114 protein-coding genes, 2 tRNA genes and 5 pseudogenes (2 of these 121 running past the window's edge) are annotated in these 111,975 nt (G+C 57.1%); 59 read left to right on the top strand and 62 right to left on the bottom strand.

Annotated features, from left to right (window positions below; all coding sequences use genetic code 11):
- The 7 genes from phnM to phnE (D8B20_RS10735) all read left to right on the top strand — a co-directional run.
- Positions 1–720, top strand: partial view of an alpha-D-ribose 1-methylphosphonate 5-triphosphate diphosphatase gene (gene phnM / locus D8B20_RS10765; RefSeq protein ID WP_145888866.1) — the 3' portion only. Its footprint begins 417 nt before the window's first position; the window shows 720 of its 1,137 coding nt (coding positions 418–1,137); its start codon lies beyond the left edge, outside the window; the stop codon is at positions 718–720.
- A complete protein-coding gene (gene phnN, locus D8B20_RS10760) occupies positions 720–1,262 on the top strand; it encodes a ribose 1,5-bisphosphokinase (RefSeq protein WP_145888865.1) in 543 nt (180 codons plus the stop codon). The genes phnM and phnN overlap by 1 nt, the downstream gene beginning before the upstream one ends.
- Entirely contained in the window at positions 1,253–2,023 is a 771-nt protein-coding gene (gene phnP / locus D8B20_RS10755) for a phosphonate metabolism protein PhnP (protein WP_145888864.1), read from the top strand. The genes phnN and phnP overlap by 10 nt, the downstream gene beginning before the upstream one ends.
- A gap of 80 nt (positions 2,024–2,103) precedes the next feature.
- A complete protein-coding gene (gene phnC, locus D8B20_RS10750; RefSeq protein ID WP_145888863.1) occupies positions 2,104–2,934 on the top strand; it encodes a phosphonate ABC transporter ATP-binding protein in 831 nt (276 codons plus the stop codon).
- A 26-nt stretch (positions 2,935–2,960) separates the two neighbouring features.
- Positions 2,961–3,890, top strand: coding sequence for a phosphonate ABC transporter substrate-binding protein (gene phnD, locus D8B20_RS10745; protein WP_145888862.1), 930 nt, complete (start codon positions 2,961–2,963; stop codon positions 3,888–3,890).
- A gap of 176 nt (positions 3,891–4,066) precedes the next feature.
- Positions 4,067–4,930 carry a phosphonate ABC transporter, permease protein PhnE gene (gene phnE / locus D8B20_RS10740; RefSeq protein ID WP_145888861.1) on the top strand — a complete coding sequence of 288 codons (864 nt, stop codon included), beginning with the start codon at positions 4,067–4,069 and terminating at the stop codon, positions 4,928–4,930.
- On the top strand, positions 4,927–5,811 hold the full coding sequence (gene phnE, locus D8B20_RS10735; protein WP_145888860.1) for a phosphonate ABC transporter, permease protein PhnE: 885 nt from the start codon (positions 4,927–4,929) through the stop codon (positions 5,809–5,811). The genes phnE (D8B20_RS10740) and phnE (D8B20_RS10735) overlap by 4 nt, the downstream gene beginning before the upstream one ends.
- Here the strand turns inward: phnE (D8B20_RS10735) and D8B20_RS10730 are convergent.
- On the bottom strand, positions 5,765–8,350 hold the full coding sequence (locus D8B20_RS10730) for an ATP-binding protein (RefSeq protein WP_145888859.1): 2,586 nt from the start codon (positions 8,348–8,350) through the stop codon (positions 5,765–5,767). The two genes, phnE (D8B20_RS10735) and D8B20_RS10730, sit on opposite strands and share 47 nt — an antisense overlap.
- Before the next feature lie 145 nt (positions 8,351–8,495).
- Here D8B20_RS10730 and D8B20_RS10725 point away from each other — a divergent pair, with 145 nt between their 5' ends.
- From D8B20_RS10725 to D8B20_RS10700, 6 genes are all read left to right on the top strand, one after another.
- Positions 8,496–10,001, top strand: a complete 1,506-nt coding sequence (locus tag D8B20_RS10725; protein WP_145888858.1) for a sugar ABC transporter ATP-binding protein — start codon at positions 8,496–8,498, stop codon at positions 9,999–10,001.
- Positions 10,002–10,011: 10 nt separating this feature from the next.
- Positions 10,012–10,995, top strand: a complete 984-nt coding sequence (locus tag D8B20_RS10720) for an ABC transporter permease subunit (protein ID WP_145888857.1) — start codon at positions 10,012–10,014, stop codon at positions 10,993–10,995.
- An 86-nt stretch (positions 10,996–11,081) separates the two neighbouring features.
- Positions 11,082–12,020 (top strand): ABC transporter substrate-binding protein, encoded by a 939-nt coding sequence (locus tag D8B20_RS10715; RefSeq protein WP_145888856.1) that lies wholly within the window; start codon positions 11,082–11,084, stop codon positions 12,018–12,020.
- Between the two features lie 80 nt (positions 12,021–12,100).
- Positions 12,101–12,784, top strand: coding sequence for a D-lyxose/D-mannose isomerase (locus D8B20_RS10710; RefSeq protein WP_145888855.1), 684 nt, complete (start codon positions 12,101–12,103; stop codon positions 12,782–12,784).
- A 13-nt stretch (positions 12,785–12,797) separates the two neighbouring features.
- Positions 12,798–13,658, top strand: coding sequence for a ketose 1,6-bisphosphate aldolase (locus tag D8B20_RS10705; protein ID WP_145888854.1), 861 nt, complete (start codon positions 12,798–12,800; stop codon positions 13,656–13,658).
- Position 13,659: 1 nt separating this feature from the next.
- A complete protein-coding gene (locus tag D8B20_RS10700) occupies positions 13,660–14,712 on the top strand; it encodes a carbohydrate kinase family protein (RefSeq protein WP_145888853.1) in 1,053 nt (350 codons plus the stop codon).
- Here D8B20_RS10700 and D8B20_RS10695 read toward each other — a convergent pair.
- Entirely contained in the window at positions 14,649–15,395 is a 747-nt protein-coding gene (locus D8B20_RS10695; RefSeq protein WP_145888852.1) for a response regulator, read from the bottom strand. The genes D8B20_RS10700 and D8B20_RS10695 overlap by 64 nt on opposite strands.
- Before the next feature lie 414 nt (positions 15,396–15,809).
- Here D8B20_RS10695 and D8B20_RS10690 point away from each other — a divergent pair, with 414 nt between their 5' ends.
- Positions 15,810–17,108 (top strand): NCS2 family permease, encoded by a 1,299-nt coding sequence (locus tag D8B20_RS10690; protein ID WP_222433871.1) that lies wholly within the window; start codon positions 15,810–15,812, stop codon positions 17,106–17,108.
- 86 nt (positions 17,109–17,194) lie between these two features.
- On the opposite strand, the gene D8B20_RS10685 is transcribed toward D8B20_RS10690, so the two are convergent.
- Positions 17,195–18,649: an AMP nucleosidase gene (locus D8B20_RS10685; RefSeq protein ID WP_145888851.1), complete on the bottom strand. Its 1,455-nt coding sequence runs from the start codon at positions 18,647–18,649 to the stop codon at positions 17,195–17,197.
- A 303-nt stretch (positions 18,650–18,952) separates the two neighbouring features.
- Here D8B20_RS10685 and D8B20_RS10680 point away from each other — a divergent pair, with 303 nt between their 5' ends.
- Positions 18,953–20,374, top strand: a complete 1,422-nt coding sequence (locus D8B20_RS10680; RefSeq protein WP_145888850.1) for an EmmdR/YeeO family multidrug/toxin efflux MATE transporter — start codon at positions 18,953–18,955, stop codon at positions 20,372–20,374.
- A 108-nt stretch (positions 20,375–20,482) separates the two neighbouring features.
- Entirely contained in the window at positions 20,483–20,653 is a 171-nt protein-coding gene (locus D8B20_RS21620) for a hypothetical protein (RefSeq protein WP_186454363.1), read from the top strand.
- Between the two features lie 138 nt (positions 20,654–20,791).
- Here the strand turns inward: D8B20_RS21620 and D8B20_RS10675 are convergent.
- A tRNA-Asn gene (locus D8B20_RS10675) sits at positions 20,792–20,867 on the bottom strand.
- Between the two features lie 342 nt (positions 20,868–21,209).
- On the opposite strand from D8B20_RS10675, the gene D8B20_RS10670 reads away from it, so the two are divergent.
- The 3 genes from D8B20_RS10670 to D8B20_RS10660 are packed head-to-tail and all read left to right on the top strand — an operon-like array spanning position 21,210 to position 23,912.
- Entirely contained in the window at positions 21,210–22,067 is an 858-nt protein-coding gene (locus D8B20_RS10670) for a glucose 1-dehydrogenase (protein WP_145888849.1), read from the top strand.
- 19 nt (positions 22,068–22,086) lie between these two features.
- A complete protein-coding gene (locus tag D8B20_RS10665) occupies positions 22,087–23,151 on the top strand; it encodes a class I mannose-6-phosphate isomerase (protein WP_145888848.1) in 1,065 nt (354 codons plus the stop codon).
- A gap of 8 nt (positions 23,152–23,159) precedes the next feature.
- Positions 23,160–23,912: an alpha/beta fold hydrolase gene (locus tag D8B20_RS10660; RefSeq protein WP_145888847.1), complete on the top strand. Its 753-nt coding sequence runs from the start codon at positions 23,160–23,162 to the stop codon at positions 23,910–23,912.
- Positions 23,913–24,404: 492 nt separating this feature from the next.
- Here D8B20_RS10660 and D8B20_RS21820 read toward each other — a convergent pair whose 3' ends face one another.
- The 15 genes and pseudogenes from D8B20_RS21820 to D8B20_RS10585 form a co-directional block, all read right to left on the bottom strand.
- Positions 24,405–24,482, bottom strand: a complete 78-nt coding sequence (locus tag D8B20_RS21820) for a hypothetical protein (RefSeq protein WP_261388093.1) — start codon at positions 24,480–24,482, stop codon at positions 24,405–24,407.
- Positions 24,483–24,619: 137 nt separating this feature from the next.
- Positions 24,620–25,078, bottom strand: a complete 459-nt coding sequence (locus tag D8B20_RS10650) for a hypothetical protein (RefSeq protein ID WP_145888846.1) — start codon at positions 25,076–25,078, stop codon at positions 24,620–24,622.
- Positions 25,075–25,185, bottom strand: a pseudogene (locus D8B20_RS10645) (hypothetical protein); the annotation flags it as partial. The gene D8B20_RS10650 and the pseudogene D8B20_RS10645, both read right to left, overlap by 4 nt.
- Before the next feature lie 197 nt (positions 25,186–25,382).
- Positions 25,383–25,568: pseudogene (locus tag D8B20_RS22060) on the bottom strand (RHS repeat-associated core domain-containing protein); the annotation flags it as partial.
- Positions 25,569–25,737: 169 nt separating this feature from the next.
- The gene (locus tag D8B20_RS10635; RefSeq protein WP_105077420.1) at positions 25,738–25,959 is read right to left on the bottom strand and encodes a hypothetical protein; all 222 of its coding nucleotides are present in this window, start codon (positions 25,957–25,959) and stop codon (positions 25,738–25,740) included.
- A gap of 11 nt (positions 25,960–25,970) precedes the next feature.
- Entirely contained in the window at positions 25,971–26,240 is a 270-nt protein-coding gene (locus tag D8B20_RS22055; protein WP_186454362.1) for a TNT domain-containing protein, read from the bottom strand.
- A 107-nt stretch (positions 26,241–26,347) separates the two neighbouring features.
- Positions 26,348–26,434 (bottom strand): annotated as a pseudogene (locus D8B20_RS22050) (RHS repeat-associated core domain-containing protein); the annotation flags it as partial.
- 148 nt (positions 26,435–26,582) lie between these two features.
- Positions 26,583–26,822, bottom strand: a pseudogene (locus D8B20_RS22045) (SMI1/KNR4 family protein); the annotation flags it as partial.
- 85 nt (positions 26,823–26,907) lie between these two features.
- Positions 26,908–27,195 (bottom strand): HNH endonuclease signature motif containing protein, encoded by a 288-nt coding sequence (locus tag D8B20_RS10615; RefSeq protein ID WP_145888845.1) that lies wholly within the window; start codon positions 27,193–27,195, stop codon positions 26,908–26,910.
- 152 nt (positions 27,196–27,347) lie between these two features.
- The gene (locus tag D8B20_RS10610; RefSeq protein ID WP_145888844.1) at positions 27,348–27,737 is read right to left on the bottom strand and encodes a hypothetical protein; all 390 of its coding nucleotides are present in this window, start codon (positions 27,735–27,737) and stop codon (positions 27,348–27,350) included.
- 11 nt (positions 27,738–27,748) lie between these two features.
- Complete coding sequence (locus tag D8B20_RS10605) at positions 27,749–31,960, bottom strand: RHS repeat-associated core domain-containing protein (RefSeq protein WP_145888843.1); 4,212 nt, start codon at positions 31,958–31,960, stop codon at positions 27,749–27,751.
- Between the two features lie 18 nt (positions 31,961–31,978).
- On the bottom strand, positions 31,979–32,416 hold the full coding sequence (locus D8B20_RS10600) for a DcrB-related protein (protein ID WP_145888842.1): 438 nt from the start codon (positions 32,414–32,416) through the stop codon (positions 31,979–31,981).
- Positions 32,417–32,796: 380 nt separating this feature from the next.
- A tRNA-Asn gene (locus tag D8B20_RS10595) sits at positions 32,797–32,872 on the bottom strand.
- A 103-nt stretch (positions 32,873–32,975) separates the two neighbouring features.
- A complete protein-coding gene (gene mtfA, locus D8B20_RS10590; protein ID WP_145888841.1) occupies positions 32,976–33,752 on the bottom strand; it encodes a DgsA anti-repressor MtfA in 777 nt (258 codons plus the stop codon).
- Between the two features lie 200 nt (positions 33,753–33,952).
- Complete coding sequence (locus D8B20_RS10585; RefSeq protein WP_145888840.1) at positions 33,953–34,633, bottom strand: ASCH domain-containing protein; 681 nt, start codon at positions 34,631–34,633, stop codon at positions 33,953–33,955.
- 585 nt (positions 34,634–35,218) lie between these two features.
- On the opposite strand from D8B20_RS10585, the gene D8B20_RS10580 reads away from it, so the two are divergent.
- Both D8B20_RS10580 and D8B20_RS10575 read left to right on the top strand, forming a co-directional pair.
- Positions 35,219–35,917: a phosphohydrolase gene (locus tag D8B20_RS10580; protein WP_145888839.1), complete on the top strand. Its 699-nt coding sequence runs from the start codon at positions 35,219–35,221 to the stop codon at positions 35,915–35,917.
- A 76-nt stretch (positions 35,918–35,993) separates the two neighbouring features.
- Positions 35,994–36,239 carry a hypothetical protein gene (locus D8B20_RS10575; RefSeq protein ID WP_145888838.1) on the top strand — a complete coding sequence of 82 codons (246 nt, stop codon included), beginning with the start codon at positions 35,994–35,996 and terminating at the stop codon, positions 36,237–36,239.
- A gap of 43 nt (positions 36,240–36,282) precedes the next feature.
- Here the strand turns inward: D8B20_RS10575 and D8B20_RS10570 are convergent, their stop codons facing one another.
- Together D8B20_RS10570 and dcm are read right to left on the bottom strand one after the other, a co-directional pair.
- Complete coding sequence (locus D8B20_RS10570) at positions 36,283–37,878, bottom strand: methyl-accepting chemotaxis protein (protein ID WP_145888837.1); 1,596 nt, start codon at positions 37,876–37,878, stop codon at positions 36,283–36,285.
- A 123-nt stretch (positions 37,879–38,001) separates the two neighbouring features.
- Positions 38,002–39,405, bottom strand: coding sequence for a DNA (cytosine-5-)-methyltransferase (gene dcm / locus D8B20_RS10565; protein WP_145888836.1), 1,404 nt, complete (start codon positions 39,403–39,405; stop codon positions 38,002–38,004).
- A gap of 166 nt (positions 39,406–39,571) precedes the next feature.
- On the opposite strand from dcm, the gene D8B20_RS10560 reads away from it, so the two are divergent.
- The 6 genes from D8B20_RS10560 (at position 39,572) to dgcQ (ending at position 43,626) form a co-directional block, all read left to right on the top strand.
- Positions 39,572–40,051 (top strand): very short patch repair endonuclease, encoded by a 480-nt coding sequence (locus D8B20_RS10560; protein ID WP_145888835.1) that lies wholly within the window; start codon positions 39,572–39,574, stop codon positions 40,049–40,051.
- Positions 40,052–40,118: 67 nt separating this feature from the next.
- Complete coding sequence (locus tag D8B20_RS10555) at positions 40,119–40,394, top strand: hypothetical protein (RefSeq protein WP_145888834.1); 276 nt, start codon at positions 40,119–40,121, stop codon at positions 40,392–40,394.
- A gap of 11 nt (positions 40,395–40,405) precedes the next feature.
- Positions 40,406–41,317 (top strand): DUF808 domain-containing protein, encoded by a 912-nt coding sequence (locus D8B20_RS10550; RefSeq protein ID WP_145888833.1) that lies wholly within the window; start codon positions 40,406–40,408, stop codon positions 41,315–41,317.
- Positions 41,318–41,352: 35 nt separating this feature from the next.
- Positions 41,353–41,487 (top strand): hypothetical protein, encoded by a 135-nt coding sequence (locus D8B20_RS21810; RefSeq protein WP_261388104.1) that lies wholly within the window; start codon positions 41,353–41,355, stop codon positions 41,485–41,487.
- Positions 41,488–41,670: 183 nt separating this feature from the next.
- Positions 41,671–41,850: a YodC family protein gene (locus D8B20_RS10545; protein WP_145888832.1), complete on the top strand. Its 180-nt coding sequence runs from the start codon at positions 41,671–41,673 to the stop codon at positions 41,848–41,850.
- Positions 41,851–41,982: 132 nt separating this feature from the next.
- Positions 41,983–43,626 carry a cellulose biosynthesis regulator diguanylate cyclase DgcQ gene (gene dgcQ / locus D8B20_RS10540; RefSeq protein WP_145888831.1) on the top strand — a complete coding sequence of 548 codons (1,644 nt, stop codon included), beginning with the start codon at positions 41,983–41,985 and terminating at the stop codon, positions 43,624–43,626.
- Here dgcQ and D8B20_RS10535 read toward each other — a convergent pair.
- The 3 genes from D8B20_RS10535 to D8B20_RS10525 form a co-directional block, all read right to left on the bottom strand.
- Entirely contained in the window at positions 43,623–44,843 is a 1,221-nt protein-coding gene (locus D8B20_RS10535; RefSeq protein WP_145888830.1) for a glycosyltransferase family protein, read from the bottom strand. The two genes, dgcQ and D8B20_RS10535, sit on opposite strands and share 4 nt — an antisense overlap.
- Positions 44,844–44,869: 26 nt before the next feature.
- Positions 44,870–45,664 carry a mannosyl-3-phosphoglycerate phosphatase-related protein gene (locus D8B20_RS10530; protein WP_145890530.1) on the bottom strand — a complete coding sequence of 265 codons (795 nt, stop codon included), beginning with the start codon at positions 45,662–45,664 and terminating at the stop codon, positions 44,870–44,872.
- Between the two features lie 361 nt (positions 45,665–46,025).
- Positions 46,026–46,259, bottom strand: coding sequence for a DUF2525 domain-containing protein (locus D8B20_RS10525; RefSeq protein WP_145888829.1), 234 nt, complete (start codon positions 46,257–46,259; stop codon positions 46,026–46,028).
- 314 nt (positions 46,260–46,573) lie between these two features.
- Between D8B20_RS10525 and D8B20_RS10520 the strand changes: the two genes are divergently transcribed.
- Both D8B20_RS10520 and dsrB read left to right on the top strand, forming a co-directional pair.
- Positions 46,574–46,732 carry a YqaE/Pmp3 family membrane protein gene (locus D8B20_RS10520; RefSeq protein WP_145888828.1) on the top strand — a complete coding sequence of 53 codons (159 nt, stop codon included), beginning with the start codon at positions 46,574–46,576 and terminating at the stop codon, positions 46,730–46,732.
- A gap of 67 nt (positions 46,733–46,799) precedes the next feature.
- Positions 46,800–46,994: a protein DsrB gene (gene dsrB, locus D8B20_RS10515; RefSeq protein ID WP_145888827.1), complete on the top strand. Its 195-nt coding sequence runs from the start codon at positions 46,800–46,802 to the stop codon at positions 46,992–46,994.
- A gap of 162 nt (positions 46,995–47,156) precedes the next feature.
- On the opposite strand, the gene D8B20_RS10510 is transcribed toward dsrB, so the two are convergent.
- From D8B20_RS10510 to fliF, 15 genes are all read right to left on the bottom strand, one after another.
- On the bottom strand, positions 47,157–48,860 hold the full coding sequence (locus D8B20_RS10510) for a methyl-accepting chemotaxis protein (protein WP_145888826.1): 1,704 nt from the start codon (positions 48,858–48,860) through the stop codon (positions 47,157–47,159).
- Between the two features lie 162 nt (positions 48,861–49,022).
- Positions 49,023–49,658: a transcriptional regulator RcsA gene (gene rcsA, locus D8B20_RS10505; protein ID WP_021509858.1), complete on the bottom strand. Its 636-nt coding sequence runs from the start codon at positions 49,656–49,658 to the stop codon at positions 49,023–49,025.
- Between the two features lie 628 nt (positions 49,659–50,286).
- Complete coding sequence (gene fliR / locus D8B20_RS10500; protein ID WP_145888825.1) at positions 50,287–51,075, bottom strand: flagellar biosynthetic protein FliR; 789 nt, start codon at positions 51,073–51,075, stop codon at positions 50,287–50,289.
- A complete protein-coding gene (fliQ, locus tag D8B20_RS10495; protein WP_145888824.1) occupies positions 51,075–51,344 on the bottom strand; it encodes a flagellar biosynthesis protein FliQ in 270 nt (89 codons plus the stop codon). The genes fliR and fliQ overlap by 1 nt, the downstream gene beginning before the upstream one ends.
- 40 nt (positions 51,345–51,384) lie before the next feature.
- Positions 51,385–52,122, bottom strand: a complete 738-nt coding sequence (gene fliP, locus D8B20_RS10490; RefSeq protein WP_370664108.1) for a flagellar type III secretion system pore protein FliP — start codon at positions 52,120–52,122, stop codon at positions 51,385–51,387.
- Entirely contained in the window at positions 52,119–52,514 is a 396-nt protein-coding gene (gene fliO / locus D8B20_RS10485) for a flagellar biosynthetic protein FliO (protein ID WP_145888823.1), read from the bottom strand. The genes fliP and fliO overlap by 4 nt, the downstream gene beginning before the upstream one ends.
- Before the next feature lie 2 nt (positions 52,515–52,516).
- Positions 52,517–52,930 (bottom strand): flagellar motor switch protein FliN, encoded by a 414-nt coding sequence (gene fliN / locus D8B20_RS10480; RefSeq protein ID WP_145888822.1) that lies wholly within the window; start codon positions 52,928–52,930, stop codon positions 52,517–52,519.
- Positions 52,923–53,930 carry a flagellar motor switch protein FliM gene (fliM, locus tag D8B20_RS10475; protein ID WP_145888821.1) on the bottom strand — a complete coding sequence of 336 codons (1,008 nt, stop codon included), beginning with the start codon at positions 53,928–53,930 and terminating at the stop codon, positions 52,923–52,925. Before fliM ends, fliN begins: the two co-directional genes overlap by 8 nt.
- 4 nt (positions 53,931–53,934) lie before the next feature.
- The gene (gene fliL / locus D8B20_RS10470) at positions 53,935–54,420 is read right to left on the bottom strand and encodes a flagellar basal body-associated protein FliL (protein ID WP_145888820.1); all 486 of its coding nucleotides are present in this window, start codon (positions 54,418–54,420) and stop codon (positions 53,935–53,937) included.
- Positions 54,421–54,551: 131 nt separating this feature from the next.
- A complete protein-coding gene (locus tag D8B20_RS10465; protein WP_145888819.1) occupies positions 54,552–55,835 on the bottom strand; it encodes a flagellar hook-length control protein FliK in 1,284 nt (427 codons plus the stop codon).
- A complete protein-coding gene (fliJ, locus tag D8B20_RS10460; protein ID WP_145888818.1) occupies positions 55,832–56,275 on the bottom strand; it encodes a flagellar export protein FliJ in 444 nt (147 codons plus the stop codon). The genes D8B20_RS10465 and fliJ overlap by 4 nt, the downstream gene beginning before the upstream one ends.
- A gap of 20 nt (positions 56,276–56,295) precedes the next feature.
- Entirely contained in the window at positions 56,296–57,651 is a 1,356-nt protein-coding gene (fliI, locus tag D8B20_RS10455) for a flagellar protein export ATPase FliI (RefSeq protein ID WP_145890525.1), read from the bottom strand.
- Positions 57,651–58,355 carry a flagellar assembly protein FliH gene (fliH, locus tag D8B20_RS10450; protein WP_145888817.1) on the bottom strand — a complete coding sequence of 235 codons (705 nt, stop codon included), beginning with the start codon at positions 58,353–58,355 and terminating at the stop codon, positions 57,651–57,653. The genes fliI and fliH overlap by 1 nt, the downstream gene beginning before the upstream one ends.
- A complete protein-coding gene (gene fliG, locus D8B20_RS10445) occupies positions 58,348–59,340 on the bottom strand; it encodes a flagellar motor switch protein FliG (protein WP_145888816.1) in 993 nt (330 codons plus the stop codon). The genes fliH and fliG overlap by 8 nt, the downstream gene beginning before the upstream one ends.
- Complete coding sequence (gene fliF, locus D8B20_RS10440; protein ID WP_145888815.1) at positions 59,337–61,052, bottom strand: flagellar basal-body MS-ring/collar protein FliF; 1,716 nt, start codon at positions 61,050–61,052, stop codon at positions 59,337–59,339. The genes fliG and fliF overlap by 4 nt, the downstream gene beginning before the upstream one ends.
- A gap of 277 nt (positions 61,053–61,329) precedes the next feature.
- Here fliF and fliE point away from each other — a divergent pair, with 277 nt between their 5' ends.
- Entirely contained in the window at positions 61,330–61,641 is a 312-nt protein-coding gene (gene fliE, locus D8B20_RS10435; RefSeq protein WP_145888814.1) for a flagellar hook-basal body complex protein FliE, read from the top strand.
- A gap of 384 nt (positions 61,642–62,025) precedes the next feature.
- Here the strand turns inward: fliE and D8B20_RS21615 are convergent, their stop codons facing one another.
- From D8B20_RS21615 to D8B20_RS10430, 3 genes are all read right to left on the bottom strand, one after another.
- Positions 62,026–62,202, bottom strand: coding sequence for a hypothetical protein (locus D8B20_RS21615; RefSeq protein WP_186454361.1), 177 nt, complete (start codon positions 62,200–62,202; stop codon positions 62,026–62,028).
- Between the two features lie 91 nt (positions 62,203–62,293).
- Complete coding sequence (locus tag D8B20_RS21610) at positions 62,294–62,470, bottom strand: hypothetical protein (protein WP_186454360.1); 177 nt, start codon at positions 62,468–62,470, stop codon at positions 62,294–62,296.
- 170 nt (positions 62,471–62,640) lie between these two features.
- Positions 62,641–62,841: a hypothetical protein gene (locus D8B20_RS10430; protein ID WP_145888813.1), complete on the bottom strand. Its 201-nt coding sequence runs from the start codon at positions 62,839–62,841 to the stop codon at positions 62,641–62,643.
- A 530-nt stretch (positions 62,842–63,371) separates the two neighbouring features.
- On the opposite strand from D8B20_RS10430, the gene D8B20_RS10425 reads away from it, so the two are divergent.
- Together D8B20_RS10425 and D8B20_RS10420 are read left to right on the top strand one after the other, a co-directional pair.
- Positions 63,372–63,635, top strand: coding sequence for a biofilm/acid-resistance regulator YmgB/AriR (locus tag D8B20_RS10425; RefSeq protein ID WP_145888812.1), 264 nt, complete (start codon positions 63,372–63,374; stop codon positions 63,633–63,635).
- Between the two features lie 244 nt (positions 63,636–63,879).
- Positions 63,880–64,059 (top strand): hypothetical protein, encoded by a 180-nt coding sequence (locus D8B20_RS10420; RefSeq protein ID WP_145888811.1) that lies wholly within the window; start codon positions 63,880–63,882, stop codon positions 64,057–64,059.
- Positions 64,060–64,095: 36 nt separating this feature from the next.
- Here D8B20_RS10420 and D8B20_RS10415 read toward each other — a convergent pair whose 3' ends face one another.
- Entirely contained in the window at positions 64,096–65,307 is a 1,212-nt protein-coding gene (locus D8B20_RS10415) for a diguanylate phosphodiesterase (RefSeq protein WP_145888810.1), read from the bottom strand.
- 249 nt (positions 65,308–65,556) lie between these two features.
- On the opposite strand from D8B20_RS10415, the gene D8B20_RS10410 reads away from it, so the two are divergent.
- A complete protein-coding gene (locus tag D8B20_RS10410) occupies positions 65,557–65,805 on the top strand; it encodes a hypothetical protein (protein ID WP_145888809.1) in 249 nt (82 codons plus the stop codon).
- A gap of 61 nt (positions 65,806–65,866) precedes the next feature.
- Here the strand turns inward: D8B20_RS10410 and D8B20_RS10405 are convergent, their stop codons facing one another.
- Positions 65,867–66,511, bottom strand: coding sequence for a helix-turn-helix domain-containing protein (locus D8B20_RS10405; protein WP_145888808.1), 645 nt, complete (start codon positions 66,509–66,511; stop codon positions 65,867–65,869).
- A 140-nt stretch (positions 66,512–66,651) separates the two neighbouring features.
- Here D8B20_RS10405 and D8B20_RS10400 point away from each other — a divergent pair, with 140 nt between their 5' ends.
- From D8B20_RS10400 to D8B20_RS10385, 4 genes are all read left to right on the top strand, one after another.
- A complete protein-coding gene (locus D8B20_RS10400) occupies positions 66,652–67,041 on the top strand; it encodes a hypothetical protein (protein WP_145888807.1) in 390 nt (129 codons plus the stop codon).
- Complete coding sequence (locus D8B20_RS10395) at positions 67,022–67,348, top strand: hypothetical protein (protein ID WP_261388022.1); 327 nt, start codon at positions 67,022–67,024, stop codon at positions 67,346–67,348. Before D8B20_RS10400 ends, D8B20_RS10395 begins: the two co-directional genes overlap by 20 nt.
- A 58-nt stretch (positions 67,349–67,406) precedes the next feature.
- Positions 67,407–68,036 (top strand): hypothetical protein, encoded by a 630-nt coding sequence (locus tag D8B20_RS10390; RefSeq protein ID WP_145888806.1) that lies wholly within the window; start codon positions 67,407–67,409, stop codon positions 68,034–68,036.
- Between the two features lie 151 nt (positions 68,037–68,187).
- The gene (locus tag D8B20_RS10385) at positions 68,188–68,454 is read left to right on the top strand and encodes a hypothetical protein (protein ID WP_145888805.1); all 267 of its coding nucleotides are present in this window, start codon (positions 68,188–68,190) and stop codon (positions 68,452–68,454) included.
- A gap of 18 nt (positions 68,455–68,472) precedes the next feature.
- On the opposite strand, the gene D8B20_RS10380 is transcribed toward D8B20_RS10385, so the two are convergent.
- Both D8B20_RS10380 and D8B20_RS10375 read right to left on the bottom strand, forming a co-directional pair.
- Positions 68,473–68,712 carry a DinI-like family protein gene (locus D8B20_RS10380; RefSeq protein ID WP_145888804.1) on the bottom strand — a complete coding sequence of 80 codons (240 nt, stop codon included), beginning with the start codon at positions 68,710–68,712 and terminating at the stop codon, positions 68,473–68,475.
- Positions 68,713–69,035: 323 nt separating this feature from the next.
- The gene (locus D8B20_RS10375; RefSeq protein WP_145888803.1) at positions 69,036–69,359 is read right to left on the bottom strand and encodes a DUF6388 family protein; all 324 of its coding nucleotides are present in this window, start codon (positions 69,357–69,359) and stop codon (positions 69,036–69,038) included.
- A gap of 148 nt (positions 69,360–69,507) precedes the next feature.
- Between D8B20_RS10375 and yedD the strand changes: the two genes are divergently transcribed.
- Entirely contained in the window at positions 69,508–69,969 is a 462-nt protein-coding gene (gene yedD / locus D8B20_RS10370) for a lipoprotein YedD (RefSeq protein ID WP_145888802.1), read from the top strand.
- A gap of 44 nt (positions 69,970–70,013) precedes the next feature.
- Here the strand turns inward: yedD and D8B20_RS10365 are convergent, their stop codons facing one another.
- The 4 genes from D8B20_RS10365 to fliD all read right to left on the bottom strand — a co-directional run bounded on the left by D8B20_RS10365 (position 70,014) and on the right by fliD (position 73,048).
- A complete protein-coding gene (locus tag D8B20_RS10365) occupies positions 70,014–70,688 on the bottom strand; it encodes a class I SAM-dependent methyltransferase (protein ID WP_145888801.1) in 675 nt (224 codons plus the stop codon).
- 181 nt (positions 70,689–70,869) lie between these two features.
- On the bottom strand, positions 70,870–71,232 hold the full coding sequence (gene fliT / locus D8B20_RS10360; RefSeq protein ID WP_261388021.1) for a flagellar protein FliT: 363 nt from the start codon (positions 71,230–71,232) through the stop codon (positions 70,870–70,872).
- A complete protein-coding gene (fliS, locus tag D8B20_RS10355; protein ID WP_145888800.1) occupies positions 71,232–71,633 on the bottom strand; it encodes a flagellar export chaperone FliS in 402 nt (133 codons plus the stop codon). Before fliS ends, fliT begins: the two co-directional genes overlap by 1 nt.
- 11 nt (positions 71,634–71,644) lie before the next feature.
- Complete coding sequence (fliD, locus tag D8B20_RS10350; protein ID WP_145888799.1) at positions 71,645–73,048, bottom strand: flagellar filament capping protein FliD; 1,404 nt, start codon at positions 73,046–73,048, stop codon at positions 71,645–71,647.
- A 232-nt stretch (positions 73,049–73,280) separates the two neighbouring features.
- Here fliD and D8B20_RS10345 point away from each other — a divergent pair, with 232 nt between their 5' ends.
- From D8B20_RS10345 to D8B20_RS10325, 5 genes are all read left to right on the top strand, one after another.
- Positions 73,281–74,213: a flagellin N-terminal helical domain-containing protein gene (locus tag D8B20_RS10345; protein ID WP_145888797.1), complete on the top strand. Its 933-nt coding sequence runs from the start codon at positions 73,281–73,283 to the stop codon at positions 74,211–74,213.
- 204 nt (positions 74,214–74,417) lie between these two features.
- A complete protein-coding gene (locus D8B20_RS10340; protein ID WP_145888798.1) occupies positions 74,418–75,350 on the top strand; it encodes a flagellin N-terminal helical domain-containing protein in 933 nt (310 codons plus the stop codon).
- Positions 75,351–75,596: 246 nt separating this feature from the next.
- The gene (locus tag D8B20_RS10335; protein ID WP_145888797.1) at positions 75,597–76,529 is read left to right on the top strand and encodes a flagellin N-terminal helical domain-containing protein; all 933 of its coding nucleotides are present in this window, start codon (positions 75,597–75,599) and stop codon (positions 76,527–76,529) included.
- A gap of 170 nt (positions 76,530–76,699) precedes the next feature.
- The gene (locus tag D8B20_RS10330; protein WP_145888796.1) at positions 76,700–80,206 is read left to right on the top strand and encodes a glycosyltransferase; all 3,507 of its coding nucleotides are present in this window, start codon (positions 76,700–76,702) and stop codon (positions 80,204–80,206) included.
- 185 nt (positions 80,207–80,391) lie between these two features.
- Positions 80,392–81,540 carry a DegT/DnrJ/EryC1/StrS family aminotransferase gene (locus D8B20_RS10325; protein ID WP_145888795.1) on the top strand — a complete coding sequence of 383 codons (1,149 nt, stop codon included), beginning with the start codon at positions 80,392–80,394 and terminating at the stop codon, positions 81,538–81,540.
- A gap of 426 nt (positions 81,541–81,966) precedes the next feature.
- On the opposite strand, the gene rfbD is transcribed toward D8B20_RS10325, so the two are convergent.
- The 3 genes from rfbD to rfbA are packed head-to-tail and all read right to left on the bottom strand — an operon-like array spanning position 81,967 to position 84,249.
- Positions 81,967–82,848, bottom strand: coding sequence for a dTDP-4-dehydrorhamnose reductase (gene rfbD / locus D8B20_RS10320; protein ID WP_145888794.1), 882 nt, complete (start codon positions 82,846–82,848; stop codon positions 81,967–81,969).
- The gene (gene rfbC / locus D8B20_RS10315) at positions 82,833–83,381 is read right to left on the bottom strand and encodes a dTDP-4-dehydrorhamnose 3,5-epimerase (protein ID WP_145888793.1); all 549 of its coding nucleotides are present in this window, start codon (positions 83,379–83,381) and stop codon (positions 82,833–82,835) included. The genes rfbD and rfbC overlap by 16 nt, the downstream gene beginning before the upstream one ends.
- A gap of 1 nt (position 83,382) precedes the next feature.
- Positions 83,383–84,249 carry a glucose-1-phosphate thymidylyltransferase RfbA gene (gene rfbA, locus D8B20_RS10310; RefSeq protein ID WP_145890521.1) on the bottom strand — a complete coding sequence of 289 codons (867 nt, stop codon included), beginning with the start codon at positions 84,247–84,249 and terminating at the stop codon, positions 83,383–83,385.
- Between the two features lie 322 nt (positions 84,250–84,571).
- Here rfbA and D8B20_RS10305 point away from each other — a divergent pair, with 322 nt between their 5' ends.
- The 8 genes from D8B20_RS10305 to D8B20_RS10270 all read left to right on the top strand — a co-directional run bounded on the left by D8B20_RS10305 (position 84,572) and on the right by D8B20_RS10270 (position 91,912).
- The gene (locus tag D8B20_RS10305; protein WP_145888792.1) at positions 84,572–85,540 is read left to right on the top strand and encodes an HNH endonuclease signature motif containing protein; all 969 of its coding nucleotides are present in this window, start codon (positions 84,572–84,574) and stop codon (positions 85,538–85,540) included.
- Between the two features lie 143 nt (positions 85,541–85,683).
- Complete coding sequence (locus tag D8B20_RS10300; RefSeq protein WP_021509900.1) at positions 85,684–86,406, top strand: RNA polymerase sigma factor FliA; 723 nt, start codon at positions 85,684–85,686, stop codon at positions 86,404–86,406.
- Positions 86,407–86,455: 49 nt separating this feature from the next.
- Positions 86,456–86,959 carry a flagella biosynthesis regulatory protein FliZ gene (gene fliZ, locus D8B20_RS10295; RefSeq protein ID WP_128600621.1) on the top strand — a complete coding sequence of 168 codons (504 nt, stop codon included), beginning with the start codon at positions 86,456–86,458 and terminating at the stop codon, positions 86,957–86,959.
- A gap of 132 nt (positions 86,960–87,091) precedes the next feature.
- Positions 87,092–88,078, top strand: a complete 987-nt coding sequence (locus D8B20_RS10290) for a D-cysteine desulfhydrase (RefSeq protein WP_145888791.1) — start codon at positions 87,092–87,094, stop codon at positions 88,076–88,078.
- A gap of 119 nt (positions 88,079–88,197) precedes the next feature.
- Positions 88,198–88,998, top strand: a complete 801-nt coding sequence (tcyJ, locus tag D8B20_RS10285; protein ID WP_145888790.1) for a cystine ABC transporter substrate-binding protein — start codon at positions 88,198–88,200, stop codon at positions 88,996–88,998.
- On the top strand, positions 88,998–89,666 hold the full coding sequence (gene tcyL / locus D8B20_RS10280; protein WP_145888789.1) for a cystine ABC transporter permease: 669 nt from the start codon (positions 88,998–89,000) through the stop codon (positions 89,664–89,666). The genes tcyJ and tcyL overlap by 1 nt, the downstream gene beginning before the upstream one ends.
- Positions 89,663–90,415, top strand: a complete 753-nt coding sequence (gene tcyN, locus D8B20_RS10275) for an L-cystine ABC transporter ATP-binding protein TcyN (RefSeq protein ID WP_145888788.1) — start codon at positions 89,663–89,665, stop codon at positions 90,413–90,415. Before tcyL ends, tcyN begins: the two co-directional genes overlap by 4 nt.
- 414 nt (positions 90,416–90,829) lie before the next feature.
- Positions 90,830–91,912 (top strand): acyltransferase family protein, encoded by a 1,083-nt coding sequence (locus D8B20_RS10270; protein ID WP_145888787.1) that lies wholly within the window; start codon positions 90,830–90,832, stop codon positions 91,910–91,912.
- Between the two features lie 44 nt (positions 91,913–91,956).
- On the opposite strand, the gene putA is transcribed toward D8B20_RS10270, so the two are convergent.
- Positions 91,957–95,901 (bottom strand): trifunctional transcriptional regulator/proline dehydrogenase/L-glutamate gamma-semialdehyde dehydrogenase, encoded by a 3,945-nt coding sequence (gene putA, locus D8B20_RS10265; protein ID WP_145888786.1) that lies wholly within the window; start codon positions 95,899–95,901, stop codon positions 91,957–91,959.
- A 442-nt stretch (positions 95,902–96,343) separates the two neighbouring features.
- Here putA and putP point away from each other — a divergent pair, with 442 nt between their 5' ends.
- The 7 genes from putP to D8B20_RS10230 all read left to right on the top strand — a co-directional run bounded on the left by putP (position 96,344) and on the right by D8B20_RS10230 (position 104,721).
- Positions 96,344–97,828, top strand: a complete 1,485-nt coding sequence (gene putP / locus D8B20_RS10260) for a sodium/proline symporter PutP (RefSeq protein ID WP_145888785.1) — start codon at positions 96,344–96,346, stop codon at positions 97,826–97,828.
- Between the two features lie 261 nt (positions 97,829–98,089).
- Positions 98,090–98,923 carry an iron uptake transporter permease EfeU gene (gene efeU / locus D8B20_RS10255; protein WP_145888784.1) on the top strand — a complete coding sequence of 278 codons (834 nt, stop codon included), beginning with the start codon at positions 98,090–98,092 and terminating at the stop codon, positions 98,921–98,923.
- 50 nt (positions 98,924–98,973) lie between these two features.
- Complete coding sequence (efeO, locus tag D8B20_RS10250; protein WP_145888783.1) at positions 98,974–100,092, top strand: iron uptake system protein EfeO; 1,119 nt, start codon at positions 98,974–98,976, stop codon at positions 100,090–100,092.
- Between the two features lie 2 nt (positions 100,093–100,094).
- A complete protein-coding gene (gene efeB / locus D8B20_RS10245) occupies positions 100,095–101,372 on the top strand; it encodes an iron uptake transporter deferrochelatase/peroxidase subunit (RefSeq protein ID WP_145888782.1) in 1,278 nt (425 codons plus the stop codon).
- 575 nt (positions 101,373–101,947) lie between these two features.
- Positions 101,948–102,736: a phosphate starvation-inducible protein PhoH gene (gene phoH, locus D8B20_RS10240; RefSeq protein WP_145888781.1), complete on the top strand. Its 789-nt coding sequence runs from the start codon at positions 101,948–101,950 to the stop codon at positions 102,734–102,736.
- A gap of 189 nt (positions 102,737–102,925) precedes the next feature.
- Complete coding sequence (locus D8B20_RS10235; protein WP_145888780.1) at positions 102,926–103,924, top strand: XdhC family protein; 999 nt, start codon at positions 102,926–102,928, stop codon at positions 103,922–103,924.
- Positions 103,925–104,046: 122 nt separating this feature from the next.
- Positions 104,047–104,721 (top strand): SOS response-associated peptidase family protein, encoded by a 675-nt coding sequence (locus D8B20_RS10230; RefSeq protein ID WP_145888779.1) that lies wholly within the window; start codon positions 104,047–104,049, stop codon positions 104,719–104,721.
- A 513-nt stretch (positions 104,722–105,234) separates the two neighbouring features.
- Here the strand turns inward: D8B20_RS10230 and D8B20_RS10225 are convergent.
- The 6 genes and pseudogenes from D8B20_RS10225 to D8B20_RS10190 form a co-directional block, all read right to left on the bottom strand.
- Positions 105,235–106,413 (bottom strand): Arm DNA-binding domain-containing protein, encoded by a 1,179-nt coding sequence (locus D8B20_RS10225; protein ID WP_145888778.1) that lies wholly within the window; start codon positions 106,411–106,413, stop codon positions 105,235–105,237.
- A complete protein-coding gene (locus D8B20_RS21805; protein ID WP_072010431.1) occupies positions 106,371–106,577 on the bottom strand; it encodes an excisionase in 207 nt (68 codons plus the stop codon). The genes D8B20_RS10225 and D8B20_RS21805 overlap by 43 nt, the downstream gene beginning before the upstream one ends.
- 201 nt (positions 106,578–106,778) lie before the next feature.
- A pseudogene (locus tag D8B20_RS10215) lies at positions 106,779–108,539 on the bottom strand (phage N-6-adenine-methyltransferase); the annotation flags it as partial.
- Between the two features lie 465 nt (positions 108,540–109,004).
- Positions 109,005–109,322 (bottom strand): hypothetical protein, encoded by a 318-nt coding sequence (locus D8B20_RS10200; protein WP_145888774.1) that lies wholly within the window; start codon positions 109,320–109,322, stop codon positions 109,005–109,007.
- 3 nt (positions 109,323–109,325) lie between these two features.
- Positions 109,326–109,565 carry a DNA polymerase III subunit theta gene (locus D8B20_RS10195; protein WP_145888773.1) on the bottom strand — a complete coding sequence of 80 codons (240 nt, stop codon included), beginning with the start codon at positions 109,563–109,565 and terminating at the stop codon, positions 109,326–109,328.
- Positions 109,550–110,056, bottom strand: coding sequence for a DUF1643 domain-containing protein (locus D8B20_RS10190; RefSeq protein ID WP_145888772.1), 507 nt, complete (start codon positions 110,054–110,056; stop codon positions 109,550–109,552). Before D8B20_RS10190 ends, D8B20_RS10195 begins: the two co-directional genes overlap by 16 nt.
- A 210-nt stretch (positions 110,057–110,266) precedes the next feature.
- Between D8B20_RS10190 and D8B20_RS10185 the strand changes: the two genes are divergently transcribed.
- Positions 110,267–111,387, top strand: a protein-coding gene (locus tag D8B20_RS10185; protein WP_145886803.1) for an IS3 family transposase whose coding sequence is annotated in 2 segments (ribosomal slippage) — positions 110,267–110,525 and positions 110,525–111,387 — 1,122 coding nt in all. Because the reading frame shifts where the segments join, the coding sequence is not laid out codon by codon here.
- Positions 111,388–111,487: 100 nt separating this feature from the next.
- Here the strand turns inward: D8B20_RS10185 and D8B20_RS21800 are convergent.
- Together D8B20_RS21800 and D8B20_RS10180 are read right to left on the bottom strand one after the other, a co-directional pair.
- Complete coding sequence (locus D8B20_RS21800; protein WP_261388020.1) at positions 111,488–111,613, bottom strand: hypothetical protein; 126 nt, start codon at positions 111,611–111,613, stop codon at positions 111,488–111,490.
- Positions 111,606–111,975 carry the 3' portion of a hypothetical protein gene (locus tag D8B20_RS10180; protein ID WP_145888771.1) on the bottom strand. It continues 50 nt past the right edge of the window, so the window shows 370 of its 420 coding nt (coding positions 51–420); its start codon lies beyond the right edge, outside the window — the gene reads right to left on this strand; the stop codon is at positions 111,606–111,608. Before D8B20_RS10180 ends, D8B20_RS21800 begins: the two co-directional genes overlap by 8 nt.

Genomic DNA, 111,975 nt, shown 5'->3' with positions numbered 1-111,975 from the left:
CCGCATCACACCACGCTGCCGCTGTTTGAAGCGCTGATGGACACGCCGGAGCTGGCGCTGGTCTCGCTGATGGACCACTCGCCGGGCCAGCGTCAGTATGTATCGCTGGAAATGTACCGCCTCTACTATCAGGGCAAATACCAGCTGAACGATGCGCAGATGGATCAGTTTGAACGTGAGCAGCGGGCACTGGCGGCGGAGTTCTCCACGCCGAACCGCAATGCCATCGCCGGCTTGTGCCGCGCGCGCGGCATTCCGCTGGCCAGTCACGATGATGCCACCGCCGCACACGTGGCGGAGTCACACGCGGCAGGCAGCGCCATCGCGGAGTTTCCGACCACGCTGGCCGCCGCACGCGCCTCACGCGATTGCGGCATGCAGGTGCTGATGGGCGCACCGAATATCGTGCGCGGCGGGTCGCACTCCGGCAATGTGGCGGCATGGGAGCTGGCAGGTCACGGCCTGCTCGACATTCTCTCTTCCGACTACTATCCGGCCAGCCTGCTGGATGCGGTGTTCCGCCTGGTGGACGACGAACGCAACAGCCTGACGCTGCCGCAGGCGGTGGCGCTGGTGACGCGCAACCCGGCGCGTGCCATTGGCCTGCACGACCGCGGCGTACTGGCCGAAGGGCTGCGCGCCGATCTGGTGCTGGCGCATACCGATCACGGGCACGTTCATATCCGCCACGTCTGGTCGCAGGGCAGGCAGGTATTCTGATGGCGCGCCTTATCTGGCTGACCGGCGCCTCCGGTGCCGGTAAAGACAGCCTGCTGGATGCGCTGCGTGAAGCGCCGCCCGCCCGTCTGGTGATCGCCCATCGCTACATCACGCGCCCGGCCGATGCCGGGGGCGAAAATCACATCGCGCTGAGCGAAGCCGAATTCCGCCGGCGGGCGGCGCTCGGGCTGTTTGCCATCAGCTGGCAGGCGCACGGGCGGTATTACGGCCTTGGTGAGGAGATCGACCACTGGCTGGCGCGCGGGTTAAACGTGCTGGTTAACGGTTCCCGTCTGCACCTGCCGCAGGTGCAGCAGCGCTACGGCCCGCGTCTGCTGCCGCTGGTGCTGCAGGTGTCGCCGGCCGTCCTGGAAGCCCGCCTGCGGCTGCGCGGACGCGAAAGCGAGGCGGAAATCCGCCAGCGGCTGGCGCGCGCTGCGGAACCGCTGCCGGCCCGCTGTTATGCCCTTAACAATGACGGTGCGCTGATCGATACGCTCGGCCAGCTGCGCCAACTGCTGGAGCATCCGCCATGCAACTGACCTTTCTTGGTACCGGCGGCGTAACGGCCGCGCCGCTGTTTGGCTGTGACTGCGCCGCCTGCGAATGCGCGCGCCGCGATCCGGCCCGTGTCCGGCGCGCCACCAGCGCGCTGATCGACACCGGCCGCGAACGAATTCTGCTTGACGCCGGCTTAACCGATCTGCAGCAGCGCTTTCAGCCCGGCGCGCTGAGCCGCATTCTGCTGACCCACTTTCACATGGATCATGTCGCCGGTCTGTTCAGCCTGCGCTGGGGAAAAGGCGCAGCGATTCCGGTCTGGGCGCCGCCGGACGACAAAGGCTGCGACGATCTGCTCCGCCATCCCGGCCTGCTTGATTTTCGCCCGGCGCTGACGCCCTTTGTGCCATACCGCTTTGGCGAACTGCAGGTGACGCCGCTGCCGCTGCAGCACTCCCGGCTCACCTGGGGTTATCTGTTTGACTGGCACGGCACGCGGCTGGCATGGCTGTGCGACACCTGCGGCCTGCCGCCGGACACCGCCGATTTTCTGCAGGGCCAGCCGCTCGACCAGTTGATCATCGACTGCAACGATCCGCCGCGCGAGACGGCCCGTAACCACAACGATCTCAGCCGGGCACTGCAACTTGTGCTGCAGCTGGCACCGCGGCAGACGTGGCTTATCCATCTCAGTCATGAAATGGATAACTGGTTGCTGAACAATGGGTTGCCGGAAAATGTGCAGGCCGCGCGCGACGGACAGACGCTTTGCGTCGGTGCGCGTCTCGCTGTCACGGTTTAATCACGCGGCTGTCATCAGGCGTTCATCGGTGATGCCCGTAATAACGGGCAATCAGCATCACAGAAGAGAGGAAGTGCAACATGGCACAGGCGTTACTGAAAACCGTGGCCGACAACCCACACGTAGCGGCGCACAGCAGCGGCCACAGGGTGCTGTCGGTGCGGGGATTGAGCAAATCCTGGGGCGAAAACCGCGTGCTGGATAACGTCAGTTTCGATCTGCATGCGGGCGAGTTGGTGGCGGTGATTGGCCGCTCGGGCGCAGGCAAATCGACGCTGCTGCACATGCTCAATGGCACCATTGCCAGCAGCGAAGGGCAGATCCTCAGCCTGCGCCAGGGGCAGGCGGAGCGCGACGTGGTAACGCTCAACAGCCGCCAGATGCGCGAATGGCGCAGCGAATGCGGCATGATCTTTCAGGATTTCTGTCTGGTGCCGCGCCTCGATGTGCTGACCAACGTTCTGCTGGGCCGCCTGAGCCAGACCTCCACGCTGAAATCCTTTTTTAAAATTTTTTCAGACACTGACCGCGCGCGCGCTATCGAACTGCTGCAGTGGATGAACATGCTGCCGCAGGCGCTGCAGCGGGCGGAGAACCTCTCCGGCGGCCAGATGCAGCGCGTGGCCATCTGCCGTGCGCTGATGCAGAACCCGAAAATTCTGCTGGCTGACGAACCGGTTGCCTCGCTCGATCCGAAAAACACCCAGCGCATCATGGAGGTGCTGCGCCAGGTCAGCGGGCAGGGCATCAGCGTGATGGTCAACCTGCACTCGATCGAACTGGTGCAGCAGTATTGCTCACGCGTGATCGGCATTCAGCGCGGGCGGGTGCTGTTCGACGGTCACCCTTCAGCGTTAACCGACAGCCTGCTGCATGCGCTGTACGGCGACGAACTTAACCAGCTTCACTAACTCCCACGGCAAGAGAAAACGCAATAATGAAACTGACTTCTATCGCTTTATTGACTGGCGCTCTGATGGCTTTTGGCGTTAACGCAGCGGATGCACCGAAAGAACTGAATCTGGGGATCCTGGGCGGGCAGAATGCCACCCAGCAGATCGGCGATAACCAGTGTGTTAAAACTTTCTTCGACAAAACGCTGGGCGTGGACACCAAACTGCGCAATTCGTCTGATTACGCCGGCGTGATCCAGGGCCTGCTGGGGAAAAAAATCGATCTGGTTCTGAGCATGTCACCGGCCTCGTTTGCCTCGGTCTATCTGCAGGACCCGAAAGCCGTGGACGTTGTCGGCATCGTGGTGGATGACAAAGACGGTTCCCAGGGCTATCACTCCGTGGTGATCGTGAAAGCCGACAGCCCGTACAAGAAACTGGAAGATCTGAAAGGCAAATCGTTTGGCATGGCCGATCCGGACTCCACTTCCGGCTTCCTGATGCCGAACCAGGCGTTTAAGAAAGCGTTTGGCGGCAGCGTGGATGATAAATACAACAACACCTTCTCCAGCGTGACCTTCTCCGGTGGTCATGAGCAGGATATCCTCGGCGTGCTGAACGGCCAGTTTGACGGCGCAGTGACCTGGACCTCGCTGATTGGCGACCGCGACAGCGGCTACACGTCGGGCGCGTTCGGACGCCTGATCCGCATGGATCACCCGGATCTGATGAAGCAGATCCGCATCATCTGGCAGTCGCCGCTGATCCCCAACGGCCCGATTCTGGTCAGCAACGCGCTGCCCGCTGATTTCAAAGCGAAAGTGGTGGCCGCCATCAAAAAGCTGGATAAAGAAGACCACGGCTGCTTTGTTAAAGCGGTCGGCGGTGCGCAGCACATCGGCCCGGCGACCGTGGCGGATTACCAGAATGTGATCGATATGAAGCGGGATTTAATGAAAGGATCGCGCGGCTGAGTCTGGCGCGCAATCCGCTAAACGGGCGCCCGCAGGCGCGCCCGTCAGGTTGCCACGGAAGGCACCGCTGACCGCCGTGCGCAGGCAGCCGCCGCCATCCTGGCAGGTTCATACCGCACTTCCGATCGCGCCAGGCGGCTTCAACGCCACGGCGCAACCACCACAGGACATCACCGTTGACCGATTTCGAACACTACTACCAACGTATCCGCCGTCAGCAGAAGCGCGACACGCTGCTGTGGTCGCTGCTGCTGGTGGCGCTCTATCTCGCCGCCGGAAAGGTGGCGGAATTTAACCTTGTCACCGTCTGGCAATCGCTGCCGCACTTTTTTGATTACCTTGGCCAGACGCTGCCGGTGCTGCATCTGCCGGTGCTGTTCGCCGATGGCAAAACCGAAGGCTCGCTGGCCTGGTGGGGCTACCGGCTGCACTTTCAGCTGCCGCTGATCTGGGAGACGCTGCAGCTGGCGCTGTCGTCAACGCTGATCGCGGTGGGCATCGCCGGCGTGCTGGCCTTTTTCGCCGCCGATAACACCCAGACGCCGCGCAGCCTGCGTATCGCCATCCGCGCCTTTGTGGCCTTTCTGCGCACCATGCCGGAGCTGGCGTGGGCGGTGATGTTTGTCATGGCGTTTGGTATCGGCGCAATTCCCGGCTTTCTGGCGCTGGCGCTGCACACCATCGGCAGCCTCACCAAGCTGTTCTATGAAGCGATTGAGAGTGCATCGGACAAGCCGGTACGCGGGCTGGCCGCCTGCGGCGCCAGCAAACTGCAGCGCATGCGATTTGCCTTCTGGCCACAGGTTAAGCCCGCGTTTCTCTCCTACAGCTTTATGCGGCTGGAGATCAACTTTCGCTCCTCCACCATTCTCGGGCTGGTTGGGGCAGGCGGCATTGGCCAGGAGCTGATGACCAATATCAAACTGGACCGTTACGATCAGGTCAGCATGACGCTGCTGCTGATCATTGTGGTGGTGTCACTGCTGGATACGCTCTCCGGCTGGCTGCGCCGCCGCGTAGTGGAAGGAGTAAAAGCATGATCAGCTTAGCGCCGGATGTGGCCCATCTGAAACAGCAGCACGCCGCCCTGTTTGCCGCGCAAAACCGCTACCTGCGTCGCATTGCGCTGCTGGCGCTGGCGGTGCTGCTCTATTACCTGTTCTTTTTCGCCGTCTACGGCATTGAGTGGAGCCGGTTTTTGCTGGGCTGCCAGCAGCTCGGGCGCTACTTTCTGCGCATGTTTGTCTGGCAGGATTTCCGCAACTGGCCGTTTGGTTACTATTTTCAGCAGGTGGGGATCACGCTGGCGATTGTGTTTGCCGGTACGCTCACCGCTTCGCTGCTGGCGCTGCCGCTGTCGTTTCTGGCCGCCCGCAATGTGATGCACGATCGGCTGACGCGCCCGGTTTCGCTGCTGGTACGTCGCCTGCTGGATGTGCTGCGCGGTATTGATATGGCGATCTGGGGGCTGATTTTTGTGCGTGCCGTCGGCATGGGGCCACTGGCGGGCGTGCTGGCGATTGTCATGCAGGACATCGGGCTGCTCGGCAAGCTCTACGCTGAAGGGCACGAAGCGGTCGAACGCGGACCGGGGCGCGGCCTGAGCGCGGCCGGAGCCAACAGCCTGCAGAAATACCGCTTCGGCATTTTTACGCAGTCCTTCCCGACCTTTCTGGCGCTCAGTCTCTATCAGATAGAGTCCAACACCCGCTCGGCGGCGGTGCTGGGCTTTGTTGGCGCGGGCGGTGTCGGGCTGGTCTACGCCGAGAACATGCGCCTGTGGAACTGGGACGTCGTGATGTTCCTTACGCTGATCCTGGTTGCAGTGGTGATGACGATGGATGCGATCTCCAGCCGGCTGCGCAGGCGCTATATCAGCGGGAAAGCGGTGCCGCTGTGGCAGCCTGCCGCGCGCGACTGAGGCGTTCGCTGCGCTGCCAGGCGCGCGCCAGCGCCTGCTCCAGCTGCGCCTGATGCCAGGGCTTTGCCAGCCGCTCACACAGCGGCAGCATCACCTGGCTCTGGCGCAGATCCTGTCCGCTAATTAACAGCGTCGCCAGCTGCGGCCACTGCTGCTGCGCCTGGCGAATCACATCGGCCCCGTTCAGTGCACCGGGCAGCATCAGGTCGCTGATCAGCAGATCGATATCCGGCGTCTGGCGCAGCAGCGCCAGCGCGCTTTCGCCGTCGCCGCACTCCAGCGTCAGGTAGCCCAGCTGGTGCAGATGATCGCATAACGTCTGGCGTACCGCCGGTTCGTCATCCAGCACCAGCACCAGACGGTCCGGCCGGAGAGGCGGCACCACCTGCGGTGCCGGCGTCAGCGGCTGCGCCGCTTCCGGTGCGCGCGGCAGACGCAGGCGCACCGTGGTGCCCTGACCCGGCGCGGTTTCCAGTTCAATCTGCCCGCCGGACTGGCGCACAAAGCCATACACCATCGACAGCCCGAGGCCGCTGCCGCTGCCGGTGGCTTTGGTGGTGAAAAAGGGTTCAAACACCTGTTCCCGCACGGCGGCAGACATGCCACAGCCATGATCGATGACCTCAATGGTGACGCAATCGCGTTTACCCGCCGCTTCCACCGTCCGCTGATTCCAGATACGCAGACGGATTTCGCCGCTCTGCTTTTCCATGGCATCGCGCGCGTTCACCACCAGATTCATCAGGGCGTTCTCCAGCTGACCGGCATCAATCCACGCCGGCCAGCCGGGGCGCTGCGCATCCACCACCAGCTGCTGACCTGGCAGCAGCGAATGCTGTAACAGCGACTGCAGATTTTCCACCAGTTCCACCACCGACACAGCGCGCGGATAAAGGGCCTGTTTGCGCGAAAAGGCCAGCAGGCGCTGGGTCAGTTGCGCCGCGCGGTCAGCGGCCTGCCGCGCCCGTTCAATGCGGGTCGCCAGCGTGCCGGGCGGCAGCTGATCGACGGTCAGCGCCAGGCTGCCGATGATCACCGCCAGCAGGTTATTAAAATCGTGTGCCAGACCGCCGGTCAGCTGACCCACGGCCTTCATTTTCTGACTGTGCAGCAGGGCGGCTTCCAGCGCTTTACGTGTGGTGCGTTCCAGCACGGTGTTCACCATTCCGCGCCGCGGCACCGGGCTGAAGCGCAGCTCCAGCGTGCGGCCGTCCGCCAGCCGCACTTCCTGCGCATCGTGCAGGCTGCTGAGCCGGACGCCCATGCGCGTCAGAAGCTGCTGATAGTGCAGGCCGCGGTGCAGTTCACGCGGGGCAATGCCCAGCAGTTCGGCGTACTGCGCGTTCCATACCACCAGCTGGCCGCTGTTATCGAACAGCGCAAAGCCGTCGCGCATGGCAAGGAAGGTGGATTCCAGCTGTGTGCTTTTCTCGCGCAACAGCTGTGAGGTGTGGGCCAGCGAGGCGGTGTTGCGCGCAAAGACGTTGAAGGCGCGAGCCAAATCGCCCAGCTCATCCCGCCGGGCCACTCCCGGCACGTTAACGCTTTTTTCACCCTGCGCCAGCTGCGTCATCGCCTGCGCGATGGCCGTCAGGCTGGAGCCCAGATTGCGGTAAATGTAGAAGCCGGCGTAGCCGGTAATCAGCAGCGCCAGCAGCATAAACAGGCCGATAAAACCGATAATAGAGTCCAGCTCATGATGGGCGGTGGCACTGCGCGTCTCGCTCTGCCGCGCCACCAGCTGCACATAGCGGGTGATGTCCTCGTTCAGCATCGCCACCAGCGCCTTGATGCGGTAGGTGGCATACGCAATGGCGATATCGCTCTGCTCCAGCTGTCCGGCCACCGGCTGCAGCTGTTTCAGCGTGCTGAGCAGCCGGTCGCGCTGCACCCCCAGTGTGTCCGGCAGCGGCAGGGCCGCCCAGACCGGCAGCACGCGGCTGAGCTGCTGCACCGCCGCCTGCGGCGCGGCGGAGTGGATCGCCACGTTCAGCAGCGCTTCGGTCTGCTGGCGCAGCGGCAGAAAGGCGGCGTCGCCGGTGAGGTCATTGATATGGGCCAGTAACAGCTGCGCCTGCCACAGACCGCTCAGCATGTCGTTGCGCTGCAGGTGGCGCTGATGGCCCCGGAGCAGCAGCTGACTGATGCTCTGCTCCAGCCTCTGGCTGCCTTCGCGAATGTGGCCCAGCAACACCGGCTGCTGCGCCGCCAGCGGTGCGCGGCCCAGCTGTGCCAGCGCCTGCTGCAGTGCCTGCTGCGTCTGCTGCAGGCGGGCGGATTCGCTCTGATACTCCAGGGCGCCCACCACCTGGGAGAGCCGCACCGCCGCCGTGGCAACGTTGGCGGTATCGCGCGCCAGCGCCAGGCTGCCGTTCATATCGGCCAGCGTCTGCGCCTGCGCCTGTTCCTGAATGTGACCCGCGTGGCGAAAACCAAAAATCGCCACCAGACTCACCGCCAGCGTAACGCTCACCACCAGCAGGTTAAACAGCAGCAGACGACCGCGCGCGCCTGCGTGCCAGTGCAGACTGTGCCGCATGGCAGCCTCCTTATCACGCTCATTGTCCGGCGAGTATAGAAGCGCCGTCCGGGCGAACTATGACAAATATGAACGGCCGCTGACATTTTCCATTTATCTGGCGTTGCTTAACTCGCTGGCAACTACAGGTGGCAGGAGCATGGCGATGGCGGCGACACCGATATTAGAAATGCGGGGCATTACCCGACGCTTTGGCAGCTTTTATGCGCTCAAGGGCGTAGACCTGACGGTCTGGCCCGGTGAGGTGCATGCGCTGATGGGCGAAAACGGTGCCGGAAAAAGTACCCTGATGAAAATTCTGGCCGGTGCTTATACCGCCAGCAGTGGAGAGATTCTGATTGCGGGCCAGCCTTACGCCATTAAAGGGCCAAAAGAGGCGCTGGCGGCGGGCATTACCCTGATTTACCAGGAGATCAATCTGGCACCCAATCTCACGGTGGCGGAGAACATTTTTCTCGGCAGCGAGCTGACACGCGGCGTGCTGGTGAGGCGCCGCCAGATGGCTGAAGAGGCGCAGCAGGTGATCAACCGGCTGGGGGCGCAGTTCAGCGCGACCGATCTGGTCAGCCGGCTGAGCATCGCCGAGCAGCAGCAGGTCGAGATTGCCCGTGCGCTGCACCGCAACAGCCGCATTCTGGTGATGGATGAACCCACCGCCGCACTCTCCAATCGCGAAACCGAACAGCTGTTTGCGCTGATAAAGCGCCTGCGCAGCGAAGGCATGGCCATCATCTACATCAGCCACCGCATGGCGGAGGTGTATGAGCTTTCCGATCGCGTCAGCGTGCTGCGCGATGGCCAGTACGTTGGCAGCCTGACGCGCGATCAGCTGAACGCCAGTGAACTGGTGCGCATGATGGTCGGCCGTCCGCTGAGCGATCTGTTTAATAAAACCCGCGATATTCCGTTCGGCGAGATCCGGCTGGCGGTTAATCATCTGACCGACGGCCGCAAAGTGCACCCCAGCAGCCTGGCGGTACGCGCCGGCGAGATTGTCGGGCTGGCGGGACTGGTCGGGGCCGGCCGCAGCGAACTGGCGCAGCTGATTTTTGGCGTCAGCAAGCCCACCGGCGGCGACATCTGGCTGGATGGCAGCAAAGTGCAAATCCGTTCACCGCGGGAAGCGATCGCGCATGGCATCGGCTTTCTCACCGAGAACCGCAAAGAGCAGGGGCTGTTCCTGGAGATGGCGGCGCAGGAGAACATTGTGATGGCCACGCTGGAGCGCGACGCCAGCTATGGCCTGCTGAACCGGCGTAAAGGACAGAAGATTGCCAGCGAGGCAATCAGCACCCTCAATATTCGCGTGCCGCATGCCCAGGTGCGGGCCGGCGGATTATCCGGCGGCAACCAGCAAAAGCTGCTGATCTCGCGCTGGGTGTCGATTGCGCCGCGCATTCTGATTCTGGATGAGCCAACGCGTGGCGTCGACGTCGGCGCGAAAAGTGAAATCTACCGCATGATGAACGACATGGCGCAGCAGGGCGTGGCCATTCTGATGATCTCCAGCGAGCTGCCGGAAGTGGTGGGCATGAGCGATCGCGTTTATGTGATGCGCGAAGGCACGGTGGCCGGGGAGCTGAGCGGTGAAGCAATTAGCCAGGAAAATATTATGACACTGGCCACCGGCGCGCAGCCGGCTCAGGCCTGAGGAGAGCGCAATGACCAGTGAAACCGCACGCGTAAAAAGCCCGACGCTGAAACGGGCCTTAATGAGCGATCTGCTGCAAACCGTCGGCATTTTACCCATCCTGATTCTGATTGTGGCGGTGTTTGGCTTTGTCGCCCCGAACTTCTTTACCGAAGCGAATCTGCTGAATATCACCCGGCAGGCGTCGATCAATATCGTGCTGGCGGCCGGCATGACCTTCGTGATCCTGACCGGCGGTATCGATTTATCGGTAGGTTCAATGCTGGGCACCACGGCGGTGGTGGCGATGGTGGTCTCGCTCGATCCGGCGTTTGCCGGGCTGACCATTCCTGCCGCGCTGGGCGCCGGGCTGATCATGGGGCTGTTTAACGGCCTGCTGGTGGCCGCGGCCGGCCTGCCGCCGTTTATTGTCACCCTCGGCACCTATACCGCGCTGCGCGGCGCGGCTTATCTGCTGGCTAACGGCACCACGGTGATTAACTCCGATATCAACTTCGAATGGATAGGCAATGGCTACCTCGGGCCGGTGCCGTGGCTGATTATCATCGCCTTCGCGGTGATTGCGCTGTGCTGGTTTATCCTGCGCCGCACCACGCTGGGCGTGCACATCTATGCGGTCGGCGGCAACATGCAGGCGGCACGCCTGACCGGGATTAAAGTCGGCGCAGTGCTGGTGTTCGTTTATGCCATGAGCGGCTTGCTCTCCGGGCTGGGCGGGCTGATGAGTGCGTCGCGGCTTTACAGCGCCAACGGCAACCTGGGGGTTGGCTACGAGCTGGATGCGATTGCGGCGGTGATCCTCGGCGGTACCAGCTTTGTCGGCGGTATCGGCACCATTACCGGCACGCTGATTGGTGCCCTGATCATCGCCACGCTGAATAATGGCATGACGCTGATGGGCGTTTCCTACTTCTGGCAGCTGGTGATCAAGGGCGCGGTCATCATCATTGCGGTGCTGATTGACAAATATCGCACCCGCCATCATGTCGGCTGACGGCACGCCGTCTGGCAAAAGTGTGTTTTATAACGGGTTGCCAGCCATGGCGGCCATAAAAACCAAAAAGCAGGAGAACATCGACTATGCGTTTTAATCCGATTATTACCGGACTGCTGGCGGCAACGCTGTTCAGTGCGCCGCTGGTGCAGGCCAAAGAACTGAAAGCCATTGGTGTCACCGTCGGCGATCTCGCCAACCCGTTCTTCGTGCAGATCACCAAAGGGGCGGAGCTGAAGGCGCGCCAGCTGGCCGGTGACAAGGTCAATGTGACGCTGGTGTCCAGCGGCTACGATCTTGGTCAGCAGGTGGCGCAGATTGATAACTTCATTGCCGCCAAAGTGGACATGATTATCCTCAATGCCGCTGACTCCAAAGGCATTGCCCCGGCGGTGAAACGCGCGCGCGATGCCGGCATTGTGGTGGTGGCGGTGGACGTGGCGGCCGAGGGGGCGAATGCGACCATCACCTCGGATAACACCCAGGCCGGTGCCATGGCGTGTAAATACATTGCCGATCGCCTGAAGGACAAAGGCAACGTGGTGATCATCAACGGGCCACCGGTTTCGGCGGTGCAGAACCGTGTGGAAGGCTGCATGAACGAGCTGAAAACCCATCCGGATATCAAACTGCTCTCCTATAACCAGAACGCCAAAGGCAGCCGTGAAGGTGGCCTGGAAGTGATGACCGGCCTGCTGTCGGCCAACCCGAAAATTGATGCGGTGTTTGCCATCAATGACCCGACCGCCATCGGCGCTGACCTTGCCGCCAAACAGGCGCAGCGCAGTGAATTCTTCATTGTCGGCGTGGATGGATCGCCGGATGGCGAAGAAGCGCTGAAGCGCAAAGGCTCGCTGTTTGTCGCTACCCCGGCTCAGGACCCGCAGGTGATGGCAGCCAAAGCGGTAGAGATTGGCTACGACATCCTGCAGGGCAAACCGGCACCGGATAAGCCGGTACTGATTCCGGTGACGCTGATCGACCGCAACAATGTCGGCAGCTACAAAGGCTGGACGGTGAAATAACCCCGGCTCACGCTTCGCCACTGCGGCGTACGGGCAGCCTGGCTGTTGCCCTGCGCCGCGCCATCACCGGAGACGCTGAGATGCGACGATCCGACGTAAACGCCATTCTGCAACTGACCCGTGAATTTTTTATGCGCCAGGACGTGCATCTGCCGCCGTGGGCCGATTACGGCCTGCCGCAGTGGCGCGCGCTTGACCGGCATGCCGCCGCTGAACTGCTGGAGCTGCACCTCGGCTGGGACGTGACCAGCTTCGGTGCTGACGACTTTACGCAGAGCGGCCTGACATTGTTTACCCTGCGCAACGGTTCGCGCGGCGGCCAGCCGTGGCACAAACCCTACGCGGAGAAAATCATGCACGTGCGCGAAGGGCAGGTGACGCCGATGCATTATCACCCGCACAAGATGGAAGACATCATTAACCGGGGAGGCGGCAACCTGATCGTCACGCTGCACAACCGCGACGGCGATCGGCTGGCGGATTCGCCGGTGCAGGTGACGCTGGACGGCCTGCGCCAGACGCATGCTGCTGGCTCACAGCTGCGGCTGTCGCCGGGCGAAAGCGTGACGCTGCTGCCCGGTATCTGGCACAGCTTCTGGGGCGAACCCGGCTACGGCGATGTGCTGGCCGGGGAAGTCTCGATGCCCAATGACGACGAGCACGACAATGTGTTTCTGACGCCGCTGGCGCGCTTCAATCCGCTCGACGAGGATGAAACGCCGCGCTGGCTGCTGTGTAACGAATATCACCGCTGGCTGGCTTAACAGGAGGTTTTTCATGGCACTGATTTCTCTGGCGCAGGGGCTGGCCCACGCGCAACAGCAGGGCTACGCGCTTGGCGCGTTTAACGTGCTGGACACCCACTTTCTGCGCGCGCTGTTTCAGGCGGCGCAACAGCAGCGCTCGCCGTTTATCATCAATATCGCCGAGGTGCATTTTAAATATGTCAGCCTCGAATCGCTGGTGGCCGCGATCCGGACCGAAGCCGCGCGTCATGCCATTCCGGTGGTGCTGAATCTCGATCACGGCCTGCATTTTGAGGCGGTGATGCAGGCGATTCGCCTTGGCTTTACCTCGGTGATGTTTGACGGCTCCGCCCTCAGCTATGAGGAAAACGTGCGGCAGACGCGGGAAGTGGTGAAGATGTGCCATGCGCTGGACGTGTCGGTGGAAGCCGAGCTGGGCGCGGTAGGCGGCGATGAGGGCGGCGCGCTGTTTGGCGAAGCGGACAGCGAGAAATTTACCGATCCGGCGCTGGCGGCAGAATTTGTGCAGGCCACCGGCATCGACTGCCTGGCCGTGGCCATCGGCAATGCGCACGGCAAATACAAAGGCGAACCGAAGCTGGATTTTGCCCGGCTGGCGGCGATTCGCGCGCAGGCCGGTATTCCGCTGGTGCTGCACGGCGGCTCCGGCATCAGCGAGGCAGATTTCCGTCACGCCATCTCGCTTGGCATCCATAAAATCAATTTCTACACCGGCATGTCGCAGGCCGCGCTGAACGCCATTGAACAGCAGATGGGGGCGCGCGATGCGCGTTATGACGCCTTTGCCGAGCTGTTAATGGCGGCAGAGCAGGGCATTACGCAGGTCGTGGCGGAGCAGATGCAGATTTTTGGCAGCGCCGGGCAGGCCTGAGGTGACGGCGCGCAACGGTATTCTTGCCGCCGGCACGCTGCTGGTAGACCACGTCCAGCGCATCAGCCACTGGCCACAACAGGGCTGGCTGACGGAGATCACCGCGCGCGAAGCGTGCAGCGGTGGGGCGGCGCTCAATGTGCTGTTTACCCTGGCGCGGATGCAGGTGGGCCTGCCGCTGGCCTGTGCGGGCATGATCGGTGAAGACAGCGACGGCGACTACCTGCTGCAGCTGATGGACGCGCATCAGGTGGAGCGCCGCTTTGTGCAGCGCACCGGGCAGGCAGGCACCGCGATGACGCAGGTGATGACTGCGCCGGACGGCCAGCGCACCTTTTTTCATGCGCGCGGCGCCAACGCGCTGCTGGATCTGCCGCACTTTGACGCAGTGATCACCCCGCACCGGATCTTCCATCTTGGCTATCTGCTGCTGCTGGACCGTCTGGACGTGCCGGATGCGCAGTTCGGCACGCGCAGCGCGCGGCTGCTGGCACAGATGCAGCAGCGCGGCTATCTCACGTCGCTGGATCTGGTCACGCGCCCCGGTGAGTATCGTCCGCTGGTGGTGCCGGCGCTGCGCTGGCTTGATTATCTGGTGATTAACGAACTGGAGGCGCAGTCGCTGACCGGCGTGACGTTACGCCATCAAAACCAGCTGGCTGCCCCGGCGGCGTTTGGCCGCGCGGCTGACTGGCTGCTGACGCAGGGCGTGCGGCAGCGGGTGGTGATTCATGCGCCGGAGGGCGCGTGGGGGCAGGAACGTGACGGTGAGGCACACTGGCAGCCCGCATGGCGGCTGCCCGCAGAAGCGATTGTCGGCAGCGTCGGGGCAGGGGATGCTTTCTGCGCGGGCGTGCTGTACGCCAGCCATCAGGGCTACCGATTGCAGGAGACGCTGAGGCTGGCGCATACCTGCGCCTGTTTCAACCTGCGCGCAGCGAACGCGCTGGACGGCACGCGCCCGCTGCGCGAGATGCAACACTGGATGAGTCAGGCAATCTGCGTCTCACGTGCGGCGGATGGCGGGCGCACGACGTCGGCGGAAAACACATAGCCCAGCCCGCGAATGGTGCGGATCAGGCTGGGCTGGTGCGGGTTAGCTTCAATTTTGCGGCGCAGCCGCATGATCAGGACGTCAATGGTGCGATCAAACACATCCAGCGTTTCACTGTGGGTTAACTCCAGCAGCTGGTCACGCGTCAGCACTTTACGCGCATGCGCGACCAGCGCGCGCAGCAACGCATATTCGCCCTGCGTCAGCGGCACGCTTTCACGCTGCGGATTAAACAGCTGACAGCGGCTGTCATCCAGGCGCCAGCCGTTAAACTGCCAGCCCGCGTCTGCCATGCCCTGCGGCTGCGCCAGTCGGCCGCAGCGCCGCAGTGCGGCCCGCGCCCGTGCCACCACCACGCGCGGGTTAAACGGCTTGGCAATGTAGTCGTCGGCACCCATCTCCAGCCCTACCACCATATCCGCCTCCGATCCCATGCCGGTGAGCATGATGACCAGCAGATCGGGACGCTGCCGCTGCATCTGCTGTAAAACCAGCAGGCCGTTGGTGTCCGGCAGCATCATATCCAGCATCACCAGTGAGATCTCCGGATGCTGTGCCAGCAGCGCCAGCGCGTCGCGTCCCTGGTGACAGCTGTAGACGGTAAACACATGTTCACTCAGTACATCGTGCAGCAATGCACAGATGGCACGATCATCATCAACGACCAGAATCGCGGGCTTCATGGCTCTGCCTCTTGTCAGGGCGAAAGGGTTAACAGCAGTGTAACCCGGCGTTTTTACGCCGCTTATTCACACTTCAGAAACGTGAGCGGTATCGCCTGGCAGTGTCTGAAAGCGTGCGTTACCGCAATATTTGCCGCGCTTTCTGCTGGCCGGGGGAAAACGATTGCGCAGATCAGGTGCAATGCACCATAATCGCGCCTCGTTCTGGTTCAGAATTTTCCTAACCACAGCGGCGCCCGGAAACGTAAACGATTGCGCAGGGGAGTGGCATAGCAATTGCTATGTGGACAGGGGAAAGCGGAAGGTGACCAGCCTTACGTCCGGCGAGCTCGCTTTCATCAATACAATAATCAGCGAATTAACCACATTGGCAAGTGAGAACCGGCCCTGTGCCGTCTCCGCTTATGAGAGATGATGATGTTAGAAAAACTGTTCAAACTGAAAGCGCATCACACCACGGTGCGCACGGAAATCATCGCCGGGATCACCACCTTCCTGGCCATGGCCTACATCCTGTTTGTCAACCCGAGCATTCTGGGTGCGACCGGCATGGATAAAGGCTCGGTGTTTGTGGCGACCTGCCTGGCGGCGGCGATCGGCTCGATACTGATGGGCCTGATTGCCAACTATCCTATCGCTTTAGCGCCGGGGATGGGGCTCAACGCGTTCTTTACCTACACCGTGGTGCTGCACATGGGTTATACCTGGCAGATTGCGCTGGGTGCGGTATTCCTGTCAGCGGTGATTTTCTTTGCCCTGTCAATTTTCAAAATCCGTGAGTGGATCATCGCCAGCATTCCGCTGCCGCTGCGTGCCGGCATTGCGGCGGGAATTGGTCTGTTTCTGGCGCTGATTGCGCTGGAAGGTGCAGGCATCGTGGTGGACAACCCGGCCACGCTGGTGGGCCTGGGCGATCTGACGAAACCCGGTCCGCTGCTGGCGCTGCTGGGGTTCTTTATCATTGTGGTGCTGGAAGCGCGCCGCGTCACCGGGGCGGTGCTGATTGGCATTCTGGTGGTGACCTTTATCTCCATGGGCATTGGCCTGACGCCGTTTGGCGGCGTGTTCTCTGCACCGCCTTCTCTCGCGCCCACCTTTATGCAGCTGGATATTGCCGGTGCCTTTAACGTAGGCCTGGTGAGCGTGATCTTTGCTTTCCTGTTTGTGGATGTGTTCGACAACACCGGTACGCTGCTGGGTGTGACCAAACGCGCCGGTCTGGCGGATGAGCAGGGCAACGTGCCGAAGATGGGACGCGCGCTGATCGCCGACAGCGCCGCGGCGCTGTTTGGTTCGCTGCTGGGCACCTCTACCACCACCAGCTATGTGGAATCGGCCGCGGGCGTGAGTGCCGGCGGCCGTACCGGTCTGACCGCCATCGTGGTGGCGATCCTGTTTCTGCTCAGCCTGTTCTTCTCACCGCTGGCAGGCAGCGTGCCGGTTTATGCGACCGCGCCCGCGCTGCTGTTTGTCGCCGTTCTGATGGCGTCCGGGCTGGCAGAAATTGACTGGAAAGATGTCACCACCGCCGCGCCGGTCACCGTAACCGCGCTGACCATGCCGCTGACGTACTCTATCGCCAACGGCATCGCCTTCGGCTTTATCACCTGGACCGTGGTCAAGCTGCTGAGCGGGCGCACCCGTGAAGTCAACGCCGCGCTGGTTATTCTCTCCCTTCTGTTCGTGATCAAGCTCGGCTGGCTGAGCGCCTGATAAAAAAACGGAAGCCCGTCCGGGCTTCCGTGTCTGAGGTTGTCGTGGGGCAGAAATGCGCAATCCCTGCCCGCGGCCGGTCCGCGCTAGCGGAACGGCGGCTCGTTGAAGGTGCGCAGCTTGCGTGAGTGCAGCTTGTCGCCCTCGGCGCGCAGCAGCTCTACCGCGCAGATGCCAATCTGCAGGTGTTCAGAGATGGCGCCTTCATAGAAGCGGTTAGCCTGGCCGGGCAGCTTGATTTCACCGTGCAGAGGCTTGTCGGACACGCACAGCAAGGTGCCATAGGGCACGCGGAAGCGGTAGCCCTGCGCCGCGATGGTGGCGCTCTCCATATCCACCGCCACGGCACGGCTGAGATTAAAGCGCAGCGCGGAAGCCGCGTAGCGTAGCTCCCAGTTACGGTCATCGGTGGTCACCACCGTACCGGTACGCAGCCGTTGTTTAACCTCTTCGCCCGGCATACCGCTGACGGCTTTGGTGGCGTCATACAGCGCGCGCTGTACTTCAGCGATGCTCGGAATCGGGATATCCGGCGGCAGCACGCTGTCCAGCACGTGATCGTCACGCAGATAGGCGTGCGCCAGCACATAATCGCCAATGCTCTGGCTTTCACGCAGCCCGCCACAGTGACCAATCATCAGCCAGGCGTGCGGACGTACCACGGCGAGGTGATCGCAGATGGTTTTCGCGTTAGAGGGGCCGACGCCGATGTTAACCAGCGTAATGCCACGGCGATTAGGTGAGGTCAGGTGCCAGGCGGGCATCTGATGTTTCTTCCACGCCAGGTCTGACATCAGCGCCGTCGGGTCGGCGGTCTCAGCGGTAATTACCACGTCACCGGCGCAGGCCAGACTGTCGTAAGGCGTATCCGGATCCTGCACCTGCTCAATCGCCCAGCGGACAAACTCATCGACGTAGCGCGTGTAGTTGGTAAACAGAACAAACGGCTGGAAGTGATCCACCGCGGTGCCGGTATAGTGGCGCAGGCGCGCCAGCGAGAAGTCGGTGCGCAGCGCATCAAAGTGCGACAGCGGGAACAGCGCATCGGCATTAAACAGCCCGTCGGCGGTTTCATCGCCAATCTGCGACAGCTCGGTGGTAGGGAAGTGGCGCGCAATGCTGGCGCTCATGGAGCGATCCAGCGACAGGTCAGAGCCGTCAATCACATAGGGATAAGGGATCTCCTGCTGCGACGGGCCCACCTCGATCAGCACGTCGTACTCTTTTTCAATCATCTGCAGCTGCTCGCTGAGATAGTGACGCAGCAGCGCCGGACGCGTAATGGTGGTGCTGTAGCGGCCGGTATGGGTAAAGCGGCCCCAGGCGCGGGTACGATTCTGCTGCGGGCCTTCACCCTGCCAGGTAATGCGCAGTTCAGGATAGACAAACAGCCCCTGACGCCGGGCTGTTTCATCAGGCAGCGTGCCCTGCTCAGTGAAGTCACGGATGGCGTTGCGCAATGCGTCAACGGCAGCGTCATACAGCCGCTCCAGTTCATCCAGCGCCTGCCGGGTAGTTAATCCGTTCCGTTGCGTATTCATAGGTTCTCCTTGGGAAACACAGACCAGGTTGACCAGAGCATAGCGGATTCCGCTCGCATCACGATGAATATTCTGCGATCGGCTGCTTTCTGCCCGGCAGCCGATCGTCAGCGGACAGGCGCGGCAGCATAACCGAGCAATGCGCCGGGCTTATCCGGCGAGGCCGACGAGAAAAGTTTGTAATAATGATTAAATGGTAAGGGTAAACACTTTGCATAATTGTCAGTGGCCTATCATCATTATTACTCCTCTTCTTCTCCAAAGTGATTTGGTATTCCCTTGCAAAATCCTGGCGTAGCAGTGATGCGGGCGGTAAGAAACACGGCGTGGTATCCGAAGCGCCGCGCTTACCGCACGCTGTTCTGGCGTGAGATTACCCCTCTGGCCGTGCCCATTTTTATTGAAAACCTTTGCGTGATGCTGATGGGGGTGCTCAGCACCTTCCTCGTCAGCTGGCTGGGTAAAGAGGCGATGGCGGGCGTGGGGCTGGCAGACAGCTTCAATATGGTGGTGATCTCCTTTTTTGCCGCCATCGATCTCGGCACCACGGTGGTGGTGGCCTTCAGCCTGGCAAAACGCAACGGCAAGCGGGCGCGTGCCGCCACGCGGCAATCGCTGGGGTTAATGACGGTGCTGGCGTTTGCGCTGGTTATCGCCATTGAATTCTGGGGGCATCTGATCATTGATGTGATTGCCGGAAGCGCGGAGCCCCAGGTCAAACAATTGGCGCTGAGCTATCTGCAGACCTCCGCGTGGAGCTACCCGGCGGCGGCGATTGCGCTTATCGGCAGCGGGGCGCTGCGCGGGGCAGGCAACACGAAGATCCCGATGCTGATCAACGGCGGCATGAACATCCTGAATATCGTTATCAGCAGCGTGCTGATTTATGGCGCGCTGGGCTGGGAAGGGATGGGCTTTGTCGGGGCAGGTCTGGGACTGACCATTTCACGTTACATCGGCGCGGCGGCGGCCATTTATGTACTCTATCGCGGCATCTCGCCGGCGCTGAAAATTACCCTCGCCAGCTACTTTCGCCGCTGGGACCGCACCATTCTGATGGAAGTGCTGGGCATCGGCGTGCCGGCCAGTATCGAATCGGTGCTGTTCAACGGCGGTAAACTGCTGACGCAGATTTTTGTTGCCGGCATGGGCACCAATGAAATTGCCGGGAATTTTATTGCCTTCTCAATCGCCACCCTCATCAACCTGCCAGGCAATGCGCTGGGCTCGGCCTCGACGATCATCACCGGCAAACGGCTGGGACGCAATCAGGTGATGCAGGCAGAACGGCAGATCAAGCATGTGTTCTGGCTGGCGATGATTGGCTTGTGCACGCTGGCGCTGATTACCGTGCCGCTGGCGGGCACGCTGGCGAAATTCTACACCCGCGATCCGGAGGTGATTGAGGTGACTAAGCACCTTATCTGGCTGAACGCCGCGTTTATGCCGATCTGGACCGCTTCCTGGGTGTTACCGGCGGGCCTGAAAGGCGCACGCGATGCGCGCTACACCATGTATGTCTCCATGTTCAGCATGTGGGGCGCGCGCGTGGTTGCCGGCTACCTGCTGGGGATCGAACTTGGTATGGGGGTGATTGGCGTCTGGCTGGGCATGTTCCTCGACTGGACGGTGCGCGGGGTGTTTTTCTGGTGGCGGCTGAACAGCGGTAAATGGCTGAATAATTATCGCCGCATGCTGGCAAAGATGGGCGGTGAGCGGGCCTGACGCGGCGGCCGGCATATGCGTTTTTCGCAAATGGAAAGCAGAAGGGATCGTTTGGTGTGGCGGCGGATGTGCGTTTAACTGTCCGCATTCCCCCAAACGGAGAGCCTGATGATGAAACAACGCATGCAGCAATGGTGGCAGCGCGTGACCCTGCGCAGTGCCCGGCCAGCCGTACCGCATGATACCGAAGCCCCGCAGCCCGCGGAACTGCTGCTGCCGTTCAGTCAGCTGTACGGTATCGAGCTGCCTCCTTCCGCCTGGCGCTACCATGAGCGCTGACGCTTTTTGCCACCCGGGCCGCTGACGCTGCCCGCGGGCACCTGCAGACCCGCTTCCGGCCGAAGCGGGTTTTTTTATGGCAAATCTGCTGACAGCAAAAAGCCCGCCCGGTTTTCCCGGCGCGGGCTTTTCTGAATCTGGCTCCTCTGACTGGACTCGAACCAGTGACATACGGATTAACAGTCCGCCGTTCTACCGACTGAACTACAGAGGAATTGTCTGAACGGGGCGCAGGATAATCGAGCCGGGCAGCGGAGTCAAAGCGAGTTTGCACCCGGCGCGGCTGTTTGCTGAAGGTTTCAGCAGCCTGCGCGTTTATTCCGCAACCGGGCGAAAAATCTGCCGTTTCCCTTATCGATTCCCATCGCCGTTAACGCCTTATTTTACCGGGATTTTGGCAAAAATAGTTTCCACTCAAACTGTTACCGCCGGCAACCGCCCTTGCGATTTCAGGACGGCTGCTACACTTAGTGACGTTGCTGGTAACGATTCAGCGCCCATTCATACAGGCAGCGCGCGCCAGGTGCCGCGTGGCCTTCTAACCAGGAGACAGCGTATGACAGACCGTCCACAACATCCGCAACAGGCACAACAGCAGGCATGGCCCGGCAGTTTTCTGCAGATGGAACCGAAACCCGATCACGGTGAAACCCGCTACCAGGGTTCCGGCCGCCTGAAAGGAAAAACCGCCCTGATTACCGGTGGCGATTCCGGTATTGGTCGCGCCGTGGCTATCGCCTATGCCCGGGAAGGCGCCGACGTGGTGATTTCCTACCTTGATGAGCATGATGACGCCCGGGACACCGCGAAGCTGGTGGAAGAAGCGGGCCAGCAGGCGCTGCTGATTGCCGGCGATATTACCGAAGCGGCCCACTGCCGCAGCATTGTGGCGCAGACGGCGGAACGCTTCGGTAAAATCGATATCGTGGTCAATAATGCAGCGTTTCAGATGACGCGCCAGTCGCTGGATGAGATCAGCGATGATGAGTTTGACCGCACCATGAAGACCAATCTCTACGCGATGTTTTATATCTGTAAGGCTGCGGTACCGCATATGCCGTCCGGCGGCTCCATCATCAATACTGCGTCCGTGAATGCCGACCAGCCGAAACCGAAGCTGCTGGCTTACTCGGCGACGAAAGCGGCGATTGTGAATTTCTCCGGCAGCCTTGCCGCGCTGCTGGCGGAAAAGGGCATCCGCGCCAACGCCGTCGCCCCAGGGCCTATCTGGACGCCGCTGATTCCGGCCACCATGCCGCCGGAACAGGTCGAGAGCTTTGGCGGTGAAGTGCCGCTGCAGCGTATGGGACAGCCGGCTGAACTGGCCCCCACCTACGTGATGCTGGCGAGCGATGAGGCCAGCTATATCTCCGGCGCGACCATTGCCGTTACGGGCGGTGTCGCGGTTATCTGAGCAGCTTAAGGAGGTGACGATGCAGGCTTATCCTCTGAAGCTGACCACGCCGCTGGCCACGCATATCTTTGGTGGTCAGCGCATTCAGCAGCAGCTTGGTAAGGCCGGGCTGCCAGACACGCGCGTGGCGGAAACCTGGGAAATCAGCGATGTTGACGGCATGATTGCCTCGGTAACCAACGGTGCGCTGGCAGGCAGGACGCTGCGCGAGCTGGTTGAACGCTATCCGGATGAGATGGTTGCGCCCGGCTGGCGCGGCCCGCATTTTCCGCTGCTCAGCAAATTTATCGACGGAACCGGCATGCTGCCGGTCCATCTGCACGCGAATGATGCGCTGGCGCAGCAGCGTGAACAGCAGCCGAACGGCAAAACCGAAGCCTGGCATATTTTGTGGGCGGCGCCGGACGCGACCTGCCTGCTGGGCGTGCGTGACGGCGTGGATAACGCGCAGCTGAAGGCAGCGCTGCTGGCGGAAGAGTATGACGCGGTGATGCATCGCGTGCCGGTGAAAACCGGTGATACCTTCTACGTGCCTGGCGGTCTGCTGCACAGTTTTGGCCCGGACACGCTGATTTATGAAATCGAGCAGACCTCCAATATCCAGCAGCACGCGATGCCGTGGCAGATGGAGGATGGCGCGCCTATCCCGCGCAACGTGCAGGAGAAAAATATCGACGCGCTGCTGGCGGAACTGCGTCCAGAACTGCGCGCCCGGCCGCAACGCGGTCTGACCCTGCAGCAGCAGGATTTAACGCGGCTGTTCTGCTGCGCCGGGCCTTACTTTGCGCTGGAGCGCTGGCGTTTTCAGCAGCCGCAGCATGTCCATTTCAGCAGCGCGCGTATTCTTTCTAACCTCGGCGATCCGCTAACGGTGGAAGCCAATGGCGTCAGCGTGGAACTGGGTCGTGCTGAATCGCTGCTGCTGCCTGCCGCGCTTGAGGCGGTGACGCTGCGCGAGGCCGGTGAGCTGCTGGTTGGTTACGTGCCGGACCTGGCGCGTGAGGTGATTGCGCCGCTGCGTCAGGCGGGCTATGACGAGGCGGCGATCGCACAGCTGGGCGATCCCAGCGGCACGCTAAAATAGGAGGTTTTATGCTGCCATACAGCATACAGGGGCAGGGCGAAACCACCTTTGTATTAATGCACTATCTGGGCGGGTCACACCGCACCTGGTTTCCCACGCTGCCGTATCTGGATCGCGACTATCGCTGCGTGGCGATCAACACGCCCGGCTTTGGCGATGCGGCACAGGCTGAAGGTTATGATGTTGCCGCCATGGCGCGACAGGTGGATGAAACCATTCGTGCGCTGCAGTTGCGGAAAGTGATTCTGGTCGGCCACTCAATGACCGGCAAAGTGGCGCTGGCGCTGGCGGCGCAGCAGCCCGACTATCTGACGCGGCTGGTGCTGGTAGCACCGTCGCCGCCCGGCCCGCAGCCGATGAGCGAACAGGATCGCCAGGCGCAGGCGGCCTATCAGGGCACGCGGCAGGAGGCAGAAGCCTTTGTCGACGGTGCCTGTTCAGCGCGGCTGCCGGATGCGCTGCGCGAGGTGGCCATTGCCGATGCGCAAAGCGCCAGCCTGACGGCGTGGCACGCCTGGCCGCTGTACGGCAGCCGTGAAGCGTGGGGCGACCGCATCGGCCGTCTTACTCTGCCAGCGCTGATGGTGCTGGGCAGCGAGGATGGCAACGTACCGGGAGTGGAGGCGCAGCGTGACATCATGCGCACGCATCTGCCACAGGGCGAACTGGAAATCATTGAGGGTGCCGGACATCTGATGCCGATGCAGACGCCGCAGGCGCTGGCCGAACGTATGCTGGCCTTTGCACGTCGCCGTTTTTAACCCGGGTGAGCGCCAGCCCGGAAGACGTGCCCGCCAGTGTGAAAAGCAAAAAGCCCGCTCGGTTTTCCCTGAGCGGGCTTTTCTGAATCTGGCTCCTCTGACTGCACTCGAACTTCATTTTCATTAGTGAGTCAGAGCTTAACCTTACAAAAAACTATCTGAAAAAGCAGATATCAGAAATAGGTTTCCACCATCATTATAGGCGAATGAAATCATACCTATAAGATTAGACCAATCTTCTAACAGTTTTTTGTGGCGTTTCTCAAGTGAAATTTCCCCATGGAAAAAAAGAAAAGCCACCAAGTAAGAAAGGTTTTTATTCATCTTCTTTGGGTAAATAAATGCCATTATCTTTCAAATAAAAAATCAATAAGATCCTTTGGTAAAGTAAAATGGTTATAATTTTCATGGCGTTACATGTCTTATAAGTTAATGTTATTTTATAATTATTCTAAATGGTATTCTGGAAACAGGATTAACAGCCAATCCAGGTTAATCAATCCATTTTAACGGATTCGGCGCATATCGATAAAGGTTCCAGACTCCCATTAATCTTATCGGGTCATGCATCGTAAACCGCCCAATCCGCGGGTCGTAATAGCTGAAAAAAATTGTAGTGCAGCCCGGTTTCACTGTCAGTGTAATGCCTGGCGTAGCGCAGCAGCTGATGAGCCAGGCATATCGCTAAATTTGCCTCCATGAGAAAGTTAACTATTATTTTTCCAGTGCGAGATGGAGATATAATGTTCATCAAGGAGTAAGCATAATCCAAAATTTAAATTTTTACTGTGAATGATAATATCATGATAGCTTGATTTATTTTTTATTTTCTCATAAACACTTAAAAAAACAGGTACAGAAGTTGTTACATCGTATATTTTTTCGCTGAAAACAAAAAACGATATATCTGAGAGATTTGAGCTTGACAAATCAAACACCATCAAGTCAAATTTTTTGATGATATCATTTGATTTGTCGTCTTCTTTTTTTATTCTGGTTATGATGTTTTTGTATGCTATTTTATCGGCTTGTAAAATAATTTCCCTGGATGAAATGCTATCAAGAAAGATGAAGTTTCCTTCTTTTTCTCCAAATATATCTAACGCAATTTTCTTTTGATCAATTTTTTCTTTTAGTGCCTCAATTCTTGATAATTCTTTTTTCATGAGCAGCTCATCTTTTTTTTAGAATTAAATCCATTAACATCTTCAGGGTGATGGCTTGGGTATTGATTGTATTTTCCTTTTTCCATTGGATTGTTTCTCAGGTCATCCGCAGCATGGAAATGTGGCCCTCGCCCAAATTTATCCTCTTCGTGGAGGACAACATATTTTTACTACTATTAACATCAAATTCGCAGACAGTCCTGTTTTCAACATCGTTATCGTAAACATATTTGTGTGTTGTAAACTGGCTACTTTTAGGAATTTTTGCCTGTTCTTTTGCCGTTCTGAATGCCGCTCTCCGTGATGTTAACCCCCACGGATCAATCCAACCCAGCGGATTCGGAGCATACTGATAAAGATTCCAGCCTCCCTGTAATCCTATGGGGTCCTGTACCGTAAAGCGTCCAATCTGAGGATCGTAATACCTGAAAAGATTATAGTGCAGACCCGTTTCACTGTCTGCGTACTGCCCGGCATAGCGCAATGGCTGATGAGCGAGGGCAGTTTGTTGCGTGAATCTGTGGAAACCTTCCATCTGTGATGCAACCTCGCCAAAGCCCACACACTGCCAGCTCCACAGGATCTGTCCCAATTCACAATACACGATTCATTGCCACCTTTTTTGGGCATGAAAGAGGATTTATGATGATGCTAAAAAATCAAAACCATTTTTTAATTCGGTTTATAAAAGCATGACAGGCATCATTTTCGCTTGCAAAATATTCGGGTTCCGTACGATGTCCTTTCTCACTATAAAAAATACACCACGTCAAGCCATCAAAGATCATACACAGGGCTTCGTCCTCAATGCTTCCAATAGAATAGCTATCATTTGGGATGCTCAATTTATTCAGATTTTTTATCAATTCTTCTTTATCCACAAGATTTTCCTTTATTTTTTTATTTCTTTCAGGTGTCCAGAATCTACGTATTTCCGCACTGATTGACATAATTTATACTGCGTCCCCAAGCCGATTTCACCAAACCAGGGAGCAATTTTGCTTTTCTGTACATTTGTCATGGGTTTAAGAAGTTCATAAACAGTATAATCTTTATTATTATTCGCAACGGGCAATGCACACATCGAATATGGTGTACCAACCGGTGAAGTATATGTACCCCCCGGATATCCATAACGAAAAATTATTTTTCCAGGCTCCAAAAATGAAATTTTGGTTTCACCATAAGCACCATCATTTGGTGGCCAGTATGAAACGAGTTCGGTACTCAGCCCTTACAGGTCAATTTAACCCAGCGGATTCGGTGCATACTGTAAAGGTTCCAGCCGCCCGGCAATCCTATAGGGTCCTGTTCCGTAAAGCGACCATTTTGAGGATCGTAATTCCGGGAATGATAGCTGGCGATTTGTCTTTTTGGCGAACATGGACTGGTGCAGATACCTGATGCACCAGTTTAGAATGAAATAAATCAATTTTTTTTTCAGTTTATTGATGAATGATGAAAACGACGCTGAGACTATATCTAACTCATTTTCGTCAATGAGCCAGATTTTCACTTCACCATAACTTTCTGAAACAGTAGATATTAGAAATAGGTTTTCACCATCATCATATGCGAATGGAATCATACCTAAAAGATTAGGCCAATCTTCTAATAATTCTTTGTAGCGTTTTTCAATTGGGAGTTTCCCATGGGAAAATGACAAAAAGCCACCAAGCAGAAATGGTTTAGGCTCATTTTCTTTGGGCAAATAGCCACTATTATTTCTCAAATAAAAATCAATAAAATCTATTGGTAAAGCTATCTTATTAGAAGTTTCAAAACTTATTATATCATCTAAAATAATTTTTTTTCCGATTCTTCCAAAACTAAGAATATGATTTTTTTTCTCCGAATTTCGCTGGGGGTGTATAGCTTTTTCCAGTAGCAGCTTTATATTGAATTACACCGCCGCTATGGGGAATTCCTGAATGCGCATTCTGTTCTACAAGTTGCCTCGTACCTGTGTTGATTTTAGGGCCATAATCATCTAAATGGTGCCATACATAGCCTTCTGGAGTAGATTTTTGAATAAGATCGGCGATTTCATTTGCTGACTGAAAGTCAAGAACGGAATCACCAGAATAACTTATAGTTACATCCGGATTGACATCCAATGTTAAAAATTATATTAAATGCGAATCGAAAAATTTCAACTCTAACAAAATCTGTTGTTAATGTAAAAACTGTACCTTAATATATTGTCTATATTAAGGTACAGTTCAATTTTCTACGATATTTTATTTATTTTATTGAATATAGAGATATTTTACAAAAATGCCGTTTCACTACTGCCAATTTTTTCTATATTTCCATTTATCATTTTTACACCAACTCCATGCTCACTATCAATTTTTGTGGAGAACATAAAACCATATTCATTTTCTTTATCTGGGAAGATGTAAATTTTTATAAGTTTAAGATCAGACGGCTTTTGATTGTAAATTTTAATACAATACTCATGAGCTGCTTTTTGAATTTTTTGTGAAAATTCATTTTGGTGATTAATTAAACAGAGTATATCATTTTCCATCTTTTTATCTGATAGTTCAGATTCAAGATTAACACATTGTACTTCATCCGGACCGAATGCTTTCAACTTCAAATCGACAGCAATGCCTTCATCATCTTCATAAAATTTTAAGTCTTCTGATTGCATAATGTACCTCACTATTTACAATTCAATGATTTTGCAGTTTTCTTGGCTTCAAGTGATTCATATTTAACACCATGATACTGTTCATATTGGCTCACTGAGCCGGAGTGAGGGAAAGTGGCTTCATGAGCGCTTGTCTCTACAAGTTGCATGGTAGAAGTATTCGTTATGGGATCATAATCATTTAAATGGTGCCAGGTATAGCCATCTGGATGTGATTTACCTGTAATATTCCCAACTGAGTTTTTGTAATTTGCCAATTCGTTTGCTGCCTTAAAGTCGCCATAACGACTGCCTGTCATTGGTATTTTTACAATATTTTCACCATGAGGATAAAGTGCATCGCTTCCTGAGAAATCGACCCCAGGATATCTTGACAGTCCCCACGGATCAATCCAACCCAGCGGATTCGGAGCATACTGATAAAGATTCCAGCCTCCCTGTAATCCTATGGGGTCTTGAACCGTAAAGCGTCCAATCTTAGGATCGTAATACCTGAAAAGATTATAGTGCAGACCCGTTTCATTGTCCGCGTACTGCCCGGCATAGCGCAGTGGCTGATGAGCGAGGGCAGTTTGCTGCGCGAGTCTGTGGAAGCCTTCCGTCTGCCGTGCAACCTCACCAAAACTCCCGTAATGACCGCTCCATCGGAGCTGTCCCTGTTCATCAGTGATATCCAGCGGTGCACCGTTCAGATCGGTTGTGAACCACAGAACCTCCCCACTATTTTCGTCACGCAAATGGTCAATACGCGCCAGCGGGCTGTATGTTTCGTTCGGGTCGTAAACATAGGTCTGGCATTGCCCGTTCTGCTGCTGTTCCTGCAACAGTCGCAAGCCCTGCCAGAGGAAGCGCGTCTCCGTGGTGCCGTGTTGTGTGGTGATCGTCTTGCGGGTGCGGCGGCCCAGTCCATCATAATGGTAGTGTGCGGTAAATCGGCCTTCCGGTCCGGTGCCTTCTGCCCGTATCAGCCGGTTTTCCGCGTCGTATTCATAATGCTGTTCATACAGACCACTTCGGCGACTGACGAGGTTACCCCACCAGTCATATTTCATAAACAGGTTCTGCCAGTGCGTCAGGCGGTTATCCCTCAGCGGCAGGGCAGGGAGGTCATTATCCGGCAGCAGGTTATCCGCAGCGTCGTAGCGGAACGTCCTGTTAGTGTGGTCCGGGCGGGCTTCGTAGTGCCTGAGAAAACGGCCTTCCTCATCATAGCCATAAATTGTATTGCCACGCAGGGTGTCACTGACGTCTGATAGTTCCCCCCGCCCGGTGTAGCTGAAGGCGCGTTCGAAGATTGTCTGTTCCGGCAGGTCGGGTGTGAAGCTGCGCTGCCGGGTACGTCTGCCGAGACTGTCATACTGGCGGGTCTGTTCACGGGTTCCCTGAGTGCGGGCCACCTCCCTGTGAAGGCGGTCGCGGGTCAATTCGGATATGATTTGCTGATTAAAGCGGATGGCACTGACGTGGCCGGAACCGTAATGCAGCCAGCTTATCTGCTGGCCGCCGGGCAGGGTCAGCGCAGTAAGATTACCCAGAACGTCATACGCAGAATGCAGTTCACCGTTGGCTCCCTGTTCAGCGAGCAGGTTTCCTGCCGCGTCAAAGGTAAACTGAATTTCATCTGCTTCAATTCCCCGCGCCATGCCATCGGCGGTTGGCTTGCGGGTCAGGCCGGTAAGCTGCCCGCTGTTGTTACGCTGGTAATGGTACTGAGCATCACGGGTAGTGCGTGTGGTCAGCAGGCCGCTACTGTCATAGCTGAACTGCTGAGCGCGTCGCGGGATGCCGCCATCGTCGTCCGGCCTGCCGCTTTCCATCAGCGTGGTGAGCAGTCCACGCGCGTTCCATTCCATCTGACGGATGGTGTCGTCCGGGCGGTCTTCGCTCAGAGGGTGGCCTGTCGGGTCATATGTAAAACGGTACTCGCCACCGTTGCCGTTTTCCAGACGCAGCAGATTGCCTCTCGGATCATAGTGCCAGCGGCGGGTTCGTCCCGTGCGGTCGGTAACGCTTTCTGGCAGTCCAAGCGCGGAATAGTGCCAGCGAACCTCACTTTCCAGCGGGTCTCGCCAGGCCGCAAGTTGCCCATGCTCGTTCCATCGTAACGTTTCATGACTGCCATCAGCCCGAATGACGGCGGTAAGCTGTCCTGCATCGTTCCATTCGCGGCGTGTGAGGTTGCCTTCGGCGTCCTCACTGGTGATAAGCTGACCGAACCGATCATAGGTAAAGCGGGTCACGCTGCCGGAGCAGTCAGTGCGTTGCGTCAGCAGTCCCTGATGGTTCCACACCAGCAGCACGTCTCCGCCCCTCGCATCGGTGATGCGGTCAGGCAGCGTTTCTTCTTCATCAGGGTAGTGATACGTGGTGGTGTGATTCAGTGCATCGGTTTCCGACAGCAGGCGACCGTTCAGGTCATATACAGACTGAGTGGCTGTTGAATCCGGGAAAACTGTTCGGGTAATGCGATCAGTGTTTCTGAACCAGTAATACTCAGTGGTGCGTCCTGCCGGGTCAGTTTCTGACGTGAGACGGCCATAACGGTCCCACTGACTGCGCCGCATGGCTCCATCGGGCAGGATAATGTCGCACAACTCGCCATCACGACAGACGAAGCCGGTCTGGCGACCGTCATAATCGGTGAAACGTGCAACATCGTCATCGTCGTCAACCAGCCAGTGTGCCTGTGCGCCATCTTCGCGGATGGCGCGACGGGTGCCGTTCATAAAATCGTATTCAAAATCAAGCTGCTCGCCCGCGCTGTTGCGATATGCTACCACGCGCGGCAGACCATCAATGTTCCGCCACAGGTATTCATTCAGAAGCCCGTTGCTGTCCTCATGGCTGCGCAGTAAATCCGTACCGTCCCCGTCGTCATACCAGCTGAAACGGCGGCGTACCTGACCGCCGCGTCCGGTGACGCTCATCAGCCTGGCCTTGTCATCGTAGCGGTAGCTGACCAGGCAGATTTCATCATCCAGCCAGACTCCGGCAAGGCGGTTTTGGCCACTGGCGGTCTGATAATGGCAGACTACGCGCTGCCCGGCGCTGTCGGTGAGTGCATGCAGGGTATGGTCGTCATTCCAGTCAAAAAGAATATCGTTACCACAGGGTTCGGTGAGTCGCAGCGGCAGGGAAGGGGAATTGTTACGCAGAGGTGAGTAACACCAGCGTTCGCCGCTGATGTCATACACTGACCAGGTATCGTCCTGATGGTGTTCCAGCCAGCGCTTCTCCGGTTCACAGAAGGTTCGCTGTCCTTTCGGCACGAGAGGAAAGGGAACGTAATCACCGGACGGTGCACGCCACACCAGCCCGTCGTGATATTTTTCAAGTCGGGTTTCCCAGAAAAGTGACCAGCCACGGCCCAGCACGCTGTCGCCGGGATTACCACTGCGCCAGTAACGCTGCCAGACAACCGGCAGACGGGACAGTAATACAAAGTCCAGTTCGTCATCACCGGCGAGAAACTTCTGCCCGCTGACAATGTCGACCGGGCGGGCGATAATCCCCACGGCGGCGGCACTGGTCATCAGCACACCAGCGCGACAGGCGACGCGGGCCAGTTTGTTGATACCCGGAATTTTACTGAGCAGTTTTCCCAGCGCCCCGACTTTGCCTGCTGCTCCGCCCGCGCCACCGAGCAGTCCGGCAAATAACAGCGTCATGTCAGAGGCTTTATAGAGCCATTCCGGGACTTCTGACTGTATTGGCAGGGTCTGTTCCGGCTCACCGCCGATAATCACATCTGCGGAACCGGTCATGACCTTACCACCACAGGTGGTCTGATCGCCGAGGCGGGCAGCAGGCAGGCCATTGATGTAAACGCGTGAGGAGCCTTCAGCCATCTGCTGAGAGCCAGCATCCCGGGCACATTCCACCATGCTATTGGTGGCAAGGGCGGCAGGTCTGCCATTAATGAACACGTTATGCGAGCCGGTGGCGATAATGCCTTCCTTCGCCATACTGGCGGCCCCGGCATCCGCAATGCTGTCTCTGGCCTTCGTTGCCAGTTCGCCCGTAAAATACCCCACCGCCAGGCTGGTGCCGACCAGCAGCACACCTATACCCAGGCATGACGCACCGATACCGGCAATCATCAAGGCCCCGGCGGCAATACCCCCTGCTGCGGCAATCAGTCCACCGACAATCGTACCGGCAATCATCCCTGCCAGCGCATGAGAATGGCCAATATCATCACCCACGCGTGCCGCTTCAAACATAACAACGTTCCTTAATTGTCAGGTGTTAAAAGAAAAGCTGGCAAGCAGAGCCTGGAACTGTTGATTGTTCCCGGCCGTTAGTATCGCGGTGCAGGTCATTGTGAATACCAGAACGTGGTTTTCAGAGGTGTTGAATACCGCCTGTTGCTGGAAAATCCGCTTACCGTCACGCAGGTAGCTGGCATGCACACATTCACCCTGCAACAGGTTATTGCCTAGCACAGCAGGCACCCGTTCGGTTTGCTTCCAGCCTTTCAGATGCTTCTGCATCAGCGTTAACTGTCGATCAATGTAAGCAGACAGCGTTTCGACATCATTCAGCGAATCGCGGGAGATGTTAAAAGCAGGCGTATTCTCACCGGGAAAGGCGAAGACATTAACGGTGCGATCCTGATAGTGATCGGGAAGGGTGATGCGGCCTTCGGTAAAAACGCAGAGAGGGAGATTTTCAGACATTAAGCAGCTTCCGTATGCTTCAGGACGGTTTAAGTGTGCCACAGGGGCAGACGGCTTGCTATACAGAGGTTTTATTTGCCTGCGGAAGCTGCGTGTTCTGAGTCAGACACCTTTTCAGAAGCAGGCTGGTTGAGCAAATATCTGCCCTGAAATACAAAAGCAGTCGATTAATCACACGACTCATCGAATTATCGATCTGTAAAATCGATCGATACTTACATTTTGATGAAAATTAACGATTCAGTTTCAACCGTATTTTTACCTGCAAAAGGGTATAGCTGAGGGTTTTTAAGAGCCTGTGCGGACAAGCTTGAAGGGTTAACCAATTGACAGAAAGCAAAAAGCCCGCTCGGGTTTCCCTGAGCGGGCTTTTCTGAATCTGGCTCCTCTGACTGGACTCGAACCAGTGACATACGGATTAACAGTCCGCCGTTCTACCGACTGAACTACAGAGGAATCGTGTGAACGAGGCGCATATTAATGGCACCCCTGTGGTGTGTCAACAGCAAAAAACACATTTGTATTCAACTGGCTGGCAATAATACAAAGCGATCGCGATTTAAGCAGATTCCGGTGCTGAACGCGCCAGCCGGGCGCCGGGATCCTGCCGGTAAAACTGCTTCAGATGCTGGTACATGGCCGGAAAGCGCTGCATCAGCAGATCGGGCGCGCTGAAAAAATATTCTGACAGCACGGCAAAACACTCCGCCGGATCGCTGGCGGCGTAAGGATCGATAGTGGCCGCCTGTTCTCCGACACTGTCCACTTCGGCTTCAATCTCCTGCATCGCCTGCAGCAGATCTTTTTCCCAGCCGGCGACGTCCCGCAGGGGAATCGCCGGAATGCCGCTGGTATAGCCGCTGCCGCGCGCATCCAGTTTGTGCGCCACTTCATGAATCACCAGGTTGTAGCCGGAGAGGTCAAAGGCATCGAGAATATCCAGCGTGTTAAGCACTATCGGCCCCTGGGTCCAGCTTTGTCCCGCATGCACCGCGCTGGCCTGATGCACCAGGCCGTGGTCATCCTCCCAGCGGTCATCCACGCTGAACGGGGCCGGGTAAATCAGCACCTCATGAAAACCGTCCAGCCACTCCAGGCCCAGTTTCAGCACCGGCAGGCAGAACAGCAGCGCCAGCCGTGCCAGCAAAAGCGCATCCGGCTCAGGGCCCTGCAGCGGCGTGATTTTTTTCTGCTGCAGAAAACGCCGGGCCAGCGCGATCAGGGCCAGCTGTTCATCATCCGTCAGCAGGGAAAAAATCGGCTGCGCCAGCGCCGCTTGCCACGGCAGCGCGGCAACGGAAGCTTCAATCTGCGCACTCCACGGCCATCTGAACATTGGGTTTCTCACTGGGCTGGGCGAAAAGGAATTCTGGTGCAGCGCCGCCTGCACGGTCTGCGCGAAACAGGAGCGCAATATTCAACCTGTAAGTGTCGGATTTGTCTGTGACTGACGTGGCAAAGCGGAGATTTGACCGGCAGATAAAACGCAGGCCGCGTCACGGCGCGGCCTGAAGAGGGCAGGCAGTGGCCGGTTAATCAGCTTTCACGCGCAATGCGCTGAAACTCAATAACCCACACCCACGGGTTCACTTCCCAGCTGGTGGCGCCATACTGCTTCTGCCACGCTTTGCGATAGGCTTCTTTCGGCGATTCCGAATTCATATTCATGGTAAAGAAGTTGTTAAGGAAGTGGGAGTCAGTCTGTACACCTTCCGCCATGATGTCATCTTCGCTGATGTCCTGAATCTTCTCAGCACGTACTGCGGTAATTTCCAGATCGATACGGCTGGCCCAGCGCGGCATGTGGATGGCGGTCTGCCAGCCAAACTGTTCGGCATCCTGCAGGTTTTCGTCCAGCTGGCCCAGTTCATTGCTGTCAGCACGGTACTGGCAGTACGCCGGATTGCGAAACGGTTGCGCATCGCGGTCATACTCCGCCAGCTGATCTTCCGGCACGATTGGGCCACGCCAGGTTTCACGCACCCACAGGCGATCGCCCACCTGTCCGAACGGGCAGTGCGCGCTGATATCGGACATCGACATCAGCTTATAGCCGTGCAGATGGTTGGCTTTAACGTCAAACGCGTGAACACCTTCGTGATGATCCTGACCCGGGCCAAAGGCCTGAGTCTTCATAATGCGCCGGGTCTGTGTTTGCTGGCCAACCAACAGGGCGCGGACCCGCTGTTCGGAAAAAAGAATCGGCCGTTCTTTCATTATTTACCTCTTGTTATGTCACGAGCCCGGAAAACCTCAACGCCACATCCCTGACAGCGGGCGTGTGTGAGCATCATTGCTTTAAATCAATTTGCTTAATTATTTATCGCCTCAGTATCAGGCACGTCTGGCAGTTTCCGGTGTAAAAAATGGCTCATAAAGAAAATGCGTGTTGCGACATGCAGCACAGTAATGAGTAAGCCGGAAATTTCTCCTATACAGTACGTTATAACGACCGTAATGGGAATCTTTTCAGAATATGTCGCTATACTTTAGCCCGGTTTAATGCTTGGGCACAGCCGCATTTACTGGAAAAGCGGCTTTTCTGACAACCGCAGCGGCAAATAAATACATAACCATTATTAAACATTATCAATTATCCCGAATGGAATAAGGAAATACCGAAAACACACGCCACGCTGGGCTTTCCTTGTTAACAGCGCTATAACATGATCGGGATCGCATTTTCTCACTTTGCACACGCCGGAAGCGTGTCAGGAAAGTGTCATCATCCGGCCGCTATGATGCAGACAGGATGGCGCACTTTTCCCGGTGCGAGATAACAGCAACAACAGGAGAAGCACGATGTCACTTACTCACTGGCAACAACGTTATGAGCACTGGCTGCAGCTGAACTGGCTGCATGACGATAAAGCCCATGATATCGCGCACCTGCGCCGCGTCTGGATGAGCGCAAACCGCATTATGCAGAACACGGAAGCCGATCCGCTGGTGGTGCTGACCGCCTGCTATTTTCACGATGTCGTTAACCTGCCGAAAAACCATCCCGAACGTCATCTCGCCTCTACCTATGCGGCAGAGGAGACGCGCCGCATTCTGCAGCAGGACTTCCCGGATTTCCCGGCGGCGCTGCTGGACAGCGTGGCGCACGCCGTGCAGGCCCACAGTTTCAGCGCGCGCATTACGCCCCATACGCTGGAAGCGAAGATTGTGCAGGATGCAGACCGGCTTGAATCCCTTGGGGCAATTGGTCTGGCACGGGTGTTCTACACCGCCGGCGCGCTGGGCCGGCCGCTGTTCGATAATGACGACCCGCTAGGCAGGGATCGGGAGCTGGATGACGTGAAGTGGACGCTGGACCATTTTCAGAAGAAACTGCTGCGCCTGCCGGAGACCATGCAGACAGAAACCGGCCGCCAGCTGGCGGAGTATAACGCCGATTTTCTGGTGCACTATATGGCAAAACTGTGCGCTGAACTGCAGGGCAATCTCACCACACCCGACGAATCGGTGTTAAGGGATTTCAGTGCCATACACGCGTAGTATTAAATTTTTATGACAGTCTGTTAACTTTCGGTCTCTTCCGCTACGTTGTGGTAAATCAATAGGGAGTATGAAGATGACCGAGACTGTTAACTTAACCATTAAAATTGACCCGGCGCTGAAAGAGCAGATCAAACAGTTAGCCGCCGATAATCAACTCTCGATGAGCCAGGAGATTGTTAACCGCCTGCAGGCCAGTCTGGATACCGTTGCGGAACCGGCGGTCGACAATCTGCATACCGAAGAAGCGGACGATAAGCTCTCCGCTACCGAGCTGAAGCAGGTGCGAGCGCTGCTGAAGAAAAGTAAAAAGAAAAAATAAGTCTCTGAAAACCCGTCGCCTGACGGGTTTTTTTTTGCCAGCCTCACGCAGACGCGACGCGGAACTGCCGGGCGTGCCCGGCCAGCCGCTCAGCCAGTTCGCGCAGTTGCGCTGCCGCCTGTACCTGACGGGCCGTCAGTGCTTCATTTTGCTGCAGCTCATCGCTCATTCCAATCACCTCCTGCGCAATCCGGCTGACGCGATGACTCTGCGCGCTGCTGTTGGCCTGCAGTTCGCTGAGCTGGGTAACCACCCCTGATACCGCGCCGCTGATCTGCGCAAACAGCATCTCCAGCGCCTGCACTTTTTCAAAGCCGTCATCCACATGCTGACGGGTATGCTGGATCAGCCCGTCGATCTGCCGCGTGGAGGCACCGCTCTGCTGTGACAGCAGTCCCATCTCTTCGGCCACCACGGCAAAACTGCGGCCCAGGCTGCCGGCATGGGCGGATTCAATCGCCGCATTCAGCGACAGCAGGCGCGTCTGGGTTGAGAGGTTATCCAGCATGCCGACAATGCCGGCAATATCCCCTGCGGCCGCCACAATCTGCTGCATCTGATTTTCCACGTTCGCCACTTCCTGCGCGCAGTGGCGCATCAGGGTATCGGCCGATTCCGCTTCGCGGGCAGCCTGCTGCGAGAAGTGCGCGCCGTTTTCCACCTCTTCCGCAACGCGATGCAGACGCTGTGACAAATGATGAAAGCTGGCATTCTGCGCCTGGTGCTGCTGCATGACCTGCTGATTATGCTGCTGCATCGCTTCTGCGCCGGCAGCGACGCTGACCGCCACCGTGCTGATATCGCTGACAATCTGCTGCAGGCCGAGGCGCATGGTATCCATTGAGTGAAACAGCTGCCGCGTTTCCAGCGACTGACGGCGTGGCATCGCCTGGGAGGCCAGCAGATCGCCGGTGGCAATCTGCGCCAGCTGCGCGTTGGCCCGGCGCAGCGGCAGCAGCACGCCGCGCATCAGCAGGCCGGTGGCCAGCATCAGCAGCAGCGTCAGCACCGCGCTGACCACCAGTGACAGATTGCGGCTCTGCCTGAGCATATCCAGCGTGGTCTGGTTTACGGCGCTGAGTTGCTGATTGGCCTGCGCGATTTCGCTGAACCAGGCGTCGTTAAACTGCTGCTGGAACGCCTGCATCGGCACCATAAAAAAGGCGTTGATGTCGTTCGCTGCCAGGCCTTTTAACTGCTCCTGCAGGCCATCGGTCAGCAGCGCAAAGCCCTGAGCCAGCCCGCTTTCCGGCCGGGCATGATAGGCGGTAAACAGCGTCCGCGCCTGATCAAGCGAGAGGCTGGCTGCGGCCGCCAGGCTTTTCCAGCTATCCACCGAGCCACTTTGCTGATCCTGCATCAGATAGATTCCGGCGCGGTGACTGTTATCACTCGCGGTCAGCAGTTCTATCCGCGCTTTATCGAGCAGCGTCAGCCGTTCCCGCAGCTGACCGGCCTGCTGCAGTGAAATCTGCGTCTGATTAACGTGTTGGTTTAACAGTAGGACACCGGCAAACTGCAGCAGGCAAAACAGCAGGATAAACAGCAGGAACTGATTGCGCAGACTGGTCAGCCACAGGGGCAATGTGAAGCGGCCGCGCAGGCGCCGCGGCAGGGTGATCAGGGTAAGGAGAGACATCAAAACAGCTCCGGAAAATAAAAACAGGAGTATTGGTTTGATGAGTGACAGTTTGGTGACAGGGCGCACGCCGGCCGGTAAAACAGCACAACGCGCGCCCCTAAATAAAACTGGAGCCCTGAATCACTGGCCGTTCTGTTGCTGATAGCGCTCAATCAGCGGCAGCAGCAGCCGCGCCACCGCAGCAAACACCGGCACCACCACGGAGTTGCCAAACTGTTTGTACGCCTGGGTGTCGGAAACCGGAATGCGGAAACGCGCTTCGCCCGGTGCTTCAAACCCCATCAGCCGGGCGCATTCGCGCGGCGTTAAGCGGCGTGGACGGCGTGCCATATTCTCCGGCTGGCGGAAATCAGTTTCGCCCAGCGCGTAATCCCAGCCGCGATCGATAAGAATTTCCGAACCGTCTTTGTAATAGCGCGCCGAGAGCGTGCGCACGCAGCAGCTAAGATTGCGCGGGTCGTTAAGGCCGAAGCCAAAGCCGTTGCCTTTGGCTTTGTGCTTTTTGGCATACTGATAAAGGTAGTGCCAGAGCGTTGGGGACAGGGTGTATTTGGCATCCGGCTCAGGTTCCAGCAGCAGGTGCAGCGCAGGCACCTGCGCCGGGTAGAGCGCCGGCAGCGCGCGCAGTGAAAAACCGGCGCTCAGACCGGTATCGCGGCGGATGCCCACCAGCACGATGCGTTCGCGGTGCTGCGGCAGGAAATGCCGTGCGTCAATCACCTTCGCGTCAGGCAGACCGTCGTCCTGCGCATTGGCCACGTCGTAACCCAGCTCGTCCAGCGTGGCCATGATCACCGCAAAAGTACGGCCTTTATCGTGGCTTTTGAGGTTTTTCACGTTCTCCAGCACAAAGAACGGTGGCTTTTTGGCAGCCAGAATGCGCGCCACGTCAAAAAACAGCGTGCCCTGCGCTTCACATTCAAACCCGTGAGCGCGCCCGAGGGCGTTTTTCTTGCTGACGCCGGCCAGCGAAAAGGGCTGACAGGGAAAACCAGCCAGCAGCACCTGGTGATCCGGCAGGGTGCGGTCGATGTGCTGATAAATGGCCTGCTCATCCTGCAGCCCGGCAGGCTGCGTCACCAGCCGGATATCGCTGTTGAACTGGTGCTGGTACGGGTCGCAGTAGTGATTAGCTTTATACGTGCGCACCGCCTCTTTATTCCATTCGCTGGTGAACACGCACTGACCGCCGATCTGCTCAAACCCGCGGCGGATACCGCCAATGCCGGCAAACAGATCGACAAACTGAAACGCGGGTGCCGCATAGTGGGCCGGCCGGGACGGCAGCAGCGTCTGCAGGGTGTTGACTTCCGCTGCGGAGAGCGCCGGTGCTGCGCTTTTGCCGCTGCGGATGCGGGTCAGCTTCGGCAGGCTCCAGTCGCGTCCGCCGGCGGCCTGCAGCACGCTGAGCACATCGCGCGGCGCATAGATATCAAGCACCTGAGTAAGCAGCGACAGCGCGTCGTCCTGAGCAGCAGTGAGCGGGGAGGGCGAAGCCGGTGCGGCGGGATCAAGTGCAAGCATGCGTTTTTCCTTAACTGTGAAGCGGCTATGCTACCACTCCTGGCGCGGCGTGGAAATTGGCGCGGGATGCCATCACGCGGAAGCCCGCTCGCACTCTTTTACCCGCTGGCTTTCGCTTTTGCCTCAAACCGCTAAAGTTGAATAAGTCCCGAAAAAAGGAGACGCCATGGCAGACGTCCATTCACACGCGATTCGCAGCAAAAATATGCGCGCCATCCGCAATCAGGATACGGCGATTGAGCAGCGTATAGCGCTGATCCTGAAAGATCGTGGCTTTAGCTACCGGGTGCAGGATAAAGCGCTGCCGGGGCGGCCGGATTTTGTGCTGCCGCCGCAGAAGGCGATCATTTTTGTGCACGGCTGTTTCTGGCACCGCCACCACTGCTATCTGTTTAAAATGCCCGCCACGCGCACCGAATTCTGGAAAGGCAAAATTAACAGCAACGTGGAGCGCGACCAGCGCTACGTGCAGCAGTTGCAGGAGGCAGGCTGGAAGGTGCTGATTGTCTGGGAGTGCGCGCTGCGTGGCCGGCTGCGGCTGGAAGATGGCGATCTGATTGAGCGGCTGGAAGAGTGGCTGCTGGCCGCCTCGCACAGCAGCGAAATGGATCATCAGGGGCTGCATCACTACCGGGCAGCACCCTGAAACGGTGTTGCTTTTCAGGGCGATAACCGTTTAGATCGCCTCTTTCTCTGGGACGCGGAACAGAACCATGAGCAGTATCAAACTGACGGTCAAACGCCTGTATCAGCTGCGCGACGAACGCATGGTCAACACCCAGGCCACCGCGCGCATTTATGTGGGTGATCGGCTGGTGGCCACGGAGGCAATCAGCGGGATGACGGAAAGTCCGGTAAGCAAATATCTGCATGCCGGCGATCTGCACGGGAAAACGTTGCGCGTCGAATGGGACTGTGCGGGCATTGCTGACATGACGGTGACGGCCGTTGAGCGCTGCCCCTGTTGTCAGGATCACGAACCGGAATAAGGAAGATTACTTTGGCAGGAACCAGTTTACTGACGCTTCTGGATGACATTGCTACGCTGCTTGATGACATTTCCGTCATGGGTAAAGTGGCGGCGAAAAAGACCGCTGGCGTATTAGGCGACGACCTCTCTCTGAATGCCCAGCAGGTGACCGGCGTAAAAGCCAACCGGGAACTGCCGGTGGTCTGGGGCGTGGCAAAAGGCTCTTTTCTCAACAAGCTGATCCTGGTGCCGCTGGCGCTGGTGATTTCAGCCTTTGCGCCGTGGCTGATCACGCCGCTGCTGATGCTGGGCGGCGCCTACCTTTGCTATGAAGGGGTAGAGAAGGTGCTGCACAGCCTGAATCACGATAAGGCGGAAAAAAGCCCGGAAGCGCGCCAGCAGCGGCTGGATAAGCTGGCGCAGCAGGACCCGCGCCAGTATGAAAAAGATAAAGTAAAAGGGGCGGTACGGACGGACTTCATCCTTTCTGCCGAAATCGTCGCCATTACGCTGGGTATTGTGTCAGAAGCCCCTTTACTGAATCAGGTCCTGATCCTCGCCGGCATTGCCATTCTGGTGACGATCGGCGTCTACGGTATTGTGGCGATGATCGTGAAAATTGACGATCTGGGCTACTGGCTGCGGGAAAAATCCTCCGGGATGGCGCAGGCGCTGGGCAGTGCGCTGCTGGCAATGGCCCCCTGGCTGATGAAGATTCTGACGGTAGTGGGCACGCTGGCCATGTTTCTGGTGGGGGGCGGGATTATCGTGCACGGCATTACGCCACTGCATCACGCCATCAGCGAATACAGCAGCGGCTTTCCGGGCATGGTGTCCAGCCTGCTAAGCAACGGTGCCAATCTGGTGCTGGGCTTTATCGTTGGGTCGATCGTGCTGTTGGTGGTAAATCTGGTTGCGAAGCTGCGCGGGAAATCGGTATAAAGCGCAGGAAATTTTAATCACGGGTCAGGAGAACGATGATGAACGACGATATGTTTGAGTTTGATATCGATGCACAGCTGGAACAGGCGGAAGCCAAAGCGGCAGAAAAAGCCAGCGAAGTGCCCGCCGATCTGAGCGACGAAGCGGATTGCGAAGGGTGCAAAATCTGATTTCCCTTTACCCGGGAAAGCGTTCAAAGCCGATAATAATTTTTATCGGCTTTTTTTATTTACGACATTTTTAACTACTTATTCCGAATTTGTCACAGTAATAACATTATCCTATAGGCACAAACCCGGCGCAGCTGCTATACCTTGATCTGTTCATTCAACGGTTAAAAGGGAGGGCGCGGTATGACCTTTGCGATCAGTGACGAAGTTCAGCACAAAGAGGGCGGACCCACTATGGTGGTGACCGGCTATGCCAGCGGAATGGTAGAGTGTCGTTGGTATGATGGCTACAGCGTGCGCCGTGAGGCGTTCCATAGTGACGAGCTCAGTCACGTGTCGACCGCGCATCAACTGGCCAGCTAAACGCGTCGGGACGGTGCCGCCGTCCCGCTGCCCTTCAGGTTTTTCCTGCTTTTCCCGTTTCGTTCTGCTGTACGTGCATTCACCGGCTGGCTACACTTTCCGCATTCATTGCTTTCCGGAGCCTGGCTGCCGATGCCTATCCCGCACCGCCGCATTAACCCTTATTTGCGCGTTCATCTCTGCTTTCTTGCGGTGTTTCTGTTCTCGGCATTTCTGACCGCGCATGAAGCGCTGGAGCTCAAAAATAGCTATGCAACCCGACAGCAGGCGCAGCTTGCTGCGGTACAGCAAACCCTGGACAGCCAGTTTCAGGAGAGCATGGATGAACTGAATTACTACCAGAAGATGCTGAGCTATGCGCTGACGCATCCGCTGGATGCCGACTACGGTCGGGCTGCGTTGCAGCGCATGCAGCAACTGCGCCAGCAACCGGTGTGGCAACTGCAGCTGCCCAACGCACGCAGTATGCCGGTGAACGGCGTAGGCGATAGCTGGCTGGCACGCGATCCGCTGCTGGCGCGCGATGACGCCCGGCTGGAGCAGGAGCTGCGGGCTGCGCTGGAGTTCAGCTTTATTATGCAGTTTGGCGATGAAACGCAGGATTTCCATTCGCGCTTCTGGTATCTCTCCCGGGCCGGATTTTTTATCAGCTCGCGTCCGCCGCAGAGCGCGCAGGCGCTGGAACAGAGCTATGCCACCATGATCCGCCGCCCCTATTTTCGCGATCAGAATCCGGCGAATCCGCAGCACGCCCGGCAGCGCTGGACGCAAGCCTATCAGGGCGGTTTCGGCGAAGGGCTGATGCTGACGGTGAGTTCTCCGGTTATCAGCGAAGGCTACTGGTACGGCGTGCTGGCGATGGACTTCACTCAGGCCCGCATCAGAGCGCTGCTGATGCACGCCCGCCAGAACCTGCCGCAGGGCAGTTTACTGCTGCTGGATCGCCGTCAACAGCCGGTCACCGGGCTGACGGCACCGGATGACCCGGTGCTGACACCGGCGCAGCAGGCACAGCTGGCACAGCAGATACGCCAGCAGCCTGCCGGCGTGCTGCGGCTCGGTACCCGGTTTGCCAGCTGGAGCAAACTGAAAAACGTCGATGCCTGTCTGGTGAATATTCAGAGTTTGCCTCAGGGGCTGTCTCAGGAGCTGGGGCGTGTCGCCCTGTTTGTGCTGGGCAGCTGGGGGCTGTTTATCCTGCTGCTGGTCGTGGCGCATCAGGTCATGTTCCGTCTGGTGCGCCGGATGGACGATCTCTCCGCCCGGCTGGCATGGCGGGCTAACTACGATGGCCTGACGCGGCTGCTGAATCGCAGCGCTTTTTTTGAGCAGTTTGTGGCGCTGGCCGCGCGCTGTCAGCAGCAGCAGCAGCCGATCGCCGTGATACAGCTGGATGTGGATCATTTCAAGAAAGTGAACGACACCTGGGGACACCACGCGGGCGATCAGGCGCTGATGCGGGTGGCGGCCGTGATAGGTCATACGCTGCGCCGCTATGATGTGGCGGGCCGCATTGGCGGCGAGGAGTTCTGTATTGTACTGCCGGAAACCACGCTGGCAGAGGCGGTTCAGGTTGCGGAGCGTATCCGTGCCCGGCTGGCAGCCAAAACCATCCTCGTGAATGCCAGCACGACCTTCAGCGTGACGCTCTCCGCAGGCGTCAGCAGCAGTGAAGAGCAGGGGGATTACCATGCGGAAAGCCTGCAGGCGGTGGCGGACCGCCGCCTGTATCAGGCGAAAAGCGGCGGCCGCAATCAGGTGTGCGCTGCGGATTAAACCTTGCCGTCGTTGTCCTCTTCCACCGCCTGATAAATGCGCTGCAGGATATCCGGAAAAGCGGACTGCACGCGGCTCCAGCTGGGGATAAAGGGTTTTTCATTTGGCCGTTCAATAAATGACTGGCCGGCATCCAGAATCGCCTGGGTAAACATCTCCACGGCGGCCTCCTCAATGTGCTGATCGAACTTCAGCCCGTTCATGGTGGCCTCGTGGTTGTAAATCTCCATCATGTCCAGCGCATTGCGATAGTAGGTGGCTTTCAGCACGCGGAACGAGTCACTGGTAAGCGGCACCCCCATGGTGGCCAGCTTACGCAGCAGCGACTGCACAATGTCATTACTCATGCGTTTCAGGCCGCCGGTGCCGTCATCCTCGGCCAGCGGCTGGTGTTTGTGATCGTAGTTGTCAGCGATCTCCACCTGACAGGTTTGCCGGGTGGTGTAGTTACGGTAGATCTCCGACAGCACGCCAATTTCCAGCCCCCAGTCGCCGGGAATTTTGATGCCGTTGAGCACGTGGGTGCGCATGGCAAACTCGCCGGAGAGCGGATAGCGGAAGCTGGTGAGATAATCCAGATATTCGGAATGACCGTACACTTTTTGCAGCGAGCGCAGCAGCGGCCCGACCAGCAGACGCCCGACGCGGCCATTGAGCTTGCCGTCCGCCACGCGGGCATAAAAGCCTTTGCAGAACTCATACTGGAACGCCGGGTTCGCCAGCGGATAGAGCAGGCGCGCCAGCATACCGCGTTCATAGGTGACGATATCGCAGTCGTGCAGCGCGACGCACTGGCTGCGATCTGATGCCAGCGTATAGCCGGTACAGAACCACACGTTGCGCCCTTTGCCCGGCTGGCTCGGGGACAAGCCCTCTTTATCCAGCTCCGCATCCAGCGCTTTCAGGCGCGGACCATCGTTCCACAGAATGCGGTGCCGCTGCGGCAGGCGCGAGAAAAAGTCGCGGGCGAACAGAAACTGATCGCGATCGGCGCGATCGAGGCCAATGACGATCTCTTCCAGGTAAGGCACTTTCGCCAGTTCATTGACGATATTATCCAGCGCCGGGCCTTCCAGTTCAGAGAACAGCGAAGGCAGAATCAGCCCCATTTTGCGCTTGCGGGCAAAACGGACCATCTCTTTTTCCAGCGATTCCACGCTGCGGTGGGTGAGATTATGAAAGTTAGTAATGACGCCGTTCTGGTAAAAATCACTCATCGTCTCATCCTTCTGATCGGTTGCCGTTAAGCGGATTGGGCAAGAAAGTAATCAAGGCCTTCACGCCAGCCCTCAGGGCCAGTGTGCGTGGTGTAATAGACATGGGCAGTATCGGTGCGCTGCAGGACAACCGGCGTTTTGCTGAAGCCTTTGATCACCACGGCATAATCAACCTGCTCCAGCATGGGCGCGTCATTCGGACCATCGCCCAGGCCAATGGTGGTGCGCCTGCCGCCGTGCTGCGCCATGTGCTGCTGGATCTGCTGCAGGGCCACCCCTTTGCCGCTGCCAGCCGGCATCACGTGCCAGAAGCGACCGCCCTGCGTCAGCGCCAGCTGATGGGCCGCCAGCGCCGCGCGGAAGTCATCAAGCCGCGCTTCCTCATCGCGCCACAGCACCACTTCGGAGGCATCGCGCCGGCGGCTCTGACTGGCTTCAGTCAGCGTCAGGCCGGTAAAGCGCGCAACGTCGGCATCGCTGAACTGATGAAAGCCCTCAAAGCGGAAGTCGGCCTGCAGTTCTTGCAGCGTCTGGCACAGTGCGCGGTAGGCCTCGCCCGGTTCATCGGCAAGCGGATAGTCGCCGTCAGGCGAGACGCAGGCCCCGTTTTCGGCAATAAAGGGGGCACCGCTGATACCCAGTTTTTTCTGCAGCGGAACGATTTCAGCAGCGGTCTTGCTGGAGCAAATGACCAGCGGAATCTGATGTTGTTTAAGGCGTGCCAGCCACTCGCTGGCGGCATCCCAGTTATAGTCATGATGGTCCAGCAGTGAACCATCAAGATCGGTGACGACCAGCAGGGAAGAATCAAGCGGGATCATCATCACACTCCTCAAGCCCAAAGGCATCCTTAAAAACGATGTGATATCAGTATAATAACGTTATCGCGATCGCACTCCGGCGGGCGCGGCGGGCTGCTGATATCCAGGATAATTCTTAAAAAAACGGTCAGGCGCGCTGCATGTTGCCTGCCTTGCGCAGGGGTTTTATCAGCCGCGACGCGATGTTTTCGGTAACAGTCACGCATGATTATGCAGATTTGTTCGGTTAGCGTGCAGAAATGAGACTTGTCTTAATGTGGCGAAAGCGTACTCTGACCGGGTGTCAGGAATATCCTGGTGTAACGAATTCACTGTTTTATTTTACCCGGCCATCACGCCGGGTATTTTTTTGTAATCGATTTCACCGGTTGACTTCCGCGATCGTAAAGTCGCGGATGTCCATTTCAAACGCCTCGGCGAGTTCGGTGTAAGAATCGAACGCCCGGCCGTTAACGTGCACCCGGTGTGCATCTTCCGCATCCATAAACTCTTTAACTTCCCCTGAGGTTTTGCGCTGGATCGCGTCCAGCAGCGCGTCGACGTCGATGCTCACTTCGCGCTGAACATTTTCGCTGTACTCTTTTGCCGTCGTCATCGTGGCCTCCCGGAGGCGGATGGGTTCTCTGCAAGTATAGACGGTGGTGAAAAGTGGGGGAGGCAGGGGACAGCAGGCAAAAAAAAGCCCGCGCTGCGCGGGCAAAAATCCTTGTTACTTTTAGGTTGACTGCCCCTTTGGGGTTGGTGCAGTGCTGGCAGTGTACGGCGTCGCGGCGTCAGAAATCTCTCTGTGAAGTGTTAAGAAAGTGAAAAGCCCGGCTTTGACACATCTTTACGTCAGGCGGGCAGCATCCGCACGGAAAGCAGCTATGCTTAGTTCTGGTTGATAATGATGAATATCAGGGAGTTAGTATGGATATTATCCGCATTATTGTGGCGATTTTACTGCCACCGCTGGGGGTTTTTCTGCAGGTTGGTTTCGGCGGTGCGTTCTGGCTGAACATTTTACTGACGCTGCTGGGTTACATTCCGGGCATTATTCACGCCGTGTGGGTAATCGCCCGACGTTGATCGCGATCGGGCAGCGACGGGTATCTTCCGTTACACTGTGCGCAGGACTTTTTCCGGAGAGAAATCAATGAAGGTGAACGATCGCGTTACGGTGAAAACCGACGGCGGCCCGCGCCGTGTGGGAACGGTGCTGGCCGTAGAAGGCTTTAACGAAGGTACGATGTATCTGGTCGCGCTGGAGGATTATCCCCTCGGCATCTGGTTCTTTAATGAAAGCGACCATGCCGAAGGGGTATTTGTTGAGCCTTATCGCGACGAATAGCCTCTGCCCGGCGCGTTGATCCGGCTCGCCGTGCCGTCAAGCGCGGGCCATCACCTCGTATAGCGGCGGCCCGCAACTGGCGTGCGCCGGGTATCAACAGGCAGCTGTGCCTGCCGTTCCGGCACCGTTGTTCAGCCCATGTCCGGGCAGCGGGCGCGGCGCTTAAAAAGTTTCCCAGTTGTCATTACCCGATGTGGCTAACGCCGGGCGCGGGGCTAAAGCGGATGCTTTGCTCACCGTCTGCGGCGCGGCCGATGTGCGCAGCGGCGCACTGTCATTCAGCCGGAAGGCCGCCACGGCCTGGGTCAGCCTGCCTGCCTGATCTTCCAGCGAAGCGGCTGCCGAAGAGGCTTCTTCCACCAGCGAGGCGTTCTGCTGCGTGACATTGTCCATCTCGGTGACCGCCAGGCTCACCTGCTGAATCCCCCGGCTCTGCTCATCGGACGCGGCAGCGATCTCCGCCATGATATCGGTTACGCGGCGCACGGCCTCGACAATTTCCCCCATGGTGGCACCAGCGGCACCCACCTGCTGCGAACCGTTATTGATCAGCGCCACTGATTCCGCAATCAGTGAATCAATCTCTTTTGCCGCCTGTGCACTGCGCTGGGCCAGATTACGCACTTCGCTTGCCACCACGGCAAAACCGCGTCCCTGTTCACCGGCGCGCGCCGCTTCAACCGCGGCGTTCAGCGCCAGAATGTTGGTCTGGAAGGCGATGCTGTTAATGACGTTGGTGATCTCCGCAATCTTTTTCGAGCTGCCGGAAATGTTATTCATGGTTTGCACCACGCCACTGACCAGCTCACCGCCGCTGTGTGCTTTCCCGGAGGCGTCGGCCGCCAGCTGACTGGCGTGATGCGCGTTTTCCGCATTCTGCTTCACGGTCGCAGTCAGCTGTTCCATACTGGCAGCGGTCTGCTCCAGCGCTGACGCCTGCTCTTCTGTCCGCGAGGAGAGATCGGTATTGCCGGCGGTAATTTCGCTGGAACCCTGATAAATGGCGACGGCACCTTCACGCACAGTACCAACGGTGCGCACCAGCGCGGCCTGCATCAGCTGCAGGTTATGCAGCAGGCTGCCAATCTCACTGCGCCCGCACGCCTGATCAGGCGCCGTGAGGTCGCCCTGCGCGATGCGCTCAATGCGGGACACCGATTCGCGCAGCGGCTGAATCACCACCCGGCGCAGGAAGATAAAGGTCAGCGCAACCAGCACCAGCGCCGCGACAAAAGCCACCGCCATCGCGATAAAGCCTAAGCGGGCCTGATGCGCCGCGCCGGCGTTAATGGCTTCCGCCCGTTCGGTACGGATCTTAATCGCCTTCAGCAGCACGTCGTTGTAGGCGTCGTCGAGCTTACGCGTCACATCCGTTTCCTGCGCCACAATGCCTTCAAAACTGCCCTGTTTGGCCGATTCAATCATCGGCTTCAGCCCTTTATCAACGTACTGATTGAAGCTGGCAGTCAGCGGCGCGTCCAGCGCCAGGTCTGCGGGCGTTTTTACCTTGCGGTTCATATACAGATTAAATCCGTCGCGCGCCTGCTGAATGCGCAGCTGGCTGCGCGCCAGATCGGCACGGTAGCCATCCATTTCGCCAATACGCGCGGCGGCTCCCGATTGCAGTACGTTCAGACGTGCCGTGCGCAGGTGGTTTGAGCTGTTTGAAATGCCCATGCGTACCTGGATTTCGTCGGTCGCGTCATTCAGGGAGTGATTGCTTTGAATCAGAAAGTAGCTGGCGAGTCCAATGCACAGGGCAAAAAGCAGCAGAATGCCACCGAAGATCATGCTGAACAGAGGCATCAGGCGCAGGTTCTGCCAGATGCTGAGCTTATGTTGCCCCTCAATCGATGCTGTTTTCATTTCCTTGCTCTCATAGTGGTAGGTGTTCTGAAAACAAGCATCGGCAGCGAGGCGTAAACACTTAGGCAGGGAAGTGGGATCGCGCTCGCAAAACGCGCAAAAACAACAGGGGCCAGCGCGATGCTGGCCCCTGCAGGCAATGCCAATCAGTGAAACGTGAAATTATCGCACGTTGACATAAATGCCGGAGGTCACGTTATCCGTCAGACGCACCACATGATAAATAACCTGTTTATTATGGGTTTTGATCTTACGTTTAATATTGCCTTTGTGAGACGAAACGGTTTTGGCTTTAATTTGCATCTTGTCAGAGATCTGAATGGTATCATGCCCTGACATCCACATTTTCAGCATGTTTGATTCAGTCTGACTTAATGTCAGCGGGTGAATATCCAGTCCGGCAGAAATACGCGGGGACGCGTTGAGTTTCTTTTGCAGGTAGGTCCCCAGCAGCGAGTCCAGAGTCGAAGTTTTTATCGATTTTGACGTAATAATCAGGTTTTTACGAACGTAGAGGTATTCCTCAAAATGGATATTCGAAATCGCCATAAAGATGAAAAATAGCGTATCGGGATGCTGCATAATAATGGAACGAATGCGATCGCTGGAATCGGATTCATGAATGAAGCACTCTTCATTAATAAATACTACGCCCGGTTTCAATTGCTCACAGCGCTGCTGCAATTGCTCGATATCCGACACGGAGGTAATATTTTTCTTTTTGACTCCTTTTGCAGACATATAGTCTGACAAACCCAGGCGTGTGTAGTTACATGAATCCATAATAATCGTTGGCATTATAGCGACCCTCACCAATTTGTTATCCGTTTAAATCAACGATGAATACGCGTTTGCGGTACGAGAGAGATTTCCAAAGACACTTTTTTATTCTGCTCGGCAGCCTGGCGAATTGTATCCGTACGCCATCATGACTCGTCCCTGACCCGTTCTGCGAAGTTTTTTGTGTTACTTACACGTCACTCTTTACCCGGCGACAGTGGGAATCGCCAGGAATTTGTTTTAAGTATGCAAATCACTCTGTTTTTGAGAGCCATGTCACTATCGCGCAAGTCACAGACAAATCTGATAGGACAAATCTTAAAAACATTTGTTTCGCGAAAGTGTGACGTTTCAGCGAGCGTTGACAATGCCGGAAAAAAGGGATTTAGACAAGAAAAATCGTTGTGAAATTTTTTCTGTTTAAAAACAGCCCTTTGAGCATTTAATCAACCAATTCACTGGCTTAATCGCCTTAGGAATCGTCTGACTAAAATACGCGAAGCGCCGTTTAATAAGAATATTTTTCACCTGAAATGCGCATTTATCAGAATAACCTCAGTTGATTTCTGAGAAATATGGTTCGAAAAACAGGCAGAATGATTTTGAAAGCTTAACTATCGCATAAGGATGCTAACAGTATCGTTAATCAACGGGTAGGGGAAAGTTCTGACACAAACTGCGCGAGTAAATCAAAGACTTCCCCGAACAGATGCTCACAGAAGGGAGCAAGTAACGGCATCATCATACTCAGGCTCAGGATCCCGACCGTTAAGGTAATCGGGAAGCCGATGGCAAAAACCGACAGTTGTGGTGAAACACGGTTTAACAAACCTAGTGCCAGGTTAAGCGTGAGAAGCAGAATTATTAAGGGTAGGGCTAACATCATGCCATTAAGGAAAATTAAACCCGCTGAGCGGGTTAGCGCCATGAAGGCGTTGGCGTTCAATGGCTGAGCGTTAATCGGCAGCGTATGAAAACTGTCCACCAGCAGGGAGATCAGCCACAGGTGACCGTTAAAGGTCAGAAACAGCAGCATGGCCAGCATGTCGAGGAAGCGTGCCGTTAACGGCATGTTCATCCGGGTGTTCGGATCAAGCAGCGTGGCAAAGGACAAGCCCATCTGTAAACCAATCAGCTCACCGGCGAGACGTACCGCGGAAAAAGCAAACTGCATGGTCAGGCCGATGCCAATACCAATCAGCATTTGCTGCAGCAGCATCCAGAAGCCGGCCGGCGTAAACAGCGTCACCTCTACCGGCGGCAGCAGCGGCATCAGTATCCAGGTGATGACCACCGCCAGTCCGATTTTGACCCGCTTGGGGATATTTCGTTCATTTAAAACCGGCGCGCTGGCAAATAAAGCCAGTAAACGCGCCATGGGCCAGAAGAACTGCGCGACCCAGTGAATCAGCTGACTGCTGTCGAGGGTAACCATTAGCCGATGAGATAAGGCAGGTTGCTGAACAGGGTACGGATGTAATCCAGCATCAGATTCAGCATCCACGGACCGGCGACCACGGCGGTCGCCGCCACCGCGAGAATTTTCGGGATAAAGGATAACGTCTGTTCGTTAATCTGCGTGGCGGCCTGCAGAATACTGATGATCAAACCGCTGACCATAGCGACCAGCAGCAGCGGCGCGGCCATCATCAGGGCGACACGCATCGCTTCCTGGCCCATTACCATTACGGATTCAGGTGTCATGTTACGCTCCAGCAGGAAGAAGGATGAGGGCGGAGGCCACTCAGGAGTAAAAACTCTGTGCCAGTGAACCCACCAGCAGCTGCCAGCCATCCACCAGAACAAACAGCATCAGCTTAAACGGCAGTGAAATCGTCGCCGGCGGCACCATCATCATCCCCAGCGCCATCAGCACGCTGGCGACCACCAGGTCGATAATCAGAAACGGAATAAATACGGTAAAACCAATCTGGAAAGCGGTTTTCAGTTCGCTGGTGACGTAAGCCGGCAGCAGAATGCGCATGGGTACCGCTTCCGGCCCCTGAATCGGCGTGCTGTTTGCCAGCCGGGCAAACAGCGCCAGATCCGCTTCGCGCGTCTGGCGCAGCATAAATTCACGCAGCGGCTGCGCGCCTTTCTCGAGCGCCACATCCATGCTGATCTTGTCCTGACTGAACGGCAGGTAAGCGTCGCTGTAAATTTTATCGAAGGTCGGGGCCATGATGAAAAAGGTCAGAAACAGCGCCAGGCCCAGCATTACCTGATTCGGTGGCGCTGACGGGGTGCCCAGCGCGTTACGCAGCAGACCAAACACAATAATGATGCGCGTAAAGCTGGTCATCATCAGCAGTACGGCCGGAATAAACGTCAGCGCGGTGATAAACACCAGCGTCTGTACGGGGAGCGTCCAGCTCTGTCCGCCATTGGCCAGCGGCTGGCTGATTAAGCCCGGCAGCTGCGCATGGGCGGCTGGTGCCAGCAGCATCAGCAGCGGCAGAAAAGCAAGGGATCGACGCATCATTGAGGTTTTCCGGGACGTTTGACCAGGGTGTTTAATAACTGACGAAAATCGGCTGGCGCCGCCTGCTGGCTGGCCTGCTCTTCCGGCGAGACCGGCGGCAGCGAATGCAGATGCGTAATCTGCTGCGCGGTCACGCCCAGCACCAGACGGGCATCGGCGGTATCCACAATCACCACGCGCTCCTGCCGGCCAACCTGCACGCTGGCGCTGACTTTCAGCGCCTGGCCGCTCACGGCCTTCGGTGCAAAACCCAAACGTCTGGCAATCCAGCCACACGCCAGAATCAGCAGGACAATAACCGCCAGCACGCTGCTGACCTGGCCCACTACCGAACCGGTGGAGACCACCGGCTGGGCATGAACCGGCTGGACGGTTTGCGCGTTTTTTAACATTGTTAGCGACTCAGGCGACGCATACGTTCAGAAGGGGTGATGATGTCGGTAATGCGCACGCCATATTTGTCGTTCACCACCACCACTTCACCCTGCGCAATCAGATAGCCGTTAATCAGGATATCCAGTGGCTCACCCGCCAGGCCATCCAGCGCCACCACCGAACCCTGCGTCAGGCGCAGCAGCTCTTTGATGGTCATTTTGGTGCGGCCAAGTTCTACCGTCAGTTTGACCGGGATATCCATGATCAAATCGATATCCTGCAGCGCACCGCTGGCCGCGCCGGCGTCAAAGGACTTAAAGACGTTTTCCGTCGGGTCCGGCGCGCTGGTGCTGGTTGCTGCCTGCTCGTTCATCGCCTCAGCCCACAGATCGTCCGCAGAAATATCATCGGACGGTTTTTTGCTGTCACTCATTGGGCTGTTCCTCATTCAGCGAATTCAAAATCGGGTTAATCAGGTGTTCGACACGCAGCGCATACTGGCCGTTGATCGTGCCATACTGGCTCGTCAGGACCGGTACACCATCCACGTGGGCAATAATGCGGTCCGGCTTCTCAATCGGCAGGACGTCACCAGGTTTCAGTTGCAAAATGCGCGACAGACGCAGCGATGTTTCAGCGAAGTGGGCAATCAGCTCCAGCTCCGAGTGCTGCACCTGTTTCACCAGATTGTCACGCCAGTGGTTATCTTCCTGACGCGAGTTCTCCAGCGGTGGATTGACCAGCAGCTCGCGCAGCGGCTCAATCATCGAAAACGGGATACAGATGTTAAATTCACCCACCAGGTTACCAATCTCCACCTGGAACGGCGTGTTGACCACGATGTCGTTCGGTGAAGTGGTGATGTTGGTGAACTTCACCTGCATCTCAGAACGCACGTATTCCACTTCCAGCGGGTAAATGGCTTTCCATGCATCGCTGTAGCCTTCCAGCGCCAGCTTGAGCATGCGGCGGATCACGCGCTGTTCGGTGTGCGTAAATTCACGCCCTTCTACTTTGGTCGGAAAACGACCGTCGCCGCCAAACAGGTTATCCACGGCGATAAACACCAGGCTGGGCGAAAACACCACCAGTGCGGTACCGCGCAGCGGCTGCAGGTGGATCAGGTTCAGGTTGGTTGGCACCGGCAGGTTGCGGGCAAACTCATGGTACGGCTGAATTTTAATCGCGCCCACGCTGATGTCCGGGCTGCGACGCAGCAGGTTGAACAGCGCCATACGGAACTGACGGGCGAAACGCTCGTTGATGATCTCCAGCGCCTGCAGACGCTCGCGTACCACGCGACGCTGGGTATTGGGATCATAGGGGCGGATATCGCCATCGGCCCCTTTGGAACTGTTCTCTACTTCCGCGCTGTCACTGTCGCCATTGAGCAGCGCGTCAATTTCAGCCTGGGAGAGAATGCTGTCGCCCATTAAGTCACCTCAAAATGAAGGCGGTAAACAATACGTCATTGACTACCTGTGCGGGCTGACCTTTCACCAGCGGCGGCGCCAGCACCTGTTTGATTTGATCAATCAGGGCCTGTTTGCCTTGCTCGCTTGCCAGCGCGTTCGCGTTCTGGCGCGACAGCAGCAACAGCAGGCGGCTGCGGACTTCCGGCAGGTAGTCATTCATCCGACGACGGGTCTCCTCGTCCGGCAGACGCAGCGTAAAGCCAACGTACAGCACGCGGTCGGGATCGTTATCGGGGTTGACCAGGTTAACCGTAAACGTATCCATTGCAAAAAATACGGGGGCCGCCGGTGGCTCAACTTTCGCCGCTTCAGGCTTGTCACCCTCGTGTTTGTTCATCATTCGCCAGACTGCATAGCCTGCCACGCTGCAAGCGGCCAGCGTTACAATCAGTAACACCGGGATCAGTATTGAACGTTTGCGGCCTTTAGCTTTCGCGTTATCAGACATGGTTGCAGTTACTTCCTGTGAATTATGGGTCAGGCTTTCGTCTGACCCGGGACAGATTATCCCGCGTCTTAAGTCAAACAATGGGAAGAAAAGACGCGGGTTTTACGCTTACCTTCAGCGTTTAGTCGCTGTCAGGCAAAGATATCGACAGCGCCATTGCCTGCCGCGCGCGCCTGGAGGGCTGCCGGGACGGCAATAGGCGTTATCTCGTTGTCACTGTCCTGGGAGAGGGTAAAGCTGCCGTACTGGCCGTCACGCCGTCCTTCCTGCTGGCCCTGATAACTCTGGCCCTGCGCGAAGGCGTCACTGCTGACGTTACTCTGTCCCAGGTTAATACCGCTTTCCGCCAGCGCGCTACGCAGCTGGGGAAGCGCGGCTTCCAGCGCAGCCCGCACGTGGCTGTGACCGGAAACCATATTCAACTGTGCCTGATCTTTATCCAGCGTCAGGCTGATCTGGATGGCACCTAAATCTTCCGGATGCAGGCGTAACTCGGCGTTTTGCTGTCCGTTACGGCTGAACATCACAATCTGCTGACCCAGCGCCTGCTGCCATTCATGGCTGCCCAGCTGGGCATTCAGCATCGGCGTGGAAGGGGCTGCGTTGCTGCTGCTGGCCGCAGGGCTGACCAGCGGTGCCGTGCTGCTAAGCATGTTATGCACGGCGTTCAGGCTGCTGTTACTGCTGCCGCTATCGCTGTGCCGCTCTTCCGGCTTGCTCAGCGTGTTCAGCACCTGCTGAAACTGTGCGTCCAGCGTCAGTCCGTTGCTGCTGCTGGCGCTTGTGCTGGCACTGGCGGTATGCGCAGTGCCGGCGGTCGCGCTGGTGCTGGCGTTACCGACAAGCGAGGCCAGCGCGCTGCTGCCTTTTTTCGCGGTGCCGTCACCTGGCGTGGCGTCTTCCTGCACTGCGCTCTGCAGCGTGCCGCTCAGCGCTGCGGTCAGCGAAGCACGCGTCCCGGTCAGCGTGGCAGTATTGTTTTCCGCCACTGCCGGCTGCGCGCTGCGGTTTTCCACCGCGACGGGCAACATCGCAAACAGCGCCTGCACATTCTGTAAGTCGCTGGCAGTTAACGAAGTTGCTTCAGACTTATCTGTATCATCGGCTGATTTCAGCCCGGCTTTAGCCTTTTCAGGCTGTAAAAGTGCGTTTAGCGCTTCTGGTTTGTCCAGCGCCTGCAGCAGCGCCGCCAGCGACGCTTTTGTCAGGCCTTTTTCCTGCATTTCTGCAGCAGGATCAGTGGACTGCACGTCCGTACCCTGCTGTCTGGCCAGCGTCAGCAGGCGGTTACCCAGTTCCGTGATAAACCCCTGCGGCAGGGAGTCACCCGCCAGCAGGCTATCCGTTGCAGCGGCAGGTGCCGCTTTACCCGCTTTGGTGGCGGTGTGCGTCAGCAGTGTTGGCAGCGTATTCATTCGCCTTTCCTCAATGCGGCCCGTTGGGCAAATTCATCCATCCGTTTCTGATCGAGACGGCTTTCCTGTCGTAATGCGTTTTCTTCAGCGCGGGTGATCAGCGTCTGATAGGCATTCAGCTTTTTATGCTTGTCGCGCCAGTTGCCCAGCGCCTGTTCCAGCCGCTGATTCCACTGGTTCAGCTGCTGGCGGTGCTGTTCAATGGCTTTTTCCAGCGTCTGAATAAACTGGTGGTAGTTACTCCAGCGCGTGCTGGCAATGCCGCCGCTCATGTCCTGATTCAGCTTGTTGCGGTATTCATCCTGATAGTCGAGCAGCATGCTGAGCTGCTGGTCGGCCTGCTGCTGACCGCGCCGCATATTGCCTAAATGCACCACGGCCTGTTCCAGGTCCTGTTCAGCCAGATCGCGTAGCGTGTCAATTGCGTTCGCCGTTTTCATCGCTCACCTCGCTTTGCGGGTTAACCAAACATCGCCTGCAGATGCAGACAGGCATTGTCATAATCGCTGCGCTCAAAGATGCCCTGCTGCAGGAAGGCTTCCATCTGCGGATAAAGCGAGATGGCCCGGTCCAGCATCGGATCGCTGCCTGCGGCATAGGCGCCGACGCTCACCAGATCGCGGTTACGCTGATAGCTGGAGAGCAGCTGCTTAAACTGACGCACGCGTGCATAGTGCGTTTCATCAATCAGCGACGTCATGGCACGGCTGATTGAGGCTTCAATATCAATTGCCGGATAGTGTCCGGCCTCGGCGAGGCGGCGCGACAGCACAATGTGGCCGTCCAGAATGGCGCGCGCGGAGTCAGCAATCGGGTCCTGCTGGTCGTCGCCTTCGGTTAATACGGTATAAAACGCGGTGATCGAACCGCCGCCGTGGATGCCGTTACCGGCGCGTTCCACCAGCGCCGGCAGCTTGGCAAACACCGACGGTGGATAGCCTTTGGTGGCCGGCGGCTCACCGATCGCCAGGGCGATCTCACGCTGCGCCATGGCGTAGCGGGTGAGGGAATCCATGATCAGCAGGACATGCTGACCGCGATCGCGAAAATCTTCTGCGATACGCGTAGCATAGGCCGCACCCTGCATACGCAGCAGCGGCGAGACGTCCGCCGGTGCAGCAATAACGACGGAACGGGCACGCCCCTCGGCACCGAGAATATTCTCGATGAACTCTTTCACTTCACGGCCACGCTCACCAATCAGCCCGACCACGATCACATCGGCTTTGGTGTAGCGCGCCATCATGCCGAGCAGCACCGATTTCCCCACGCCGGAGCCGGCAAACAGGCCCATACGCTGGCCGCGACCGACCGTCAGCAGCGCGTTAATGGCGCGCACGCCGGTATCCAGCACATCGTGAATCGGCGTGCGCTGCAGCGGGTTAAAGGGGGCGGTAATTAATGGCGCGCGGTAGCCGGTTTCCGGCGCGGGCAGACCATCCAGCGGTTTACCGCTGCCGTCCAGCACGCGACCCAGCAGTTCCGGGCCCAGCAGCAGCTGTTTGCCGCTGTGGTCGCCGTTCAGGCGCGCATAGACGCGCGCGCCCGGCAGAATGCCGTCCACTTCTTCCAGCGGCATCAGAAACAGCTTCTGCCCGTTAAAGCCCACCACTTCACTTTCAACTTCATTGATGTTGCCGTTGTCGTGACGCTCAATAATGCAGGTGGCGCCCAGCGGCAGCTGTAAGCCGGTGGCTTCCAGCACCAGGCCGGTGGCGCGCGTCAGCCGGCCGTAGCGGCGCACGGTCTGAACCTGACTGATACGGGTTTCGAAGGCGTCAAGCGCCCCGAGCCAGCGTGACAGGCGAGAGGTCATCACAGCGCTCCCGGAGCGGCCAGGCGGCACAGCTCCTGCCAGCGCGTTGCCACGCTGGCATCAAGGTCACCATCTTCGGCGCTGAGTTTGCAGCCGCCGGGGTGCAGCGTGCTGTCCGCCAGCAGACGCCAGCCGTGCAGATCCAGCGTCGGGCCAAGCGTCTGCTCAACCCGCTGTAAATCGTCCGGGTGCACGCGCAGCTGCGGTTTGCCGCTGAACATCGGTTCCTGCTGGATCAGCTGCTGGATCTGGCGCAGCAGGGCGCTGCCGTCCACCTGGGTGGCCTGGCCAATCACCGTGCGCGCGGCTTCCAGCGCCAGCTGCATCAGGCGGGAGGCAATCACGCTATCCAGCGCTTCCAGCGTATGGTGGAACTCGGTCACCAGCTGCTGCATCCGCGCCTGCAGCGGCGCCTGCTGCTGCTGGGCATCGGCAAGGCCCTGCTGAAAACCGGCGTCATAGCCGTTTTGCTGCGCTTCGGCGAACCCTTTCTGATAGCCTTCGCTGTAGCCCTGCGTCTGGGCATCTTTACGCATCTGCTGCTGCATACGCTCCAGCAGCTGCTGCTGTTCGTCTTCCTCGCTCAGCACCAGGTCAGCTTCAGGTTCTTCACTCAGTAACGGTTCAGCCGGCAGGTCCAGCGGGCGGCCGAGATCCTCAGGCTGCCACAGTTGCCAGGCACGGGCTGAGAAGGCATCAGACATAGGTTTCCTCGCCACCACCAATTACCATTTCGCCTGCTTCGGCCAGACGGCGCACGATAAGCAGAATGGCTTTCTGTTCGTTCTCGACTGCAGACATCCGTACCGGACCGCGGTTGGCCAGATCGTCGCGCAGAATATCGGCCGCACGGGCGGACATGTTCTTGAGGAACTTCTCGCGCAGTGGCTGATCGGCACCTTTCAGGGCAATCAGCAGCTGCTCGGATTCCACTTCCTGCAGCAGGCGCTGGATGCTGCGGTCGTCCACTTCCACCAGGTTTTCGAACAGGAACATCTCGTCGATAATCTTCTGCGCCAGTTCGCCGTCGAAGTCGCGAACCGCTTCGATAACCGCTTCTTCCTGCTGCGTTTTCATCAGGTTGATAATTTCGGCTGCGGTTCTTACGCCGCCCATCTTCGCGCGCTTGAGGTTGGTCCCGTCCAGCAGGCTGTTGAGCACTTCGGTCAGCTCCGCCAGCGCCGCCGGCTGCACACCGCCAAAGGTGGCAATACGCAGCATCACATCGTGACGCAGACGTTCGTCGAACAGCGCCAGAATATCGGCAGCCTGGCCGCGTTTGAGGTGCACCAGGATGGTAGCGATAATCTGCGGATGCTCGTCGCGGATCAGATCGGCTGCGGCCTGCGGCTCCATAAAGTTGAGGGTTTCCATGCCGCTGGTGGTCTCGCGCGTTTCGAGAATATCTTCCAGCAGGCTGGAGGCCCGCTCCTCGCCCAGCGCTTTCACCAGCACGGAACGCAGGTAGTCGTTGGAGTTGACGCTCAGCGCCGCAAACTGCTCGGCGTCGCTTTCAAACTCGCGCAGCACGTCGGTCAGCTGCTTATGCGAAATCTGCTTCATGCTGGCCATCGCCGCACTCAGGTGCTGCACTTCACGCTGGTTGAGGTGTTTGAACACCTCGGCCGCGCGCTCTTCGCCAATGGTCATCATCAGAATGGCGCTTTTCTCAGTACCGGTCAGACTCATAGTTCGTTACTCATCCATTCGCGGATAACCAGCGCGACGACGCGCGGATCGTTTTCAGACATATCGCGGATGCGCTGGCTCATCACCTCGGCGCTCATGCGGTTATTGGATTTGCGCTCCTGGTCCAGCTCATCTTTGCTGAGCTGTACGCTGTACGCTTGCTCTTCCTGACGGGCCTCAGCGCGGGCAGCGGCATTTTCTGCAGCGGCTTTTTCGGCTTCACGCTTACGCATCAGCTGCGGACGCACCATCTTGCGGTAGAGGATGAAGGCAACCAGCGCCACCAGCAGCCAGCGACCGGCATTCATCAGCTGATCAAAGAACGACTGCTGCTGCCAGAAGGGCAGGTCGCCGCCCACGGGTTCCGTCATGTTGAACTGCGAGTTCACCACGTTGACGCTGTCACCACGCGTCTGCGAATAGCCCATCGCTTCACGGGTTAAGTCTTCAATCTGCTTGATCTGCTGATCGTTCAGCGCCACCGCTTTGCCTTTGCCATCGTCGCGGTAGTTCACCACCACGGCCACCGACAGGCGCTGTACCTCGCCCACGTTCAGTTTGGTGTGACGAATGGTGCGATCCAGCTCGTAGTTCACCGTATCGTTACGGCTGGAGCTGCTTGGACCGCTGCTGGCCTGTGCGGTGCTGGCAGAGGTGCCGGCAGACTGCGCGTTGCTCTGACCATTCTGACCGTTCGCTGTGTTCTGCGGCTGATTCGCTACCGGTGCCGTGTTTGCCGGCGCCGGCTGGTTAGACAGCGCGCCCGGCACGCCGCCCGGATAGGCGCTGCCATTCTGATCGCTGGTGCTGGTCTGACGCGAACGCACCGCCGTGTTGTTCGGGTTGGCGTTGGGCTGATATTTCTCGTCCGTCTGTTCGCTGCGGTCGAAGTTAATCTGCGCGGTAACCTGCGCGTGTACGTTGCCCTGACCGACAATCGGATTCAGGATGGCTTCAATGCGCTGCTGGTAACGGCTCTCTACTTCAGAGGCATATTTCAGCTGTGCGTCATTCAGATCGCGGCCTTCGCTGTCAGAGCGCGTCAGCAGGCGACCGGTCTGATCCACCACCGTGACGTTACCCGGCGGCAGGCCGGCAACGCTGCTGGAGACCATGTGCTGGATGGCCTGAATCTGGCCTTCATCCAGCGCACGACCCGGCTGCAGGATTAACGTGACCGAAGCAGAAGGGGATTTCTGCTCACGCACAAACAGGGTCGGTTTTGGCATCGCGAGATGGACACGCGCGCTTTTCACCGGGCCCAGCGTTTCAATGGTGCGTGCCAGTTCACCTTCCAGCGCGCGCTGATAGTTGATCTGCTCGCTGAACTGGCTGATGCCGAACTTCTCTTTATCCATCAGCTCAAAGCCCACGGAGCCACCTTTCGGTAGCCCCTGCTGGGCGAGGCGCAGACGCAGTTCATGCACTTTATCGGCTGGTACCATCAGGGCACCGCCGTTTTCGGCGAACTGGTAAGGGATGTTCATCTGGGTAAGCTGCGTGACGATTGCGCCGCCATCCTCATCAGAGAGGTTGTTATAAAGGACGCGATAGTCGGGCGCTTTTGCCCACATCACCAGTGCCAGCACCACTGCGATAGCAGCGGCGGCGGCAACGATTAAGGGAATTCGCGGATTGGCGCGCAGGCGGGCGAGAAGGTCACTGAAGCCTTTCTTTGCTGTATCCTGGGTGGCGGCTGCACTCGCATTCATGACCGATTCCTGCCTGACATAATTGACCGGGTAAGTTGTAGTGACAAAACTGACTCCCTGCTACGTCTCTCCTTTGCCTGTTCACGCCAGTGCGGAACGAACAGTGGAGGAGATAAATTAAATTCCACTCTAATGCCTGGCATTATTTGATGAATTGCCTCACTTCGATGGCTGGATAAGCCGGGTTTTTTGCGGTCATTTAGCGCCTTTGTCCTATTGACAGTGTGCTAACTTTACTTTCGTAAAAAATTCAACCCTTCCTTTATGAGGTAAAGACATGTCGATTCAGGCGATTGATGGCGTATTGCAGCAGCTGCAGCTGACGTCACTGCAGGCCAGTGGCAAGGCGGTGGACAGCGGCAATCAGCTGGATTTCGGGGCAACGATGAAAGCCGCGTTAGACAAGATCAGCGCGACTCAGACGGCCGCCCGCACCCAGGCGCAGGATTTTGAGATGGGCAAGCCCGGCATTCAGCTGAATGACGTGATGGTCGATCTGCAGAAATCTGCCATTTCTATGCAGATGGGCGTGCAGGTGCGTAATAAGCTGGTGAATGCCTATAGCGAGATTATGGGGATGCAGGTCTAACGTCTGACCGGCTAGCCAGGTTTTTGCCATAAGCACAGCGCCAGCGGTGGCGTTGTTCACTTCTTACGCCTGATTCACAGATGCGGGATAAAGTGCGCGCAGGCAGGCGTGGCAGGACTACACTTTCAGTTACCCAACGTGGGGTACGGAGGTAGATATGTCTGAGCGTCCTGATGATCCCATCCCTTTGCCAGATGATGAGCCTTTACCGGATGAAGATGACGAGGATGGCACCACATTCCCGGATGAAAACGCGCCAACATCCATCTGATGAAGAAACCTCCTGCGGGAGGTTTTTTTCTGGCGGCGACAGGGCAGGGACAACGCGCGTGGCGCACCGGGCGGCAGAAAATAAAAACCGCCTGCGGAAAGGCGGTCTGTGTTTCAGGAGAGTGAAAGCCGTTCGCTGATCACTCTGTAACCCAGCCCGGCAAAGCGATGCTGATCGATTGGCTCATTCTTCGTGGGTTCAAACCAGGCTCCGGCCTGGTCAGCTGAATAGAACCACACTTCCGGTTCGCTTGTGCCACGCTGCACCCAGTAAAATCCTTCCTGCATCATCGTCTCCTCCTGAGAGGAATATAGTCCAGCTACGCTGCGCTTAACAGCGTAACCGGAAATATTCGCCGGAACAGACGAGAACAAAAGTCGACTACGGTTCTTCCGGCGGCGTTAGTTTACCACTGAGAAGTTTAAAGCCAGCAGAGTTGAAACGCGGCAGAGAGAGCGGTATTGGCTCCATTGGACGGTAAAAACCGCGGCTGGCGTCCCAATACCACACTTCCGGCTCCGTTGTACTGCTGCCTACCCAGTAAAAACCCGTTTCCATTAGTGCTCTCCAGAAATGAATGAAGGCACGCCTTCGCTGATTTCCGCAAAATAATGTATTAATTCAACACAATGATCAATCCAGATAGCCGCTGCGCTTATTTAAGCACGCAGGGTGCAGCAGAGAGAAATAACGTCTGGTGGGTCGGTCCAGACGTTATTAAATCCTCGTTACTGATCCTGATAAGGATCTTTTTTATCATCCTCACTGTCGTCTCGCGTGCGGGGGATTTCGCCATGTTCATTAGCGTTATCGGTAGCCGGATGATCATCTTCTTCATAGGCATTGCCGGCATTCGGTGCCGCTTCCGGCAGACCTTTATGCACATCACCCTCTTTATTCCGCTCCTCATTGGTACTGTGTTGCTTCATATCGCTCTCCATCTCTCACTTAACGGTTTGATGAATACCCTGTTCCGATCAGGCAGTTGCGCTGGCCGAAATCGTTTTCACACTCTACACGCAGAAGGGTTAAGTTGTACAGTTTGGCATACCTGTACAACTTTGCGCGGGTTGTATAGAAGCCATTACTGGAAATTTTTAGCTAAAAATTTTTATTTAATAGAATGAAGGACCTGGAAGGCAGGCTCGGCAAAAATGGATTTTAACCTGATGATTTTTCGGTTTTAATTCGTTTATTTCAGGTGAGGAAGTGTGAAGAAGTGAACGTTTATTCTCCTCTGACCACACAAAATGCTAATGAAAGGGTTGTACAAGTTTACGAACTTTGTATAACTTCTCGGTGTGGCAATCAGTCACACGTAACGAATGATGCATTGCATCGCCTCTGAAGGTGTTGTGGATTTCCACTTTCAGAGGCTCCTTTTTTACTGTGCTGATTCAAATCTTCTTTGCATGTTAATGCGGCAGCGCCAGCTGTAAATCAAATCGTGAGGCTTGTTATGGAACAGAGAACATCGGTATCAACAGAGTCTCAGTTAGCGGAATATATTAAAAACGCCGGTCCGCAATATACCAGCGAAAAAGAAGTGATTGCGATTATTTACAAACAGCTGGCCGCAGTAAAATTACGGGTCAGTAACAAAGATATCATTCTGGCGCTGCTGGAAAGACTGGAATCAGAACAGGATGTGGTTCAGCTGGATATTTACCGTCAGGCGCTGGAGCTGATCGTTCAGCGCGTGCCTGAGGATATTCCTTCCTGAAGCAAGTTGTCTGCGTTATCTGCTCCATTGACGAAACAGGGACGTTCGTTTTCAACCTGTTTGCCCCTGTGCCAGGGGCCATTTTCCCCTCTGACCTTTCCCGCTAAGCGCAGCGCAAAAGACGCCTGAGCCGCTTTCTGCTAAAGTGATCCGTCAGGACGGTTTTCCCGATCCCGGCGCAGCGGGCGCGTTGCGCCGGATCTTTATCGCTTACTGATCACTGAATTTTTCGACAGGCACGATTATGCAAGATGGCTATTACTGGGTTAAAGATGGCGAACGCTTTCCTGAAGTGTGGCTTTACCAGAAGCAGTTTGGCTGGTTTCGCCCCTGCAGTGCCGTTCCCATGACGCAGCGGACGTTTGAACTGATGAAATATAAGATACTGGGCGAGCGTCTCAATGAGCCGGTGAAAACACGCTGAATGCCCGCCGCCCGAAAGACGGCGGGGCACTGCGGGTTATCTGATCTCCGGCCAGGAGACCACCGGGAATCCATTGAAATGCGGACGGGCAAACAGGTAACCCTGAAACTGGCTGATGCCTACGGCTTCCAGCCACATCCACTCTTCGGCTTTTTCCACGCCCTCTGCGATCACCGCAATCTCCAGCGAGGCGCAGCACTTGATAATCGCATGCACAATCGCCTGCTTCGGGCCGCTTTTGTGCACATCGCTGATAATCTCACGGTCTATTTTGATTTTGTCCGGCTGGAACTTCGCCAGCAGCGACAGTCCGGCAAAACCGGCACCAAAATCGTCCAGCGCCAGGCTGATACCGGCCGCCTTGAGCTTTTTCACTTCGGCGGCAAACTCTTCCGCGCGGGAAATGATTTCGTTTTCGGTGACTTCCACCACAATCTGTTCCGGAATCAGCCCGCTGGCGTCTATCTCTTTTAACAGATACTCAACGGCATTCGGCACCGTCACCAGCGACATTGGCAGCAGGTTGATGGTCAGCGTCTGATCGCCCAGCCCCAGTGATTTCGCCAGGCTGAAAGCGAGGCTCTTCGACTGAATATCCGCATGATAGATAGCGTCACCGCCAAACGCCGAGAAATACTCCTGCGGTGAACCGCCGCCCGGCGTGCGGATCAGCGCCTCCCAGGCGGTGACACGGCGCGAAAAGGGATCAACGATCGGCTGGAAAGCAAAACGGCAGTCCTGCACGTGATGCTGGAAGCTGTTGATTTCCCGCAGCGATGCCGTATCTGAAACAAATTCCCAGGTATTTGCCGGCGGGATCTCAAAATAGTTCTCTTTCTCGCGCGCCTCGACAAAGGTGCGCAAAAACTGCAGGGCGCGATCGTCATAGGTGAGCTGGTAACGGGAGGTGCCTTTATCCAGCACGGCCTGCAACACCGTGGATTTTTCGTGTTCGCGCAGATCAAACAACTCCATGCCGACGTTACCGAAACGGCGTGAAGGCGCAAAATCATGCATCAGTTCAACAAGGTTATGGTGGCGTGCGTCCTGGCATATACGATCGTAAATTCCCTGTACTTCCTTATCCGGTCCCTCCAGTAGCTGGAAGAAGTGCAGCCCGTCAAACAGTAAAATGCCGGTGACATCGCACCGCTCATTTTTCCTGTTAGCTTTATCCACCATGTCCTGCAGTGTTTTCACAGGAACATGGTCATAAAGGTGGCTGCGATAAAGGATGGTAGTCAGCATGCAGAGTGTCCGGCCCAAAAAGAAGAGTGTTTGTTCCTACAGTAAAAGGGCAATAGCGGGGCCTGTCCAGCGCTTAACACACTGAGTGCCCACTATTTTACGAAAAAGGGTGATAACCGAAGCGGCAAAGCAAATTCAGGGGAGGAAATACCGGATAATACTGCCAGAACCGGGTTTATCGATAAATAAATTAGATTGAATGGATAAATGAAAGGCGTATGGTACAGGCGTTATCCGGAGGTGAGAAACATGTTACGTGATTATTTGAAATTAGAGCTAAGTGACAGTCTGGTGGCCACGTGCCAGAAGCGTCTGCGCAACCGCGGGCAGGAAGAGGTAACGGAATGGCGCGTTGTGAGCGCCGCCGGACAGGATAAAGGCAGCGTGCGGCTGTGTGACAAACTCGGTACGCGCCGTTCCTGGCCGGTAAGCTACCGTATTACGCAGACAGACAGCCACGGCAAGGTGATTGTCGATTGTCTGACCGACACGCTGTAAGGATTTTGCCGTAGTTTTTGCCCGACTTAACCCGCGTTATCGCGGGTTTTTTTCTGCCGGGTTAACCGAAATGACGGCGCAGTTCGGTCAGGCTGCCGACCAGTTGCAGCCTCTGTTCATCGCTGCGCAGCGCCGGAAAATCTGCATTCAGCGCGCGCAACGCAAACAGCGTGTCATCATCCCGCGTTGAAAGCAGGCGATAAATTCGTACCACCACTTCCCCGCCAGCAATCGCCAGCACCACCTCACCCGGCCGGGCAGGTCGTGACGGATCAAAGATCAGCTGGTCACCTGCTCGGTAGTGCGGCTCCATCGCATTATCCTCCAGCGTCACCGCCAGTGCCGTTTCGCTGAGTGGTGTATCGCAATAGAGAAAATGCGTTGCCTGCTGCTGCAGCGCAATGCGCGACTCTTCCAGCCAGCCCGCAGCCTGCTGCAAAGACAGCAACGGCACCGTGGCGATACGGCTGCTGTTAACGGCAGTCGTAAACAGTTCACCTTCACCATCAATGATCCAGGCGGGCGTACACTGCAGCAGGGCGGCCAGCCGCAGCAGATTCTCTCCGCGCGGCACGGTCTCCTCCTTTTCCCACTGGGAAACGGCCACATGTGACACCCCAATCTCTTTCGCCAGCGCCAGTTGTGTCAGGGCCAGCGCTTTGCGTCGGTTACGAATACGTTCGCCGGTGGATTCTTTATTCATCATCTTGACAACTCCTCAATGGTTGACTTAAGTATACTTAAATTAAATGATTAAAGTAAACTTAAATCTGGCGCTGACCGCGGGACTGGCAAGGGGGTCAGCGTGCAGCCTTCGGCTAACTTGCCAGTGTTGAGAGGTGAGGCATGGAGAGTAGTTTGGTCACCAGCGTTGGCGCACTGCTTCTCGGCGGGGGCGCGGCAGCGGTGTTCTGGAAACCGTTAATGGCGGGTATTGCCGCTATCGTCACCAGCAATCGCGCAGGCGGCGAGATCATCACCAGCTACAAAGAGCAGGTGCTGCTTCTCAAGGAGAGCCACGCGCTGATGCGCCAGGAAAACGATGAGTTGCGTATTCGTCACGATAAAAACCTGCGGCGTATCTCATCGCTGGAGACCGATTTGCGGTTAATCAAAAACGCACTCGGCATCCTGCTGGCGACCACCGAATCCGATCACAGCGATAAGTTCCGCAGTCAGATCAATCAACTGATTACTACTCTGGAGGAGAACCGTGATGGTGCAGATAAACAGTGAATGGGTGGTGAAAAGCCATCGGCGACATCTGCTGCTGGGAGGCCTGCTGCTGCTGCTGTCGCTGGTGTGTGTGGCAATGACCATTCTGTTTCTTTATGTCAGCAACAACGCTAACGAGCGCGTTGAAGAGATTCGGCAGCAGTACCGGGCGATCTCCGATCGCCGCGAAGCCCGGGTCGCAGAACTGACCGGGCAGCTGATTGTGCTGCAAAAGAAACTGGATGTTCTTACGGCACACAAACCGGCACCGGCATCAGAAACGCCCGCGCCAGCACAACGTAACGGAGGCCATGATGCGAATCACTGAGCGGATCGCAGCCGCGCAACGGCGGTTGCGGTCTTTATTTAGCATGAAGGAGAAAACTATGACTGACCAAACTGTTATCAACGCAAAAACCAGCAGCGCCAGCGATCACGACTTTTCACCGCTGGAGAGTTTCGCCAATGAGACCGCGGCCGCACCGCACGTGGCCACCCCGGAGACGCCGGCTCCGGCTGCCGCGCCGGCGGCCAGCGCGACGCCGGGTGACAGCGCGGCGGTGGCACCGCAGGTTGCGGCTCAGCCCGCTGCGGCTGATGCACCGGTGGATCTGGACCAGCAGCTGGCAACGCAGGATCCGCTGGCCAATGGTTCAGCCAGCGCCGGCGCCTCAACCGCCGCGACGCCTGGCATCCGTCAGGATCAGCAGCCGGTGACGGCAGAGCCGCACGCGGCTTCTGCCAGCGCACCTGCCGCAGCGACGCAGGACGCGGCCCCGGCCAGCGCGCCTGCCGCAGCGACACAGGATGCGGCCCCGGCCAGCGCACCTGCCGCAGCGACACAGGACGCAGCTTCTGCCAGCGCGCCAGCTACGGCGGCCAGCGCCGTCCGGGACGAGGTGGCGGACGGCGTGCGGGATTTTGCCAAAGCGTTTAGCTTCGTAGAGCAGGGTGTGCTGAAGCTGGGCGGCGCGGCAAAAGATGAGCTGATTGCCCTGGCGAAAAAATACGCTTAACTACAGGGATAGAATCAGGACAGGGAAGTCCGTTTTACCTCCGGTCCGCTACACGCTTCCGATTATTCTTAGTGCGGCTTCGCTATATTCAGCTAGCCTTATTCATTCAGACGTTATTTTAACTGGCTTTTAACGCAAAAAGGAAAATAACATGAGTGATTCAGAGGCAATCAAGACCAAAACTGACTACCTGCGTGACGTCACCTCACAGCTAAAAGAGATGCGCCACTATGCGCAGACCAACACCGAAGCCCTTTCCGGCCACTGGCTGGCGTTTGACGCCGGGGAATACAAAGATAAAGAGTATGCCGCGCGGTTCGACACGCTGATCAATAAGCAGGGGCAGCTGCTGGATGAGATTGATCAGGTGATTCAGGATCTGGAAATCGCCATTAACCACAGCGAGCAGGAAAGCTAACGCCTTTCCTCTGGTGGCCTAGTCGGCCACCAGCCACATATCGGCTTCATCAAACATCTCTTCAACAATCCGCGCAATTGTGGCTTTGTCGTTTTTACTCATATCTGTCTCAATCGCGTTTCGCTCCATCGGCTTAACACGCACTTCCACATCCGGGAAGACACGCTGCACGCGCTTCTCCAGCTCGCGCAGAATCATCTCGCGTGCGCCCGGCAGGCCGGCCACGTTGCGCTTGTCATAAATCAGTTCCACAAACATCACGGCAATCCAGTTTTTAAAGTGGGAGCGCCATAATACTGTAAATAAAAACAGGGGCAAGCGGCGGTGGGGCGTAAGTGAAAATATTTTTGTGGCGGGCAAAGCGCGCACGCTATATCGCGATCAAGGGGAGCAGCAGACGAAAAAAATAGAGCCTCTGGAGGTGGAAATCCAGCAACACTTCCAGAGGCGGTGCAAACGCACCATTCGTTCAAGGACAATCTACGACAGTCGTCGTCAGCGTTAAGTTATACAGTTTTTTGCAACTTGTACAACTTTTTCTGCGAAATTGTTGTGCCGGGCTTTTGCCGGCTGCTGAACGGCTACAGATCGTTTTTAAGGCAGAACGCTTCCCACGTCATACCCAGCGCTTCGGCATGAGATTTCAGATAGGTTTCAATCGCTTCCGCGGCCACGGCTTTGTCCGGTTCGGCCAGCTGAATGGAGAACAGCATGCCGTCCAGCTTTTTCTGTCGCAGAAAGGCCGCATAGATACGCTCAGCATGCCACTCGCGCAGTTCGCGCAGCGACAGATTAGCTGCTCTGGCATCGCTTTCGGTCAGCTCGTCCAGCGCAGCCTGGAAATCGGGATGGGCGGTAAAAAACATGCTGCGCGCCTGCGCGTAATACTCTTGCGGGGTTTTCATTCGGGGTACCTGCTGTTTGACATGCCGCCTAGTGTAACGTGCGCGACGCGGCTTGTCAGGAAACCGCGGCTTTTGCCGCAGATACCTTGCGTAACTCACTGGAAAAATTATAACGTAGCCGCCATTGAAGCGAGTCTGAGGACCGAAGATGAAAAAGTGGATGATACTGGCCGCGCTGGCGCTGAGCGGATGTGCGCAAATCAACAGTTATGAAGATGCGGTCAGGACGCCGGCGCCCGCTGCGCTGCAGGGCAACTGGCAGACCGTCGGCCCGCAGGGAGAGCTGATCAGCGATCGGGCCATTGGCAGCCTGATTATCAGCGCCGAAGGCGACACGCTGGATTGCCGTCAGTGGCAGCGCGTCATTGCCAAGCCGGGTAAGCTGACACGGCTGGGTGATGAGTGGGTTAACGTTAACCGGCAGGTGCGCGTGATGCCGCTGAAGGTTGAAAACGGTGAACTGCACTATGATGGCCTGACGCTGCGTAAGGTCGATCGCCCGACCATGGAGTGCCAGCAGGCGCTGCAGGAGGTGGCGAAGCGCCCCGGTGAAGCGGTGATTCAGGATATCGAACCGGCCATTCTGAAACCGGTCACGGCGGCGAAATAATCGCTGCACGCCCTCATCCTGCGGACGAGGGCGTTCTGCCAGCCTCAGCGTTTCTGCAGCAGGTAACTGTTCTCAAAGCCCGGCAGGCTGCCCACCACATCAAAACCGTTGAAATAGCCGCCCGCGCGCAGCAGATCCACCGCCGGCCCGACCTGCGGGGAGTATTGATGATCGCGGTAATCATCAAACACAATGAAGCCGCCTGAAATCACGGTAGGGGAGTAGAGCAGGAAATCCAGCAGCACGTGACGCCCTTCATGCCCGCCGTCGATATGCAGCAGAACGGTGCGCGGATTCAGCGCCTGTACCCGTTCAATACTGAGTTCAGAATAGCCGCGAATCAGGTGTACTTCCGGGAACAGACGCTCATGGTAGAAGCGTAGTTCGCTCTCCTGCCGTGCCAGCTCCATCGGGTCAATGCTGATGATACGGCGTTTGTGCTGGCAAATCTCACTCATAAACGCAGTGGATTTCCCTTTCCAGACGCCAATCTCAATGATGTCGCCCGCCACATGGTTATGCTCCAGCAGCCAGCAGAGATAGCCCAGGCATTTAACGTGGCTGTGAAACGACAGCTCCCGGCGCGCCATGGCCAGCTCTTCCGGCAGCGCCGCCTGCGCTTCCGCCAGCGCATCACCCACTTTATCCCAGGCGCTGTCAATCTGTTGCTGTACTTCAGGCTCCTGGAAAAACACTTTTAAATCCGCAATCTCAAGCATCTTGTTACCTTATCAGAGGAATGTGAAGCCGGCAGGCCTGCCAGATGTGCAGTCACTGTGCCACAGCAGACACAAATCAAGGGCGCGAACAGCCCGGGTTTTTGCGGGTATTTATGCGTTTAACGGCGGGGGGCAGGAGGGGGAAACGGCAGGGAGAGTCGCCTCTCCCTGTCAGCACACATCAGAGATCGTTGGGATAGAGTACCTGGCTGGAGAAACGCCCGTAGGCGTGGGTGACTTTTTGCTGCTGCGAGGTCTGCTGCACCAGCGAGCGCAGCTCTTCCATGCGCGCCGCCAGCCGCTGTCTGATTTCCACCTCGTTGTCCATCACCTGCTTCAGCATCGGACGCAGCTGCAGACGCAGCGCAGCGGGCAGGGCGCTGGCATCGCGGTCGCCGGCAAGGTGCATGACGCGGCTGACATAGGTGGTTTCTGCCGCGACCAGCTCATCCCACAGCCCGTCACGTGCCTGCGCCAGCATGGTATTGCTGAGTTTCAGCAGCTGCTGATACCCCTGAACCAGATCGTCATGCGCACTCATCATCAGGCTTCCTGTGCTGCGTTCGGGCCAATCTGCTTCCAGGCGTCAGCAATGTTGCTGAGCAGCCGGTCCACTTCGGCAATGGCTTCCGGGTCGTTGCGCAGGTTGGCTTCCAGCAGACGCCGCGTCATGTATTCGTACAGATTATCCAGATTGGCGGCAATGTCGCCGCCAGCTTCATGATTCAGGCCGGCGCGTAAACCATTGGTGATGATATTAATGGCTTTGGACAGCGCCTGACCTTTACCGGGAATATCACCCTGTTCCATCAGAATAGTGGCTTTTTTCATGGCGCTCAGTGCACCATCAAACAGCAGCACCACCAGCTGGTGTGGGCTGGCACTTAACACGGCACTCTCCACACCGACCTGTGCGTAGGCCTGTATTCCCGCTTTTGCGTACATATTCACTCCTGTTAGCTCATATTGGCGAACTGCTGCGTCAGATAGTTTTGCGTCTGTGTCATCGACGAAACCAGCGTGTTCAGGTTCGTGAACTGAGTCTTATAGCGCGCCATAGTGGCGGTAATCTGTGCGTTAACGCGATCGTAGTCGTCAGATAATTTTTTCAGCGATTTGTTAATGCCGTCGGTCGCGTTCTGCACCGAGCCATCCGTCCCGAGCACCTGATCCAGGTAATTGCTGGTCTGGGTGGCAAAGCCGGTGGTTTTGCCATCGCCTGACAGGAACGACACCACGTCCGCCGCTTTCTGATCAAGGGCGTTACTGAGCTTGGTGTTATCTACCGTCAGCTTGCCGTTGACATCCTGCGTCACCCCAATCTGTGACAGCAGCGAAATGCTGCCGCCGCTCTGTGCGCTGCTGGAGAGCTTGGAGCGCAGGCTGGTCTGGATATTACGAAGGGTGCCATCACCCAGCAGGTCACCGTTGCTGCTGTTCTGCGTGGTGCTGCCAGGATCAACCGCCGTATATTTGGTCTGGTTGGCAATGGTGGTCTGCAGCGAGTTGTAAGCATCCACATAAGCCTGAACCGCGGCAATCATCGGCGCGTTATCTTTGGTGACCGAGAGGGTCTCCGGGCTGCCGGTATTGGTTTTGGTCAGGTTCAGCGTCACGCCTTCCGGCGCATCCGTAATGGTGTTGCTGCTGCGGGTAATCGCGACGCCGTTGATGCTCAGTTTGGCATCGGCGGCAGGCACCTGTTCGGTCATGCCGTTGCTGCTGCCGCCCTGGGTGTAGCCAATGTAGCCGGCCAGTTTGGTATCGTTGGTGCTGACCGTCATCTGGTTCGCGACACCGGTATCACGCGATGTCAGTGACAGATAATAGGTATTGTCATCGGATTTGATCACGCTGGCGGTGACGCTGCCCTGCTGCTTGTTTATCGCATCACGAATATCAGCCAGGCTGGTCTGATCCTGGTTCAGCGTCACCGTCATCGGCGTGCTCTGGCCAGGCTGACTGATAGTGATGGTGCGTGACGCCAGGCTGCTGTCACCCAGATCGGTATCTTTGCTGGTGGCGGCGGTCGAGAGCAGCGACTGCGCTTTGGCTAACTGCGTTACTTCCACCGAGTAGCTGCCCGCCGAGGCGGAGTTAGCTAACGTCGCGGTGAAAGCGGTATTGGTGCTGCTGACTTTGGTGGAAGCAATAGCAGAGGTGTTTTTCAGCGCGGCGGCTGCGGTCTGCACTTTCGCCAGCGAAGTTTGTACCACGCCCCAGGCCGTCAGCTTCGCTTTGAACGAGGTTTGCTGCGTGGTGATGGGCGTAAGGTTAGCCTGTTCTGCAGACTGCAGTTGGTCATAGAGATCGCTTAAGCCCAGGCTGTTGCCGGCATTAAGATTACTGACACTTGCCATGTTCTGATCCTTAGTTAGTGGACTATCACTGGGAAGGTATCGGCAGCGACCGGAAAAATATTAGTGCCGGGCAAAAAAAACAATAAGGCAAATAGAGAAGGGTTCAGGGGCTGTTTCCGGCGTTTAAAAAAATTCTAAGGTTTTTTCACCCCCCGACGATAACCAAAGCAAGCTGAATGGCCCCGGGCCACAAGCCCGACAGAACCTCAACTTTTTATTTAAGGAATTTCTCATGGCCGTTATTAACACCAACACACTGTCACTGACTACTCAGAATAACCTGTCTAAATCTCAGGCTTCTCTGGGCACCGCAATTGAGCGTCTGTCTTCTGGTCTGCGTATTAACAGCGCAAAAGATGATGCTGCTGGTCAGGCGATTGCTAACCGCTTCACCTCTAACATCAACGGCCTGACCGTTGCTGCACGTAACGCCAACGACGGTATCTCTCTGGCACAGACCGCTGAAGGCGCGCTGTCCGAGATCAACAACAACTTACAGCGTGTGCGTGACCTGACCGTACAGGCGCAGAACAGCTCTAACTCTGCATCTGACATCGACTCCATCCAGGCTGAAGTTAACCAGCGTATGGAAGAGATCAACCGCGTGACGTCGCAGACCGACTTCAACGGCATCAAAGTGCTGAACACCGGTTCCGGCTCAACCAACTACAACTTCCAGGTGGGTTCAAAAGACGGCGAAACCATCGCTATCACCATCAGCTCCAGCGATGGCTACAACCTGGCGAAAGCCGGCACCAGCGGCACCGCACTGAACACCCGTGCGATGACCTCCGGTGACACCGTGAACGGCACCGCGCGTACCACCAGCGCGGAAGGCTTCGACGTGCTGAAAGGTGCCGTGACCGGCGGCGCATCGGGTGCAGCATCCGGCACCACGCCGCTGGCTGACATCGACGCAGCGATCAAGTCTGTTGACTCTCAGCGCAGCCTGCTGGGTGCGTCGCAGAACCGCTTCGAATCGACCATCACCAACCTGAACAACACGGTGAACAACCTGTCTGCAGCGCGCAGCCGTATTCAGGATTCTGACTACGCGACCGAAGTGTCCAACATGTCCCGCTCGCAGATCCTGCAGCAGGCTGGCTCATCAGTACTGGCGCAGGCCAACCAGGTACCACAGACCATGCTGTCTCTGCTGCGTTAATTCGCACGGCGTACCGACAAAGCTCCCTTTCGGGAGCTTTTTTTTTGCGGCCACTGGTCAGATTCTGTTCAGTCACATCGCTGACGCCGTTTTTTCACAAAATCATCATTAAAGGTTGTGAAGCGGCTGCCGATAAATTTTCACGACGGCGAGAACGCCCAGGGCTTTCGGCCTGAATCCACTACCTGTTAAGGAATAAACATCATGGCAGTTATTAACACCAACACATTGTCACTGACCACTCAGAACAACCTGTCTAAATCTCAGGCCTCTCTGGGCACCGCGATCGAGCGTCTCTCTTCTGGTCTGCGTATTAACAGTGCAAAAGATGATGCTGCAGGTCAGGCGATTGCTAACCGCTTCACCTCCAACATCAATGGCCTGACCGTTGCTGCACGTAACGCCAACGACGGTATCTCTCTGGCACAGACCGCTGAAGGCGCGCTGTCCGAGATCAACAACAACTTACAGCGTGTACGTGACCTGACCGTACAGGCGCAGAACAGCTCTAACTCTGCATCTGACATCGACTCCATCCAGGCTGAAGTTAACCAGCGTATGGAAGAGATCAACCGCGTGACGTCGCAGACCGACTTCAACGGCATCAAAGTGCTGAACACCGGTTCCGGCTCAACCAACTACAACTTCCAGGTGGGTTCAAAAGACGGCGAAACCATCGCTATCACCATCGACTCCAGCGATAAGTTCAACCTGGCGAAAGCCGGCACCAGCGGCACCGCACTGAACACCCGTGCGATGACCTCCGGTGACACCGTGAACGGCACCGCACGTACCACCAGCGCGGAAGGCTTCGACGTGCTGAAAGGTGCCGTGACCGGCGGCGCATCCGGTGCAGCATCCGGCTCTACGCCGCTGGCTGACATCGATACCGCGATCAAAGCTGTTGACTCTCAGCGCAGCCTGCTGGGTGCGTCGCAGAACCGCTTTGAATCGACCATCACCAACCTGAACAACACGGTGAACAACCTGTCTGCAGCGCGCAGCCGTATTCAGGATTCTGACTACGCGACCGAAGTGTCCAACATGTCCCGTGCGCAGATCCTGCAGCAGGCTGGCTCTTCTGTACTGGCGCAGGCCAACCAGGTGCCACAGACCATGCTGTCTCTGCTGCGTTAATTATTCAGCAGGCATGCAAACAAAACGGAGCCAGTGGCTCCGTTTTTTTATTTCTGCGGCCGGATGAAAACGCAGAAAACTATATTTAATTTATTGATAGTTAATTGGTTTTATTTTTTATCTGGCAGGGGAGAAATAATGGTTAAAAACAGTGAAGTTTTTTCGGAAGCTGACGATAACTTTAATACGGTGAAGAACCGCAGGCCTGAAGGGCTGAATTATTTCTCTTAATAAAGGAAACTTGCTATGGCAGTGATTAATACCAACACATTGTCGCTGACGACTCAGAACAACCTGTCAAAATCACAGGCGTCTCTGGGCACGGCGATTGAGCGTCTCTCTTCTGGTCTGCGTATTAACAGCGCAAAAGATGATGCTGCAGGTCAGGCGATTGCTAACCGCTTCACCTCTAACATTAATGGCCTGACCGTTGCTGCACGTAACGCCAACGACGGTATCTCTCTGGCACAGACCGCTGAAGGCGCGCTGTCCGAGATCAACAACAACTTACAGCGTGTGCGTGACCTGACCGTACAGGCGCAGAACAGCTCTAACTCTGCATCTGACATCGACTCCATCCAGGCTGAAGTTAACCAGCGTATGGAAGAGATCAACCGCGTGACGTCGCAGACCGACTTCAACGGCATCAAAGTGCTGAACACCGGTTCCGGCTCAACCAACTACAACTTCCAGGTGGGTTCAAAAGACGGCGAAACCATCGCTATCACCATCAGCTCCAGCGATGGCTACAACCTGGCGAAAGCCGGCACCAGCGGCACCGCACTGAACACCCGTGCGATGACCTCCGGTGACACCGTGAACGGCACCGCGCGTACCACCAGCGCGGAAGGCTTCGACGTGCTGAAAGGTGCCGTGACCGGCGGCGCATCGGGTGCAGCATCCGGCACCACGCCGCTGGCTGACATCGACGCAGCGATCAAGTCTGTTGACTCTCAGCGCAGCCTGCTGGGTGCGTCGCAGAACCGCTTCGAATCGACCATCACCAACCTGAACAACACGGTGAACAACCTGTCTGCAGCGCGCAGCCGTATTCAGGATTCTGACTACGCGACCGAAGTGTCCAACATGTCCCGCTCGCAGATCCTGCAGCAGGCTGGCTCTTCAGTACTGGCGCAGGCCAACCAGGTGCCACAGACCATGCTGTCTCTGCTGCGTTAAGTTTCACGCAGCGACACCAGGCCCCCAACCGGGGGCCTTTTTTATGGGCGGGATTAACCGCTTTTTTACCGGATAATGGCGCGATTGTTTCCGGCATTGATCAGTATTCTGGGCCTGTTAATACGTCACAACGACGTAAGTTTTCGTTAAGGCTGAGGATAAAACGGACAATGAACGCGCACGCTCTGGTAAGCATAATCATCCCCGCGTATAAGGCCACCTGGTTCGAACAGGCCCTGAAGAGTGCTCTGGCACAGGATTATCCTCACTGCGAAATTATCATCGGCGACGATCGTCCCGACGATAAAATCGCGGCGATTGTCGATGCCTGTCGGGCCGAAAGCCGGTTCCCTATCGCTTATCAGAAGCATCAGCCCTCCTTAGGCGAAATCGCCAACCTCCGCCAGGCGATTTCGCGTGCGCAGGGTGAATACGTTAAGTTTCTTTATGACGATGACATCCTGCTGCCGCAGGCCGTGTCACAGCTGGTTGCTGCCCTTGAGCAGGTGCCGGAAGCGGTAATGGCAACCGGCAAGCGTGACCGTATCGATTCCACAGGAAAAGCGCTGAACGATGAACTCTACAGCGTCTCCCCCCTGCAGGAAGCGGCCGTGTTTCATGGGCAGGATATGGCGCGCTGGCAGGCCGATCAGCTGAACAACTTCATTGGTGAACCGAGTGCGGTGCTGATGCGCACGGCGGTGCTGCGCACGCTGCTGGAAGATAAGAAAGCGCTGCACACGCTGGTCGATGAAGAACTGCCGTTTATTGCCGATCTGGTGATTTATCTGCGCGTGTTGCGCCACGGCCATCTGGTTTACCTGCCGCAGTCTCTGTCGCAGGTGCGCGTGTCGCGTGAACAGATTAGTCAGGAAGCGCGCCTCGATGGCACCGTCGCCAGCCAGTCACATAAGCGTTTACCGGAAGAGATTAAACAGCTGGGCTGGTATAACGCGGCGCTGGAAACGGGCTGGATCGGCTGCGCACCGCTGCACGATCCCCTGCAGTTCCAGCCGTTTGACCTCAGCAGCGCGCTGCAAAATGCGCTGACCGAAAGCTATTTTGCCCGCTGGTTCCGCCAGCGTACGCTGCGTCCGCTGGACCAGCGCCTGATTACGCAACACCTTGCCCACCAGCCGGCGGCACACATCCGGGTGCTGATTGATGCCCGTCACGCCAGCCAGCAGGCGTGGCAGACCACCCTGAACAGCCTGCAGTGCCCGGTTATCGGTTTAACCCTGCATCCGGTGGTGCTGGCTGCGCCGCACCAGACCTTTACCCCGCCGGCGGAAGCGCGTATTGACGTGCGCGACGATCAGATCGTCCCGGCGATCAATGCGCTGATCGCCGCCGGCGGATTTGACTGGCTGCTGATTATCCGTGCCGGCAGCCAGCTTTACTCTTCCGGTTTGCAGGCGCTGGGCACGGTGTTGCCGGATGTCGCGCACTGCCAGCTGATCTATGCAGATGAGGTGCATCCGGTGAACGGACGGCCGGTCGGGGCGTCATTCCGTCCGGACTTTAACCTCGATCTGCTGCTCAGCAATCCGGCCAGAATGGCCAGTCACTGGCTTTATCGCCGGGAGTACCTGCAGCAGCTCGGCGGCTTTGCGCCGCACTGGCCGGTGAGTTTTGAACTCGACGCGATTCTGCGCACCGTGGAAACGCAGCCTTTCGGCGTCATCGGCCACCTTGCCGAGCCGCTGGTGCAGACCCACGAGCTGCGCCAGCCCGCCGAAGAAGAGCGCGCCATTATTCGCACTCACCTGCAGCACCGCGGCTACGCGGATGCCACAGTCAGCCTGAGTCCGCACAATACCTATCAGCTGCACTATGCACACGCCCGGCCGGCACCGGTCTCCATTGTGATCGTGATCAGCAACCACCTGGCGAACCTGGTGAGCTGCGTGACCTCGCTGATGGAAAAAACCGCTTCGCAGAATTATGAGCTGATTCTGGTTGCCGCCGAAGGGGGCACTCAGGCACAGCACGACTGGCTGCGCGGCATGGCGGATATTGACCCGGCGCGCATTCGCGTGCTGCAGCTGGCCGGCAAATTCCATCGCGCCCGCATGGTCAATGCCGCCGCTGCTGAAGCGCGCGGCGACTATCTGCTGCTGCTGAACAGCGATCTGGCCGTGCTGGATCACAGCTGGCTGGACAACCTGCTGAACCATGCACAGCGTCCGGAAGTAGCGATCACCGGTGCGAAGCAGATTTATGCCAACGGCCTGGTGCGCCATGCGGGCTACGTGCTGGGCATCAATGGCCTGGCGGGTGAACCGTTCTATGGGGACAGCAACGAGCTGGCCGGGCACATGACGCGTCTGCAGGCCGATCAGAACTACAGCGCCGTTTCCGGCGATCTGATGATGATCCGGACGGAGGTTTTCCAGGCCCTGAACGGCTTCGATGAAAGCTTAGGCTATTACGACGACATCGATTTTTGTCTGCGGGTGCGCGACGCCGGTTTAATGACGGTCTGGACGCCGTATGTCCGGCTGCTGCGGCAGATCAATCCGGAGCAGACGGTCGATAGCGCGGCGCGCAGCGCAGAAGAGACGGCTCAGCTGCAAAAATGGATCGGGCTGGTTGCTCAGGATCCGGCCTACAACCCGAACCTCACGCTGAATAACGTGAACTTTAGCATCTCCTCTGACAGTGAACTGACGTGGCGACCGCTGTCGTGGCGACCGCTGCCGGTGGTGATGCCGTATATGGCCGACTTTGCCGGCTGTGGTTACTACCGCATCATCAAGCCTTTCGAAGCGATGCGGGCAGAAGGGCTGGTTGACGGCAAACTTTCCACTGCACTGATCAATGTCGCAGAGCTGCAGCGCTATGCCCCTGACACGCTGGTGTTCCAGCGCCGCATTGATCCGGAATTCCATGAGTGGCTGGATAACATCAGCCGGCACAGTCAGGCGTTCAAAATTTATGAGCTGGATGACTATCTGCCCAATATCCCGCTGAAGAATCACCACCGTGCACAGTTTGGTAACGATGTGAAAAAGCTGATGCGCCGCAGTCTGAGCTATGTGGACCGCTTTGTGGTCTCCACCGAGCCGCTGGCAGAGGCGTTTGCCGGCATGCATCCCGATATCGTGGTGCGGAAAAACCGCCTGTCGCATGACTGGTGGGGGCAGCTCCAGTCCCTGCGCGGGCAGGGGAAAAAACCGCGCGTCGGCTGGGCCGGTGGCTCCAGCCATACCGGCGATCTGGAGATGATTGTGGATGTGGTACGCCATTTCAAAGATCAGGTGGAGTGGGTCTTCTTTGGCATGTGCCCGGCCAAACTACAGCCCTATATTCATGAATATCACCATGGCGTCGAGATTGAGCGCTACCCGGCCAAACTGGCTTCGCTGAATCTCGATTTAGCGCTGGCACCGGTCGAAGATAACTTCTTCAACACCTGCAAAAGTAACCTGCGCCTGATGGAGTACGGTGCCTGTGGTATTCCGGTGATTTGCAGCGACGTGGCGTGTTACCGCGGAGATTTGACGGTGACGCGGGTGAAAAACCGCCATAAAGAGTGGGTGGACGCCATCAACATGCACCTTGCCGATCCGCAGGCCAGCGCGCGCATGGGCGCCACGCTGCAGCAGGAGATCCGCCAGCACTGGATGCTCGACGGGGAAAATCTGCGTGCCTGGGCCGCGGCCTGGACACAGTAAACCGGATAACCGGCCTGCTGGCAGCAGCAGGTCGCCAGGCGGCGGGTGAGTGGGGACGCAGAAAGAAGCGGCTGCTCACTCCATGACTGGCAAAGGTTGCTGCAATCGTGTCTGCAACCTGCACCCTTATTAATCACCTTCGACTGCGGGCAGGCGTAATCCCCTGACGCCGCTGAGGTAAAAGTATGAATACGAAACCCGTTTATATTACCAGCCCGCTGTTGCCGCCGCTGGAGGAGTTTGTGCCGTATCTGGAGGCGATCTGGCAGAATAAAATTCTGACCAACGGCGGGCCTTTTCACCAGCAGCTGGAACAGGAGCTGGCGCGCTATCTGGGCGTTGAACACCTGTGCCTGTTTACCAACGGGACGCTGGCACTGCTGACGGCGCTGCAGGCGTTGCGTATCACCGGTGAAGTGATCACGACGCCTTACTCCTTTGTTGCCACCTCGCATTCGCTGCTGTGGAATGGCTTAACGCCGGTGTTTGTGGATATCGATCCGCACAGCTGCAACATCGATGCGAGCAAAATTGAACAGGCGATCACCCCGCAGACCACGGCCATCCTGCCGGTGCACTGCTATGGCAATCCCTGTGACGTTGACAAAATCCAGCGCATTGCCGATCTCTACGGGCTGAAGGTGATCTATGACGCGGCGCATGCCTTTGGCGTGCGGAAAGAGGGCAACAGCATCCTCAATTATGGCGATCTTTCGATACTGAGTTTCCACGCCACCAAAGCGTTTAATACCATTGAAGGCGGTGCCATTATTTGCCGTGACGCCAAAATGAAAAAGCGCATTGATTACCTGAAAAACTTCGGCTTTGCCGATGAGACCACCATTGTGGCGACCGGCATTAACGGCAAAATGAATGAAGTGCAGGCCGCGTTTGGTCTGCTGCAGCTGAAGCATATCGACAGCGCCTTAGCGGAACGCGCCCGTATTCAGGCGCATTATCATCAGCTGCTGGCAGAGATTGACGGCATTGAGCTGCTGACGATTCCGGCCGGCGTGGAGTGGAATTACTCCTATCTGCCGGTGATGGTGACCGATGCGTATCCGGTAAGCCGCGACGCGCTCTATGAGCATCTGCGTGAGCAAAATATCATTGCCCGCCGCTACTTCTATCCGCTTATCACCAGCTTCCCGATGTATCGCAATTTGGCCAGCGCCGATGAAACAATGCTGCCTGTGGCGCAGCGCATGTCCAGTCGCGTGCTCTGCCTGCCGGTGTTCCCGGGGCTGGCGCTGGAGGTGGTTGAGAGTATTGTGGCGATGATACGCAGCCTGGCACATCAGCATCAGAAAACCGATTTGCCGCTGGTGAGCTGACCACAGGGCGTCTGAGACGCCCTTTTTTTATGTCGGTGCCGGGTATCCGGCGCGGCCAGAGTGAAGACGGCGGCAGGGAAAACGTTGCCGGGCGCGACCGTATCAGGAAACGGATTCGCCGCGGATGCGCGGATTGCCGGGTGTCTGAGACGCTTTTTTGCATGGGACAGGACATCCGGCGCGGTCAGGGTGAAGACGGCAGCAGGGGAAATGCCGCCGGGTGCGACCGTATCAGAAAATGGATTCGCCGCGGATGCGCGGATTGCAGGGCGTCTGATACGCCCTTTTTTATGTCGGTGCCGGGTATCCGGCGCGGTCAGGGTGAAGACGGCGGCAGGGGAAACGTCGCCGGGCGCGACCGCATCAGGAAACGGATTCGTTGCGGAAGCACGAATTGCAGGGCGTCTGAGACGCCCTTTTCTGGCCTTAGTGCAGCACCTTCACACCCGGTTCGGGCGGGGTAAAGACGGAAGAGAGGGAGAGACGGGCCAGCAGCAGGCAGGCTTGCCAGTCGGAAGGCGTCACGCCGGCCTCTTGCAGACGCGTGCAGTTCATCACGCTATTCAGCGGCCGCACGGCAGCCGTCGGGTATTGCCCACTGCTGATGCCTTTTACCACGGTATCCTGCTGCGTCACCACGAAGATAGCCTGGGCAAATTCACACCAGCTGACGGCCACATCGCCGCAGTAATGGTAGATCCCCTGCGCCTGTTCCGCGCTGGCCAGCGCGATCATCGCCATCGCCAGATCGCCGGCGTAGGTCGGGCATCCCACCTGATCATTCACCACGCTGAGCTCAGTGCGCGTGGCGGCAAGACGCAGCATGGTCTTCACGAAGTTAGAACCGTATTCGCTGAACACCCACGACGTGCGAATCACGATCGCCTGCGGCAGCACGGCAAACACCCGCTTTTCACCTTCCCACTTGCTCAGGCCGTAGAAGTTAATCGGGCAGGGCTGATCGCTTTCAAGGTAAGGCGTTTTTTTGCTGCCATCAAACACATAATCGGTTGAGATGTGGATCAGGCGGGCCCCCACATCACGCGCCGCCAGCGCGAGGTTTTCCGGACCAATGGCGTTGACCTTCATTGCCCGGACGCGATCGGTTTCTGCTTTATCCACGGCGGTATAAGCCGCCGCGTTTAGGATCACATCAGGGCGGAATTTCTTCACCACCCGCTCAACCGCAGCACGATCGGTAATGTCTAATTCCGCCGAGCCGCAGGCCAGCAGCACCCACGCAGCCGGTACCCGATCCAGCAAACTCCGGCCAAGCTGGCCGTAAGCACCGGTTAACAAAACGCGCATTGCACTAACTCCTGCAGAGAAAGTCCTTGTTGATCTTTTGCCGAAAGCTGCGGCAGGGTTACAGGCCATTGAATGGCGATATCAGGATCGTTCCACATCAGACAGGCTTCATCCTGTGGCGCGTAGTAATCAGTACATTTGTATTCAAAATCGGCGATCTCAGACAGCACCACGAAGCCGTGCGCCAGTCCCGGCGGGATCCACAGCTGGGTTTTATTGGTTTCAGAAAGCACAATGCCTTCCCACTGGCCAAAAGTGGGTGAGTCAGGACGAATGTCCACGGCCACATCAAACACTTCACCGCGCACCACCCGCACCAGCTTGCCCTGCGGCTGGGTTTTCTGAAAGTGCAGGCCGCGCAGGACATGCTGTGCTGAACGGGAATAGTTGTCCTGCACAAAATCAAGATCGATATCCAGTAACTGCTGGTAGCGACGCTTTTCGAAGGTTTCCAGAAAGAAACCGCGCGCATCGCCAAACACGGCGGGCTGAATGATTTTTACATCGGCAATTCTGGTCGCGATAACGTCCATCTCACTCCTCCACCAGCAGTCGCAGATACTGGCCGTATTGGGTTTTGCTCAGGTAAGATGCACGCTGCAGCACTGCTTCACTGCCAATCCAGCCTTTGCGCCAGGCAATCTCTTCCAGACAGGCGATTTTAAAACCCTGACGTTTTTCAATGGTGTGAATGAAGTGAGAGGCTTCCAGCAGGCTATCGTGGGTGCCGGTGTCGAGCCAGGCAAAACCGCGGCCCAGCACTTCAACATTCAGCAGGCCGTCCTCCAGATACATCTGGTTGAGCGTGGTAATTTCCAGCTCGCCGCGCGGTGACGGACGCACCTCGCGCGCCATGGCACAGACGTTTTTATCGTAGAAATAGAGGCCGGTGACCGCGAAACTCGATTTCGGCTGCGCCGGTTTTTCTTCGATCGACACCGCGCGGTACTGCTTATCAAACGCCACCACGCCAAAACGCTCCGGGTCCATCACGCGGTAACCAAACACGGTGGCACCCTGAGGACGTGCCACCACCTCTTCCAGCGTTCGGCCAAAGCTCTGACCAAAGAAGATATTGTCGCCCAGCACCAGCGCGCAGCGTTCACCCGCAATAAAGGATTCGCCGATGATAAACGCCTGCGCCAGGCCGTCCGGCGAGGGCTGCACGGCATACTGCAGATTCACGCCAAAATGGCTGCCGTCTCCCAGCAGGCGCTGAAACGCGGGCAGGTCGTCCGGCGTGGTGATGACCAGAATATCCTGAATACCGGCCAGCATCAGGACGGAAAGTGGATAGTAGATCATCGGTTTGTCATATACCGGCAATAGCTGTTTCGACACGCCGCAGGTCACGGGGTGTAAACGGGAGCCGGTGCCACCCGCCAGCACTATACCTTTCATCATCGCCTTCCTTATTCCTGTTCTCTGCTACCCGCAGAGCGATGCCCTGAGAATAAGGGGGGAAGCGGGGAATTGATGGCGCGAATAACCAGTAAAAAAGCCGGTAATGCCGGGGATAAGCGGTACAGGGCGCAGGGGGCTGGCCGGGGTTTCATGCTGCGTTAATGCAAATCTGCCTGGCCGGCGACGGCGGATTGCTGGTGCGGCATGACAAGCGTCGCAAAATCACCGCCGGATTACAGCTCACCGGCGCTCTGCCGATAACACCACTCAGAACCACTCGAATTTTTTCGTCGTACTTTTTTCTTTTTCTGGGGTGTCTATGCGCTTCAATTATGACTTGTTACCGGGTGAGCTGCTGACCTTCGAGGAGATTGCCCTGCGCTACGCGCAGCAGCACCCGGAAGAGAAGGAACTCACCGCGCGCGGCCTGCTGAGCCCGTCCACCAGCTACCGTCATCTGATCATCCGCGCGGTCTTCGCCCAGCAGGAGCTCAACAGTCCGCTGGAAGACCTGCTGATTGTTTCTGATGATAATGAACGCAAAAATTATCTGCGCCGCTTTGAGCACTATCTGAAGACCGGCCAGACGTTTCTCTATTTCCGGCGCAATGACGACGGACGCAAGAGCGGACGCTGGAAGGTGATTGGCGAAACGCAGGTCTACGCCATGCTCGATCCCAGCTCCGCTGCGGCACAGAATCTGCTGAGCAGCCGTGGCTACAAGCTGGTGCTGATGCGTCAGACCGAAGAAGAGGAGTACTGGCAGCTGTTTGACCGGCAGGCGCATCCCTGTTTTCCGCTGTCGCGCCGCATTCAGTTTCTGGTGGTGCTGAGCACGCCGCAGCAGAAAATGCCGGCGGCGGTGATGCCCGGCACCGAGGTCGGGCGGCGGGTGAAAGCCCGGGTGCTGCAGCGCGCCAGCCAGGCAGAGTTCAGTTCCGCCGTCAGGGCGCGCTACGGGGCCTGTATTATTACCGGTACGCGCTTAACGGAGCGGCACAGCTGGCCGTGGGTGGAAGCCTGTCATATTGACACCCAGGAGAACGAAGAGGGCTTTCTCGCCGATAACAGCGTGGATAACGGCTTATTTCTGCGCAGCGATCTGCAGCGGTTGTTTATCAATAAAATGATAAGCATTGATGCGGAAACGGGTCAGGTGCTGTTTAATCACGCGCTGGAGAGCGACGCGTCCATTAGCCTCTTTTATCAGGCGCTGGAGGGCAAAACCTGCGTACTGTGGGACGCCGTGCCGCCCGGCACAAGGCAGCGCCTGCGCAACCTGCGCTGATCGATCCCGCGCTGGCGGTGCGATCCACCGCCATTCATTACAAATCTGAAATAACCTTGCTTTTGCCTGCCTATTCTGCCAATCGAAACCTCTACAGAATTGGATAATCATGCCGATAACTTAATTAACGCAGGGTAGTCAACGTGAACGATCTCTATACCGCCGACGGCGTGATGGATAAACATTCGCTCTGGCAGCGCTACGTCCCTCTGGTGCGGCATGAAGCGCTGCGTCTGCAGGTACGTCTGCCAGCCAGCGTTGAGCTTGATGATTTGTTACAGGCGGGTGGCATCGGTTTACTGAATGCCGTGGAGCGCTATGACGCGCTGCAGGGCACCGCCTTTACCACCTACGCAGTACAACGCATCAGAGGGGCAATGCTGGATGAGTTGCGCAGCCGCGACTGGGCTCCCCGCAGCGTGCGACGCAACGCACGTGAGGTGGCCGGCGCTATGCATCAGGTAGAGCAGGCGCTGGGGCGCGCGGCGACCGAGCAGGAAGTGGCTGAGCGTCTGAATGTATCACTGGAAGAGTACCGGCAGATTCTGCTGGATACCAATAATAGTCAGCTCTTCTCCTACGACGAGTATCGGGAAGAACACGGCGACAGTGCGGAACTGGTGACAGAGGGCCATGAGGAAGCTAACCCGCTGCATCAGTTAATGGAAGGAAACCTGCGTGAACGCGTGATTGAAGCGATCGAGGCGCTGCCCGAACGCGAAAAATTGGTGCTCACACTGTACTACCAGGAAGAACTGAACCTGAAAGAGATTGGCGCGGTGCTTGAAGTGGGAGAATCCCGCGTCAGCCAGTTGCACAGTCAGGCGATCAAACGCCTGCGAGCCCGGTTAACGGGAGCGCGCTGATGGACTCAGTTCCTGGGGAACCAAAAATAATAACACCGGGGACTCAGCAATGGGAGCCAAAGTCAAAGCCAGACCGTTAAGTCGCTATCTTAAAGACTATAAACACAGCCAGAGCAACTGTTCACATTGTGGCAAAGTTTTAGATCGCATGGCGTTAGTATTCCGTGGCCAGATCATCAATAAAGAGGCCATCGCACGGATGGACCAGATGATTGATGATCAGGTCTGGATGAAACTTCAGCCAGAACTGACGGCACTGTGCCGTTTCTGCAGCGATATTTTTTGTAATACCCATCCGAATTACTTCGACATTATGGCGTTCAAACAATATCTGTTTGAGCAGACCGAAATGAGTCACAGTACGATTCGTGAATATGTGGTACGACTGCGTCGTCTGGATGACATGCTGAAAGCGAAAAATTTCCCGGCCGAAAGATTACGGGGCAATAGCTGGCATGAATGTCTGGAGAATGATTTGCCCGATGCCGGTAACAACAACTACCGCATCGCGCTGCGTAAATATGATCAGTTTTTAGGCTGGCAGCGCAGCTGAGCGTGATTTCGCCCCGGTGGCTGACCTGCCTGTCAGCCGCCGGCGGCCATCGGCGCGTAATTCCGGATGCGCCCTGCGTCATCTTCTGCAACACTGTATGGATAACTGCACATTGCCCGAATGGAGGCTGCATTGTCCCTGCATCTTTTGCACCAGTTCCCCCGTCTTGAACTTCTCGGTGCGCCCACGCCGTTAGAACATCTGCCACGCCTGTCTGACTATCTCGGACGCGATATCTTTATCAAACGCGATGACGTTACGCCGGTCGCACTTGGCGGGAATAAACTGCGCAAGCTGGAGTTTCTGGCGGCGGAAGCGCTGCGTGAAGGCGCCGATGTGCTGCTGACCGCCGGCGCGATTCAGTCCAACCACGTCCGGCAGACGGCCGCCGTTGCGGCGCGTCTTGGCCTCAAATGCGTAGCGCTGCTGGAAAACCCACTGGGCACCACCGCCGAAAATTACCTGACCAACGGCAACCGCCTGCTGCTGGATCTGATGGATGTTGACGCGATCGTCGTCGACGCGCTGCACGATCCCGCCGCGCAGCTGGCCGCGCAGGCGGAGCGCCTTGAAGCCCAGGGCTTTCGCCCGTATGTGGTGCCGGTAGGCGGCTCCAGCGTACTCGGTGCGCTTGGCTACGTGGAGTGTGCGCAGGAGATCGCGCATCAGAGCGAAGGCGTGGTCGATTTTGCTGCGGTTGTGGTGGCTTCCGGCAGCGGCGGCACCCACGCCGGGCTGGCGGTCGGGCTGGAGCAGCTGCTGCCTGCCACCGAACTGGTCGGGGTCACCGTTTCGCGCACTGTTGACGCGCAGCTGCCGGTGGTCGAGCGCATTCGTGCCCCGCTGGCCGCGCAGCTGGAGGTCAGCGCGCAGGCGCCGGTCACGCTGTGGGATGAGTACTTTGCTCCGCGCTATGGCGAGCCCAATGACGAAGGCATGGAGGCAGTACGGCTGCTGGCGCGGCTGGAAGGCATCATGCTGGATCCGGTCTACACCGGCAAAGCCATGGCGGGCCTGATTGACGGCATCAGTCAGAACCGCTTCCGCCGCGAAGGTCCGCTGCTGTTTGTGCATACCGGCGGCGCACCGGCGTTATTTGCTTATCATCCTTCGGTCTGAGACAAGCGCAAAAAAAAGATTATAATCCGGCGGTTAGGGATTCACGCCTGGCACCGTGCATCGCGCCAGGCTAAGCAGGCACACAACAATCACAACACATCACAATAAATGGGGTAATTATGATTTTCTCTCCGATTCGTCGCCAGCTGGTGATGGGAATGATGGCGGTCGCGCTGGTTGCGGGCGTTAACGTGAAAACCTTCGCGGCAGAGGATCTGCTGGCGCAGGTGAAAAGCAAAGGCGAGCTGCGCGTGGGACTGGAAGGCACTTATCCGCCGTTCAGCTTCCAGGATGAAAACGGCAAGCTTACCGGATTTGAAGTGGAGTTCGCGCAGGCGCTGGCGCAGCACCTGGGCGTAAAAGCCGCGCTGAAACCCACCAAGTGGGACGGAATGCTGGCTTCGCTGGACTCGAAACGTATTGACGTGGTGATCAACCAGGTCACCATCTCCGACGAGCGTAAGAAAAAGTATGATTTCTCCACGCCGTATACCATTTCCGGCGTACAGGCGCTGACGCTGAAGAAAAATGCCGGCACCATCAGCAAACCGGCCGATCTCGCCGGCAAGAAAGTGGGCGTGGGTCTGGGCTCAAACTATGAGCAGTGGCTGCGCGACAACGTCAAAGGCGTGGATATCCGTACCTATGATGATGACCCGACCAAATATCAGGATCTGCGTTCCGGCCGCGTTGACGCCATTCTGGTTGATCGCCTGGCTGCACTGGATCTGGTGAAGAAAACCGGCAACACCATGGCGGTGGCTGGCCCGGCGTTCTCCCGTCTGGAAGCCGGTGTGGCGCTGCGCAAAGGCAATGACGATCTGCTGAAAGCGATCAACGCCGCCATCGCCGACATGCAGAAAGATGGCTCGCTGACCCGTCTTTCTGACAAGTGGTTTGGTGCGGACGTAACGAAATAATGCAGGAAAGTCTCCAACTGGTGCTGGATTCAGCACCTTTTCTGCTTAAAGGCGCGCTGTTTACGCTGCAGCTGAGTATCGGCGGCATGTTCTTCGGCCTGGTGCTGGGCTTTGTGCTGGCGCTGATGCGCCTGTCACACTTCTGGCCGGTGAAGGGGCTGGCGCGGTTTTACGTGTCGATCTTTCGCGGTACGCCGCTGATTGCCCAGCTGTTTATGATTTACTACGGCCTGCCGCAGTTTGGCATTGAACTCGATCCGATTCCCTCCGCCATGATTGGCCTGTCGCTCAACACCGCTGCCTATGCCTCCGAATCGCTGCGCGGTGCCATCGCCGCCATTGAGCGCGGCCAGTGGGAAGCGGCGGCCAGTATCGGCATGACGCGCTGGCAAACGCTGCGCCGGGTGATTCTGCCGCAGGCGGCACGCACCGCGCTGCCGCCGCTCGGTAACAGCTTTATCAGTCTGGTGAAGGACACCTCGCTGGCGGCCACCATTCAGGTGCCGGAGCTGTTCCGTCAGGCGCAGCTTATTACGTCGCGTACGCTGGAAGTGTTCACCATGTATCTGGCGGCCTCGCTGATTTACTGGGTCATGGCAACGGTGCTGTCAGCACTGCAGAATCGCCTGGAAGCGCACGTGAATCGTCAGGATCGGGAGGCAAAATGAGTGCGATAGAAGTACGTCAGCTGGTCAAGCAGTTTAACGGCCAGACGGTGCTGCACGGCATTGATCTTGAGGTCGCGCCGGGCGAAGTGGTGGCGATTATCGGTCCCAGCGGCTCCGGTAAAACCACGCTGCTGCGCAGCATTAATCTGCTGGAAGTACCGGAAAGCGGCCAGGTCACGGTAGGCAACATTACCATCGATGCCAGCCTGGGGCTGAATAAGCAGAAAGAAAAAGTGCGGCAGCTGCGGCAGCAGGTGGGGTTTGTCTTCCAGAACTTTAACCTGTTCCCGCATCGTTCCGTGCTGGAGAACATCATTGAGGGGCCGGTGATCGTCAAAGGCGAGCCGAAAGCGGAAGCGGTGGCGCGCGCGCGCAGCCTGCTGGAAAAAGTGGGCCTGCACGGCAAAGAGGAGAGCTATCCGCGCCGTCTCTCCGGCGGCCAGCAGCAGCGCGTGGCGATTGCCCGGGCGCTGGCGATGCGCCCGGAGGTGATTCTGTTTGATGAACCCACCTCCGCGCTGGATCCGGAGCTGGTGGGCGAAGTGCTCAGTACCATTCGCGCACTGGCGCAGGAAAAACGCACCATGGTGATCGTGACGCATGAGATGAGCTTTGCGCGTGACGTGGCCGACCGCGCCATCTTCATGGATCAGGGACGGATTGTGGAGCAGGGTGCGGCCAAAGCCCTGTTCAGCGATCCGCAGCAACCGCGCACCCGGCAGTTCCTGGATAAATTCCTCAATCCTTAATTTCAGGGGCCGGCTCACCGGCCCTTTTTTATTCTTCTCGCCACTAACATATTCATTAAATATAAGATTAACCTTTTGCTGCATCTATTTTATGGCGGCGCAAAAGTGAATTTTATCCTGGCTGGTCAGGCGGCGGAATGTTCTTAATTTATTTTCCCGTTAGCGCAGCGTAACCGCGAGCCGGGCAGGGCGTGGCTGGCTGAAATTCCACAGGAAAACGCTGTGCCTGCAGCCGGTCAATGCGCCTCCGCTACTGTAAAGTATTGTTATATCAGGGCCAGTAAAAAAGTTTTAAGACTTTCGCTAGAGTCAGTGCGATGGGCTTGTTGAATAATCGTTTAAAAACCATAACCGCGTCAGCACCGCATATCACGCTTTTTCTCTACGTCCTACACAGCAGCGGGAGTCATATTTATGAATAACGCCAGGAAAGAAGATATTGCATGGGTCAATACCCTGAAAGGGGCCTGCATATTGCTGGTGGTGTTGTATCACACCGTATTACCCGGATTTGAAACGACCGTTAATTATTTGAGTGCAGGCTGGATACCGGCAGAAATATGGGTGCAGTTTAATACTGTATTATCCCCGCTGCGTATGCCCGCCTTTTTCTTTGTCTCCGGTTTACTGGCGACCAATGGCATTCTCAACCGGCCCTGGAAACAGGTGTTTACCAGCCGCATCACCAACCTGTTCTATCTCTATATTTTGTGGGGCTTTATTCAGTGGTGGTCGATTGTGGGTATCTCAACCGAGATCACCGGTCAGCGCATTTCGCAAAACCTGAACGCCGCCTATGCCGGTTCACTGCTGGAGTTTCTCAAGCTGACCTTTATGGCGATGAGCACCTCCTGGTATCTCTACGGCCTGGCGCTGTACTTCCTGTGCGCGAGGATTTTCCGTCAGCATAAAGTGGCGCTGCTGGCGGTGGCGGTGGTGCTGAACTACCTGGCGGCGGAAAAAATCATTCCGTACTGGGGGCCGCAGAGTCTGGCGCAATATTTCCTGTTTTTCCTGCTCGGTGCCTTCCGCGGGCCGCTGATGCTGCGCCTGAGTGAACTGCGCCGCGAAAACGTTCTGCCCTGGTCGCTGCTGGCGGCGCTGGCCGGCATTCATGTGATTTTTGGTCTCGATAAGAGCCTGTTTATGTGCACTCTGGCGGTGTTGTTCAGCGTGGCGGCCTGCCGCTGGCTGAACCAGCATTTTTCCATGCGCTGGATGAACTGGGTGGGGCGTAACACGCTGCAGATCTACGTAATCCACCGCATTTTCATTGAGTTCTTTGGCATGTCAGCGATTCTGTTTGCACAGCGCCATCATCTGTTTGAACAGGCGTGGTTTTCGCTGCTGTGGGCCTGCTTCTACCCGGTAGCGATTGTGGGCATCTGTTCGCTGTGTTCGGTGGCGGTATGGTCGCTGACCAACCGCGGGCTGGGGCAGTCGCTGTTTATCTTCCCGACGCTGATTGGCTGGAAACGCAGTAAATCAGCGGCATAAAAAAGGGCGGCCCGGATGGGCCGCCCGCTGGGAGAGAGAATGCGTTAACCGATGGTCATCAGGCTGGCGTTTCCGCCGGCCGCAGCCGTGTTCACACTCAGCGAACGTTCGATCAGCAGACGCTCCAGCAGCAGATTGGTTTCGCCGCGGGCAAAACCCTGCACCGAGACAATCGCGCCGTCACGTGCGGCAATCTGTTCACACAGGCTGCGCAGTTGGTCGGCATCGCCGTGGTAAATCACCGCGTCGAATTCCGCCGCCAGCACGTCACGCGCCAGTTCGATACGCTGCTGCACCGCGGCAGGCAGGGCGTTGCGCAGGTCACGATGCAGTGCATCATCCTGCCACAGGGCCTGGCTGCCAACGCTGGTCACGGCCGCCAGCTGGATCAGCGCGTCCTGCTGGTTATCACTGATGCACAGTACGCGATCGCGCGGCAGCAGGGTAAAGGTGTTGCGCTCGCCGGTTGGCCCCGGCAGCAGGCGGACGGTTCCGGCCTGTGCCAGCGTTTCGTAACGCTGGCACAGCGCCAGCAGCTCCGGTTTATCCTGCGCCCAATTCTGCAGAGCCTGATGGGCAGTCAGCAGCTGTGCCCGCGCGCTGCTGTCCACCGGACGCTCCGCATCCTGACGATCAAAGGTCAGGCGTAGCGCGCCATCCGGACGGTTCGCCAGCAGACGATACAGGTAAAGCGGTCCACCGGCTTTCGGACCGGTGCCGGACAGGCCTTCGCCGCCAAACGGCTGCACGCCGACCACCGCACCCACCATATTGCGGTTAACGTACAGGTTGCCCACTCGCGCTCCGGCAGTCACCTGAGCAATCGTCTCATCAATACGGGTATGCACACCCAGCGTCAGGCCATAGCCGAGTGCGTTGATCTGATCGATCAGCTGCGGCAGGCTGTTGCGGGTGAAGCGCACCACGTGCAGCACCGGGCCAAAAATCTCCTTATCGAGATCGCTGACCTGATCCAGCTCAATCAGCGTCGGTTTGATAAAGGTGCCGCTCTGCCACTCTTTGCTGTCCTGCGGATGCGCCTGCACCGCCTGGTACACGGTGAAGCCTTTGTTACGCATCGCCTGAATGTGGCGTTCAATATTGGCTTTTGCTTCGGCATCAATCACCGGGCCAATATCCGTGGAGAGACGCTCAGGATTGCCCATCCGGCACTCGGCCATCGCCCCGCGCAGCATTTTCAGCGTGTGGTCAGCGACATCGTCCTGGATGCACAGCAGGCGCAGCGCCGAGCAGCGCTGACCGGCACTGTCGAAGGCCGACGCGACAATATCCACCACCACCTGTTCGGTCAGGGCAGACGAGTCAACAATCATGGCGTTCATGCCGCCGGTTTCGGCAATCAGCGGCGTCGGGCGTCCCTGTGGATCGAGCCGGCCAGCCAGATTGCGCTGCAGCAGGGTCGCCACCGCGGTCGAACCGGTGAACATGACGCCGCGGACGCGCTCGTCACCCGTCAGCTGCGCACCAACGGTTTCGCCATCGCCCGGCAGCAGCTGCAGTACGCCAGCCGGTACGCCGGCATCCAGTAAAATCTGTACCGCCTGAGCGGCGATCAGGGGCGTCTGCTCGGCCGGCTTGGCCAGCACGCTGTTACCCGCCGCCAGCGCGGCAGCAATCTGACCGGTAAAGATCGCCAGCGGGAAGTTCCACGGACTGATACACACCACCGGCCCCAGCGGACGATGCGTTTCGTTATCGAAATCATCGCGCACCATGCCCGCGTAGTAGTAGAGGAAATCCACCGCTTCGCGCACTTCAGCAATGGCGTTGTTGTAGGTTTTCCCGGCCTCACGCACCAGCAGGCCAATCAGTTGCTGCATCTGATCTTCCATTACCTGAGCGGCACGTTCCAGAATGGCAGCGCGCTCCTGCGGCGGCGTGGCGAACCAGATTGGGCCGGCATTGACGGCGGCATCCAGCGCGCGTGAGACTTCCGCCGGCGTGGCGTCACGGACGCTGCCCACCACATCCGCCGGCGCAGCAGGGTTGATCACCGGACGGCTTTCGCCTTCATCCGGTTCAGCGTCAATCAGCGGTGCAGCGCTCCACGGCTGGCTGGCACTGCTCAGCAGGGCGCTGGAGAGCGAAGCGAGACGGTGTTCATTGGCCAGGTCGAGACCGGCAGAGTTAACCCGTTTGTCCCCGTACAGATCGCGCGGCAGCGGGATCTTCGGATGCGGCAGGCCGACGGCACCTTCGCTGGCCCCCATCTTCTCTACGGCGGCAACCGGGTCGGCTACCAGTTCATCAATCGGCAGACTGGTATCGGCGATGCGGTTAACAAAGGAAGTGTTGGCCCCGTTTTCCAGCAGGCGACGTACCAGATAGGCCAGCAGCGTTTCATGCGTTCCCACCGGCGCATAGATGCGGCACGGCCGGTTCAGCTTGCCGTCGGCCACTTTGCCCACGACCTGCTCATACAGCGGCTCACCCATGCCGTGCAGGCACTGGAACTCATACTGGCCCGGATAGTAGTTATTTCCCGCCAGCTGATAAATGGCCGCCAGCGTATGGGCATTGTGGGTGGCGAACTGCGGATAGATCAGATTCGGTACCGCCAGCAGTTTGCGGGCGCAGGCGATATAGGAGATGTCGGTGTACACCTTGCGGGTGTAAACCGGATAGCCTTCCAGCCCCTCCATCTGCGCGCGCTTGATTTCGCTGTCCCAGTAAGCCCCTTTAACCAGGCGAATCATCAGACGGCGGCGGCTGCGCTGCGCCAGGTCGACCAACGCATCAATCACAAACGGACAGCGTTTCTGGTAGGCCTGGATCACGAAGCCGATACCGTTCCAGCCTTCCAGCTCCGGCTCAAAGCAGAGTTTTTCCAGCAGATCGAGCGACAGCTCAAGGCGGTCTGCCTCTTCAGCATCAATGTTGATACCGATGTCATAAGAGCGCGCCAGCAGCGTCAGCGATTTCAGGATCGGATAAAGCTCTTCCATCACGCGGTCATACTGCGCGCGGCTGTAGCGCGGATGCAGCGCCGACAGTTTAATGGAGATGCCCGGGCCTTCATAAATGCCGCGGCCGTTAGAGGCTTTACCAATGGCGTGAATCGCCTGCTGGTAAGAGACCAGATAGGCTTTGGCGTCGGCGGCGGTCAGCGCCGCTTCGCCCAGCATGTCATAGGAGTAGCGGAACCCTTTTTCTTCCAGCTTGCGCGCATTGGCCAGCGCTTCCGCGATGGTTTCGCCGGTCACAAACTGCTCGCCCATCAGGCGCATCGCCATATCCACGCCTTTACGGATCAGCGGCTCACCGCTTTTACCAATAATCCGGTTGAGCGAGGTGGAGAGGTGGGCTTCATTGTGCGTCGAGACCAGGCGTCCGGTGAACAGCAGGCCCCAGGTCGCGGCATTCACAAACATCGACGGGCTGCGGCCAAGGTGCGACTGCCAGTTGCCGTTGCTGATTTTGTCGCGGATCAGCGCGTCGCGCGTGGGTTTATCCGGAATACGCAGCAGCGCTTCCGCCAGGCACATCAGCGCAACGCCTTCCTGTGAGGAGAGAGAGAACTCCTGCAGCAGGCTTTGCACCATACCGGCGCGTCCGGTTGCACCTTTCTGGTGCCGCAGCTTGTCGGCAAGGCTGTACGCCAGCTGATGCGTTTTTTCCGCCAGCGGGGCAGGCAGACGCGCCTGCTCCAGCAGTATGGGCACCGCGTCGGTCTCCGGGCGGCGCCAGGCGGCGGTGATGGCCGCGCGCGTGACCGATTGCGGCAGAATGTGTTCGGCGAAGTCGAGGAAAGGCTGCACGGTCTCTTCCGGCGCGCTGTCGGCGCCCTCAGCCTCACTAAGCTGAAGCGGGATTTCCGGTACGGCTTCACCCGCTTCCAGCTGCGACAGGTAGTTGAAAATGGCCTGCTTAATCAGCCAGTGCGGCGTGCGATCAATTTTACTGGCAGCCAGTTTAATGCGGTCGCGGGTGGCTTCATCCAGCTTCACCCCCATGGTGGTGGTTCCCATGATTTCCTCGTCCTCGAATGTAATCAACTTCAGCGTGGGCTGCACTATCACTCATGTTGCAACTTTGTGCAACCGTGTTAAATGTGACCCGGATAGCATGTTTTCAGGCAACTTTTTCGTTAACCGTTTAAAAGCGGCACAAAACTTGCTGCAAGATTTCGGCCAATGTTGCAACCGGTTTGAAAAGACGCTGGAAAAAAGGCTGCCTGGTGCAACCGAAATGTGAGCAGGCGCAACCTGTGAGCATGGAAAGATGAAAGTCAGGTGAAACCCAGGTAACAGCTGTGTTAAATGCATTGTGCGCGCCGCACCTTTGCGGCAGGATACCGCGCCTCAAGGGAAATCGCTTTCTCTGGATGCGGTAAAGCCCTGTCTGCTATCCCGTTCCGATAGCGCAGGTCAAAGATTTCTCTTACGAGATTAAATAATAAGTGGAGAGAGTATGAGTGTAAGCACACCGATGCTGGTGACCTTTGTCATTTACATCCTTGGGATGGTGTTAATTGGGTTTATCGCATACCGATCAACCAAAAATTTTGACGATTATATCCTGGGCGGTCGCAGCCTCGGCAGCCTGGTCACCGCCTTATCGGCGGGCGCATCGGACATGAGCGGCTGGCTGCTGATGGGCCTGCCGGGCGCGATTTTCCTTTCCGGCATTTCTGAAAGCTGGATTGCCATCGGTCTGACCGCAGGGGCCTGGCTGAACTGGAAGATCGTTGCGGGCCGGCTGCGCGTGCAGACCGAGCATCATGACAATGCCCTGACGCTGCCGGACTTCTTCTCCAGCCGCTTTGAAGATCGCAGCAAGCTGCTGCGTGTGATTTCGGCGGTCGTGATCCTGATTTTCTTCACCATTTACTGTGCGTCGGGCGTGGTAGCCGGGGCGCGGTTGTTTGAAAGCACCTTTGGCATGGATTACCAGACCGCGCTGTGGGCCGGGGCGGCCGCCACGATTCTCTATACGCTGGTGGGCGGTTTCCTGGCGGTGAGCTGGACCGATACCGTGCAGGCCAGCCTGATGATTTTTGCCCTGATCCTGACGCCGGTGATTGTCATTATCGCGGTCGGCGGCCTCGATGACTCCCTGGCGGTAATTGAAGCCAAGAGCATGGAGAACCTCAACATGCTGAAAGGGCTTAACTTTGTGGCGGTCATTTCCCTGCTGGGCTGGGGCCTTGGCTACTTTGGCCAGCCGCATATTCTGGCGCGTTTCATGGCAGCGGATTCTCACCGTTCCATTCGCACTGCGCGTCGTATCGGTATGACGTGGATGATCCTGTGTCTGGCCGGGGCCGTGGCGGTAGGCTTCTTTGGCATCGCATATTTCCAGAACCATCCGGAGCAGGCCGCGGGCGTCAGCCAGAACGGCGAGCGGGTGTTCATTGAGCTGGCACGTATTCTGTTTAATCCGTGGATTGCCGGTATTCTGCTGTCGGCGATTCTGGCGGCGGTGATGTCGACCCTGAGCTGCCAGCTGCTGGTATGTTCCAGCGCGCTGACGGAAGATCTGTATAAAGGGTTCCTGCGCAAAAACGCCAGCCAGAAAGAGCTGGTGTGGGTCGGTCGACTGATGGTGCTGCTGATTGCGCTGATTGCGATTGCGCTGGCGGCGAACCCGGAAAACCGCGTGCTGGGCCTGGTGAGCTATGCCTGGGCGGGCTTTGGGGCCGCCTTTGGCCCGGTGGTGCTGTTTGGCGTGTGCTGGAAGCGCATGACGCGCAACGGTGCGCTGGCCGGTATGGTCATTGGCGCCGCCACCGTGCTGCTGTGGAAGCAGTACGGCTACGCCGAACTGTATGAAATTATTCCGGGCTTTATCTTCGCCAGCATAGCGATCGTGGTGTTCAGCCTGCTGGGCCGGGCGCCCTCCGTGGCAGCACAGCAGCGCTTCGCTGCAGCTGAGGCGGAGTATCACGCCAAATAACCGCATCCGGGAAAAAGCACCCGCATCACGGCTGTGATGCGGGTTTTTTTATGTCCGCTTAATCGCAGAGCGCCGCTGTTTTGCCACCGCTTCGCCCGCGCAGGGGTTCCGCGGCACGGAGCGGACTGCCGCTCAGCGCAAAACACAATTAATTTCGCACAGTGACTTGTATTTTCTGGCGCGGTAATGATAATCGATATCGTTCGCACTTTACGTATTTTTACCTTAGGTTTACCCCGCTAAACATTTAAGAGGTTGGTGATGTTTGTTCCGTTTCTCATCATGTTGCGTGAAGGGCTGGAAGCTGCGCTTATTGTCAGCCTGATAGCCAGCTACCTGAAACGTACTCAGCGTACCCGCTGGTTCCCGGCCATGTGGGCCGGCGTGTTTATCGCGGCTGCGCTCTGTCTGGCGCTGGGACTGTTTATCAACGCCACCACCGGCGAGTTTCCGCAGAAACAGCAGGAGCTGTTTGAGGGCATTGTTGCGGTGATCGCGGTGGTGATCCTGACCTCCATGGTGTTCTGGATGCGTAACGTAGCGCGCAATATGAAAGCCACGCTGGAAAAATCGGTTGACCAGGCGCTGCAGAAATCAGGCGGCAGCGGCTTCCCGCTGGTACTGATGGTCTTTCTCGCCGTGGCGCGCGAAGGGCTGGAGTCCGTGTTCTTCCTGCTGGCAGCGTTCACCCAGGATGTTGGCTATGCGCCGCCCGCCGGCGCCGTGCTGGGGCTGCTGAGCGCTGTGGTCATCGGCATGCTGCTCTACTATGGCGGTATCCGTCTTAACCTTGCGCACTTTTTCCGCTGGACCAGCCTGTTTATGCTGCTGGTGGCCGCCGGACTGGCTGCCGGAGCGATCCGCGCCTTCCACGAAGCGGGTTTATGGAATCACTTCCAGAGCACGGCTTTTGACTTCAGCAATCTGCTTTCCACGCACTCCGTTATCGGCACGCTGCTGGAAGGTATTCTCGGTTACCAGGAAGCGCCTAGCGTCAGCGAAGTGGCGATGTGGCTGATGTATCTGGTTCCGGCGCTGCTGCTGTTCTTTTTCCCGGCCCGACCGGCGACCGGCGCCGCGCGCGCCACACGGTAATTTTTCAGGCGCTGCGCGCGCCTGCTCCTTCATTTAACAGGGATAACACCATGACGATTCATTTTCGCCGTAAGGCGCTGCTGATCTCTCTGCTGGCGCTCTCCGGGACGGTTGCGGCTGCAGAGATCCCGCAGGTCACCGTCACCGTGACTGACAAACAGTGCGAGCCGATGACGCTTAACGTGCCGGCAGGCAAAACGCAGTTCATTATCAGGAACCAAAGCCAGAAAGCGCTGGAGTGGGAAATCCTGAAAGGAGTCATGGTGGTGGAAGAGCGTGAAAATATCGCGCCCGGCTTCAGCCAGAAGCTCACCGCCACGCTGGAAGCCGGCGATTATGAAATGACCTGCGGCCTGCTCACCAATCCAAAAGGCAAGCTGGTGGTGGGCGGTGCGCAGCAAACGGCTGCCGCTGGCAAACCGGATGTGCTGCAGCTGGTCGGGCCGATTGCCGACTACAAAGTCTATGTGATGAGCGAAGTCAGCGCGCTGGTGACGGCCACCCAGGCATTTACCGCAGCGATCAACGCCGGTGAGCTGGAAAAAGCCAAAGCGCTGTATGCGCCGGCGCGCGTGCACTATGAGCGCATTGAGCCGATCGCCGAACTCTTCTCTGATCTGGATGGCAGCATTGACGCGCGCGAAGATGATTTTGAGAAAAAAGCCGACGATCCCAAATTCACCGGCTTCCACCGTCTGGAGAAAATCCTGTTTGCCGATGGCACCACAAAAGGCGCAGAGAACATCACCGCGAAGCTGAATCAGGATGTGCTGGCGCTGCAAACCCGTATCAGCCAGCTGGCCTTCCCGCCGGCGAAAGTGGCAGGCGGCGCGGCGGGCCTGATTGAAGAGGTCGCCGCCAGTAAAATTTCCGGCGAAGAGGATCGCTACAGCCGGACCGATCTCTCAGATTTCCAGGCCAACATTGATGGCGCACAGAAAATTGTGGATCTGCTGCGGCCCTTGCTGGAAAAAGCCAATCCGGCGCTGCTGGCGAAAGTGGATGCGAACTTTAAGAAAGTGGATGGCATCCTCGCCCGCTACCGCACGCCGGACGGGTTTGAATCCTATGAAAAACTGACCACCACCGATCGTAATGCGCTGAAAGGGCCCATTACCACGCTGGCGGAAGATCTCTCACTGTTGCGCGGCACGCTGGGTCTGGATTAATCATGAGTAAACACCATGACGTGGCTCAGCCGTCGCGTCGCCGTCTGCTGCAGGGTTTGGGCATGATTGGCGGCGCTGCGGCGCTGGGTGGCGGCTGCCCGTTCCACGGCGCTGCCGCAGCAGATTTTTCACCGGGTACGGTACCACCGGATGCGCGCCAGCAGGTGCAACCTTTTTATGGTGAGCATCAGGCGGGCATTCTGACGCCACAGCAGGCGGCGATGATGCTGGTGGCGTTCGACGTACTGGCAACGGACAAAGCGGAACTGGAACGGCTGTTTCGTCTGCTGACGCAGCGCTTTGCCTTTCTTACCCATGGCGGACCGGCACCTGCGGCGCGTGATGCCAGACTGCCGCCGCTGGATTCCGGTATTCTTGGCGCCACCATTGTGCCGGATAACCTGACGATAACCCTCTCGGTCGGCAGTTCGCTGTTTGATGAACGCTTTGGCCTGAGCGCGCATAAACCCGCGCAGCTGCAGAGCATGACGCGCTTTCCTAATGATTCGCTGGATGCTGCGCAGTGCCATGGCGATCTGCTGCTGCAAATCTGCGCTAACACCCAGGATACGGTGATTCATGCGCTGCGCGATATCATCAAGCATACGCCAGATCTGCTGGCGGTGCGCTGGCGACGCGAGGGTTTTATCCCCGATCACGCCGCGCGCAGCCGGGGCAAAGAGACGCCGATAAATCTGCTGGGCTTCCGGGATGGTACCGCGAATCCGGATACGCACGATGCCGCGCTGATGAATCAGATGCTGTGGGTCACTGCCGATCAGCCGGAGCCGGCGTGGGCGCGCGGTGGCAGCTACCAGGCGGTACGCATTATCCGCTTTCACGTAGAAATGTGGGATCGCACGCCGCTGGGCGAGCAGCAAACCATCTTCGGCCGGGAAAAGTTATCCGGTGCGCCGCTTGGCATGCAGCATGAGCATGATGTACCGGATTACCGTAACGATCCTGAGGGCAGGGTGATCGCGCTGGATGCCCATATCCGGCTGGCTAACCCCCGCACGCCCGACACCGCCAGCAGCCTGATGCTGCGCCGTGGTTACAGTTATTCAGCCGGTATTACCGCGGCCGGGCAGCTGGATATGGGGCTGCTGTTTATCTGTTACCAGCATGATTTAACCAAAGGGTTTATTACCGTGCAAAAACGGCTGAACGGTGAAGCGCTGGAAGAATATATTCGCCCGACCGGCGGCGGATACTTTTTTGTTCTGCCCGGCGTACCGGATGAAAACCATTATCTGGGCCAGTCGCTGCTGCAGGCCTGATTAATTAATAAGCAACGCCCGGCTGACGCAATGTTACCGGGCGTAATTGTTTAATTCTGCTTAAATTTCCCGCGCTTCGTCATCTGCGGGTGAAAGTTCTGAAAAAATATATGTCAGCCTGAATAAACTATCACCCTGTTTTTTAATGAGAATGTAATTTATCGCGGCGGCGCGCAGGTGAAAGAGAAATCCTTTTCTTTCATCAGCGGTAAAATTGCTGTTGCAAATTACCACTAATATGATTCACTTTAATCATAAGCGTTGTTAGTCGTGTGGCTTAGCCCACTGGAGTTCGCGCATGACCCGGTCCTTTAACGGACAGTTAAATAGACGTTTGCACGCGCAGTTCGCTGCGGGGGATAACCTTCCGGCGAAAAATCTCCTTCTTTTTTCATTCATCCATTCTGAACCAATGTTGAATCTCTACCGGTGCGCGTCAGCGTCTCGGCGTTGTCGCACACTTTTCCCGCTGTCTCAATACGGCTTACAAGGAAGCCACAAAAACCTCTAAAGCGTTCAAGTCATCGCCGCGGGAGATCCGTCGCGATTCGTGAAACCAACTGTAAGGTGCCACTATGGGAAGACAGAAAGCAGTGATCAAAGCGCGTCGTGAAGCTCGTCGGGTGCTTCGTAATGACTCTCGCAGTCATCGTCAGCGTGAAGAAGAATCGGTCACTTCGCTGGTGCAGATGAGTGGGCTGGATGCGATTGGCATGGCGCGCGATGTGCGCGATCGTTCACCAATTGAAGCCCGGAATGATGCTCAGGCGCACTATCTCAACGCCATAGAAACGAAACAGCTGATATTCGCAACCGGTGAAGCCGGCTGCGGTAAAACCTGGATCAGCGCTGCGAAAGCAGCTGAGGCCCTGATCAATAAGGATATCGAAAGGATCATTGTGACGCGCCCGGTGCTACAGGCGGATGAAGATCTCGGCTTCCTTCCAGGGGATATTGCCGAAAAATTCGCCCCGTACTTCCGACCGGTTTATGACGTTCTGGTTAAACGTCTCGGCGCTTCCTTTATGCAGTACTGCCTGCGACCCGAAATCGCTAAGGTAGAGATCGCGCCCTTCGCCTATATGCGCGGACGCACGTTTGAAAATGCGGTGGTGATCCTTGATGAGGCACAAAACGTTACCGCTGCGCAGATGAAGATGTTCCTGACCCGCCTGGGGGAAAATGTCACCGTTATCGTCAACGGGGATATCACCCAGTGCGACCTGCCATCCAGCGTCAAATCCGGACTGGCCGATGCGCTGTCGCGCTTCGAAGAGGATGAGATGGTAGGGGTAGTGCGTTTCGGCAAAGACGACTGCGTACGGTCGGCCCTGTGCCAGCGTACGCTGCATGCTTACAGCTAACGCGGATTGACGCTCTGACCATAACCCGGCTCCGGCCGGGTTTTTTGATCCTGCCGGCTGCGCAAACCCCTTTCCTTCAGGCTGCGCGTCGTGCAGCAGGCGGCATCGCGAGAATGAACTATAGTGGTTATTCATACAGCGCACCGCGCATCGGGCGCGGGTTACAACCGCACAGGCAGGGAGAAGGGGATGCAGAATCTTGATGTGCAGGTGGTCAGAACCGCGCAACACTGGGCAGAAGCGCAGACCGTCTGGCTGTGTACGGTGCTCAGCACCTATGGATCGTCGCCACGTCCGCCTGGTGCCATGATGGTGATTGATGGCGCAGGCCGTTACTGCGGATCGCTATCCGGCGGCTGCGTGGAGGAGAGTTTCGTGGCGCGCATCCGTGAACAGGCGTTCAGTGCGGCCAGCCAGCGGGTGCGTTACGGTGACGGCGGCTTCGCCCCCGATCGCGCACTGCCGTGCGGTGGCGTGCTGGATATTCTGGTAGAGAAGCTGCCTGCCGGTGCGGCCACGCTGCGCTATTTACAGCAGCTGGAGGATGCGCTGACCGGCGCACGCGCCATCACTAAACGTCTGACGCTGCCATATCCCTGTCAGTCGCTGGAGACAGCACCCTATACCCGCCGCACCCTGACCCACATCAGTCATGACGATATCGTGCTGACGCTGAGCGCCGCGCCGCGTCTGGTGATCGGCGGGCTCTCCAGCGTTGCCGTTTTCTGCGCCAATTTTGCGCTGGCGCTCGGCTTTGAAACCCTGGTGTGTGAGCATCGCGACGAGGTGCTGGAAAATATGGCCGCCGAGCTGGCTCCCGGTGTGAAGCTGGTGCGCCAGTTTCCGGCACGCTATCTGGAGCGTGAAGGCTGCCATCCCGGCACGGCGATCCTGTCGCTGACGCACGATCCGCGTATCGACGATCTGACAATGATGGAAGCCGTCAATCTGCCGGCGTTTTATCTTGGCGCGATGGGCTCCCATCTCAACAGCGAAAAGCGCAAGGCGCGGCTGGCGCAAATTGGTGAACTCACGCCGGCGCAGCTGCAGCGGATTCATGCGCCAGTGGGGCTGGATATTGGCAGTAAAACGCCCGCTGAGATTGCGCTGGCGGTCATGGCGGACATTGTACGCCACAAAAATGGCCTGGCGATGCCTCATGACGCGCAGACGGATAGCGCAGCGTGACGCATGCCGAGCTCTGCTCATCTGCTATTCTGCCGGGCCGTTCAGGCCGACGTGGATCAGTCTGACAGGCGACATGCCGCGCGATAAAAGCAACCCGTGTTAACCCCGAACAGGAGGTGTTTGTGTGTGGACGCTTTGCGCAGTACAGCAGCAGAGATGACTATTTCGCCTCACTCGGGCTGGCGCCGGATGACATTCAGTTCGATCCGCAGCCGATAGGGCGATTTAACGTTGCGCCCGGCACGCGGGTGTTGCTGCTTAACGCGCGCGAGGGAGAGATGCATTTCGATCCGGTTTTCTGGGGTTACGGCCCGGCGTGGTGGCACAAGCCGCCGCTGATCAACGCCCGGGGAGAAACGGCGGCCACCGGGCGCATGTTTAAGCCGCTATGGCAGCACGGGCGCGCTGTTGTGCCGGCGGACGGCTGGTATGAATGGAAAAAAACGGGCAATAAAAAGCAGCCCTATTTTATTTATCATCAGCACAGACAGCCGCTGTTTTTCGCGGCCATCGGCAAAGCGCCTTTTGACCAGGCTCACGATAAAGAAGGTTTTGTTATTGTCACCGCATCCAGCGATAAAGGCATGGTGGATATTCACGACCGCCGCCCGCTGGTGCTGCGCGCCGATGCGGTGCATGAGTGGCTCAGCGAAGAGACCAGTGCGGAAAGGGCACAGGAGATTGCCCGCGACGCCGCAGTGCCTGAGCAGGATTTCAGCTGGCATCCGGTGAGTGCGGCGGTAGGGAATATTCATCATCAGGGCGCGGAGCTGATCCGCGCAGTGGAAACCGAATAGCGCGGAAAATGACGCCAGGCTCCGCTGTCCAGCGGGCTGCGCCCGTTGTCGAACCCCGGGTCGGGGGTGCTCATCCCCCCGCGGTATGCGCGAAATGCAAATAAAAATGCCCGGCTGTTAACCGGGCACTTCTATCTAAATGATGGCGGTGAGGGGGGATTGATGTCACCCGGCACATCCCTGTGCCGGGCCCTTCGGGCGCGCGCCGGCGCTGCAAAACGGCACTCCTGCCGTTTTGTCGCTTCGCTCACCCTGCGGGCAGCGTCGCAGGCTCCACTGTCCAACGGGCTGCGCCCGTTGTCGAACCCCGGGTCGGGGGTTCTCATCCCCCCGCGGTATGCGCGAAATGCAAATAAAAATGCCCGGCTGTTAACCGGGCACTTCTATATAAATGATGGCGGTGAGGGGTTCGAACCCGCGTTCATATCTTCGTAACCTTATGATAGATAATGGTTTCATAAAAGGATCCTTTTTCACGTGCACTACACGTGCATTTTTCTTCAAATTGCCCCGTTATTCGCTTCCGGTTTTGATCCCCGGCTTCGACAGATGGCCATCGTAGTCAACCAGGTACGAGCCGTAATTTCTGAACAGCATATCCGGGCCTTTGTGTCCCATTTGCTTACAAAGCCAGAAAAGGTTTGCCCCTGAGCTGATGTGCATAGTGGCGAAGGTATGACGTGTCTGATAAGGGTTTCGGTACCTTAACTTTGATTCCCGCATGATGATGCGCCACGCTTTCTGGCGGATAGCATCAGAGCCGGCCCATGGCTCGCCAGTTCGCGGATCCTCGAAAACAAACTCATTCTTCAATTGCGTGAACTGCTTCTGGATATTCAGAGCTGCTATCGCCTCTTCGTTTAAATCTATCTTCCTTGTGCCGGCGCGTGTCTTCGTCGATTTCTCCACCCCTTCAACAACGGCATTCTGTACAAAGGCTGTTTTCCTCTCGAAGTCTATATCCCGCCACCGTAAAGCACAGAGCTCAGAAGGCCGTACGCCTGTGTTGAACGCAAACTGGAAGGTAGCCTTCCATTGTGGAAAGCGGCAGTACATATAGATAATGCTGATTTCAGAAGGCGTAAACGGATCCACCTCGTACTCTTCAGTGTTCCCATATTCCACCGAGAAGTAACGCGATGCGCTGATGTGAGCGACAGGGTTGTCATTGATAAGCCCATCCGTCACAGCTTCATCAATGGCGCTGCGCAAAAATGAGAGGCGGTTTCGGATGGTCTTCAGCTTTGTCTTCTGTGTCGATACCCAGCTTTTAAGTGCCGCCGGCGTTAGCTCCGTCACGTAGATATTGTGAAGCACCCTCAGCGCGCGCAGGCACTTCCTGTAGCCGTCCAGCGTAGAGGGTGACAGGTTCCGGTTCTCGCTGATAACCAGATATTCCTCCAGGTAGTCCTTTACCGTCTTTTTCTTCTTCTGATGCCCAAACAGCGCGGCCTTTTTTGAGCGGGGGAAGTACTGCAGGTAGTTAAAATCCCCCGACGCGATGCGGTTCTGAATCTCTCCCAGAAACCGCTCGGCGTATTTTATGTTTCGTGCATTCACCTCCATTCCCGATAATGGCTCTCTGCACAGGACGCCATTAAACGTAAATGTCAGCTGCAGCGTTTCGCCAGTCTTATGGCGCCGCACTGTTATTCCGCGCGGTAAAGCGGATCCTTGCTGCTTCTTGCCCATCGGTTCACCTCTTCTGTATCTATCCAGCGCTCCCGGACGCCGTCCACTTTTAATACGTGAACTCCCATCCTCCAGATCTTCCTTTGTATCCGTTTGTTAATGGCTTCCTCCGATTCTCCTGTGGTTTGGCAGTATGCTGAAATGGGCATTACATCAAGGCTCATATCTACTCCTTTGGCGGCCATAGCCAGGCCAGCACGATACAAATAAAAAGGGCCAGATTAGTGATAATCCAGCCCATGTCGGCTTCTTTCTGGTGGCTGTCATGCGGCGCGCTCGTCTGCTGGCTCCCGGTCGGACAGTAACTTCCTTCCGATCGCCATCAGCGTGTCGCGTGAGACATACCCGGTAATGCCAAAATCAGAGGCGAACGGATTCCAGATCAGCAGCATCGATCCTTTGTTGTTGCCGTTGACCGGTTTGCCTGTATCGGCCCTTATAAAGGAAAGACGACCGTCGATAATGAAACGCACCTCGGTGCATGAACCGCGCGCCAGGCTAAACCAGCCGACAGACGTATCGGCGGGAACAAGCATCACGGTGCCGATCCCTTTACGGCATTCCTCCGCGGCTTTCTTCACCCAGGGAGAAATGTCGCTATAGGGCGGATTGCACCAGGCAAACCCGATTGGCAGACGCCCGGCCCAGTCCTGCGCCAGCGCATCATCCTGTTCGGTGAAGTAAACCGGCAGCAGGTGGTTTTGCGCACTGGCGGCCACATCAGCCACAAAGCGGAAATCGCGGTTTAGCGCAGCGAAAATCTCTGGTGGTGTCTGCCAGCTGTCGCGGTGTTCGGGCGGGGTGGTGCTGCCGCCATAATCGCCAATAGTTTTCACTATCGGCAGGGCAGCGGCTATGCGTTCGCCTATCCATCGCATTACCGGCACGGCCATGCTGTTACCAATGGCGCGGTAGCGCGGGCCATCCGGGCAGTCAGTAGCGTCTTTGCCACGCCATGAAATCAGAGTGTGATCATCCGGGAAGCCCTGAAGGCGCTCGCATTCTACTGGCGTTAATCGACGAACTTGCATACCCCACCCAATCGCACCAACGCCCATTCCCGCACGTCCGCCGTTTGGAGTCAGAAGCGCGTTAGACGTGCCGTCGTTACTCACCTCAACGCTAGAACCCTCTGCGCGCCCTCGGATTGCGATAGTGAACGGTTCGGAAATAATCGCTGGCATTCCCTGCCCAGGCTTTCCACCGCCGGTAGAAAGTGGGCCGGTAATATTTCCATCGCCATTTTGGAAGCGCAGTTCGCCACGGCTATTTTCTGCAAACGCCAGAGCGAAAGTTTCTACATCAAAATCCTGTCGTTGCCCCTTTGCCGTAAGGCATGCTGCCACGTCAATGCTCCCGGATGTGTTTCCGCCGCCAAAAGCGATCAGGTGTCCTGCTTGTCCTTGGTTGTCGTCTGCGCCACACGTTCCAACGCCGTTTTCAGTAAGGGCGGCAACCGACGATTGCGGTTCGCGGCGCGGCGGAGTATCCCGGCGCATGCCTTCGAACTCAAAAAGTACCGCTGCGGGATCAAATCCGTTTCGAGCACTTGCGACAACGAACACACGTTTGCGGCGTTGTGCCACTCCGAAAAATTGAGCGTCAAGCACTCGCCAGGCGACAATGCGCGCGGGTCCATACACACAACCAGCGTTTGACCATTTTCCCCCTGGCGCGAGCAATTCACTGCTTTCTCCGGCAAGACCTGCAAGAAAGCATCCGAAGGCGTTGTCTTTACTGCTGAGGACGCCTGGGACGTTTTCCCAGACGATAAGGGCAGGTGGCTGATTATTGTCGTTTCGTCGCGTGTCGATTGCATTGGCTAATTCCACGAATGAAAGAGTTAACTGGCCGCGCGCGTCTTCGAGCCCGTTTCGAAGACCGGCCACTGAAAAGGCCTGGCAAGGTGTCCCCCCAACCAGAATATCCGGGGCTTCCACTTCGCCAGCAGCAATCCGCGCTGCGATGGCTGTCATGTCACCCAGGTTACTCACTTCAGGCCAGTGGTGCGCCAGCACGGCAGAGGGGAAAGGTTCTATTTCACTGAACCATGCAGGTTTCCAGCCCAGTGACTCCCAGGCAACACTGGCAGCCTCTATGCCACTGCAAACAGAGCCGTATTTCACTGTCTTATCTCCTTATCTACCTGCCGCACATAGAAGGACAGCCAGCGCTTCGCTGGAAATGTGCCTGGCGGGAGGCATTGAACGGTTTTAGCGTGTTTGTCGAGAAGGGTAGTTATGATGCGGTCGTGTTCTGACTTGGGCCTGCCATCTATGGCTTTGAGGATTTCGCTCCTGCACTTACGCGCTACGGCCCTTAGTGCGTTTTCAGTTTGCGGCGTCATGCCACCTTTTGGTTGCGAAGAGCATGCTGTATGCGCTCATGGTCAGTTCGGCATTCATCGCTGCAAAAATGCCCCTTATCTATTGGCTCCTCGCAGTAATGGCATTCACCTGTGTAAGTCATCTGAGGAACAGGCCGGTTCGCCAGCGCCAGTGCTATAAGCTGCTGCTCGCGTTCTGCTGCTTCATCTGCTGGGTCTGGAAAATTCATGGTTATCTCCAATGTTCAGGCAATAAAAAACCGCCTCAGTGGGCGGCTTCTGCGGTTTTCTTGGCTTCATATTTTCGTCGTATATCAATCATCCTGATGTAAAAGTCATACAACTCTTTGCGCATACGCTGCTTCATTTCATCAGGCAATACTTCCTGTGATTTTTTCCACTCATCCAACTCAGGCTTACAGATAATATAAGCTTCATCGACGACTTTTTTTGGCGGGATGTCCGTTTCAATGAAAGGGATAGTATGGTCATTCAGGCATTTAGCCTCTGGCGTTTCGAACGACCGATCATCTGCCAGTGATACCCCAGACAACAACAGCCCCAAGAATAAAATCCATTTCACAGCCTACTTCTCCTCCTTCTGATAAACCGGGGCCGTTCCCCGTGGGAACCACGTCGACTCTTCCCTGTAGAATCTCAAGCGCTCCTGAAAGTACGCCTGCAGCGCTTCCGGCTTCTGCATCTCCACTTCGTACGCAATGACAGGCATGTTCATGCGCTCTTTATAAGCAATGCCAGAAGCCGCTAAATCGAGGTTCATCCTGTCGCTCTCTTCTTTGCTGCGTACTGCTATATTGTGAGACATGTTGGCTTGTATTCCCATGGGATAAGCTTTGTTGAGCCAGCTAACATCAAAGGATGCCTTGGATCACCCGTTGCCGTAAGCCCGAATGAGTAAACCGGCTTTCCTGAAGAAAGAAGTAATCTCAACATGCTATCTAAGTGCTGACGCAAATTTTGAGGAAGTTTATTTCTGCTGCCCCAGCAAGGGACTAATATATCTGCCTCATCAATGATTTGGTTAAGATAAAATTTATGCTCTAAGCCGAAGCAATCATTAGTTGACGCTAACTTACGGACATTTGTGGAGCGATAGGAAAATACATTCCCTACTATAAATCGCTTTCCTTGATGACTCAGAGTAAAACTGCGCATTCTTATTACGGTGTTATCGTCTATAGATGCGTCTGCATATGAAGGATTTACTCCAAAATAAGCGATAACCTTACCTTCAGCGGCGACTTCTCGATCTAACCTATATCGGTATTGATTACATGGGCTTATAACTGCGTTCATTAGTTTGCCGATTGCTGTGTTTTTATTGCTTGTACCTCATTACCTCTACGCATTCAAGTGTTGCTAACGGCTTTCTTTTACGCTCTTGCTCCCACGCTTTAGCCATGAAATCTTTTCTAAAGTGTATCACTGGAGCTTGTGACCTGCTCCCCGTTGATTAATACACCGTGATGTTAGTAATGTCTTCATAAGTCACATGAGGACGTCCCCATGAAGAAGCGATTTTCCGACGAACAGATCATCAGTATTCTCCGCGAGGCAGAAGCCGGGGTTTCGGCCCGGGAACTCTGCCGCAAGCATGCTATTTCAGACGCCACCTTCTACACCTGGCGCAAGAAGTTTGGCGGCATGGAAGTCCCCGAAGTGAAGCGGCTCAAGTCGCTTGAAGAGGAGAATGCCCGCCTCAAGAAGCTGCTCGCTGAAGCCATGCTGGATAAGGAGGCGCTTCAGGTGGCTCTGGGCCGAAAGTTCTGACGACAGACCAGAAGCGGGAAGCCGTGGAAGTCATGTGTGAGGCCGCAGGTCTGTCGCAACGTCGTGCCTGCAGGCTGGCAGGCTTGCCCCTGTCGACCTGCCGTTATTCGGCTCAGCGTCCGGCTGCTGACGCGTTGCTGTCCCTACGCATTACAGAGCTGGCACTTGAACGCCGCCGCTTTGGCTACCGGCGCATCTGGCAGTTACTGCGCCGGGAAGGCCTTCACGTCAACCACAAGCGGGTATACCGCATCTATCATCTCAACGGCCTGGGTGTAAAGCGCAGGCGACGCCGCAAGGGGCTGGCGACTGAGCGGCTTCCGCTTCTTCGTCCGGATGCGCCGAACCTGACATGGTCAATGGATTTTGTCATGGATGCTCTTGCCAGCGGCCGCCGGGTTAAGTGTCTGACCTGCGTGGATGATTTCACGAAGGAGTGTCTGACGATCACCACGGCATTCGGGATTACAGGCGTTCAGGTGACACGCATTCTGGACAGCATTGCGCTGTTTCGTGGCTATCCTGCAACGATAAGAACTGATCAGGGTCCGGAGTTTACCTGCCGTGCGCTGGATCAATGGGCCTTTGAACATGGTGTTGAGTTGCGCTTAATCCAGCCAGGCAAGCCAACGCAGAACGGATTTATTGAGAGCTTCAATGGCCGCTTCCGGGATGAATGTCTGAATGAACACTGGTTCAGCGATATTCTTCATGCCCGGGAAATCATTAATGACTGGCGGCAGGATTATAACGAGTGTCGACCACATTCATCTCTGGATTACCAGACGCCAGCTGAATTTGCAGCAGGCTGGCGAGACGGGAAATATGAAGAAAAACCAACCGACATTACTAACTGAAGGTTGTATCTAATCCTGGGGGCAGGTCACTTGCTCGAAAGCGATATAGGCCTCCTCATGACAGTTGGTGCTGTAGCCGGAAGATTTCCGGGAGCCGCAGTTATCGCAATGTCCACTCATCTTCATCTCCTGTGCCGCCGAGCGACCTGATGCGCCAAACATCGCTGAGCGCAGGCAACAAAAAACCGCCCGGAGGCGGCTTAAAAGTTTTAATCAGATCAATCATCGTAACCGGCAACCTGACGCAGCGTCCGCTTAGGCGAATCACCAGGTCGGCGGGGATGGTTTTCATGATTGCTGCTTCGGATGGATGCAACAACCTGCAGAGTTAAGCGTAGGGTTTCCGCTTTTTCAATCGAAAGAGGATCAAGCTCACCTTTGTCGATCATGTTGCTGATATCTTTCAGCATATCCTCTGCATAACTCAGGTAATCGTCTTCTTCGATGACCTTCTGGTGGAAAACTTCATCCAGGTTAGTGAGGTTTTCGTTCAGCAAGTCTACCTCTGAATTGAGGCGGGTATTTTCTTCATACAGCTCCTCATACGCTGCCTGGTTTTGTACTGCCTGATCAGCCATTTCCTTCAGC

Source organism: Candidatus Pantoea soli (assembly GCF_007833795.1).
Classification (GTDB): domain Bacteria; phylum Pseudomonadota; class Gammaproteobacteria; order Enterobacterales; family Enterobacteriaceae; genus Pantoea; species Pantoea soli.
Note: the sequence above shows the minus strand (reverse complement) of the source record. Positions and strands in the feature narration are given on the sequence as shown.

Excerpts from the sequence above, each read along its gene's own strand:
- D8B20_RS21805 (WP_072010431.1), bottom strand. The coding sequence starts at position 106,577 with ATGAGCCTTGATGTAATGCCCATTTCAGCATACTGCCAAACCACAGGA.
- D8B20_RS10415 (WP_145888810.1), bottom strand. The coding sequence starts at position 65,307 with ATGCTGACTACCATCCTTTATCGCAGCCACCTTTATGACCATGTTCCT.
- rfbC (WP_145888793.1), bottom strand. The coding sequence starts at position 83,381 with ATGGACGTTATCGCGACCAGAATTGCCGATGTAAAAATCATTCAGCCC.
- D8B20_RS21620 (WP_186454363.1), top strand. The coding sequence starts at position 20,483 with ATGATGAAACAACGCATGCAGCAATGGTGGCAGCGCGTGACCCTGCGC.
- D8B20_RS10695 (WP_145888852.1), bottom strand. The coding sequence starts at position 15,395 with ATGAAGCCCGCGATTCTGGTCGTTGATGATGATCGTGCCATCTGTGCA.
- fliZ (WP_128600621.1), top strand. The coding sequence starts at position 86,456 with ATGGGAGCCAAAGTCAAAGCCAGACCGTTAAGTCGCTATCTTAAAGAC.
- D8B20_RS21615 (WP_186454361.1), bottom strand. The coding sequence starts at position 62,202 with ATGATGCAGGAAGGATTTTACTGGGTGCAGCGTGGCACAAGCGAACCG.
- mtfA (WP_145888841.1), bottom strand. The coding sequence starts at position 33,752 with ATGTTCAGATGGCCGTGGAGTGCGCAGATTGAAGCTTCCGTTGCCGCG.
- D8B20_RS10385 (WP_145888805.1), top strand. The coding sequence starts at position 68,188 with ATGAGTGATTCAGAGGCAATCAAGACCAAAACTGACTACCTGCGTGAC.
- efeO (WP_145888783.1), top strand. The coding sequence starts at position 98,974 with ATGACGATTCATTTTCGCCGTAAGGCGCTGCTGATCTCTCTGCTGGCG.
- rfbD (WP_145888794.1), bottom strand. The coding sequence starts at position 82,848 with ATGCGCGTTTTGTTAACCGGTGCTTACGGCCAGCTTGGCCGGAGTTTG.
- D8B20_RS10420 (WP_145888811.1), top strand. The coding sequence starts at position 63,880 with ATGCAAGATGGCTATTACTGGGTTAAAGATGGCGAACGCTTTCCTGAA.
- fliF (WP_145888815.1), bottom strand. The coding sequence starts at position 61,052 with ATGAATGCGAGTGCAGCCGCCACCCAGGATACAGCAAAGAAAGGCTTC.
- D8B20_RS10715 (WP_145888856.1), top strand. The coding sequence starts at position 11,082 with ATGCGTTTTAATCCGATTATTACCGGACTGCTGGCGGCAACGCTGTTC.
- D8B20_RS10270 (WP_145888787.1), top strand. The coding sequence starts at position 90,830 with ATGAATAACGCCAGGAAAGAAGATATTGCATGGGTCAATACCCTGAAA.
- putA (WP_145888786.1), bottom strand. The coding sequence starts at position 95,901 with ATGGGAACCACCACCATGGGGGTGAAGCTGGATGAAGCCACCCGCGAC.
- D8B20_RS10520 (WP_145888828.1), top strand. The coding sequence starts at position 46,574 with ATGGATATTATCCGCATTATTGTGGCGATTTTACTGCCACCGCTGGGG.
- tcyN (WP_145888788.1), top strand. The coding sequence starts at position 89,663 with ATGAGTGCGATAGAAGTACGTCAGCTGGTCAAGCAGTTTAACGGCCAG.
- phnN (WP_145888865.1), top strand. The coding sequence starts at position 720 with ATGGCGCGCCTTATCTGGCTGACCGGCGCCTCCGGTGCCGGTAAAGAC.
- D8B20_RS10330 (WP_145888796.1), top strand. The coding sequence starts at position 76,700 with ATGAACGCGCACGCTCTGGTAAGCATAATCATCCCCGCGTATAAGGCC.
- fliL (WP_145888820.1), bottom strand. The coding sequence starts at position 54,420 with ATGTCTGATAACGCGAAAGCTAAAGGCCGCAAACGTTCAATACTGATC.
- D8B20_RS10575 (WP_145888838.1), top strand. The coding sequence starts at position 35,994 with ATGACCGAGACTGTTAACTTAACCATTAAAATTGACCCGGCGCTGAAA.
- D8B20_RS10325 (WP_145888795.1), top strand. The coding sequence starts at position 80,392 with ATGAATACGAAACCCGTTTATATTACCAGCCCGCTGTTGCCGCCGCTG.
- D8B20_RS10605 (WP_145888843.1), bottom strand. The coding sequence starts at position 31,960 with ATGTTTGAAGCGGCACGCGTGGGTGATGATATTGGCCATTCTCATGCG.
- D8B20_RS10400 (WP_145888807.1), top strand. The coding sequence starts at position 66,652 with ATGGAGAGTAGTTTGGTCACCAGCGTTGGCGCACTGCTTCTCGGCGGG.
- D8B20_RS10690 (WP_222433871.1), top strand. The coding sequence starts at position 15,810 with ATGATGTTAGAAAAACTGTTCAAACTGAAAGCGCATCACACCACGGTG.
- phnE (WP_145888860.1), top strand. The coding sequence starts at position 4,927 with ATGATCAGCTTAGCGCCGGATGTGGCCCATCTGAAACAGCAGCACGCC.
- fliE (WP_145888814.1), top strand. The coding sequence starts at position 61,330 with ATGTCGATTCAGGCGATTGATGGCGTATTGCAGCAGCTGCAGCTGACG.
- D8B20_RS10585 (WP_145888840.1), bottom strand. The coding sequence starts at position 34,633 with ATGAAAGAACGGCCGATTCTTTTTTCCGAACAGCGGGTCCGCGCCCTG.
- D8B20_RS10465 (WP_145888819.1), bottom strand. The coding sequence starts at position 55,835 with ATGAATACGCTGCCAACACTGCTGACGCACACCGCCACCAAAGCGGGT.
- D8B20_RS10335 (WP_145888797.1), top strand. The coding sequence starts at position 75,597 with ATGGCAGTGATTAATACCAACACATTGTCGCTGACGACTCAGAACAAC.
- dsrB (WP_145888827.1), top strand. The coding sequence starts at position 46,800 with ATGAAGGTGAACGATCGCGTTACGGTGAAAACCGACGGCGGCCCGCGC.
- D8B20_RS10710 (WP_145888855.1), top strand. The coding sequence starts at position 12,101 with ATGCGACGATCCGACGTAAACGCCATTCTGCAACTGACCCGTGAATTT.
- phnC (WP_145888863.1), top strand. The coding sequence starts at position 2,104 with ATGGCACAGGCGTTACTGAAAACCGTGGCCGACAACCCACACGTAGCG.
- fliQ (WP_145888824.1), bottom strand. The coding sequence starts at position 51,344 with ATGACACCTGAATCCGTAATGGTAATGGGCCAGGAAGCGATGCGTGTC.
- D8B20_RS10365 (WP_145888801.1), bottom strand. The coding sequence starts at position 70,688 with ATGCTTGAGATTGCGGATTTAAAAGTGTTTTTCCAGGAGCCTGAAGTA.
- efeB (WP_145888782.1), top strand. The coding sequence starts at position 100,095 with ATGAGTAAACACCATGACGTGGCTCAGCCGTCGCGTCGCCGTCTGCTG.
- phnP (WP_145888864.1), top strand. The coding sequence starts at position 1,253 with ATGCAACTGACCTTTCTTGGTACCGGCGGCGTAACGGCCGCGCCGCTG.
- fliM (WP_145888821.1), bottom strand. The coding sequence starts at position 53,930 with ATGGGCGACAGCATTCTCTCCCAGGCTGAAATTGACGCGCTGCTCAAT.
- D8B20_RS10705 (WP_145888854.1), top strand. The coding sequence starts at position 12,798 with ATGGCACTGATTTCTCTGGCGCAGGGGCTGGCCCACGCGCAACAGCAG.
- D8B20_RS10580 (WP_145888839.1), top strand. The coding sequence starts at position 35,219 with ATGTCACTTACTCACTGGCAACAACGTTATGAGCACTGGCTGCAGCTG.
- tcyJ (WP_145888790.1), top strand. The coding sequence starts at position 88,198 with ATGATTTTCTCTCCGATTCGTCGCCAGCTGGTGATGGGAATGATGGCG.
- D8B20_RS10535 (WP_145888830.1), bottom strand. The coding sequence starts at position 44,843 with ATGAGTGATTTTTACCAGAACGGCGTCATTACTAACTTTCATAATCTC.
- fliP (WP_370664108.1), bottom strand. The coding sequence starts at position 52,122 with ATGATGCGTCGATCCCTTGCTTTTCTGCCGCTGCTGATGCTGCTGGCA.
- D8B20_RS10720 (WP_145888857.1), top strand. The coding sequence starts at position 10,012 with ATGACCAGTGAAACCGCACGCGTAAAAAGCCCGACGCTGAAACGGGCC.
- D8B20_RS21820 (WP_261388093.1), bottom strand. The coding sequence starts at position 24,482 with ATGCATGACCCGATAAGATTAATGGGAGTCTGGAACCTTTATCGATAT.
- D8B20_RS10340 (WP_145888798.1), top strand. The coding sequence starts at position 74,418 with ATGGCAGTTATTAACACCAACACATTGTCACTGACCACTCAGAACAAC.
- fliS (WP_145888800.1), bottom strand. The coding sequence starts at position 71,633 with ATGTACGCAAAAGCGGGAATACAGGCCTACGCACAGGTCGGTGTGGAG.
- D8B20_RS10665 (WP_145888848.1), top strand. The coding sequence starts at position 22,087 with ATGCAGGCTTATCCTCTGAAGCTGACCACGCCGCTGGCCACGCATATC.
- fliJ (WP_145888818.1), bottom strand. The coding sequence starts at position 56,275 with ATGAAAACGGCGAACGCAATTGACACGCTACGCGATCTGGCTGAACAG.
- D8B20_RS10570 (WP_145888837.1), bottom strand. The coding sequence starts at position 37,878 with ATGTCTCTCCTTACCCTGATCACCCTGCCGCGGCGCCTGCGCGGCCGC.
- D8B20_RS10670 (WP_145888849.1), top strand. The coding sequence starts at position 21,210 with ATGACAGACCGTCCACAACATCCGCAACAGGCACAACAGCAGGCATGG.
- D8B20_RS10430 (WP_145888813.1), bottom strand. The coding sequence starts at position 62,841 with ATGAAGCAACACAGTACCAATGAGGAGCGGAATAAAGAGGGTGATGTG.
- D8B20_RS10525 (WP_145888829.1), bottom strand. The coding sequence starts at position 46,259 with ATGACGACGGCAAAAGAGTACAGCGAAAATGTTCAGCGCGAAGTGAGC.
- D8B20_RS10730 (WP_145888859.1), bottom strand. The coding sequence starts at position 8,350 with ATGCGGCACAGTCTGCACTGGCACGCAGGCGCGCGCGGTCGTCTGCTG.
- D8B20_RS10195 (WP_145888773.1), bottom strand. The coding sequence starts at position 109,565 with ATGTCTCACAATATAGCAGTACGCAGCAAAGAAGAGAGCGACAGGATG.
- dcm (WP_145888836.1), bottom strand. The coding sequence starts at position 39,405 with ATGCTTGCACTTGATCCCGCCGCACCGGCTTCGCCCTCCCCGCTCACT.
- D8B20_RS10510 (WP_145888826.1), bottom strand. The coding sequence starts at position 48,860 with ATGAAAACAGCATCGATTGAGGGGCAACATAAGCTCAGCATCTGGCAG.
- D8B20_RS10405 (WP_145888808.1), bottom strand. The coding sequence starts at position 66,511 with ATGATGAATAAAGAATCCACCGGCGAACGTATTCGTAACCGACGCAAA.
- D8B20_RS10650 (WP_145888846.1), bottom strand. The coding sequence starts at position 25,078 with ATGAAAAAAGAATTATCAAGAATTGAGGCACTAAAAGAAAAAATTGAT.
- D8B20_RS10560 (WP_145888835.1), top strand. The coding sequence starts at position 39,572 with ATGGCAGACGTCCATTCACACGCGATTCGCAGCAAAAATATGCGCGCC.
- D8B20_RS10600 (WP_145888842.1), bottom strand. The coding sequence starts at position 32,416 with ATGTCTGAAAATCTCCCTCTCTGCGTTTTTACCGAAGGCCGCATCACC.
- D8B20_RS10545 (WP_145888832.1), top strand. The coding sequence starts at position 41,671 with ATGACCTTTGCGATCAGTGACGAAGTTCAGCACAAAGAGGGCGGACCC.
- D8B20_RS10390 (WP_145888806.1), top strand. The coding sequence starts at position 67,407 with ATGACTGACCAAACTGTTATCAACGCAAAAACCAGCAGCGCCAGCGAT.
- fliH (WP_145888817.1), bottom strand. The coding sequence starts at position 58,355 with ATGTCTGATGCCTTCTCAGCCCGTGCCTGGCAACTGTGGCAGCCTGAG.
- tcyL (WP_145888789.1), top strand. The coding sequence starts at position 88,998 with ATGCAGGAAAGTCTCCAACTGGTGCTGGATTCAGCACCTTTTCTGCTT.
- D8B20_RS10190 (WP_145888772.1), bottom strand. The coding sequence starts at position 110,056 with ATGAACGCAGTTATAAGCCCATGTAATCAATACCGATATAGGTTAGAT.
- phnD (WP_145888862.1), top strand. The coding sequence starts at position 2,961 with ATGAAACTGACTTCTATCGCTTTATTGACTGGCGCTCTGATGGCTTTT.
- D8B20_RS10345 (WP_145888797.1), top strand. The coding sequence starts at position 73,281 with ATGGCCGTTATTAACACCAACACACTGTCACTGACTACTCAGAATAAC.
- D8B20_RS10305 (WP_145888792.1), top strand. The coding sequence starts at position 84,572 with ATGCGCTTCAATTATGACTTGTTACCGGGTGAGCTGCTGACCTTCGAG.
- fliG (WP_145888816.1), bottom strand. The coding sequence starts at position 59,340 with ATGAGTCTGACCGGTACTGAGAAAAGCGCCATTCTGATGATGACCATT.
- D8B20_RS10660 (WP_145888847.1), top strand. The coding sequence starts at position 23,160 with ATGCTGCCATACAGCATACAGGGGCAGGGCGAAACCACCTTTGTATTA.
- D8B20_RS10380 (WP_145888804.1), bottom strand. The coding sequence starts at position 68,712 with ATGTTTGTGGAACTGATTTATGACAAGCGCAACGTGGCCGGCCTGCCG.
- putP (WP_145888785.1), top strand. The coding sequence starts at position 96,344 with ATGAGTGTAAGCACACCGATGCTGGTGACCTTTGTCATTTACATCCTT.
- yedD (WP_145888802.1), top strand. The coding sequence starts at position 69,508 with ATGAAAAAGTGGATGATACTGGCCGCGCTGGCGCTGAGCGGATGTGCG.
- D8B20_RS21810 (WP_261388104.1), top strand. The coding sequence starts at position 41,353 with ATGATGAACGACGATATGTTTGAGTTTGATATCGATGCACAGCTGGAA.
- rcsA (WP_021509858.1), bottom strand. The coding sequence starts at position 49,658 with ATGCCAACGATTATTATGGATTCATGTAACTACACACGCCTGGGTTTG.
- D8B20_RS10235 (WP_145888780.1), top strand. The coding sequence starts at position 102,926 with ATGCAGAATCTTGATGTGCAGGTGGTCAGAACCGCGCAACACTGGGCA.
- rfbA (WP_145890521.1), bottom strand. The coding sequence starts at position 84,249 with ATGAAAGGTATAGTGCTGGCGGGTGGCACCGGCTCCCGTTTACACCCC.
- D8B20_RS10530 (WP_145890530.1), bottom strand. The coding sequence starts at position 45,664 with ATGATCCCGCTTGATTCTTCCCTGCTGGTCGTCACCGATCTTGATGGT.
- D8B20_RS10225 (WP_145888778.1), bottom strand. The coding sequence starts at position 106,413 with ATGGGCAAGAAGCAGCAAGGATCCGCTTTACCGCGCGGAATAACAGTG.
- D8B20_RS10555 (WP_145888834.1), top strand. The coding sequence starts at position 40,119 with ATGAGCAGTATCAAACTGACGGTCAAACGCCTGTATCAGCTGCGCGAC.
- fliR (WP_145888825.1), bottom strand. The coding sequence starts at position 51,075 with ATGGTTACCCTCGACAGCAGTCAGCTGATTCACTGGGTCGCGCAGTTC.
- D8B20_RS10685 (WP_145888851.1), bottom strand. The coding sequence starts at position 18,649 with ATGAATACGCAACGGAACGGATTAACTACCCGGCAGGCGCTGGATGAA.
- D8B20_RS21800 (WP_261388020.1), bottom strand. The coding sequence starts at position 111,613 with ATGATTGATCTGATTAAAACTTTTAAGCCGCCTCCGGGCGGTTTTTTG.
- D8B20_RS10725 (WP_145888858.1), top strand. The coding sequence starts at position 8,496 with ATGGCGGCGACACCGATATTAGAAATGCGGGGCATTACCCGACGCTTT.
- fliN (WP_145888822.1), bottom strand. The coding sequence starts at position 52,930 with ATGAGTGACAGCAAAAAACCGTCCGATGATATTTCTGCGGACGATCTG.
- D8B20_RS10425 (WP_145888812.1), top strand. The coding sequence starts at position 63,372 with ATGGAACAGAGAACATCGGTATCAACAGAGTCTCAGTTAGCGGAATAT.
- dgcQ (WP_145888831.1), top strand. The coding sequence starts at position 41,983 with ATGCCTATCCCGCACCGCCGCATTAACCCTTATTTGCGCGTTCATCTC.
- phoH (WP_145888781.1), top strand. The coding sequence starts at position 101,948 with ATGGGAAGACAGAAAGCAGTGATCAAAGCGCGTCGTGAAGCTCGTCGG.
- fliT (WP_261388021.1), bottom strand. The coding sequence starts at position 71,232 with ATGATGAGTGCGCATGACGATCTGGTTCAGGGGTATCAGCAGCTGCTG.
- D8B20_RS10610 (WP_145888844.1), bottom strand. The coding sequence starts at position 27,737 with ATGCAATCAGAAGACTTAAAATTTTATGAAGATGATGAAGGCATTGCT.
- D8B20_RS21610 (WP_186454360.1), bottom strand. The coding sequence starts at position 62,470 with ATGGAAACGGGTTTTTACTGGGTAGGCAGCAGTACAACGGAGCCGGAA.
- fliO (WP_145888823.1), bottom strand. The coding sequence starts at position 52,514 with ATGTTAAAAAACGCGCAAACCGTCCAGCCGGTTCATGCCCAGCCGGTG.
- D8B20_RS10375 (WP_145888803.1), bottom strand. The coding sequence starts at position 69,359 with ATGAAAACCCCGCAAGAGTATTACGCGCAGGCGCGCAGCATGTTTTTT.
- D8B20_RS10395 (WP_261388022.1), top strand. The coding sequence starts at position 67,022 with ATGGTGCAGATAAACAGTGAATGGGTGGTGAAAAGCCATCGGCGACAT.
- fliD (WP_145888799.1), bottom strand. The coding sequence starts at position 73,048 with ATGGCAAGTGTCAGTAATCTTAATGCCGGCAACAGCCTGGGCTTAAGC.
- D8B20_RS10680 (WP_145888850.1), top strand. The coding sequence starts at position 18,953 with ATGCGGGCGGTAAGAAACACGGCGTGGTATCCGAAGCGCCGCGCTTAC.
- efeU (WP_145888784.1), top strand. The coding sequence starts at position 98,090 with ATGTTTGTTCCGTTTCTCATCATGTTGCGTGAAGGGCTGGAAGCTGCG.
- fliI (WP_145890525.1), bottom strand. The coding sequence starts at position 57,651 with ATGACCTCTCGCCTGTCACGCTGGCTCGGGGCGCTTGACGCCTTCGAA.
- D8B20_RS10410 (WP_145888809.1), top strand. The coding sequence starts at position 65,557 with ATGTTACGTGATTATTTGAAATTAGAGCTAAGTGACAGTCTGGTGGCC.